The sequence below is a fragment of the Micromonospora sp. CPCC 205554 genome, from assembly GCF_036902745.1.
Taxonomy (GTDB): domain Bacteria; phylum Actinomycetota; class Actinomycetes; order Mycobacteriales; family Micromonosporaceae; genus Micromonospora; species Micromonospora tulbaghiae.
Map to the genome: position 1 here is coordinate 1 of NZ_JBAKHP010000018.1, position 113923 is coordinate 113923.

99 protein-coding genes, 1 tRNA gene and 6 pseudogenes (1 of these 106 cut by a window edge) are annotated in these 113923 nt (G+C 70.7%); 51 read left to right on the forward strand and 55 right to left on the reverse strand.

All coding sequences use genetic code 11. The features are described 5' to 3' along the window. Positions 1–520: 520 nt before the first annotated feature. Entirely contained in the window at positions 521–1522 is a 1002-nt protein-coding gene (locus V6U82_RS20845) for an NAD-dependent epimerase/dehydratase family protein (RefSeq protein WP_334463711.1), read from the forward strand. Between the two features lie 18 nt (positions 1523–1540). Here the strand turns inward: V6U82_RS20845 and V6U82_RS20850 are convergent, their stop codons facing one another. Continuing rightward, positions 1541–2515, reverse strand: a complete 975-nt coding sequence (locus tag V6U82_RS20850; RefSeq protein ID WP_334463713.1) for an Acg family FMN-binding oxidoreductase — start codon at positions 2513–2515, stop codon at positions 1541–1543. Between the two features lie 187 nt (positions 2516–2702). Here V6U82_RS20850 and V6U82_RS20855 point away from each other — a divergent pair, with 187 nt between their 5' ends. Continuing rightward, positions 2703–3341: a response regulator gene (locus V6U82_RS20855; protein ID WP_013284884.1), complete on the forward strand. Its 639-nt coding sequence runs from the start codon at positions 2703–2705 to the stop codon at positions 3339–3341. A gap of 7 nt (positions 3342–3348) precedes the next feature. On the opposite strand, the gene V6U82_RS20860 is transcribed toward V6U82_RS20855, so the two are convergent. Both V6U82_RS20860 and V6U82_RS20865 read right to left on the reverse strand, forming a co-directional pair. Beyond that, positions 3349–5016 (reverse strand): sensor histidine kinase, encoded by a 1668-nt coding sequence (locus tag V6U82_RS20860; RefSeq protein WP_334463889.1) that lies wholly within the window; start codon positions 5014–5016, stop codon positions 3349–3351. 93 nt (positions 5017–5109) lie between these two features. Continuing rightward, positions 5110–6120, reverse strand: coding sequence for an Acg family FMN-binding oxidoreductase (locus tag V6U82_RS20865; protein WP_128137181.1), 1011 nt, complete (start codon positions 6118–6120; stop codon positions 5110–5112). Between the two features lie 145 nt (positions 6121–6265). On the opposite strand from V6U82_RS20865, the gene V6U82_RS20870 reads away from it, so the two are divergent. Beyond that, complete coding sequence (locus tag V6U82_RS20870) at positions 6266–8614, forward strand: heavy metal translocating P-type ATPase (protein ID WP_334463718.1); 2349 nt, start codon at positions 6266–6268, stop codon at positions 8612–8614. Position 8615: 1 nt separating this feature from the next. Here V6U82_RS20870 and V6U82_RS20875 read toward each other — a convergent pair whose 3' ends face one another. From V6U82_RS20875 to V6U82_RS20890, 4 genes are all read right to left on the reverse strand, one after another. Next, a complete protein-coding gene (locus tag V6U82_RS20875; RefSeq protein ID WP_128137946.1) occupies positions 8616–9482 on the reverse strand; it encodes a universal stress protein in 867 nt (288 codons plus the stop codon). Beyond that, a complete protein-coding gene (locus V6U82_RS20880; RefSeq protein ID WP_128137945.1) occupies positions 9479–11881 on the reverse strand; it encodes a phosphoketolase family protein in 2403 nt (800 codons plus the stop codon). The genes V6U82_RS20875 and V6U82_RS20880 overlap by 4 nt, the downstream gene beginning before the upstream one ends. A 128-nt stretch (positions 11882–12009) precedes the next feature. Next, positions 12010–12840: a universal stress protein gene (locus V6U82_RS20885; RefSeq protein WP_334463721.1), complete on the reverse strand. Its 831-nt coding sequence runs from the start codon at positions 12838–12840 to the stop codon at positions 12010–12012. A gap of 83 nt (positions 12841–12923) precedes the next feature. Continuing rightward, positions 12924–13724 carry a PP2C family protein-serine/threonine phosphatase gene (locus tag V6U82_RS20890; protein WP_334463723.1) on the reverse strand — a complete coding sequence of 267 codons (801 nt, stop codon included), beginning with the start codon at positions 13722–13724 and terminating at the stop codon, positions 12924–12926. Between the two features lie 97 nt (positions 13725–13821). Between V6U82_RS20890 and V6U82_RS20895 the strand changes: the two genes are divergently transcribed. From V6U82_RS20895 to V6U82_RS20920, 7 genes and pseudogenes are all read left to right on the forward strand, one after another. Next, entirely contained in the window at positions 13822–14058 is a 237-nt protein-coding gene (locus tag V6U82_RS20895; RefSeq protein ID WP_128137944.1) for an HTH domain-containing protein, read from the forward strand. Then, positions 14058–14240, forward strand: a pseudogene (locus V6U82_RS31570) (Clp protease N-terminal domain-containing protein); the annotation flags it as partial. The gene V6U82_RS20895 and the pseudogene V6U82_RS31570, both read left to right, overlap by 1 nt. 174 nt (positions 14241–14414) lie before the next feature. Further along, positions 14415–14606 (forward strand): annotated as a pseudogene (locus V6U82_RS31575) (Clp protease N-terminal domain-containing protein); the annotation flags it as partial. A gap of 118 nt (positions 14607–14724) precedes the next feature. After that, positions 14725–15732, forward strand: a complete 1008-nt coding sequence (locus tag V6U82_RS20905; RefSeq protein WP_334463730.1) for a diacylglycerol/lipid kinase family protein — start codon at positions 14725–14727, stop codon at positions 15730–15732. Continuing rightward, the gene (locus tag V6U82_RS20910; RefSeq protein WP_334463732.1) at positions 15725–16726 is read left to right on the forward strand and encodes a YihY/virulence factor BrkB family protein; all 1002 of its coding nucleotides are present in this window, start codon (positions 15725–15727) and stop codon (positions 16724–16726) included. The genes V6U82_RS20905 and V6U82_RS20910 overlap by 8 nt, the downstream gene beginning before the upstream one ends. A 100-nt stretch (positions 16727–16826) precedes the next feature. Further along, on the forward strand, positions 16827–18317 hold the full coding sequence (locus V6U82_RS20915) for a phosphatase PAP2 family protein (RefSeq protein WP_334463734.1): 1491 nt from the start codon (positions 16827–16829) through the stop codon (positions 18315–18317). Positions 18318–18321: 4 nt separating this feature from the next. Next, entirely contained in the window at positions 18322–19119 is a 798-nt protein-coding gene (locus V6U82_RS20920; protein ID WP_334463735.1) for an endonuclease/exonuclease/phosphatase family protein, read from the forward strand. Here V6U82_RS20920 and V6U82_RS20925 read toward each other — a convergent pair. The 3 genes from V6U82_RS20925 to V6U82_RS20935 form a co-directional block, all read right to left on the reverse strand. Next, the gene (locus V6U82_RS20925) at positions 19106–19762 is read right to left on the reverse strand and encodes a GAP family protein (RefSeq protein WP_334463736.1); all 657 of its coding nucleotides are present in this window, start codon (positions 19760–19762) and stop codon (positions 19106–19108) included. The genes V6U82_RS20920 and V6U82_RS20925 overlap by 14 nt on opposite strands. A 165-nt stretch (positions 19763–19927) precedes the next feature. Beyond that, positions 19928–20764: an alpha/beta fold hydrolase gene (locus tag V6U82_RS20930; RefSeq protein ID WP_334463737.1), complete on the reverse strand. Its 837-nt coding sequence runs from the start codon at positions 20762–20764 to the stop codon at positions 19928–19930. Next, entirely contained in the window at positions 20761–21723 is a 963-nt protein-coding gene (locus tag V6U82_RS20935) for a TIGR03557 family F420-dependent LLM class oxidoreductase (protein ID WP_120570925.1), read from the reverse strand. The genes V6U82_RS20930 and V6U82_RS20935 overlap by 4 nt, the downstream gene beginning before the upstream one ends. A 294-nt stretch (positions 21724–22017) precedes the next feature. On the opposite strand from V6U82_RS20935, the gene V6U82_RS20940 reads away from it, so the two are divergent. Next, on the forward strand, positions 22018–23406 hold the full coding sequence (locus V6U82_RS20940) for a cellulase family glycosylhydrolase (protein ID WP_334463738.1): 1389 nt from the start codon (positions 22018–22020) through the stop codon (positions 23404–23406). Between the two features lie 94 nt (positions 23407–23500). On the opposite strand, the gene V6U82_RS20945 is transcribed toward V6U82_RS20940, so the two are convergent. From V6U82_RS20945 to V6U82_RS20960, 4 genes are read right to left on the reverse strand one after another with little or no spacing between them, the layout of a single operon-like run. Beyond that, positions 23501–25741 carry an alpha-galactosidase gene (locus V6U82_RS20945; protein ID WP_334463739.1) on the reverse strand — a complete coding sequence of 747 codons (2241 nt, stop codon included), beginning with the start codon at positions 25739–25741 and terminating at the stop codon, positions 23501–23503. Continuing rightward, positions 25738–26619 carry a carbohydrate ABC transporter permease gene (locus tag V6U82_RS20950; protein WP_334463740.1) on the reverse strand — a complete coding sequence of 294 codons (882 nt, stop codon included), beginning with the start codon at positions 26617–26619 and terminating at the stop codon, positions 25738–25740. The genes V6U82_RS20945 and V6U82_RS20950 overlap by 4 nt, the downstream gene beginning before the upstream one ends. Continuing rightward, positions 26616–27572: a carbohydrate ABC transporter permease gene (locus tag V6U82_RS20955; RefSeq protein WP_128137114.1), complete on the reverse strand. Its 957-nt coding sequence runs from the start codon at positions 27570–27572 to the stop codon at positions 26616–26618. The genes V6U82_RS20950 and V6U82_RS20955 overlap by 4 nt, the downstream gene beginning before the upstream one ends. A 22-nt stretch (positions 27573–27594) precedes the next feature. Further along, entirely contained in the window at positions 27595–28926 is a 1332-nt protein-coding gene (locus V6U82_RS20960) for an ABC transporter substrate-binding protein (protein ID WP_128137118.1), read from the reverse strand. 279 nt (positions 28927–29205) lie between these two features. Here V6U82_RS20960 and V6U82_RS20965 point away from each other — a divergent pair, with 279 nt between their 5' ends. The 3 genes from V6U82_RS20965 (at position 29206) to V6U82_RS20975 (ending at position 33120) form a co-directional block, all read left to right on the forward strand. Next, the gene (locus tag V6U82_RS20965; protein ID WP_334463742.1) at positions 29206–31215 is read left to right on the forward strand and encodes a beta-galactosidase; all 2010 of its coding nucleotides are present in this window, start codon (positions 29206–29208) and stop codon (positions 31213–31215) included. A gap of 35 nt (positions 31216–31250) precedes the next feature. Then, complete coding sequence (locus V6U82_RS20970; protein ID WP_128137115.1) at positions 31251–32027, forward strand: DeoR/GlpR family DNA-binding transcription regulator; 777 nt, start codon at positions 31251–31253, stop codon at positions 32025–32027. 103 nt (positions 32028–32130) lie between these two features. Continuing rightward, positions 32131–33120 carry a sporulation protein gene (locus V6U82_RS20975; RefSeq protein ID WP_128137116.1) on the forward strand — a complete coding sequence of 330 codons (990 nt, stop codon included), beginning with the start codon at positions 32131–32133 and terminating at the stop codon, positions 33118–33120. Positions 33121–33184: 64 nt separating this feature from the next. On the opposite strand, the gene V6U82_RS20980 is transcribed toward V6U82_RS20975, so the two are convergent. Then, the gene (locus tag V6U82_RS20980) at positions 33185–33562 is read right to left on the reverse strand and encodes a hypothetical protein (protein WP_091427728.1); all 378 of its coding nucleotides are present in this window, start codon (positions 33560–33562) and stop codon (positions 33185–33187) included. A 283-nt stretch (positions 33563–33845) separates the two neighbouring features. On the opposite strand from V6U82_RS20980, the gene V6U82_RS20985 reads away from it, so the two are divergent. Beyond that, entirely contained in the window at positions 33846–34268 is a 423-nt protein-coding gene (locus V6U82_RS20985) for a hypothetical protein (protein WP_162959127.1), read from the forward strand. Positions 34269–34843: 575 nt separating this feature from the next. Here the strand turns inward: V6U82_RS20985 and V6U82_RS20990 are convergent. After that, positions 34844–37069, reverse strand: a complete 2226-nt coding sequence (locus V6U82_RS20990) for a HelD family protein (RefSeq protein WP_334463892.1) — start codon at positions 37067–37069, stop codon at positions 34844–34846. Positions 37070–37310: 241 nt separating this feature from the next. Continuing rightward, positions 37311–38420: a LolA family protein gene (locus tag V6U82_RS20995; RefSeq protein WP_334463744.1), complete on the reverse strand. Its 1110-nt coding sequence runs from the start codon at positions 38418–38420 to the stop codon at positions 37311–37313. Between the two features lie 95 nt (positions 38421–38515). On the opposite strand from V6U82_RS20995, the gene V6U82_RS21000 reads away from it, so the two are divergent. Beyond that, entirely contained in the window at positions 38516–39172 is a 657-nt protein-coding gene (locus V6U82_RS21000; RefSeq protein ID WP_334463745.1) for a response regulator transcription factor, read from the forward strand. Next, complete coding sequence (locus V6U82_RS21005) at positions 39169–40572, forward strand: sensor histidine kinase (RefSeq protein ID WP_334463746.1); 1404 nt, start codon at positions 39169–39171, stop codon at positions 40570–40572. Before V6U82_RS21000 ends, V6U82_RS21005 begins: the two co-directional genes overlap by 4 nt. A 4-nt stretch (positions 40573–40576) precedes the next feature. On the opposite strand, the gene V6U82_RS21010 is transcribed toward V6U82_RS21005, so the two are convergent. Both V6U82_RS21010 and V6U82_RS21015 read right to left on the reverse strand, forming a co-directional pair. Next, on the reverse strand, positions 40577–42151 hold the full coding sequence (locus V6U82_RS21010) for a tetratricopeptide repeat protein (protein WP_334463747.1): 1575 nt from the start codon (positions 42149–42151) through the stop codon (positions 40577–40579). Between the two features lie 48 nt (positions 42152–42199). Next, a complete protein-coding gene (locus V6U82_RS21015) occupies positions 42200–42670 on the reverse strand; it encodes a MarR family winged helix-turn-helix transcriptional regulator (RefSeq protein WP_121683398.1) in 471 nt (156 codons plus the stop codon). A 50-nt stretch (positions 42671–42720) separates the two neighbouring features. On the opposite strand from V6U82_RS21015, the gene V6U82_RS21020 reads away from it, so the two are divergent. Both V6U82_RS21020 and V6U82_RS21025 read left to right on the forward strand, forming a co-directional pair. Beyond that, positions 42721–43242, forward strand: coding sequence for a VOC family protein (locus V6U82_RS21020; RefSeq protein ID WP_120570912.1), 522 nt, complete (start codon positions 42721–42723; stop codon positions 43240–43242). A gap of 48 nt (positions 43243–43290) precedes the next feature. Beyond that, positions 43291–44205, forward strand: coding sequence for a hypothetical protein (locus V6U82_RS21025; RefSeq protein WP_334463751.1), 915 nt, complete (start codon positions 43291–43293; stop codon positions 44203–44205). Here the strand turns inward: V6U82_RS21025 and V6U82_RS21030 are convergent. Together V6U82_RS21030 and V6U82_RS21035 are read right to left on the reverse strand one after the other, a co-directional pair. Then, the gene (locus tag V6U82_RS21030; RefSeq protein WP_334463754.1) at positions 44171–44689 is read right to left on the reverse strand and encodes a potassium channel family protein; all 519 of its coding nucleotides are present in this window, start codon (positions 44687–44689) and stop codon (positions 44171–44173) included. The two genes, V6U82_RS21025 and V6U82_RS21030, sit on opposite strands and share 35 nt — an antisense overlap. Positions 44690–44802: 113 nt before the next feature. Continuing rightward, a complete protein-coding gene (locus V6U82_RS21035) occupies positions 44803–44976 on the reverse strand; it encodes a DUF4236 domain-containing protein (RefSeq protein ID WP_064498970.1) in 174 nt (57 codons plus the stop codon). 200 nt (positions 44977–45176) lie between these two features. Here V6U82_RS21035 and V6U82_RS21040 point away from each other — a divergent pair, with 200 nt between their 5' ends. The 7 genes from V6U82_RS21040 to V6U82_RS21070 all read left to right on the forward strand — a co-directional run bounded on the left by V6U82_RS21040 (position 45177) and on the right by V6U82_RS21070 (position 50651). Further along, entirely contained in the window at positions 45177–45317 is a 141-nt protein-coding gene (locus V6U82_RS21040; protein ID WP_258545387.1) for a putative leader peptide, read from the forward strand. A gap of 135 nt (positions 45318–45452) precedes the next feature. Beyond that, positions 45453–46481: an ABC transporter substrate-binding protein gene (locus V6U82_RS21045; RefSeq protein WP_334463758.1), complete on the forward strand. Its 1029-nt coding sequence runs from the start codon at positions 45453–45455 to the stop codon at positions 46479–46481. Next, positions 46478–47296, forward strand: a complete 819-nt coding sequence (locus tag V6U82_RS21050) for an ABC transporter ATP-binding protein (protein WP_334463759.1) — start codon at positions 46478–46480, stop codon at positions 47294–47296. The genes V6U82_RS21045 and V6U82_RS21050 overlap by 4 nt, the downstream gene beginning before the upstream one ends. After that, positions 47289–48137 carry an ABC transporter permease gene (locus V6U82_RS21055; RefSeq protein ID WP_334463761.1) on the forward strand — a complete coding sequence of 283 codons (849 nt, stop codon included), beginning with the start codon at positions 47289–47291 and terminating at the stop codon, positions 48135–48137. The genes V6U82_RS21050 and V6U82_RS21055 overlap by 8 nt, the downstream gene beginning before the upstream one ends. An 11-nt stretch (positions 48138–48148) precedes the next feature. Continuing rightward, the gene (locus V6U82_RS21060) at positions 48149–49483 is read left to right on the forward strand and encodes an LLM class flavin-dependent oxidoreductase (protein ID WP_121683380.1); all 1335 of its coding nucleotides are present in this window, start codon (positions 48149–48151) and stop codon (positions 49481–49483) included. Then, the gene (locus tag V6U82_RS21065) at positions 49480–50043 is read left to right on the forward strand and encodes a flavin reductase family protein (RefSeq protein WP_334463763.1); all 564 of its coding nucleotides are present in this window, start codon (positions 49480–49482) and stop codon (positions 50041–50043) included. The genes V6U82_RS21060 and V6U82_RS21065 overlap by 4 nt, the downstream gene beginning before the upstream one ends. Continuing rightward, positions 50040–50651 (forward strand): malonic semialdehyde reductase, encoded by a 612-nt coding sequence (locus tag V6U82_RS21070; protein ID WP_334463766.1) that lies wholly within the window; start codon positions 50040–50042, stop codon positions 50649–50651. The genes V6U82_RS21065 and V6U82_RS21070 overlap by 4 nt, the downstream gene beginning before the upstream one ends. On the opposite strand, the gene V6U82_RS21075 is transcribed toward V6U82_RS21070, so the two are convergent. Continuing rightward, entirely contained in the window at positions 50652–51107 is a 456-nt protein-coding gene (locus V6U82_RS21075; protein ID WP_013284925.1) for an RrF2 family transcriptional regulator, read from the reverse strand. A gap of 7 nt (positions 51108–51114) precedes the next feature. Next, entirely contained in the window at positions 51115–52032 is a 918-nt protein-coding gene (locus V6U82_RS21080) for a helix-turn-helix transcriptional regulator (protein ID WP_334463769.1), read from the reverse strand. A gap of 188 nt (positions 52033–52220) precedes the next feature. On the opposite strand from V6U82_RS21080, the gene V6U82_RS21085 reads away from it, so the two are divergent. Beyond that, a complete protein-coding gene (locus V6U82_RS21085) occupies positions 52221–52997 on the forward strand; it encodes a glucose 1-dehydrogenase (protein WP_302905750.1) in 777 nt (258 codons plus the stop codon). Between the two features lie 74 nt (positions 52998–53071). Here the strand turns inward: V6U82_RS21085 and V6U82_RS21090 are convergent, their stop codons facing one another. Continuing rightward, complete coding sequence (locus tag V6U82_RS21090) at positions 53072–53503, reverse strand: SsgA family sporulation/cell division regulator (protein WP_007457244.1); 432 nt, start codon at positions 53501–53503, stop codon at positions 53072–53074. 273 nt (positions 53504–53776) lie between these two features. Between V6U82_RS21090 and V6U82_RS21095 the strand changes: the two genes are divergently transcribed. From V6U82_RS21095 to V6U82_RS21115, 5 genes are all read left to right on the forward strand, one after another. After that, entirely contained in the window at positions 53777–54316 is a 540-nt protein-coding gene (locus V6U82_RS21095) for a TIGR02611 family protein (RefSeq protein WP_334463774.1), read from the forward strand. A 50-nt stretch (positions 54317–54366) separates the two neighbouring features. Next, a tRNA-Val gene (locus tag V6U82_RS21100) sits at positions 54367–54438 on the forward strand. 396 nt (positions 54439–54834) lie between these two features. After that, positions 54835–55143 (forward strand): hypothetical protein, encoded by a 309-nt coding sequence (locus V6U82_RS21105; RefSeq protein ID WP_334463776.1) that lies wholly within the window; start codon positions 54835–54837, stop codon positions 55141–55143. A 425-nt stretch (positions 55144–55568) separates the two neighbouring features. Then, positions 55569–55883 carry a hypothetical protein gene (locus V6U82_RS21110; RefSeq protein WP_334463777.1) on the forward strand — a complete coding sequence of 105 codons (315 nt, stop codon included), beginning with the start codon at positions 55569–55571 and terminating at the stop codon, positions 55881–55883. A gap of 281 nt (positions 55884–56164) precedes the next feature. Further along, on the forward strand, positions 56165–58780 hold the full coding sequence (locus V6U82_RS21115; protein ID WP_334463778.1) for a PHP domain-containing protein: 2616 nt from the start codon (positions 56165–56167) through the stop codon (positions 58778–58780). Positions 58781–58831: 51 nt separating this feature from the next. On the opposite strand, the gene V6U82_RS21120 is transcribed toward V6U82_RS21115, so the two are convergent. From V6U82_RS21120 to V6U82_RS21135, 4 genes are all read right to left on the reverse strand, one after another. Then, the gene (locus tag V6U82_RS21120; protein WP_334463780.1) at positions 58832–60613 is read right to left on the reverse strand and encodes an ADP-ribosylglycohydrolase family protein; all 1782 of its coding nucleotides are present in this window, start codon (positions 60611–60613) and stop codon (positions 58832–58834) included. After that, the gene (locus V6U82_RS21125) at positions 60613–61326 is read right to left on the reverse strand and encodes a DarT ssDNA thymidine ADP-ribosyltransferase family protein (RefSeq protein WP_334463782.1); all 714 of its coding nucleotides are present in this window, start codon (positions 61324–61326) and stop codon (positions 60613–60615) included. The genes V6U82_RS21120 and V6U82_RS21125 overlap by 1 nt, the downstream gene beginning before the upstream one ends. Next, a complete protein-coding gene (locus tag V6U82_RS21130; RefSeq protein WP_334463784.1) occupies positions 61323–62717 on the reverse strand; it encodes a 3'-5' exonuclease in 1395 nt (464 codons plus the stop codon). The genes V6U82_RS21125 and V6U82_RS21130 overlap by 4 nt, the downstream gene beginning before the upstream one ends. Positions 62718–63020: 303 nt before the next feature. Beyond that, on the reverse strand, positions 63021–64883 hold the full coding sequence (locus V6U82_RS21135) for an AAA family ATPase (protein ID WP_334463785.1): 1863 nt from the start codon (positions 64881–64883) through the stop codon (positions 63021–63023). 593 nt (positions 64884–65476) lie between these two features. On the opposite strand from V6U82_RS21135, the gene V6U82_RS31580 reads away from it, so the two are divergent. Next, entirely contained in the window at positions 65477–65683 is a 207-nt protein-coding gene (locus tag V6U82_RS31580; protein ID WP_442933451.1) for an AAA family ATPase, read from the forward strand. Between the two features lie 658 nt (positions 65684–66341). Here V6U82_RS31580 and V6U82_RS21140 read toward each other — a convergent pair. From V6U82_RS21140 to V6U82_RS21150, 3 genes are all read right to left on the reverse strand, one after another. Next, positions 66342–66590, reverse strand: coding sequence for a hypothetical protein (locus V6U82_RS21140; RefSeq protein ID WP_334463787.1), 249 nt, complete (start codon positions 66588–66590; stop codon positions 66342–66344). A gap of 191 nt (positions 66591–66781) precedes the next feature. Further along, positions 66782–67036 carry a hypothetical protein gene (locus tag V6U82_RS21145; protein ID WP_334463789.1) on the reverse strand — a complete coding sequence of 85 codons (255 nt, stop codon included), beginning with the start codon at positions 67034–67036 and terminating at the stop codon, positions 66782–66784. 222 nt (positions 67037–67258) lie between these two features. Further along, entirely contained in the window at positions 67259–68068 is an 810-nt protein-coding gene (locus tag V6U82_RS21150; RefSeq protein ID WP_334463790.1) for a hypothetical protein, read from the reverse strand. Positions 68069–68288: 220 nt separating this feature from the next. Here V6U82_RS21150 and V6U82_RS21155 point away from each other — a divergent pair, with 220 nt between their 5' ends. The 4 genes from V6U82_RS21155 (at position 68289) to V6U82_RS21170 (ending at position 72390) form a co-directional block, all read left to right on the forward strand. Then, positions 68289–68876, forward strand: coding sequence for a hypothetical protein (locus tag V6U82_RS21155; protein WP_334463792.1), 588 nt, complete (start codon positions 68289–68291; stop codon positions 68874–68876). 59 nt (positions 68877–68935) lie between these two features. Further along, positions 68936–69313, forward strand: a complete 378-nt coding sequence (locus V6U82_RS21160) for a hypothetical protein (RefSeq protein WP_334463794.1) — start codon at positions 68936–68938, stop codon at positions 69311–69313. Between the two features lie 870 nt (positions 69314–70183). Next, the gene (locus V6U82_RS21165) at positions 70184–71134 is read left to right on the forward strand and encodes a DNA-methyltransferase (RefSeq protein ID WP_334463795.1); all 951 of its coding nucleotides are present in this window, start codon (positions 70184–70186) and stop codon (positions 71132–71134) included. A gap of 71 nt (positions 71135–71205) precedes the next feature. Next, positions 71206–72390 carry a hypothetical protein gene (locus tag V6U82_RS21170; RefSeq protein WP_334463797.1) on the forward strand — a complete coding sequence of 395 codons (1185 nt, stop codon included), beginning with the start codon at positions 71206–71208 and terminating at the stop codon, positions 72388–72390. A gap of 107 nt (positions 72391–72497) precedes the next feature. Here V6U82_RS21170 and V6U82_RS31585 read toward each other — a convergent pair. Beyond that, positions 72498–72860: pseudogene (locus V6U82_RS31585) on the reverse strand (IS701 family transposase); the annotation flags it as partial. Between the two features lie 525 nt (positions 72861–73385). On the opposite strand from V6U82_RS31585, the gene V6U82_RS21175 reads away from it, so the two are divergent. Next, positions 73386–74405 carry a hypothetical protein gene (locus V6U82_RS21175; RefSeq protein WP_334463799.1) on the forward strand — a complete coding sequence of 340 codons (1020 nt, stop codon included), beginning with the start codon at positions 73386–73388 and terminating at the stop codon, positions 74403–74405. Here the strand turns inward: V6U82_RS21175 and V6U82_RS21180 are convergent. The 12 genes from V6U82_RS21180 to V6U82_RS21230 form a co-directional block, all read right to left on the reverse strand. Beyond that, positions 74376–75395: a pentapeptide repeat-containing protein gene (locus tag V6U82_RS21180; RefSeq protein ID WP_334463801.1), complete on the reverse strand. Its 1020-nt coding sequence runs from the start codon at positions 75393–75395 to the stop codon at positions 74376–74378. The two genes, V6U82_RS21175 and V6U82_RS21180, sit on opposite strands and share 30 nt — an antisense overlap. A gap of 54 nt (positions 75396–75449) precedes the next feature. Then, complete coding sequence (locus V6U82_RS31590) at positions 75450–75602, reverse strand: transposase (protein ID WP_442933452.1); 153 nt, start codon at positions 75600–75602, stop codon at positions 75450–75452. A 35-nt stretch (positions 75603–75637) separates the two neighbouring features. Beyond that, positions 75638–75985, reverse strand: coding sequence for a transposase (locus V6U82_RS31595; protein ID WP_442933453.1), 348 nt, complete (start codon positions 75983–75985; stop codon positions 75638–75640). A gap of 126 nt (positions 75986–76111) precedes the next feature. After that, a complete protein-coding gene (locus tag V6U82_RS21190; protein WP_334463804.1) occupies positions 76112–76699 on the reverse strand; it encodes an AAA family ATPase in 588 nt (195 codons plus the stop codon). Then, positions 76696–77928 (reverse strand): methyltransferase, FxLD system, encoded by a 1233-nt coding sequence (gene fxlM, locus V6U82_RS21195; protein WP_334463806.1) that lies wholly within the window; start codon positions 77926–77928, stop codon positions 76696–76698. Before fxlM ends, V6U82_RS21190 begins: the two co-directional genes overlap by 4 nt. Before the next feature lie 144 nt (positions 77929–78072). Further along, positions 78073–78852, reverse strand: a complete 780-nt coding sequence (locus V6U82_RS21200; RefSeq protein ID WP_334463809.1) for a phosphotransferase family protein — start codon at positions 78850–78852, stop codon at positions 78073–78075. Positions 78853–78864: 12 nt separating this feature from the next. Further along, a complete protein-coding gene (locus V6U82_RS21205; protein WP_334463811.1) occupies positions 78865–79353 on the reverse strand; it encodes a hypothetical protein in 489 nt (162 codons plus the stop codon). 150 nt (positions 79354–79503) lie between these two features. Next, positions 79504–79836: a hypothetical protein gene (locus V6U82_RS21210; RefSeq protein ID WP_334463894.1), complete on the reverse strand. Its 333-nt coding sequence runs from the start codon at positions 79834–79836 to the stop codon at positions 79504–79506. Next, entirely contained in the window at positions 79836–80723 is an 888-nt protein-coding gene (locus tag V6U82_RS21215; protein WP_334463813.1) for a hypothetical protein, read from the reverse strand. The genes V6U82_RS21210 and V6U82_RS21215 overlap by 1 nt, the downstream gene beginning before the upstream one ends. 60 nt (positions 80724–80783) lie before the next feature. Next, a complete protein-coding gene (locus tag V6U82_RS21220; RefSeq protein ID WP_334463815.1) occupies positions 80784–81458 on the reverse strand; it encodes a GOLPH3/VPS74 family protein in 675 nt (224 codons plus the stop codon). Beyond that, entirely contained in the window at positions 81455–82471 is a 1017-nt protein-coding gene (locus V6U82_RS21225; RefSeq protein ID WP_334463896.1) for an acetamidase/formamidase family protein, read from the reverse strand. Before V6U82_RS21225 ends, V6U82_RS21220 begins: the two co-directional genes overlap by 4 nt. 5 nt (positions 82472–82476) lie before the next feature. Next, entirely contained in the window at positions 82477–83883 is a 1407-nt protein-coding gene (locus V6U82_RS21230; protein WP_334463818.1) for an APC family permease, read from the reverse strand. 1001 nt (positions 83884–84884) lie between these two features. Here V6U82_RS21230 and V6U82_RS21235 point away from each other — a divergent pair. After that, positions 84885–86073, forward strand: a pseudogene (locus V6U82_RS21235) (alpha/beta hydrolase family protein). Here V6U82_RS21235 and V6U82_RS21240 read toward each other — a convergent pair. Both V6U82_RS21240 and V6U82_RS21245 read right to left on the reverse strand, forming a co-directional pair. Beyond that, entirely contained in the window at positions 86046–87431 is a 1386-nt protein-coding gene (locus tag V6U82_RS21240) for a helix-turn-helix transcriptional regulator (RefSeq protein WP_334463820.1), read from the reverse strand. The pseudogene V6U82_RS21235 and the gene V6U82_RS21240 overlap by 28 nt on opposite strands. Before the next feature lie 625 nt (positions 87432–88056). Then, positions 88057–88185 carry a hypothetical protein gene (locus V6U82_RS21245; RefSeq protein ID WP_334463822.1) on the reverse strand — a complete coding sequence of 43 codons (129 nt, stop codon included), beginning with the start codon at positions 88183–88185 and terminating at the stop codon, positions 88057–88059. A gap of 117 nt (positions 88186–88302) precedes the next feature. Between V6U82_RS21245 and V6U82_RS21250 the strand changes: the two genes are divergently transcribed. Together V6U82_RS21250 and V6U82_RS21255 are read left to right on the forward strand one after the other, a co-directional pair. Beyond that, positions 88303–88596 carry a hypothetical protein gene (locus V6U82_RS21250; protein ID WP_334463823.1) on the forward strand — a complete coding sequence of 98 codons (294 nt, stop codon included), beginning with the start codon at positions 88303–88305 and terminating at the stop codon, positions 88594–88596. Positions 88597–88817: 221 nt separating this feature from the next. Beyond that, the gene (locus V6U82_RS21255; protein WP_334463825.1) at positions 88818–89222 is read left to right on the forward strand and encodes a hypothetical protein; all 405 of its coding nucleotides are present in this window, start codon (positions 88818–88820) and stop codon (positions 89220–89222) included. A gap of 304 nt (positions 89223–89526) precedes the next feature. Here V6U82_RS21255 and V6U82_RS21260 read toward each other — a convergent pair whose 3' ends face one another. Further along, positions 89527–90471, reverse strand: a complete 945-nt coding sequence (locus V6U82_RS21260) for an endonuclease/exonuclease/phosphatase family protein (protein ID WP_334463827.1) — start codon at positions 90469–90471, stop codon at positions 89527–89529. A 273-nt stretch (positions 90472–90744) separates the two neighbouring features. On the opposite strand from V6U82_RS21260, the gene V6U82_RS21265 reads away from it, so the two are divergent. Further along, positions 90745–91419, forward strand: a complete 675-nt coding sequence (locus tag V6U82_RS21265) for an HNH endonuclease family protein (RefSeq protein WP_334463830.1) — start codon at positions 90745–90747, stop codon at positions 91417–91419. A gap of 193 nt (positions 91420–91612) precedes the next feature. On the opposite strand, the gene V6U82_RS21270 is transcribed toward V6U82_RS21265, so the two are convergent. After that, complete coding sequence (locus V6U82_RS21270) at positions 91613–92584, reverse strand: DUF6745 domain-containing protein (protein WP_334463833.1); 972 nt, start codon at positions 92582–92584, stop codon at positions 91613–91615. Between the two features lie 182 nt (positions 92585–92766). Between V6U82_RS21270 and V6U82_RS21275 the strand changes: the two genes are divergently transcribed. The 9 genes and pseudogenes from V6U82_RS21275 to V6U82_RS31600 all read left to right on the forward strand — a co-directional run. Beyond that, complete coding sequence (locus V6U82_RS21275) at positions 92767–94602, forward strand: Hsp70 family protein (RefSeq protein WP_334463836.1); 1836 nt, start codon at positions 92767–92769, stop codon at positions 94600–94602. A 46-nt stretch (positions 94603–94648) separates the two neighbouring features. Then, positions 94649–96592 carry a hypothetical protein gene (locus V6U82_RS21280; protein WP_334463839.1) on the forward strand — a complete coding sequence of 648 codons (1944 nt, stop codon included), beginning with the start codon at positions 94649–94651 and terminating at the stop codon, positions 96590–96592. 638 nt (positions 96593–97230) lie between these two features. After that, entirely contained in the window at positions 97231–100536 is a 3306-nt protein-coding gene (locus V6U82_RS21285; protein ID WP_334463842.1) for an RHS repeat-associated core domain-containing protein, read from the forward strand. Positions 100537–100629: 93 nt separating this feature from the next. Next, positions 100630–100962 carry a hypothetical protein gene (locus V6U82_RS21290; protein ID WP_334463845.1) on the forward strand — a complete coding sequence of 111 codons (333 nt, stop codon included), beginning with the start codon at positions 100630–100632 and terminating at the stop codon, positions 100960–100962. 750 nt (positions 100963–101712) lie between these two features. After that, positions 101713–104742: a BTAD domain-containing putative transcriptional regulator gene (locus tag V6U82_RS21295; RefSeq protein WP_334463848.1), complete on the forward strand. Its 3030-nt coding sequence runs from the start codon at positions 101713–101715 to the stop codon at positions 104740–104742. After that, positions 104739–105752, forward strand: coding sequence for a DUF2637 domain-containing protein (locus V6U82_RS21300; RefSeq protein WP_334463851.1), 1014 nt, complete (start codon positions 104739–104741; stop codon positions 105750–105752). The genes V6U82_RS21295 and V6U82_RS21300 overlap by 4 nt, the downstream gene beginning before the upstream one ends. Positions 105753–105932: 180 nt before the next feature. Then, complete coding sequence (locus tag V6U82_RS21305; protein ID WP_334463854.1) at positions 105933–106682, forward strand: hypothetical protein; 750 nt, start codon at positions 105933–105935, stop codon at positions 106680–106682. A gap of 694 nt (positions 106683–107376) precedes the next feature. After that, positions 107377–107844: pseudogene (locus V6U82_RS21310) on the forward strand (IS110 family transposase); the annotation flags it as partial. A gap of 75 nt (positions 107845–107919) precedes the next feature. Beyond that, positions 107920–108045 (forward strand): annotated as a pseudogene (locus V6U82_RS31600) (recombinase family protein); the annotation flags it as partial. A gap of 95 nt (positions 108046–108140) precedes the next feature. Here V6U82_RS31600 and V6U82_RS21320 read toward each other — a convergent pair. From V6U82_RS21320 to V6U82_RS21350, 7 genes are all read right to left on the reverse strand, one after another. Then, entirely contained in the window at positions 108141–108782 is a 642-nt protein-coding gene (locus V6U82_RS21320) for a hypothetical protein (protein WP_334463857.1), read from the reverse strand. Positions 108783–108868: 86 nt separating this feature from the next. Then, the gene (locus tag V6U82_RS21325; protein WP_334463859.1) at positions 108869–109324 is read right to left on the reverse strand and encodes a hypothetical protein; all 456 of its coding nucleotides are present in this window, start codon (positions 109322–109324) and stop codon (positions 108869–108871) included. Positions 109325–109666: 342 nt separating this feature from the next. Then, positions 109667–110191: a DUF4262 domain-containing protein gene (locus tag V6U82_RS21330; protein ID WP_334463862.1), complete on the reverse strand. Its 525-nt coding sequence runs from the start codon at positions 110189–110191 to the stop codon at positions 109667–109669. Beyond that, positions 110184–110951, reverse strand: a complete 768-nt coding sequence (locus V6U82_RS21335) for a hypothetical protein (RefSeq protein ID WP_334463865.1) — start codon at positions 110949–110951, stop codon at positions 110184–110186. The genes V6U82_RS21330 and V6U82_RS21335 overlap by 8 nt, the downstream gene beginning before the upstream one ends. Before the next feature lie 256 nt (positions 110952–111207). Beyond that, the gene (locus V6U82_RS21340; protein ID WP_334463868.1) at positions 111208–111819 is read right to left on the reverse strand and encodes a hypothetical protein; all 612 of its coding nucleotides are present in this window, start codon (positions 111817–111819) and stop codon (positions 111208–111210) included. A gap of 291 nt (positions 111820–112110) precedes the next feature. Further along, on the reverse strand, positions 112111–113748 hold the full coding sequence (locus tag V6U82_RS21345; protein WP_334463870.1) for a VWA domain-containing protein: 1638 nt from the start codon (positions 113746–113748) through the stop codon (positions 112111–112113). A 28-nt stretch (positions 113749–113776) separates the two neighbouring features. Then, on the reverse strand, positions 113777–113923 hold the end of the coding sequence (locus V6U82_RS21350) for an AAA family ATPase (protein WP_334463872.1). The gene runs 1020 nt beyond the window's last position; the window shows 147 of its 1167 coding nt (coding positions 1021–1167); its start codon lies off the right edge, out of view — the gene reads right to left on this strand; its stop codon occupies positions 113777–113779.

The following is a 113923-nucleotide window of genomic DNA, read 5'->3' on the forward strand; positions in this document are numbered from 1 at the left end:
TTTGCGTCGACATCCGGCCCGGCCGAGGACACAAACCCCTTGATCACCGCCGAACAAGCCCTCCCGGGCACCACCAACGCGTCGATCATGAGGTTAGCGGCGACAAAACGGACACCAACCGCGGCTAAGTTCACGATCAACCCACCCAGGGCAGGGCGGGGCAGGGCAGGGCGGGGTTGGTCCGGGGCGGGAGGGTGGCGCCCCGCGATCATTCGCGCGATCTTGCGGTTCGGGCCGTCGGGGTGCCGGATTCGCGAGGTTTGCCGGGCGCCAAAGTGCAAGATCGCGGGACTGTCCGGAGCTGTCGCGGACCCGGCGTGAGCCGGGGAGGCAGTCCGCCGATCTTGGAGTTGTGGCACCTCGCGAACGTCGCGAACCGGGCATCCCGGGCGCCACAACTCCAAGATCGACGGGGAGGGCTGGGCGCGAGAGGCTCGGGGAGCCGGGTTCTGCCGTTGGCAGATCTGCTTACCGTGAACGGGGGACCTGCCGGGCGGTACGGGGCGGCACGCTGGGACACATGCGACTTCTGATGCTCGGCGGTACGGGGTTCGTCGGCGGTGCGGTGGTGGCCGAGGCGGTACGCCGCGACTGGCAGGTGACCGTGTTCAACCGGGGTGTGCACGGTCAGGTGCCGGACGGCGTACACCGGTTGCGGGGTGACCGGACCGCGCCGGACGGTCTGGCCGCGCTCACCGGCGGCGAGTGGGATCTGGTGGTGGACACCTGGGACGGCGCACCCCGTGCGGTACGGGACGCGGCGTCGGCGCTGGACGGCGCGGTGGCGCACTACGTCTACGTGTCCAGCGGATCGGTGTACGCGTCACCCGTCGCGCCCGGCAGCGGCGAGGAGGCGCCCACGGTGCCGGCCGACCCGGACGCGGACGACGGTGACTATCCGGCGAACAAAGCCGGCGGGGAACTCGCCGCGACGCGGGTGTTCGGTGACCGGGCGCTGCTGGCGCGCGCCGGGCTGATCCTGGGGCCGGGGGAGGACATCGGGCGGTTGCCGTGGTGGCTGAACCGGATCGCCCGGGGCGGGGACGTGCTGGCACCGGGGCCGCGTGACCTGCCGATCCAGTACGTGGACGTCCGTGACCTGGCGACCTGGCTGCTGGACCGGGGTGCCGAGGGCGTCGGCGGGGCGTACAACGTGGTGGGTCGCACCGGGCACGCGACGTTGGGTGACCTGCTCGACGCGGCGGTGGCGGTGACCGGGTCGGACGCGACGCTGCGGTGGACCGCGCCGGAGCCGATCCTCGCTGCCGGCGTGGAGCCGTGGAACGACCTGCCGGTGTGGATTCCGCGCGGGCACGAGTACCGCTGGTTGCAGGAGCGGGGTGTGGAACGCGCGTACGCGGCGGGGCTGGTCTGCCGGCCGGTGACCGAGACGGTGGCGGACACCTGGCGGTGGCTGCGCGAGGTGGGCCGCGTGCCGGACCGGGCGGGGCGTCCGGCCCGCGCCCCGGTCGGCCTGGCACCGGAACGGGAGGCGGCCCTGCTCGCCGCGCTCCCGGCCTGACCCGCGGAGGGGTGCCGGTCAGGCCGGCACGACCGGCAGGTCGAGCACCTCCTCGACCGGGCGGCGCGGGGTGGCGCGACCCGGCTGGCCGTAGCCGATCCGCATCACCATCTGCGGGGTGCCGAACCGGCCCAGCGACATCCGCAGCGCCTCCCGCGCGGCCGGCACCTCGATCGGCTGGGACAGCATCGACACGCTCAGCCCGGCGTCGGTGGCGGTGAGCAGCACCCGCTGCAGCGCCTGCCCGGCGAGGATCTGGTCGGCGGAGGTGTTGCCGGCCGAGCCGAGCACCGCGACCAGCGGCTCCGGTTCGAAGTCGCGGCCGGGGGCGCGGTTGCGTCCGCCGAAGCCGCGCTGGGGCAGCAGGTCCTGCGGCTCGCTCTGCGGTCCGGCGGCGCCGGTGGGCACGCCGTCCGGGGCCGGCTCGGAGCGGATCCACTCGGCCCGTTCGGCCACGTACGCGGGGTCGCGTTCCAGCACGCGGTGGGCGCTGCGGGCGACCTCGGCGACCGCGTTGACGGCGCTGGTGCCGATCACCAGCTCCAGCCAGCACTGCTCGGCGCGGGCCGCCTCGCCGAGGCGCCAGCGGGCCTCGGCCGGCACCGGGTCGGGCCAGAACGGCGCGCGGTTGCTGAACCGGTGGCTGATCGCCCCGTACAGGCTCTGCTCGACCGGGGTGGGGCGGCGCGGCACGTCCGGCACCAGCCGGGCCACGACGTCCGGGTCGGCGGGGTACGGGCGCAGCCGCACAGTGGCCGGGGTGCCCGCGACGGCGAGCGCCAGCCGCAGGTTGAACAGCGCCGCACCGGCGGCGATGCGCGCGCCCCAGCCGGTCGGGTCGGTGGCGGGCAGGCCGCGCAGCGGGTCGACGGACACCTCGATGCCGCCGTCGACGAGCCGGAACCGCCACGGCTGGGTGTTGTGCAGCGACGGCGCCCGGACCGCGTCGGCGACCGCGGCCCGCAGCTGCTCGCCGGTGTATTCGGTCGTCATGGTGGTGCTCCCTCTCGTGCGGCGCCGGCTTCCCCGGCCGGGTACACCACTACGGTGCGTCAGCGGGCGGCGCGGTGAGCAGGGCCGGAGGTCCCCACCTGGGCCCGGCCGTCGGTCCCGGCCGACGCGGGCAGGACGGGACTTTCGACCCGTGCTACGGGGGCGGGAAAGCGGGTAGAAAGGACTGATGATCCGGGTGTTCCTGCTCGACGACCACGAGGTCGTCCGTCGTGGCCTTGCCGACCTGCTCCAGAGCAGCGGCGACATCGAGGTGGTCGGCGAGTCCGGCCTGGCCCAGGAGGCGGCGCGCCGCATCCCGGCGCTGCGCCCCGACGTGGCGATCCTCGACGCCCGGCTGCCCGACGGCAACGGCATCGACGTCTGCCGGGACGTCCGGGCCGTGGACTCCTCGATCAAGGGCCTGATCCTCACCTCGTACGAGGACGACGAGGCGTTGTTCGCGGCGATCATGGCGGGCGCCGCCGGGTACGTGCTCAAGCAGATCCGCGGCACCGACCTGGTGGACGCGGTCCGCCGGGTGGCGGCCGGGCAGTCCCTGCTCGACCCGGCGATCACCACCCGCGTGCTGGAGCGCATCCGCAGCGGCGTGGAGCAGCCGCGGGAGCTGAAGTCGCTCACCGAGCAGGAGCGGCGGATCCTGGAGTACGTGGCGGAGGGACTCACCAACCGGGAGATCGCCGGGAAGATGTTCCTCGCCGAGAAGACGGTGAAGAACTACGTGTCCAGCGTGCTCGCGAAGCTGGGCCTGGAGCGGCGTACCCAGGCGGCGGTGCTGGCCACCCGCCTGCTCGGCAAGAACACCTGACGGCGCCTCAGTCGAGCGGGACGCTCCAGCGCACCTCGGTGCCGCGCGGATCGGCCCGGCGCAGCGAGAACTCGCCGCCCAGCCGCTCGGCCCGCTCCCGCAGGTTGACCAGGCCGCTGCGGGCCGCCTCCGGGTCGCAGCCGATCCCGTCGTCGGTGACGGTGATCTCGACCCGGCCGGAGTCGACGCGTACGCGCACCGACACCCGGTCGGCCTGCGCGTGGCGTACCGCGTTGGACAGCGCCTCGCGCAGTACGGCGGTGAGTTCGGGGCGCAGGTCGTCCGGGACGGCGCTGTCGATCGGGCCGATCAGCTCCAGGTGCGGCCGGTAGCCGAGCGACTCGGCGGCCACCTCGATCGCCTCGCGGATCTCGGTGCGCAGCGCCGCGCTCATCGGGGTACGCAGCTCGAAGATGGTGCGGCGGATGTCGCGGATGGTGGCGTCCAGGTCGTCGACCGCCTGGTTGATCCGCTTGGCCGCCTCGGGGCGGGCGTTCATCGCGCCGCTCTGCAGTTGCAGGCCGGTGGCGAACAGCCGCTGGATCACCACGTCGTGCAGGTCGCGGGCGATGCGTTCGCGGTCCTCCAGGACCACCAGCAGTTCCCGCTCCTCCTGGCCGCGGGCGCGTTCCATGGCCAGCGCGGCCTGCCCGGCGAAGCTGGCGAGCAGCGCGAGGTCGTCGTCGGCGGCGGGCCCGTGGTCGGGCCGGTAGCCGATCACCAGGACGCCGTGCAGCGTGTCGGCGGCGGCGAGCGGGGAGACCACGGCCGGCCCGGCGACCACCGGCCGGGGCCAGGGCGCCGCGGCGGCGAGGTCGTCGACCTGGTCGTGGCGGCCCTGCGTGACGGACGCGGCGAAGCTGGTCTCGGCGGCCGGCAGCACCGCGCCGACCAGTTCCCGGGTGACCGGGTCGGCGCCGTCGACGACCTCGACGGTGAACTGGGCCTCGTCCTCGTCGTAGAGCAGCACCAGGGCCAGCTCGGCCTCGGCGACCTCGCGGGCGCGGCGGGCCACCAGCGTCAGCGCGTCGGTACGGCGTACCTCGCCGAGCAGCACGGAGGTGATCTCCGCGGCGGCGGCGAGCCAGCGTTCGCGGCGGTGCGCCAGCGCGTAGAGGCGGGCGTTCTCGATCGCCACGCCGGCCGCGGCGGCCAGCGCCACCACGATCTCCTCGTCGTCCTCGGTGAACTCGGCCGCGCCCTGCTTCTCGGCCAGGTAGAGGTTGCCCCAGACGTGGTCGCGGATGCGCACCGGCACGCCGAGGAAGCTGTGCATCGGCGGGTGGTTCGGGGGAAAGCCGTACGACTTCGGGTGCTTGGTGATGTCCGGCATGCGGACCGGCTTCGGCTCGTCGATGAGCAGACCCAGCACGCCGCGGCCGTGCGGCAGCTCGCCGATCTTCGCGTGCAGCTCCGGGCTGATGCCGTGGACGATGAAGTCGTGCAGCATGCGGTCCGGCCCGATCACGCCGAGCGCGCCGTAGCGGGCGCCGGCCAGCTCGCACGCCGACTGCACGATCCGCTGAAGCGTGCTGCGCAGGTCGAGGTCGGACCCGATGCCGACGACCGCGTCCAGCAGCGCCCGCAGCCGCTCACGGCTGGTCACCACCTCGCCGACGCGGTCGAGCATCTCCTGGAGCAGTTCGTCCAGGCGTACGCGGGACAGCGGGGTCAGTCCGAGCGACGGCGTGACGTGCTCGTGCCGGGACTGGGGTGCGGCGGCCACCCGGCGATGGTATCCCCCGGTGGCCGCCGTGATCGAGACCGGTCAGGCGAGACTGTCGCGGACCGCCGAGGTGTCGACCGTCTGCGCGACGTCCAGCCGGGGCGTGTGCGGCGGGCCGGCGTGGTTCGGGTCGGCCACGCCGAGCCGCATGCTGATGTACGGGAACCCCAGGCCGGAGAGCATCTGCCGCAGCACCTCGCGGGTGCTCTCGACCTCCACCACACCGGACAGCGGCACCAGCGACACCCCGTGCCGGGTGGCGGTGAGCCAGGCGGCGGAGAGCGCCTCACCGGCGCGCAGCCAGCTCATCAGCTCGTCGTCGGAGCCCCACAGGATCCCGTACACGGCGGCCTTGTCGTGGCCGGGCCCGATCGGCAGCGAGCCGGCGCGGCCGAAGTCGCGGGCCGGAACGGTCGTCTGCGGGGCCTGCTCGGGCAGCACCTCCGGCGGCAGCCCGGTGCCGGTGCCGGCCCGGCTGGTCCAGTACGCCAGCTCCTCGCGCAGCTCCGGGCTGTCGGCCTCGACGGCGGCGGCCTGCTGCGCGGCGCCGGCGAGCTGGATCTTCTGGGTGTCGTCGAGCACTTGCAGGTTCACGCCCTCCAGCGTGGCCGCCCGCTCGATGTCGTTCAGCGCGGCGGTGGGGATCGGCTCGTCGCTGACCGGCCGCCGGTCGGTGTGCCGCACCTGCATGCACTGCACGACGCGCATGGCGTCGGCGTCGGCGCCGGTGTGCTTGAGGGTGGTGATCCGGGCCAGCAGGTCGGGTTCCTTCGGGTCGGGCAGCCGTTCCACCACCGGGGTCCAGCCCTCGGCGGCCAGCGCCACCCGGGCGTGGTGCAGCGCGGCGCCGCAGCTCACCACCAGCAGGTGCCCTTCCGGGTCCATGGCGCTGAGGTGCCGTTCGCGGACCACCCGCAGCTCCAGCGCGTCGGGCAGGACCGTCCAGTGCCACGGCTGCGTGTTGTGCACCGAGGGGGCGTGGCCGGCCATTCCGGCGGCCTCCGCGAGCGCGGTGGTCAACGGGCGATCGCCGGCCGGCGTCTCGTGGCTCATCGTCACGACCTTTCCTGTTTTCCCCATCGTGCCCCACGCCCGGGACGCCCGGGTGGGGATGCCGCTCCATCCTCGGGCATGCCCGGCCGCCCCGCAGGGCCGGATTACCCGTGTCGTCCCGCGCCGGGACTGAGACGATCCACACGTGGGAACCGAGCCACGCGAGTGCGTACCCGAGCAGCCGGCCCGCGCCCCGCGGCGGGCCTGGGCCGAGTGGGCGCCGCTGGTGCTGCTCACGGCGGCGGTGCTGGCCGGGGCGGCGCTGTGGTTCGCCGGCGCGCACGACGCCGCCCGGCTGGTCTGGGCGGCGGTCACGGTGGTCGCGCTGGTGCCGGCGGCCTGGACGACGCTGCGCCAGTTGTGGCTGCGGCAGTTCGGGGTGGACGTCATCGCGGTGCTGGCGCTGCTCGGCGCGCTGCTGGTGCGGGAGTACCTGGCCGGCGCCGTGATCGCGGTGATGGTCGCCACCGGGCGGACGCTGGAGGAGTACGCCCAGCGCCGCGCCACCCGCGACCTGCGGGCGTTGCTGGAACGCGCGCCCCGGCAGGCGCGCCGGCGCACCCCGGACGGCGGGATCGAGGTGGTGCCGCTGGACCGCGTCGCGGTGGGGGACCGCCTGGTGGTCGGGCCGGGCGACGTGGTGCCGGTGGACGGTGTGGTCGAGGAGGCGGCCACGCTCGACGAGTCGGTGGTCACCGGCGAGTCGCAGCTGGTCACCCGCGCGGCCGGGGACGAGGTGGCCAGCGGTGTCGTCAACGCCGGTGCCGGTTTCGGGCTGCGGGCCCGCCGCAACGCGGCGGAGAGCACCTACGCCGGCATCGTCCGCCTGGCCGGCGAGGCCACCGCCCGCAAGGCCCCGATGGTACGGCTGGCCGACCGGTACGCCGCCGCGTTCGTGCCGTTCACGCTGGTGCTGGCCGGGGTGGCGTGGCTGCTGTCCGGCGAGTTCACCCGGGCGGTGGCGGTGCTCGTGGTGGCCACACCGTGCCCGCTGCTGCTGGCCACCCCGATCGCCGTGGTCTCCGGGCTGTCCCGGGTGGCCCGGCGCGGTGTGCTGGTCCGGGACGGCGGGTCGCTGGAACAGCTCGGCCGCGCCCGTACCCTGCTGCTGGACAAGACCGGCACGCTCACCGCGGGTCGGCCCCGGGCGGCCGAGGTGGTGGTGGCGCCGGGCGGCGACCGGGACGACGTGCTGCGGCTGGCCGCCTCGGTCGAGCAGCTCTCCCCGCACGTGCTGGCCGCCGCGCTGGTCCGGCAGGCCCGCGAGCGCGGGCTGGCGCTGGCCGAGCCGACGCAGGTCACGGAGGAGCCGGGGCACGGGGTGAGCGGGCGCGTCGACGGGCGGATGGTGCACGTCGGGCAGCTCGCCGGGGAACCGCCGGAGTGGGCGGGCCGGCTCGGTGAGCGCGCCGAACGGGCCGGGCGTTCCGCGGTCTGGGTCAGCGACGACCACGGGCCGCTGGGCGCGATCCTGCTGGAGGACCCGGTCCGGCCGGACGCCCGGCGGACCGTGCGGCGGCTGCGCGAGGCGGGCCTGACCCGGCTGGTCATGGTGACCGGCGACCGGCCGGGCACGGCCCGGCAGGTCGCGCAGGTCGTGGGCGTGGACGACGTGATCGCGCGCTGCTCGCCGCAGGAGAAGGCCGATCGGGTACGCGAGGAGTCGGCGCACGCGGTGACCGTGATGGTCGGCGACGGCGTGAACGACGCGCCCGCCCTGGCCGAGGCGCACGTCGGCGTGGCGATGGGCGCCACCGGGGCGACCGCCTCGGCGGACGTGGCCGACGCGGTGCTCACCGTGGACCGGCTGGACCGGCTCGCCGACGCCGTCGAGATCGCCCGGTACGCCCGCCGCATCGCGGTGCAGAGCGCCACGGTGGGGATGGGCCTGGCGGTGGTGGCGATGGTCGTCGCCGCCGCGGGGCGGCTGCCCCCGGTCGCCGGCGCGTTCCTCCAGGAGGGCATCGACGTCCTGGTGATCCTCAACGCGCTGCGCGCGCTCGGCGGCGGCCTGCGGCGGCGGGACCTGCCCGCGCACACCCGCGAACTGCTCGACCGGTACGCGGGCGAGCACGGCGGCGTGCGCGACGTGCTGGCCGGGCTGCGGGACACCGCCGACATGGTGGCGACCCGCCCGGACGACCCGGCGTGCCTGCCGGCGCTGCGGGAGGTGCACCGGCGCCTGATCGACGAGGTGCTGCCGCACGAGGCGGCCGAGGACCGGCAGCTCTACCCGGCGCTGGCCGGGCCGCTCGGCAGCGACGAGGCGACCTCCACGATGAGCCGGGCGCACGTGGAGATCGTGCGGCTGGTGGAGCGGATCGGCGGGCACCTCACGGCGCAGCCGGACGGCCGGCTGCGCCGTGACGAGGTGCCCGATCTGCTGGCCGCGCTCTACGGTCTGGACGCGGTGCTGCGCCTGCACCTGGCCCAGGAGGAGGAGGACTACTTCTCGCTCAACCCGGAGGAGGGCTCCACCGCGCCCGGCCGCTGAGTCAGCGTTCGCGTACCACCGCGACGGGGCAGTGCGAGTGCTGGATGAGCTGCTGGCTGACCGAGCCGAGCAGCATGCCGCGCAGGCCGCCCCGGCCCCGGCTGCCGACCACCACCAGCTGCGCCGACCGGCTCGCCTCGACGAGCAGCGCGGACGCGCTGCCGGGGACCGCCTCGATCTCCACCGGCACGTCGGGGAAGCTCTCCCGCCACGGCGCCAGTTCCGCCTCGGCGGCGGCCCGCTCGCTCGCGGCGACCTGCTCGGGGTCGAAGTCCGGCGGCACCCACCGGTCACCCGGCGGTTCCCAGGCCCGCAGCACCCGCAGCGGCACGTCCCGCTGCGCGGCCCGCTCGACGGCGAAGCCGAGCGCCCGCAGCGCCGACTCCGAGCCGTCCGAGCCGACCACCACCGGCCCGGACGTGGCGGCCTGGCCGTCGCGGACCACCACCACCGGGCAGTGGGCGTGCGCGGTGACCGAGACCGCCGTGGAGCCGGCGAGCAGCCCGCCGAAGCCGCCGTGACCCCGGCTGCCGAGCACCAGCATCCCGGCGTCGGCGGACCGCTCCTGGAGCACCAGCGCGGGCGGCCCGTCGAACACCTCGCCGTGCACGGTCAGGCCCGGCCGCTCGGCGGCGGCGTCCGCCGCCGCCTTGCGGACCAGTTCCTCGACCTGCTGCCGGGCGGCCTCGTCCGGCCACACCCCGGGCGCCACGCCGGGCCCGATCCAGCCGGTGACGGTCAACCACTCGAAGACGTACGCGAGGCGGACCGGCCGCCCCGAGCGGCCCGCCTCGTCCAGCGCCCAGTTCAGGGCGACGGCGGCGTCCGAGGAGCCGTCGTAGCCGACCAGGATCTCGTCGTCGCTCATTCGCCACTCCTCACCGCGGGGTCGTTCTCCCTGATCCAGCGCCACTCGGCGACCCGGGGGTCGTCCTCGCCGTAGCGGCGGGTGTAGTCGCGGCAGGCCTGGCGGGCGTCCACCATGTCCTGGCGCAGGTGCGCGGCGCGCGACCGCAGCCCCGGCACCCGGTCGATCACGTCGATGACCAGGTGGAAGCGGTCCAGGTCGTTGAGCATCACCATGTCGAACGGCGTGGTGGTGGTGCCCTCCTCCTTGTAGCCGCGCACGTGCAGGTTGTCGTGGTTGGTGCGGCGGTAGGTGAGCCGGTGGATCAGCCACGGGTAGCCGTGGTACGCGAAGATCACCGGCTTGTCGCGGGTGAAGATGGTGTCGAACTCGTTGTCCGGCAGGCCGTGCGGGTGCTCCGACGGCGGCTGCAGGCGCATCAGGTCGACCACGTTGACCACCCGCACCTTCAGGTCCGGCAGGTGCCGGCGCAGCAGGTCGACGGCGGCGAGCGTCTCCAGCGTCGGCACGTCGCCGGCGCAGGCGAGCACGACGTCCGGTTCGGTGCCGTCGTCGCTGCTGGCCCAGTCCCAGATGCCCAGGCCGCGGCGGCAGTGCTGGATCGCCTCGTCCATGGTCAGCCAGTTCGGCGCGGGCTGCTTGCCGGCCACCACCACGTTGATGTACTGCCGGCTGCGCAGGCAATGGTCCATGGTGGACAGCAGCGTGTTGCCGTCCGGCGGCAGGTAGACCCGGACCACCTCGGCCTTCTTGTTGACCACGTGGTCGATGAAGCCCGGATCCTGGTGCGAGAAGCCGTTGTGGTCCTGGCGCCACACGTGGCTGGACAGCAGGTAGTTCAGTGACGCCACCGGCTCCCGCCAGGGGATGTTCCGGGTCACCTTCAGCCACTTGGCGTGCTGGTTGACCATCGAGTCGACGATGTGGATGAACGCCTCGTAGCTGGTGAAGATGCCGTGCCGGCCGGTCAGCAGGTAGCCCTCCAGCCAGCCCTGGCACAGGTGCTCGGAGAGCACCTCCATCACCCGGCCGTCGGGGGAGAGGTGGTCGTCGCCGGGCACCTCGGCGCCCACGAACGCGCGGTCGGTCACCTCGAACGCCGCGCCGAGCCGGTTCGAGGCGACCTCGTCCGGGCCGAACAGGCGGAACGTCTCCGGGTTGCGCGCGATCACGTCGCGGACCCAGGGGCCGAGCACACCGGTCGCGCCGGCCATCGGCTCGCCCGGCGTCGGTACGTCGACCGCGTAGTCGCGGAAGTCCGGCAGCTCCAGGTTGCGCAGCAGCCGGCCGCCGTTGGCGACCGGGTTGGCGCTCATCCGGCGGTCACCGGTGGGCGGCAGGTCGGCCACCTCGGCGACCGGGCCGCCGGTGGCGTCGAACAGCTCCTCCGGCCGGTAGCTGCGCAGCCAGCGCTCCAGCTCGGCCAGGTGCTCCGGGTTGTCCCGGACCTCGGAGATCGGCACCTGGTGGGCGCGGAACGTGCCCTCGACCTGCTTGCCGTCGACCCGGGACGGACCGGTCCAGCCCTTCGGCGTCCGCAGGACGATCATCGGCCAGCGGGGGCGCTCGACGTGCTCGCCGGAGCGGGCCCGGCGCTGGATCGCCGTGATCTCGTCGACCGCCCGGTCGAGCGTGGCGGCCAGCAGTTGGTGCACCGTCGCCGGGTCGTCGCCCTCGACCACGTACGGCTCGTAGCCGAAGCCGCGCATCATGTCCCGCAGGTCCTCGCCGGGGATCCGGTCCAGCACCGTCGGGTTGGCGATCTTGTAGCCGTTGAGGTGCAGGATCGGCAGCACGGCGCCGTCGCGGGCCGGGTTGAGGAACACGTTCGACAGCCAGCTTCCGGCCAGCGGGCCGGTCTCCGCCTCGCCGTCGCCGATCACGCAGGCCACGAGCAGGTCCGGGTTGTCGAACGCGGCGCCGTACGCGTGGCTCAGCGCGTACCCCAGTTCGCCGCCCTCGTGGATCGAACCCGGCACCTCCGGCGCCACGTGGCTCGGGATGCCGCCCGGGAAGGAGAACTGCCGGAACAGCCGCTGCATGCCGGTCTCGTCCCGGGGGATGTGGTGGTACAGCTCGCTGTAGGTGCCCTCCAGCCACGTGTTCGCCACCAGCGCCGGGCCGCCGTGACCGGGGCCGGTGACGAAGATGGCGGACAGATCCCGGTTCACGATGACCCGGTTGAGGTGCGTGTAGAGCAGGTTGAGCCCGGGACTGGTGCCCCAGTGGCCCAGCAGGCGCGGCTTGACGTGCTCAGGCTTGAGCGGTTCGCGCAGCAGCGGATTGTCGAGCAGATAGATCTGGCCGACGGTCAGGTAGTTCGCCGCGCGCCAGTAGGCGTCCAGCCGGCGCAACTCGTCTTCGGTCAGGGGGCTGTGCAGGTTCACCGCGGTGTCCATGCTGCCTTAGCCTCTCGTGGCTCGGGGTCGGCTGCCACTCGGGGACCACATTTTCTTCCCCGGCGCGTCCAGCCTCGTCCCTGTCGGGGGTCGCCGGTCAGGGCCGTAGGTCCCGCCTCGCGCGGGCGTCACGACCCGTCCCCGGTATCTGCGGGGACACCCCGTACGACGATCAGCGGGGCCGGCGAGTGGTAGAGCAGGGACTGGCTGACCGCGCCCAGAGTGGACCCTACCGGCCCGTCTCCCCAGGCGGCCACCACCGCGAGCTGTGCCGCGCGGGACCGGTCGAGCAGGACGGACTTCGGGTCGCCGTGGACGGTCTCGCAGTCGGCGGCGACCCGGGGGTACCGCCGGGCCGTCCGGGTGACCGCCTCCTCCAGCCGCCCGTCGCCGCGGTCGCCGGACTCCGGCTCGATCACCTGGACGGCGAGCAGGCGGGCGCCGCGGTGCTGCGCGCAGTCGAAGGCGTACCCGAGCGCGGCCTGCGAGCTGGGCGACCCGTCGAAGCCGACGAGCAGCGGGCCGGGCGGGGCCGGCTCGGTCCGCCCGACCAGCACCGGGCAACCGGCCCGGGCGGCCACGTCCACGGCCGGTGTGTCGGCCGGTACGCGGTCCGGGTGGGTGGACATGCCCCCGTCACCGAGCGCGATCAGGAACGCGGTGTCGGCGACCCGCAGCAGCGCCTCGACCGGCGAGCCCTCGACGATCCGGCCGCTGACCGACACCTGCGGCGCGCACTCGGCGACGACCTGCCCGGCGTGCTCCAGCACGTTCTCCGCGTCCGTGCGGGTGCCGCCGGCCGGGGCGGGGCCGGGCGTCGCGGCCCAGTTGAACGCGTGCAGCAGGTGCAGCGGCCGGTCGTGGGCGGCGGCCTCGGCGGCGGCCGTGCGGACCACCGCCAGGTCGGCCTCGGACCGGCTGACGCCGACCACCACCGCGCCGTGGCTGGGTGCGGCCACCCCGGCTCACCTCCCGACCCGTGCTTTTCACCCACCGTAGTCGTGGGACCGGGTGCGCCGGAGCGGGTCGGCGGAACTGGCGGTCAGCGCGGGGCGGGCAGCGCCGGGTGTACGCGCAGCACGACGGCTGTGGCGTTGTCCTCGCCGCCCTCGTCCAGGCTGGCGGCGAGCAGGGCCTCGGCGGTGCGCGCCGGGTCGCGTCGCGCGGACAGCAGGTCGCGCAGCCGGTGGTAGCCGAGCTGGTCGCTGATCCCGTCGGTGCACAGCAGCCAGGTGTCACCCCGGCGCAGCGGCACGGCGAGCAGGTCCGGCTCGGGCCGGTCCGGGTGGCCGACGTAGCGCAGCAGCTGGTAGCGCGCCCGCGCCGCCTCCGGCGAGTCGGCCGGCCACCAGCCGTGCAGCAGGCCGAGCCAGGCCATGGTGTGGTCGACGGTGACCAGCTCCAGCAGCCCGTCGCGCAGCCGGTACGCCCGCGAGTCGCCGAGCTGGACCAGCCAGCCCTGGTCGCCGTCGGGCTCGACCACGAGCGCGGTGAGCGTGCACCCGGTCAGGCCGGGCTGCGCGGCGCCGGCCTGGCGTACCCGCCGTTGGGTCTCCGCCACGGCGGCCCGCAGAGCGGCGGCGCCGACGGCGGGCCAGCCGGCGCGGACCCGCGTGGTGAACGTCTCCGCGGCGGTCGTGCCGGCCACCCGGCTGCCCTCGCCGTCGCCCATCCCGTCGCAGACCACCGCGAGCGGCAGCTCGGGGTCGACGTGCAGCACGTCGTAGTTCTCCGGGTAGCGGTGCCCGACCACGCTGCCGCCGGCGATCTCCAGGGTGAGGCGGCCGGCGGTGAGCCGGCGCGCGGACTCGACCGGCCGGTCCAGCGGACGGCGGCGGAACATCAGCGGACCGTAACACCGGGACCGGCCGGACAGCGGCAGGCCGGGTCGCCTGTCAACCAGGGTTGACAGAGGGGATGCGTCAACCTACATTGACAGCATGAGTCGAGCGACGGAACTCGCGGCGGCAGCCGGCAGCACCGACCCCAAGGTCGGCCTGCGCGCCGTGCTCGCCCTGCGCCGGCTGCTCGAACGGCTCGAGGTGATCCAGGTCGACAACGCCCGGCGGCAGGGCTGGTCGTGGCAGGAGATCGCCGACGCCCTCGAGGTCAGCCGGCAGGCGGTCCACAAGAAGCACGCCGGACGACCGGCGGTGCGCGAGAGCTGGGAGGCGTGATGTTCGAACGATTCACCGACCGGGCCCGGAGCGTGGTGCACCACGCGCTCGACGAGGCCCGCACCGAGGGACGGCGGCCGGTCGGCACCGAGCACCTGCTTCTGGGCGTGCTGGCCGACCGCGACAGCCTGGCGGTACGGCTGCTGGCGGCCGGCGGCGTCGAGGCCGACGCGCTGCGCGCCGCGGTGGCCCGCCACACCGCGCAGGGCGTGGACGGGCTCGGCGCGGCGGACGCCGCGGCGCTGCGCGAGATCGGCATCGACCTCGCCGCGATCGTGGCCCGGATCGAGGAGTCCTTCGGCCCCGACGCGCTGCGCGAGGCGACGCCGCGTCCGCGCCGGTGGTGGCGTCGCGGGTCGCACCACGGCACGTTCTCGCCCCGCGCCAAGAAGGTGCTGGAGCTGTCGCTGCGCGAGGCGCTGCGGCTGCGCCACCGGCACATCGGCACCGAACACATCCTGCTCGGCCTGCTGCGCGAGGGCGACGGCCCGGCCGCGGTCGTGCTCACCGAGGCCGGGGTGGACATCGACGACCTGCGGCGGCGCGTCGACGCGGCGCTGCGTGAGGCGGCCTGACCCGCACCCGGTCTTCAAACCTGTTTGCGGTCCTCGCAACGTCCCGCTCCGCCGGGTCGCCGTCACGCCCCGTGTCCTGCACACTGACGCCGTGGACGGTGCAGACGACAAGCGCCCGGTGAACGCGGAGAACCGCACCCCGCGCTCGGCAGTGGTGGTCAACCCGGTGAAGGTGGCCGACCTGGACGAGTTCCGCCGCACCGTGGACGGCGCGCTCGCCGCCGCCGGGTGGCCGGCCCCGGCCTGGTACGAGACGACAGTCGAGGACCCGGGCCGCGGGCAGGCGGAACAGGCCGTCGAGGCGGGCGCGGAGGTCGTCTTCGCCTGCGGCGGCGACGGCACGGTGATGGCCTGCGTGACCGCGCTGGCCGGCACCGACGTGGCGCTGGCCGTACTGCCCCAGGGCACCGGCAACCTGCTGGCCGCCAACCTCGGCCTCTCGAACGACCTGGCCGCCGGGCTGGAGGTCGCCGTCGAGCGCGGGATGCGCCGCCTCGACGTCGGCGTGGTCGGCGACAAGTGCTTCGCGGTGATGGCCGGGATGGGCTTCGACGCCCAGATGCTCGACTCCACCTCCGAGACCACGAAGAAGCGGATCGGCTGGCCCGCGTACGTGGTCGGTGCCGCCCGGCACCTGCGCGACCGGCCGATGCGGGTCTCGGTGCGCATCGACGGCAAGCCGCCGCTGCGCCGCCGCGCCCGCTCGGTCCTGGTCGCCAACGTCGGGCGCCTCCAGGGCGGGGTACGCCTGCTCACCGAGGCCGAACCGGACGACGGCTGGCTCGACGTGGCGGTGCTGACGCCGCGTACGCTGCGCCACTGGCTCGCCATGGGCTGGGCGGTGCTGCGCCGCCGCGACAGAGTGCCCGGGATGGAGGTGTTCCGGGCCCGCTCGGTCGAGATCACCAGCACCCGGTCGCAGCCCCGGCAGCTCGACGGCGACCTGATCGAGCCGGGCCGCTCGCTCAAGGCCACCATCCGCCCCGAGTCGCTCTGGCTCTGCGTACCGCGCCCGGAGGAGGACCCCGACCTGGCGGTCGACGCCGACGCGGTCGGCGAGCGCGGCGAGCACCTGGTCGAGGAGGCCCGCCGTGAGTAGCACGAAGCTGGTCCCCGAGACCCGGCTGATGGCCGAGAACGAGCTGTCCGCCGACGACGCCTGGCACACACTGCGCCGGCACGGCGGCTGGTGCCTGCTGCGGGACGCGTTCATCCGGTTCCGCTACGGCGACGGCTTCAGCCATTCCCGGGCGCTGGCGTTGCAGCTCTGCCTGGCCGTGGTGCCGTTCCTGATCGCGCTCACCGGTCTGATCACCGACCTGGGCGTGGACGAGGGCGGCAAGGTCGTCGCCGACACGGTGCTGGCGATCACGCCCGGCCAGAGCGAGGCGATGGTGCAGGACCTGCTGACCGACAGCGAGCGTACGGAGGACGCCGGCGAGCTGGCGCTGACCCTCGGTCTGCTCACCGGGCTGGTCGCGCTGACCACCACGATGGCGCAGATTGAGCGGGGCGCCAACCGGATCTACGGCGTCGAGCGGGACCGCCCGGCGCTGGCCAAGTACGTGCGCGCCGCGGTCCTCGCGGTGCTCGCCGGCGTGCCCGCGCTGGCCGGTTTCCTGATCCTGGTCGGCGGCCGGGCGATGGGCGAGTCGGTACGGCGGCACTACGAGTGGGGCGACCTCGCCATGTCCGGGTGGGACGTGATCCGCTGGCCGCTGAGCCTCGGCCTGACCGTCCTCGCCGTCGCGGTGCTGTTCCGGCACGCCCCGCGACGCCGCCAGCCCGGCCTGTCGTGGCTCTTCTTCGGCGCGTCCATCGCCATCGCGATCTGGTGGCTGGCCAGCCTGCTGCTCGCCGCCTACGTGAAGTACAGCGGCGGATTCGGCCAGACCTACGGCGCGCTGACCGGCATGATGGCCCTGTTGCTCTGGGCCAACCTCACCGGGATCGCGCTGTTCGGCGGGCTGGCCTTCGCCGCCCAGCTCGAAGCGATGCGCATCGGGGTGGAGGAGCCCGCCCAGCCGGACCTGTGGGAGCCGGAGGCGCAGCGGGCGGAGCTGTTCGACACCGGCGAGATGACCTCGCTCTGACGCCACGGCCGGTCCGGCGTGGACGCCGCGCCGGTACGGCGTGTACGGGACAAGCCGATCGGGTACAGCGCGCCTCGCAGAGGAACGAGGGAGGTGCGGTGTGACCGCGGTCAAGGAAGCCGGGAGCCGGCCGCTCAGCCATTTCGCGGAGCGGAGCCTCGCGGGCCTGCTCGCCGTGGCCGGTGCGGGAGTCGGGTTCGGCGTGCTGCTCATGCTGGTCCGGTTCCGGTGGAGCCCGCTGGGCGACGCCGACCACGCGGTGGCCGAGTGGTTCAACGACCTCGTGGCGCCGCACGGCCCGCTGGTCACAGTGCTCCAGGCGATCACCGACCTGGGCGGGCGGCCGGTGCTGATCTGGCTGGTCACCATCGCGGTGGTGGGCCTGCTGATCCGCCGCCAGTCCCGGCTGGCGGTCTACCTGATCGTCACCGGCGTCGGCGGGCTGATCCTCGACCCGTCGCTCAAGGCGCTGGTCGGGCGGCTGCGCCCGGTGGTGGACGTGCCGATCGCCAGCGCACCGGGCAACAGCTTCCCCAGTGGTCACGCGCTCGGCTCGTTCGTCGCGTACGGGGCGCTGCTGCTGGTGTTCCTGCCGGCCATGTCGCCGCGCTGGCGCAAGCCCGCCATCGCCGTCGCCGGTGTGCTGATCTTCCTGGTCGGGCTGACCCGGGTCGCGCTGGGCGTGCACTTCGTGTCGGACGTGATCGGCGGCTGGCTGCTCGGCGCGGCCTGGCTGGGCGTCACCGCGTACGCCTTCCGGCTGTGGCGGCGCGAGCGCGGCCGGCCGGTGCCGCCGCTGAGCGAGGGCCTGGAGCCGGAGGCGGGCGAGGAGCTGGCGCTCGCGCCGGACGAGGAGAAGGTGCTGGAGCACCCGCGTTCGGCGGTGGCCGAGCTGCTGGTCGGATGGGTGCTCGTCTTCGGTGTGCTCTACGCGTTCGGCATGGTCGTCAGCTACCACGCCAAGGGCACGTTCTTCGACACGCTCGACACCGAGGTGCCGCGCTGGTTCGCCGAGCGGCACACCGGCGCGCTCACCGAGGTGAGCTGGTGGTGGAGCAAGTTCGGCGACACCCACGCCATCCTGCTGGTGTCGCTGGTGTTCTGCCCGATCGTGCTGGCCGTGTGGCGGCGGTGGCGGCCGGTGCTGTACGTGGTGCTGGCGATGTTCGGCGAGCTGAGCCTGTTCCTGGCCAGCGCTCGGGTGGTGGACCGGCCCCGGCCGCCGGTGGAGAACCTGGACGGGCAGATGCCCACCTCGTCGTTCCCGTCCGGGCACATCGCGGCGACCATCTGCCTGTGGGTGGCGATGGCGGTCATCGTGTTCCCGCGTACCGACAGGTGGTGGCGGTGGCTGTTCGTGGGCATGGCCGTGCTGATGCCGGTGGGCGTGGCGACCTCCCGGATGTACCGGGGCATGCACCACCCGACCGACTTCATGGGCGCGATCCTGCTCGGCGCGCTCTGGCTGTCGCTGCTGTACTGGGTGATCAAGCCGAACGCCGACGTGTACGAGGGCAACCGGCCGGCGATCGAGTCCGAACAGGTCGACGAGCTGGACGACGAGCTGGCCAAGGCCGCGCGGCCGGACTGAGCCGATGCTGCGGGTGATGACCTGGAACATCCGGACCGGCGGGCGGGACGGCGGCGGCGCCGACCGCCGGGACCGGGTCGTCTCGGTCGTCACCGCGCAGCGCCCCGACGTGCTGGCGTTGCAGGAGCTGCGCGGCATGGACGCCACGCTGGGCGGCCTGGCCGACCGGCTCGGGATGGAGGCGTACCTGGCCCGGTCCTGCTTCGGCCAGCCGGTGGCGGTGCTGGTCCGCCCGCCGCTGCGGGTGCTGCGCGCCGGCCAGGTCCGCCGCCCGTTCCACCACGCCGCCGCCCGGGTGCAGGTCGCCACGGGGGCCGGACCGCTCACCGTGTTCAGTACCCATCTGAACCCGTACTCGGGTGGGCGGCGGCGGATGGAGGCGGACTGGCTGGCCGCCGCGCTGCGGCGTACCGGGGGAGGACTGGCCCTGCTCGCCGGGGACCTGAACACGCTGGAGCCCACCGCCGACCACACCGCCCGGCTGGCCGGGCTGGCCACCCCGTACCGGCGGCGGCACCTGCGCCGTGACGGCCGTACCGTGGACACCCGGGCGGTGGCCCGGCTGCTCGACGCCGGGCTGGTCGACCTGTGGCCGCGCTCCGGCGGCGACGAACCCGGCGGCCTGACCGTGCCGACCCGGCACGGCGGCGCCGAGTTCGCCGGGATGCGGCTGGACTACCTGCTCGCCACCCCGGCGCTGGCCGATCGGGTACGCGCGGTGCGGGTGGTCCGCGGCGGCGACGCCGACTCGGCGTCGGACCACTATCCGGTGCTGGCCGAGGTGGACCTCACGGCCGGCTGAACGACCCGGACGCGAGGTCGGCCACCACGAAGGCCGCGAAGATCAGGATGACCGTCTCGCTGACCAGCCAGGAGTGCCTGCCGGTCCAGGAGCGGAACGCGGGCAGCAGACGCTCCGCGCGTTCGCCGGACAGCAGCAGCGTGAGCAGCGGCAGGGCCAGCAGCAGCACGGTGAGCGCCGTGAACGGCAGCAGATGCCACCACGGGCGGCCGTGCCCGGCCATGCTGCCCGCGACCGACGCCATGACCAGCTCGTCGCTCGGCACGGCGACGGCGAGCAGCAGCCCCAGACCGAAGGCGTACGCGGGCCGCGGGTCCTGCAACCGGCGGAGCCACCCGGGCGGCCGGTCCCGCCGACGCCTGCGGAACGTGACCACCATGAGCACGACCAGCAGGGCCAGCACGATCCAGTCGATGAGCCGGCGGCTGCCGCCCACCCCGATGCCGTGCACGGCGGTGCGCCGCACCACCCGGAACGCCGCGTACCAGAGCGTCAACGGCCCGAGCACGCCCACCGTGACGCCGGCCAGGTAGGCCACCGAGCTGCGCCGCGGATGGCGGCCGGCGGCGAGGACGACGGCGCTGACGAGCTTCGACCCGGCGACCATCTCCAGCGCCAGCGGAAGCGCGGTCAGCAGGGGCATGCCCCATTCTGGTGTCGCCGCCGTGCGCGCCGGGCCCGGTTCTACAGGACCAGGTTGAGCAGCACGGTGAGCACCACCGAGGCGACGATCGAGAAGAGGATCATCAGCAGGCAGCCGAGCCCGCCTCCGGCGGGACGGATCTCGGTGTTCCCGATACGCATGGCGTCAACTCCTCAGCGGGGTGGTGAGCAGGTCGTGGACGGCGTCCGCGACCTGGGCCGGTGCGGTGGTGACCACGTTGTGCGCCGCGCCCGGCACGGCCACCGACCGGGCGTCCGGCACCAGCCGGGCGACCTGCTCCCGCCAGGCGGCCGGCGCGACCGGATCGCGGGCGCCGGTCAGCACCAGCGTGGGCGCGGTGACCCGGGCCAGATCCTCCTCGACCGCGTTGCGGACCGAGTGGGACAGCGTCGCGAACACCCGCCACGGCCGGGCCTCGGCCACGTCGCGCAGCAGGATCGGCGCCTGCCACGCCGCTTCCCGGAGCGTGTCCCGCAGCCAGCGGCCGATCAGACCGCGCCGGGACCGGGCGACCGGGTCGCAGGTCGGCCCGGCCAGCACCAGGGCGCGGACCAGGCCGGGGTGACGGGCGGCGAGCGCGGCGGCCACCTCCGCACCGAAGGAGTGGCCGAGCAGCACGACCGGACCCAACCGGTACGCGGCGAGCCAGTCGGCCAGGAACGCCACGTGCCGGTCCACGTCGTACGCGGTGCCGGGGCGTTCGGTCAGCCCGAAGCCGGGCAGGTCCGGCACGTACACCGGCTGGCGCGGCGCCAGCGCGACGGCGAGTGGGGTGAGGTAGCGGTGCGACACGGCCAGGCCGTGCACCAGCACGATCGGCGGCCCGTCCCCGCCCGGGTCGCCGGAGCGGCGGGTGTGTGCCCGCAGCCCGCCGACCTGCCGGAACTCGCTGGTCAGCCCGGCGGCCGGCCGGGGCGCGGCGAGCGCCAGGCGCAGCTCGGCCGGGCCGAAGCGCCCCGGCGGGGACGGTGCGACTGTCACAGCTCGCGCAGCCGGGGCAGCAGCTCCTCCTGGGCCCAGTCGAGGAACATCGGCTGGGTGTCGCCGCCCACCTGGACCAGCGCGACGTGGGTGAAGCCCGCGTCGACGAACTTCTTGAACGCCTCGACGTGCCGGTCGGTGTCCGGGCCGCAGGAGATGCCCTCGGCCACGTCCTCCTCCCGGACGAACTGGGTGGCCGCCTCGAACGACTCCGGGCCGGGCAGGTCGGCGTTGACCTTCCAGCCCAGGCCGAACCAGCGGAACTGGTCGTGCACGATCTTGCGGCACTCGTCCTCGTCCGGGCCGTAGCAGATGGCGACCTGCCCGTAGCGGGGGCGGCCCGCGCCGCCGGCCTCCTCGTACATGTCGATCAGGTGGGACAGCGGGTCGGTGGCGATCATGGCGTCGGCGTACTCGGCGGCCAGCGTGGCCGACTGCCGTCCGGACGCGGCCACCGCCATCGGCACCGGCCGCTCGGGGCGGTCCCAGACGTACGCGTCGGGCACGTCGAAGTGGTTGCCGGAGAACGTCAGCGTCTCGCCGTTGAGCAGCGGCCGGATGATCTGCAGCGCCTCCTCGAACATCTCGTGCCGCTGCTGCACGTGCGGCCACCCGCCCACCACGTGCTCGTTGAGGTTCTCCCCGGCGCCGAGGCCCAGCGTGAACCGGCCGTCCGAGAGCACCCCGACGGTGCTGGCCTTCTGCGCCACCACGGCCGGGTGGTACCGCCGGATCGGGCAGGTCACGAACGACATCAGCTCGGCCCGGCTGGTGGCGTGCGCGACCGCGCCGAGCACCGACCAGGCGTACGGGGAGTGGCCCTGGGACTCCAGCCAGGGGTAGTAGTGGTCGGACATGACCAGGTGGTCGAAGCCGGCGGCCTCGGCGCGTACGGCGTGGTCGACCAGTTCCTTCGGGCCGGCCTGCTCGCACATGAGGGTGTAACCGACGTTGACCATGGCACGTCTCCTTCCCGGGCGGATCGTCCACGGATACCCCGCCCGGCGCGGGTCAACCCTGCTGTCCGCTTTCCCCGCTGCGTCTTAACCGGTTCAGCTCATGCGGCCCGGCGAGCGTCGGTGCCTCCCGGCTGATTCCGCTTAACCGGTTGCCTTATGTCGTCCATCGCCCTACGCTGATGCCTGCGTCCGTTCGGGAACCGGGCGGCGGCTACCGGGCTCAGTCGCCACCACCTCGTCACCGTCACCGCACCCCCGCTCGGGCACGGGGGAGACCTTCCCCTGAGGACAGCCATGAAGAAACTGCTCTCCGTCGCGGGCGCCGCCCTGCTGACGGCACTCGCCGCCGTCTTCGCCCTCGGGCAGCCGGCCCACGCCGCCACCGGGTTCTCCGTCTCCAACGGGCGGCTCTACGACGCAGGCGGCGTCGAGTTCGTGATGCGCGGGGTCAACCACGCGCACACCTGGTACCCGCAGCAGACCAGCTCGTTCGCCGACATCAAGGCCCTCGGCGCGAACACCGTCCGGGTGGTGCTGTCCAGCGGCGACCGCTGGACGAAGAACAGCGCCGCCGACGTGGCGAACGTGATCTCGCTGTGCAAGGCCAACCGGCTGATCTGCGTGCTGGAGGTGCACGACACCACCGGGTACGGCGAGGACGGCGCCGCCACCACGCTGGCGAAGGCCACCGACTACTGGCTGAGCATCGCCGACGTGCTCAAGGGCCAGGAGAAGTACGTCATCGTCAACATCGGCAACGAGCCGTTCGGCAACCAGGGCTACAGCGCCTGGACCACCGACACCTCGAACGCGATCAAGCGGCTGCGCGCCGCCGGCCTGACCCACACGATCATGGTGGACGCGCCGAACTGGGGCCAGGACTGGTCGTTCACCATGCGCGACAACGCCGGCACCGTGTTCGCCGCCGACCCGCAGCGCAACACCGTCTTCTCCATCCACATGTACGGCGTGTTCGACACCGCCGCCGAGATCAGCGACTACCTGGGCCGGTTCCGTACCGCCGGGCTGCCGATCGTGGTCGGCGAGTTCGGCTTCAACCACTCCGACGGCAACCCGGACGAGGACGCCATCATGGCGTACAGCCAGGCCAACGGCATCGGCTACCTCGGCTGGTCGTGGAGCGGCAACGGCGGCGGCGTGGAGTACCTGGACATGACCACCGCGTTCAACCCGGCCCAGCTCACGAGCTGGGGTCAGCGGATCTTCAACGGGACCAACGGCATCGCGGCCACCTCCCGTGAGGCGTCGGTGTACGCCGGCAGCACCCCCACCGCCAGCCCCACCACCAGCCCGACCACCAGCCCGTCGCCCACGAGCAGCCCCAGCCCGACCCCGCCGCCGACCACCACGCCCCCGCCGTCCGGTGGCTGCACCGCCACCTACACCGTCGCGAACTCGTGGCAGGGCGGATTCCAGGGCGAGGTCCGGGTGACCGCCGGAGCCGCGGCGATCACCGGCTGGACGGTGCGCTGGACGTACGCCAACGGCCAGTCCGTCACCCAGGCGTGGAACGCGAGCGTCAGCAACAGCGGATCGGCGTACACCGCCCGCAACGTCGACTACAACGGTCGCCTCGGTGCGGGCGCGAGCACCAGCTTCGGCTTCATCGGCACCTGGCAGGGCACCAACTCCACCCCTGCGGTGACCTGCACCCCCGCCTGACCCGCACCCCAGTGACGTGATCAAGGAGTTTGTGTCCCGATCGGACCTCGACGGCGACACAAACTCCTTGATCACGGGGGTGGGGCCGGGGCGGTCAGGCGGCGGTCACCTCCAGGAGGAGGGCCTGTTCGGGGTGCAGGGCCGGGAGTTGCAGGCCCACCATGGCCAGGACTGAACCGGTCACCGTGATGCCGTCGCCGGGCCAGGCCAGCCAGCCCGGCGGGGACATCTCCAGCAGCGCCGGCTCCGGCACCCCGGCGGGCGGGCGCACGAGGTAGCGCCGCTCCGGGTCGAGCCCCGGCAGCCGGACCGCGCCCGGCACCTGTGCCACCGAGGTGGCGACCCGGCTGACCGCGTACACCGCATGCGAGCGGTCGTGGGCGACCACGCCGTGGGCCTGCACGGCCGGGTCCGGGTGGTCGACCCGGACCACCCGGCCGGTGTGCAGCAGCGGGCGCAGCCGCTTGTGCAGCGCCACCCAGGCGGCGAGTTCGGCCCGCTCGCCGGCGTCGATCGCGGTGATGTCCCACTCGATGCCGTGGTGGCCGAACAGCGCGGTGACCGCGCGGAAGCCCAGGTCGTGCACGCGGTGCGTGGTGTGCGAGCGCTCCGGCCCGATGTGCGTGCCGATCAGTTCCGGCGGCAGCAGCAGGCCGGTCCAGCGCTGGATGGACAGCCGTTCCAGCGCGTCGTTGCAGTCGCTGGCCCAGACCCGGTCGGTGCGGCGCAGGATCTCCAGGTCGACCCGCGCGCCGCCGGAGGAGCAGCTCTCGATCTCGACGCCCGGGTGCCGGGCGCGCAGCTCGTCCAGCAGCCGGTAGACCGCGAGGGTCTGCGCGTGCACACCCGGCCGTCCGGCGTGCCCGGCCTCGGTGAGGTCGCGGTTGTGGTCCCACTTCAGGTACGCGATCCCGTGGTGCTCGCCCAGCACCGCGTCGAGCCGTTCGAGCAGGTACGCGTACGCGTCCGGGTGGGCCAGGTCGAGCACCTGCTGGTGCCGCCACGGCGGCGGCAGCCGGCCCGGCGCCTGGAGCACCCAGTCGGGGTGGGCGCGGAACAGGTCGGAGTCGGGGTTGACCATCTCCGGCTCTACCCACAGGCCGAACTGCAGGCCGTGCCCGCGTACGTGGTCGATCAGCGGCTGCAACCCGTCCGGCCAGACCTCGCCGTCGACCCACCAGTCGCCGAGACCGGCCTGGTCGTGCCGCCGCCCGCGGAACCAGCCGTCGTCGAGCACGAAGCGTTCCACACCGACCTCGGCGGCCGCGTCGGCGAGCGCCCGCAGCCGGTCCAGGTCGTGGTCGAAGTAGACCGCCTCCCACACGTTCAGCGTCACCGGCCGCGGCGTGCGCGGGTGCGACGGGCGGGCCCGCAGGTGCGTGTGCAGGGCGTCGCTGAGCCCGTCCAGCCCGTCGGCCGAGTGCGCCGCGTACAGCAGGGGAGTCGCGTACTCGTCGCCCGGCCCCAGGACGATCTCTCCCGGCGCGAGCAGCTCACCGCCGCCGAGTGTGGACTCACCGGTCGGGCGGCGCTCGGCGGCCGTGACGTGGTCACCGCTCCACGCGGTGTGCACCGCCCACACCTCGCCGTGCCGGAAACCGAACCCGGCCGTGCCCGCGACCAGCAACAACGTGGCGTCGTGGCCGGTGCGGCCGTGCCGCCCCTCGCGTACCCACGCGCCCATCGGCCACGGATGCCGCTGCGGGGCGCGCTCCCGGCACCACCGGCCGGTCAGGTCGAGCAGCTCGGTGGCGACCGCCGGCACCGGCAGCACCGGTGTCAGCTCCCGCACCTCGTACCGGCCGTCGCCGTCGTTGCGCAGCCGGTGCCGCAGCGTCAGCACCCCCGCCGCGTCCAGCGTGATCTCGACGGTCAGACTCAACCCCGCGCCCGGGTCCGCCGCCCGCACGGTGACCCGCGCGGCGCCGGCCCCGTCGCGGTTCCGCTCCTCGTCGGATACGCGCACCGCGTCCCCGCCTTCGGCCACGCCGCCCGGAGCGGGCTCGCCCGCCGCACCGCCGTGCGGGGACGGCGCGTCGTGCACGTCGAGGTCGACCAGGCGGAACGCGGTGGACCAGTCCCGGCCGTCGCGGTGACCGGCGAGACCGGGCCGCCCACTCCACCCGGCGCTCGCCTCGGGCAGCAGCGACAGCACCGTGGGCGCGTCGAAGCTGCTCGGCACGACGGGTGGCACGGTGGCGTCGGCGAGCGCGGGCAGGTCCCCGTCGGGCAGTGGGCCGAGGTCGGCGCCCCAGTGCACGACCCGGGGCAGCCCCGGGCCGCGTGCGTCGAGCACCAGGCTGGTCCGCGCGCGGCGCAGGTGGACGATCGTCATCCCTTGGAGGCTCCCAGCGTCAGACCCCGGACGAACTGCTTCTGGAGCAGGAAGAAGATCACCAGGGTGGGGATCGCGACCAGCACCGAACCGGCCGAGACCAGGTTGTTGTCGGTGAAGAACTCGCCGCGCAGGTTGTTCAGCGAGCTGGTGACCGGGAACTTGTCGCCGGTCCGCATGAGCACTGTGGCCCAGAAGAACTCGTTGTAGATCCAGGCCACCTCCAGCGTGGCCAGCGCGGCGAGCGCCGGGCGGCACAGCGGCAGCGTGACCTGCCAGTACTGCCGCCACACGTTCGCCCCGTCGACCATCGCGGCCTCGTACAGCTCGTGCGGCAGCGCCTTCATGTAGTTGCTGAGCACGAACACGCAGAAGCCGCACTGGAACGCGACGTTGACCAGGATCAGCCCCCAGTAGCTGTCGTAGAGCAGCTCCGAGTCGCTCATCCAGGCCGGCAGCGGGATCTCGGTGAACATCCGGAACAGCGGGATGAGCAGCGCCTGCTGCGGCAGCAGGTTCGCGGCGGTGAACAGGCCGAGCAGCGCGATGTTGAGCTTCCAGCTGAACCGGGCGATCACGAACGCCACGCAGGAGGCGAGGAACAGCGTGAGCAGCACCGCCGGAATGGTGATGTACGCCGAGTTGAGGAAGTGCTTGCCGAACTCGGCGGTACGCCAGGCGGTGACGTAGTTGTCGATCGTCCAGCCGCCGAGCGACACGTAGCCGTTGGCGGCCGTGTACTCGTAGGAGCGGAACGAGGTGAGCACCGCCCAGAGGATGGGGAACAGCCAGCCCACGGCGACCGTACCCAGGAACAGGTGCAGGACGACCCGGGCGGGCCGCACGGGGCGGCGGCGGCCGGCGGAGACGGCGGTCATCGCTTGTCCTCCCGCATCACGGTCCAGAGGTAGATGGTGATGAAGACCAGCGACACGGCCAGCATGATGGTCGCCAGCGCGGAGCCGAAGCCGATCCGGCTGGCCTCGCCCACCACGTTCTGGGTGACCAGCGCGGAGATCAGCTCCAGCCCGTTGCGGCCCTTGTTGATGACCCAGACCAGGTCGAACGCGCGCAACGACTCGATCACCGTCACCACCAGCACGATGATGTTGATCGGGCGCATCACCGGGAAGACGACCCGGAAGAACGTGCTGGTCTCCGAGGAGCCGTCGACCGCGGCGGCCTCGCGCAGCGACGGGTCGACGCCCTTGAGGCCGGCCAGGTAGAGCAGCATGATGTAGCCGACGTGCCGCCAGCCGGCCGCCACCAGCACGGCCCAGATGTTGACGTCCGGGTCGCCGTACCAGTCGGTCTCGCCGCCGAACACGCCGTTGAGCAGGCCCTGGTCGCGGCTGTAGATGAGCTGCCAGATGAAGCCGATGAGTGCCAGCGACAGCACCACCGGCAGGTAGAGCGCGGTCTGGTAGAAGCGGCTGCCGCGCAGTTCCTTGTCCAGCAGCACGGCGAGGAACATGCCGATCGGGGTGGCCACCACGAACAGCGCGGCCAGCCAGAGCAGGTTGTTCTGCACGGCGGGGACGAACGGCGGGTAGATGTTCACCACGTCGTCGTAGTTCTTGGCCCCGACCCACTCGATCTCGCCGATCGGGCCGATGCCGTCCCAGTTCGTGCCGGAGAGCAGCACCGTCGCCACCGCGGGCAGCCAGACCAGGCCGGTGACGAGCAGCAGGGGTACCAGCACCATCAGCGTGATCACCACGCGGTCGGTGCGGGACAGGAGCCGTAGCCGACGACCGCGACCACCGTTCGTGGTGGTCGCGGCCGGCGGCGGCACGGCGCGATCCGCTTGGATCAGGGGCAGGTCGGACATGGTGTCCTTCCCCCTTCCGCCGTCAGCTGGTGAAGATCGACTTTTTCTGGTTCTCGATGCTGGTGAGCAGCCCGCCGATGTCCTTCGGATCCTTGATGAACTGCTGCAGCGCCGGGATGATCACGGTGGAGGCGAAGTCCGGCCGGGTGTCCCGGTCGAGGAACTGGGCGATCTCGGTGGCGGAGCCGACCAGCTCGGCGGCCTTCTTCTGCAGCGCGGTGTAGGCGCCGGTGTCCGCGCCGCTGTTCGCGACCAGCGTGCTCGGGTCGTTCTTGACGGTGATGTCCGCCGCCTCCTTCGAGCCCAGGTACGTCAGCAGCTTCTGCGCCGCGTCCTTGGACTTCGGCTTGCGGGCCATCATGTAGCCGTCGATCGGGGCGTCCAGCGCCTTCGCGCCGATCGTGGAGTCGACCTCGGGGAACGTGAAGAAGTCCAGGTCCTCCAGGTCGGCGCCGCTGAACTGCTGGCCGACGAACAGGCCGAGCAGGTACATGCCGCTCTTCTTCTGCTGCAACGACTGGGCCGCCTCCTGCCAGGTGCGGCCGAGCGAGTCCGGCTGGTGCAGGGGGAGCAGCCCGGCCCAGGTGTCGAAGACCTTCTTCACCTTGTCGGAGGTCCACGCCTCCTTGCCGGCCATCAGGTCGATGTGGAACTGGTAGCCGTTGATCCGCAGGTTGAGGATGTCGAACGTGCCCATCGCCGGCCAGCCGTCCTTGTCCGCGAACGCGATCGGGACCAGGCCGTCCTTCTTCATCTGCGCGCCGAGCGTGTTCAGGTCGTCGAGCGTCTTCGGCACCTCGTAGCCGCGCTGCTGCCACACCGACTTGCGGTAGAAGACCGCCCACGGGTAGTACGACGCCGGTACGAAGTACTGCTTGCCGTCGTCGCCCGTGGACGCCTTCTTGAACGCGTCGGAGTAGCCGTCGAGCTTGCCCCACACGTCGCTGAGGTCGCCGGCCAGGCCCTTGGCGGCGAAGAACCGCATCCGGTAGCCGGCGAACCAGGTGAACACGTCGTCCGGCTTGCCCTGCAGGTAGTTGTTGATGTTCTCCTGGAACGTGTTGTGGTCGACCGTGTTGATGTCGACGGTCACCCCGGAGGACGTCTTGAAGCCGTCCATCACCTTCGCGACGACGTCCTTGGGCTTCGGGTCCGACTGGTTCGAGCCGAGCGAGACGCTCTTGGCGTCACCGCCGGATCCGGAGTCGGAGTCGCCGCAGCCGGCGAGCAGACCGGTGCCGAGCAGCGCCCCCGCGCCGGCCGCGCCGGCGAGCAGCGAGCGCCGGTTCAGGCCGGCGACGGACGGGGGTACGAGCCGGGCGAGGTATTCGGCTTGCGAGCGGGGACGGGACATGGTGCCTCCTGCGTGGAAGAGGTGCGCTGCGCTCATGGACCGTGATCGTTGGCGGTGAGCGGTGTTCGCGTCGGTCGCGGCAGATCCACCGAGAATCCACATGTCCGAACACAAACAGCCGGTGGCGCTTGAAGCTACCCCTTGGCGCGGCGCTGTCAAGAGGGCAAAAAGGCGACGCAGTCGGCGGTGCGGCAGGGCAAAGAGCCGGTAAACGTTGGAACTTCAGTCGATGTTGGAAAGTGTTGACTTGGGTGCTGTTCGGGGGCAACCTCTGCTGTCATGCGGAACTGGCACGGCGAGGGAATCTGGTACGGCGCGGACTACAACCCGGAGCAGTGGCCCGAGCAGACATGGGCCGAGGACGTCGAACTCATGCGACGGGCCGGGGTCAACCTGGTCTCGGTCGGCATCTTCTCCTGGGCCCTGCTGGAGCCCAGCCCCGGGCGGTTCGTCTTCGACTGGCTGGACCGGGTGATCGACCTGCTGCACGACGGCGGTATCAGCGTCGACCTGGCCACCGCCACCGCCAGCCCGCCACCGTGGCTGGCGCACCGGCACCCGGAGACGCTGCCCCGCCGGGCCGACGGCACGGTGCTCTGGCCCGGCGGCCGGCAGGCGTACTGCCCCAGCTCGCCGGTGTTCCGGGACCACTCGCTCGCCCTGGTCGAGGCCGTCGCCCGCCGGTACGCACGCCACCCCGCCGTCGTGCTCTGGCACGTCTCCAACGAACTCGGCTGCCACAACGTGCACTGCTACTGCGACGTCAGCGCCGAGGCGTTCCACGGCTGGCTGCGCGAGCGCTACGGCGACCTGGACTCGCTCAACGCGGCCTGGGGCACCGCGTTCTGGAGCCAGCGCTACCACGACTGGGCCGAGGTCAACCCGCCGCGTACCGCGCCGACGTTCGCCAACCCGACCCAGCAACTGGACTTCCTGCGGTTCTCCTCGGATGAGCAGCGCGCCCAGCTCCGCGCCGAGCGGGATCTGCTGAACCGGCTCGTCCCGCAGCCGGTCACCACGAACTTCATGATCGGCACCGGCATCAAGTACCTGGACTACCACTCCTGGGCCTCCGACGTGGACGTCGTCGCCAACGACCACTACCTCACCGCCGCCGACCCGCAGCCGCAGGTCGACCTGGCCCTCGCGGCCGACCACACCCGGGGCGTCGCCGGTGGCGCGCCGTGGCTGCTGATGGAGCACTCCACCAGCGCGGTCAACTGGCAGCCCCGCAACGTGGCCAAGACGCCCGGCCAGATGCGCCGCAACAGCCTCGCCCACGTCGCGCGCGGCGCCGACGGCGTGCTGTTCTTCCAGTGGCGGGCCTCCCGGGCCGGCGCGGAGAAGTTCCACTCCGCGCTGGTGCCGCACGCCGGGCCGGACACCAAGGTGTTCCGCGAGGTCTGCCGGCTCGGCGCCGACCTGCGCGCGCTCGCCGAGGTACGCGGCAGCCGCGTCGACGCCGACGTGGCGATCCTGTTCGACTACGAGGCGTGGTGGGGCGCCGAACTCGACTCCCACCCCAGCGTCGACGTCACGTACACCGACCGGCTGTTCGCGTTGCACGCCGCGCTGTGGCGGGCCGGCGTCACCGCCGACGTCGTGCACCCGTCGGCCGAGCTGTCCCGCTACCGGCTCGTCCTCGTGCCTACGCTCTACCTCGTCCGCGACACCGACGCCGACGCGCTGCGCCGGTTCGTGGAGGCGGGCGGCACCGCTGCTGTCACCTACTTCAGCGGCATCGTCGACGAGCACGACCACATCCGGCTCGGCGGCTATCCCGGCGCGTTCCGCGACCTGCTCGGCGTACGCGTCGAGGAGTTCTTCCCGCTGCGGGAGGGCGAGACGGTACGCCTCGACGACGGCGCCCGCGCCGACGTGTGGACCGAGTGGCTGCACACCGAGGGCGCCGAGGTGCTGGCCGCGTACACCGACGGGCCGCTGCCCGGCGTGCCGGCGCTGACCCGCAACGCGATCGGTGCGGGCGCCGCCTGGTACGTCGGCACCCGGCTCGACGACGACGCCACCGACCGGCTGGTGGCGCGGCTGCTCGCCGAGACCGGCGTGCGCCCGCCGGTCGACGCGCCGGCCGGGGTGGAGGTGGTCCGCCGCCGCTCGGCGGACCGGAGCTGGCTGTTCGTGGTCAACCACACCACCGGGCCGGCCCGGCTGGCGGTCAGCGGCGTCGAGCTGCTCGGCGGCGTCAGGTGCGACGGCACCCTGGAGGTGCCGGCGGGCGAGGTGGCGGTGGTACGCGAGGAGCCCGCGCCGGTGCCCGCGACCGCCTGACCGGTACCCTGCCGTTCGCGCCGAGGAGGTCCCCCATGCTCGCCCAGCAACGGCAGAGCGCCATCCTGGAGTTGATCCGCCAGAGCGGCGGCGTCCGGGTCAGTCATCTGGTCAGCCGCTTCGGTGTGTCCGACATGACGATCCGCCGCGACCTGGAGGTGCTGGCCGACCGCGGCCTCATCGACAAGGTGCACGGCGGCGCGACGCTGGCCGGGCCCGGCTCCACCGAGGAGCCCGGATTCGCCGCCAAGTCGGTCCGCCAGCAGGCCGAGAAACGCGCCATCGTGGAGCGCGCCGCCGGGCTGGTCGAGCCGGGGATGGCGGTCGCGCTCTCCGCCGGCACCACCACCGCGGCGCTGGCCGCCCGGCTGGCCGAGGTACGCGGTCTGACGGTGGTCACCAACTCGATCCCGGTGGCCGACGCGCTCTACCAGAACCCCCGCGCCGATCAGACGGTGGTGCTGACCGGGGGCATCCGTACCCCGTCGGACGCGCTGACCGGCCCGGTCGCCGAGGCGGCCATCGCCGCGCTCAACGTCGACGTGCTCTTCCTGGGCGTGCACGGGATGAGCCCGCGCACCGGCTTCACCACGCCCAACCTGCTGGAGGCGGCGGTGAACCGGCGGCTGATCGGGTCCGCGCGCCGGCTGGTGGTGCTGGCCGACCACACCAAGTGGGAGACCATCGGCATCGCCACCATCGCGCCGCTGGAGGAGGCCGACGTGCTGATCACCGACGGCGGCCTGCCGCCGGAGGCCCGCCGGCAGCTCGGCGAGCAGGTCGGCGAGCTGGTGGTGGTCCGTGCGGACTGAGGTCACGGCGTGCCTCACAGACAGTTCTCAGCCCCGCCGTCTAGGGTGCCCTGACGAAGTGCCCGACGGTCCATGTCGGAGCGCAGTTGCACGGGAGTGACCGATGGTCTTCAAGAAGATGTTGAGCGCGTTCGGCGTGGGCGGTCCGAGCGTCGACACGGTGCTCAGCAACCCGAACACCCGGCCGGGCCTGACCCTGGACGGGCACGTGAACCTGGTCGGCGGCGACGCGGCGGCCCGCATCGAGCAGATCAACATCGGTCTGGTGACCCGGGTCGAGATCGAGAGCGGCGACCACGAGTACGCGGGCGTGATGGAGTTCCACCGGATGCCGGTCAGCGGCGCCTTCGAGCTGGCCCCGAAGCAGCAGCTCTCCATCCCGTTCCAGATGCCGGTGCCGTGGGAGACCCCGATCACCGACGTGTACGGCCAGCGCCTGCACGGCATGACCATGGGCCTGCGTACCGAGCTGGCGGTGGCCCGCGCGGTCGACAAGTCCGACCTGGACCAGGTGTCGGTGCACCCGCTGCCGATCCACGAGCGGATCCTGGAGGCGTTCCAGGCGCTCGGCTTCCGGTTCAAGCACGCCGACCTGGAGCGGGGCCACATCTACGGCGTGCCGCAGACGCTGCCGTTCTACCAGGAGATCGAGTTCTTCGCCGCGCCGCAGTACGCGCAGACGGTCACCGAGGTCGAGCTGACGTTCGTGACCAGCCAGCAGGGCGTCGAGGTGATTCTGGAGTGCGACAAGCGCGGCGGCTTCCTCAGCGCCGGGCACGACGTCATCGGGCGGTACTCGATCCCGCACACCGACGCCCCCCGTACCGACTGGGTGCAGGTCGTCGACGGCTGGCTGCGGGAGACCACCGGCCGCTACGGCAGCCTGCGGGCCCAGGGCTTCGGCATGCCGCACGGCGGCCACGGCTACCCGGGTCAGCACGGATACGCCGGTCACGGGCGGCGCGGCCCGGGCATGGGCGGTGTGGTGGCGGGTGCCGCGCTGGGTGTCGCCGGCGGCATGATCGCCGGTGAGATGCTCGACGACGCGTTCGACGGCGGCGGCGACGACTTCGGGGACTTCGGCGAGGAGTGAGCACACGCGACGACGCCCCCGGGACGGATCCCGGGGGCGTCGCCGTACGCGTGGCTCGTGCGCGTCAGCGCCGGCCTCGACGCTCCTCACCGGAGCGGCGCGCGCTGCCCGCCTTCGACAGGCCCCGGCTGACCAGGTACGCGCCGGTCAGCGCGGTCAGGTACCACCAGGCCTGGTTCGGGTTGTTGATGTTCAGGCCGTTGGCGGTGGTGCCCTTCCAGAACGCGGCGATCGCCACGACCGCGACCGCGGCTGCGTACACCCAGAACTCGGTGGTCAGGAACGCCTGCTTCGTCTCCGTACCCGGGGACGGCATGTTCTCCCGGTGACCGTCGTGCATCGACGGCATCTGCCGGGTCGACGTGTCCTGCATGTTCGACCGGTTCTGGACGTCGGACATCGGCCGGTTGGCCGGCCTGGTGGATGCAGCCTGCGTGCTCATCTGGTCCTCCTCAGGATTTGATGAGTCGTACCTGCATACCCTCGCCCCGCTACCGCAGGTCGGCCACGGCACGGTTCGCGCTCTGTGGCGGGGGCACCCTGGGTCTACCCCTCGCCGGAGACAAGGTAACCGCCGGTCGCCATCCGATGGCCGCCACGCTCGGCTCGCGGCCGGAACCGGACAGCCGGGTGCACAGCGGTCATCCCGGTGCCGGCCCCGGTTTCAGCCACCCACCCTCGGGCACGCAACACCGATACCCCGAGAGAGCTGCGAGGTGGTTGACGTGCGTGAGGACGACATGCGGCAGGACGCCGCCCGGCGGGCCGAGCAGCGGGTCGCCGGAGGCGTGTACGGCGAGGGCGCGCTGGACGAGGTCACAGTGCCGCAGACCGACGTGGAGCGGATGCGGCAGGAACTGGACCCGGACGACCCGGCGGACGTACCCGTCGACCCGACTGTGCTGCGCGACGGCGGACCGACCCGGGGTCAGGGCGCGGTCACCACGACCGGTGGCACCGCGGGCCCGGCGAGTGTGCGCCGGGTGGCCCGCCAGCCCGAGAAGCATCCCGGCAAGGTGGCGCCCACGACGACCGGTGACGCCGGCACGGGTGGCCTGAGCACCCCGGCCGGCGGTTCCACGAGCGACAACTCGTCCACGGGTGCCCAGGTGGGCAACTTCACCGACAACCGCCCCAACCCGGGCTGACCGGGGCAGCACGGCACGGCGGGGGCGGCCTCCGGCCGCCCCCGCCGTGCGACTTCTGCCACCGCCACTTCGGCGAACTGGCGCAGTCAGGGCGGGCGCGATGTAGCAACTTCCCCGACCTGGCGCACGTCCCCGCCACTCCGGCGGACTGGCGCGTTCGCCCCCGCCGATCCCGCCCGACCTGGTGGTGGGCTTCCTGCGGCTGGCGCTGGCGGCGTGCCACCACATCGGGGAAGTGGCGGGGTCAGGGCGGGTGTGATGTAGCAACTTCCCCGATCTGGTGCACGTCCCCGCCACTCCGGCGAACTGGCGCGAACAGGCCGCCCGGAAACGCCCCCCGCCACCACCCCAAGCCGGCACTCGCCGATCTTGCACTTCCGCCCCGAAAAATATCCGTTTGGCGGAGCTTTCCGGGGCCACAACTCCATGATCGCGGAGCGAGCGGGAGGGCGAGGGTGGGACGCGGCGGGGCATGAGGCAAGACGTGCCCGACCCCGTCGATCATGAAGTTGGCGGCCGATTCGGAGATCGACAATGCCGCCAACTTCATGATCAACGGGGCTGAGGGCAGGGGGTTAGGCAGTGGGGGTGCGGAGGATGCCCAGGCGCTGGGTGGCTCTGGTCAGGGCCACGTAGAGGTCGCTGTGGCCCCTCGGGGACTCGGACACGATCCGGGCCGGGTCGACCACCAGCACCGAGTCGAACTCCAGACCCTTCGCCTGCTCGGTGGTCAGCACCACGATCCGGTTCGCCAGCTCCGGCTGCTCGCCCACCGTCGCCTCCGGCAGCGCCGCCACGACCGCGCCGCCCAGCTCGGCCACCCGGCCCGTCGGCACCAGCACGCCGAGCCGCCCGTCGCCGAGCGACGCGGCCTCCCGCGCGGTGGCCTCGACCAGCTCCGTGACCAGCCGGTCCGCCGGTACGGTCCGGTCCCACGGCGGTACGCCGGTGGCGCGTACCGAGCGGGGTGGCCGCAGCGCCGGGTCGATCTCGGCGAGCACGTCGGCGGCGACCGCCATGATCTCGGCCGGGGTGCGGTAGCTGACGGTCAGCTCCTCCAGCCGCCACCGGTCCGCCACGTACGGCGCCAGCGCTTCGCCCCACGACGGGGTGCCCGCGAGCGCGCCGGTCTGCGCCACGTCCCCGACGATCGTCATCGACCGGCTGGGGCAGCGGCGCATCAGCAGCCGCCACGCCATCGGCGACAGCTCCTGTGCCTCGTCCACGATGACGTGCCCGAACGCCCACGTGCGGTCGGCGGCGGCGCGCTGGGCGGTGGTGAGCCGGTCGGACTCCTCCTGCCGCTCGGAGAGCCGGTCGGCGTCGATCAGGTCGGTGACGCCGAGGATCTCACCGCCGTCGGCCTCGTCCTCGACGTCGATGGAACGGGAGCCGCGCCAGATCTCCAGCACGCCCTCGGCGTACTCGCGTTCCAGCGCCCGGATCCGCTCCCGGCGGGCCACTGCGGCGCGCTCGTCCTCGCCGAGCAGTTCGGCGGCCTCGTCCAGCAGCGGCACGTCGGCGGGCGTCCAGCCGCCGGGCTCGCGGTGCAGCGCGGCCCGCTCGGCGTCGGTGAGCATGGGCGCGGCGGTGGCGATCCGCTCCGGCGAGGCGTACAGGTCGGCGAGCAGGCGCTGCGGGGTGAGCACCGGCCACAACTCGTCCAGCGCGGCCCGGATCTCCGGTTCCTCGCGCAGCTCGCGGCGGATCTCGGCGCGGTCGGCCTCGGAGAGCAGGTTCTCCCCGCCCAGCGGGTCGGCGCCGATCCGCTCGGCCACCTGGTCGGCGAGCGCGTGCACGATCTCCACGTCGAACAGGGCGCGGGCCAGGTTGTGCGGGCGGCCGGTGCGGCGTACCCGGTCGCGGGCCTGCCGTACGGTCTCCGGGTCGAGCGTCAGTACCTCCCGCTGCGGCAGCTCGATGGTGACCGGCTCGTCGGGCACCCACTGCCGGTCGCGGACGGCGGCGGCGAGCACGTCGGCCAGCACCGCGCGGCCCTTCAGCGCCGCGGTGGTGGCCGGCTCCGCGCGGCGGGCGTGCACGCCGGGGAACAGGTCGGCCTGGGTACGCAGCAGCACGCCGGTCTCGGCCAGCGTGGGCAGCACCTGGGAGATGTAGCGCAGGAACGTGGCGTTCGGGCCGACCAGCAGCACGCCCCGGGTGGAGAGCTGCTGGCGGTGGGTGTAGAGCAGGTACGCGGCCCGGTGCAGCGCCACCGCCGTCTTGCCGGTGCCGGGCCCGCCCTGCACCACCATCACGCCGGGCAGGTCGGCGCGGATGATCCGGTCCTGCTCGGCCTGGATGGTCTCGACGATGTCGCGCATCCGGCCGGTGCGCCCGGCGTTGAGCGCGGCGAGCAGGGACGCCTCGCCGGTCAGCTCCTCGTGCGCGGTGGGGGAGGCGGCGGCGATGTCCAGCACCTCGTCGTTGAGCCCGGTCACCTTGCGGTCCCGGGTACGCAGGTGGCGACGTCGGCGTACGCCCTGCGGGTTGGCGGCGGTGGCCAGGTAGAACGGGCGGGCGGCGGGGGCGCGCCAGTCCATCAGCAGCGGGTCGTAGTCGCCGGAGGAGTCGAAGATCCCGATCCGGCCGATGTAGCGGACCGCGCCGTCGTCGCCGTCGAGGCGGCCGAAGCACAGGCCGCTCTCGACGGCGGAGAACTGCTCGACCTGGTCGGCGTACATCGCCACGGTCGAGTCGCGCTGCGAGCGGGCCTGCTGTGTGCCGCCGGTGTGGCGCAACTCCTCGTCGAGCCGCCGGGCGGCCTGTTCCCGCATGCCGTCCAGCCGGTCGTACAGCATCGAGACGTATTCCTGTTCCCGGCCGATCTCGTCGTCCTGGCGCAGGTCAGCCGACACGTCGGAGTGCGTTGACAATCCGGCTCCTCATTGACTAAAATTGCTGCAGGAATGGCATTCAGAAGCCATTCCTTTTTTGTGCCTGAACTGAGAAAGATAGCGCGTCGGCAGCCATCCGACCAAGCCCGGACACGACTCGGGGCCCGGCCGGCGTCAGCCGACCGAGCCCCGGGCACGGCAGTTCTCAGCCCTTGGCCGCCTCGTAGAGCCGCTCCGGCGTGACCAGACCGGCGATCACCCGGCCGTCGTCGGTCAGCAGCACGCTGAACAGCTTGCCGCTGAGCAGCCGGCCGCTGCCCCAGTCGCCGCTGACCTTCGGCAGGTCACCGAGCACCTGCGCCAGCATCTGGGCATCCGGCGCGTCCGCGCCGGGCTTCGCGCCGTCGCCGGTCGCCGCGTCGCCGATCTTGGCGACCACCACCGTGGTCCAGCCGGTGCCGACGGTACGCACGTCCGGCTTCTCGGCGTCCTTCCGGTCGAACCGCTTGCCCGCCGGTCCGGGCCGCTCGTCCTCGGTCGCCTCGGTGACCTTCACGCCGGGCGGCGGGTTGAACCGGAACTGGTCGGCCTCCGGCGTGCGGAAGTCGACCTGGGTGAACGCCACCTGGAACGCCGGCTCGTCCTGCCCGTCGGCGAGCACCTGCAGGCGCAGCGGCACGTGCTCCTTCGCGTCCAGCGCGATCCGGACCTGGTGCACCAGGGACGCCTTGTCGCGCGGGGTGAGCACCAGCTCGTACGCGTTGCGCCCGGCCACGGTCGCGGTGCGGCCGACGGTGACCGCCGTGGTGGGGTCGATCGCCTCCAGCGCCCGGTCCGCGGCGTCGGCCGGGGTGGCCGGCACGGTGGCCCGGTCCGGCGCGTCGGCCGGCAGCGTCCGGTGCGTGGCGGTGTTCTCCCGGCTGTTCCAGGTCCAGACGTCCCGCCCGTTGCGCAGGATGTCCTGTTCGCCGAGCGTGTCGACCAGGGCCAGCCGCTGCCGGTCCTCGCCGCCGTACCAGACGCGCAGCGTGTGCGTACCGGAGACCAGGCCGGCCAGGTCGTTGCCGGTGGCCTGGCCGGCGAGCGCGGCGATCGGCGGCAGGCCGAGGTCGGCGCGCTGCACGACGGTGCCGGAGAGCCCGTCCAGGCGGGACGTGCGCAGGTCCTCCAGGAGCTGGGCGGCGCTGCGCGGCGGCAGCGCCGGGTCGGCGCCGGCGGCGAACGTGCCGACGGCGGCGCCACCGCCGATCACGGCGACCCCCGCGGTCACCGGGACCAGCCAGCGCAGCACGGCGCGGTTCTTCATCACGGACATAGTGTGCACCTCCTGCGCACCATGCTGCGCGACCGTCGCTGTGACCACGCTGAGGAGATCCCCTACGGGTGACCCCATGGTGGCACCCTGGACCGGTGCGGTTGCTGGTGGTGGAGGACGAGACGCGGCTCGCGGCGGCGCTGCGCCGGGGCCTGTCGGCGGAGGGTTTCGTGGTCGACGTGGCGGCCACCGGCCCGGACGGGCTGGACGCGGCGCGGCACGGCGAGTACGACGCGATGATCCTCGACGTGATGCTGCCCGGCCTGTCCGGCTACGAGGTGGTCCGCCGGCTGCGCGCCGAGCAGCGCTGGCTGCCGGTGCTGATGCTGTCGGCCAAGGACGGCGAGTACGACCAGGCCGACGGGCTGGACTGCGGCGCGGACGACTACCTCACCAAGCCCTTCTCGTACGTGGTGCTGCTGGCCCGGCTGCGGGCGCTGCTGCGCCGCGGCGCGCCCCGGCGGCCGGCCGTGCTCACCGTCGGCGACCTGCGCCTGGACCCGGCCCGCCGCCGGGTCACCCGGGCCGACGCCGAGGTGGTGCTGACCAGCCGCGAGTACGCGCTGCTGGACTACCTGATGCGCCGCCCCGGCGAGGTGGTCTCCAAGACCGAGCTGCTGGACCACGTCTGGGACGCCTCGGTCGACACCGCCCCGAACGCGGTGGAGGTCTACGTCGGCTACCTGCGCCGCAAGATCGGCCGGGAGCGGCTGGAGACGGTGCGCGGCGCCGGGTACCGGCTGGTCACATGAGCCGGTGGGTACGCGGCCCGCTGCCGCGCCTGGGGCTGCGGGCCCGGCTGCTCGCGCTGGGCGTGCTGGGCCTCGTGGTCGGGTTCGCGTTCGGCGGGGCGCTGCTGCTCGGCGCGCTGGGCTGGACGCTGCAGCGCTCGGTCGACGAGGAGGCGCTGCGTACCGCCGACGCGGTGGCGCTGCTCACCGCCGAGGACGCGCTGCCGGACCCGCTGCCGGTGGCCGGTGGGCAGTTGCGGGTGCAGGTGGTCGACGCGCAGGGCCGGATCCGGGCCGCCTCGATCGACGCGGACCGTCTCGTGCCGATGCTCGGCCCGGACGAGCTGCGTCCCGGGCAGCGGCAGCGGCTGGTGGTGGACGGGCGGCGCGCCGGCATGCCCGGCCCGGTCCGGGTGGTCACCGTGCCGGCCGGCACGCCGCAGGAGCCGCGCACGGTGCTGGTCGCCAAGTCGCTCACCGACGTGCGGCACAGCCTGAACGTGGTCCGCAACCTGCTGCTCGTCGGCTTCCCGCTGCTGGTCGCCGGGCTCGGGGTGGTGGCCTGGCGGGTGGTGGGCGCGACGTTGCGCCCGGTCGAGCAGTTGCGCAGCGGCGCTGCCGAGATCACCGGGCGAGCCGGGGCGGAGCGGCTCCCCGTACCGGCGGGGCAGGACGAGATCCACCGGCTCGCGGTCACGCTCAACGACATGCTGGACCGGCTGGCCGCGTCCCGGGACCGGCAGCGGGCGTTCGTCGCCGACGCCGCGCACGAGCTGCGCAGCCCGCTGACGAACATGCGCACCGAGCTGGAGGTGGCCCGGCGGCTCGGCGACGACACCGACTGGCCGGCGGTCGCCGACGACCTCCTCGCGGACACCGAGCGGCTGAGCCGCCTGGTCGACGACCTGCTGCTGCTGGCCCGCCTGGACGAGCAGGACGCCCGGCCGTCCCCGGTCGGGCCGGTGGAGCTGGGTGAGCTGCTGCGCGCGGTGGCCGCCCGCTACCCGTCGCCGCCGGTGCGCCTGACGCCGCCGGACGCGCCCCGGTGGGTCGAGGGGGACGCGGGGGAGCTGCGCCGGGTGCTGGTGAACCTGGTGGACAACGCGCTGCGGCACGCGTACACCGGTGTGGACCTGGCCGTGAGCGGGCCGGACGGTGCGTACCACCTGATCACGGTGACCGACGACGGGCCGGGCATCCCGGCGGCGGACCGGGAGCGGGTGTTCGCCCGGTTCACCCGGCTCGACGACGCGCGGGCCCGCGACGCGGGCGGCGCGGGCCTGGGCCTGGCCATCGTGCGCGAGCTGGTGCGCCGGGCCGGCGGCACGGTGGAGCTGGCCGATGCGACGCCCGGCGCCGCCGCGCCGGGGCTGCGCGCGACGGTACGGCTGCCCGCGTTGGCCGAGCCGGACGCGGAGTGAGCGGTCAGCGGCGGCGTTTGGTGCAGACCGGGCCGGTACGGGCCACGGTGTCGGTGGACCACACGAGCGCGACGGTGAAGCAGTAGTCGGTGGTGCGGTCGAGGCCGTAGGCGATGTAGTCGGCCGAGCCGGCGGGCAGCGTGGCGAACGTGCCCTGCGGCTGCCCGGACCGGCCCCCGGCGACCACCACGGGCCCTTCCGCGCCGGCCGGGTACGTCCAGCTCAGCACGATGCTGTCGCGCCGGTCGGTGAGCGTGAACCTCCCGGGCGGCGTGCCCGGCTCGGCGGCGGCGGGAGTGGTCGGCGCGGGACCGGCCGAGGTGGGCGGCGGCGCGCTGGTGGCCGGTGGCGGGGTGTCGCGGCCGTCGTCCACCCGGGACACCCCGGCGATCACCGCGATGGTGCCGAGCAGCAGCGCCACCACGACGCCGAGCACCACGAGCGGCAGCCAGGGCAGCGTGCGCCGCTCGGCGGCCGGTGGCCGGGGCACGTGCACCGGCAGGTAGCGCGACGGCGGCTCGGGCGGGGGCGGCGGCACCCGGCGTACGCCGTCGGGCTCGTCGTCGGCGAGCCCGACCACTGTGGGCGGCAGCGGGTCGGCGCCGGGCCGCCACGGCTGCTCGGCCGGCTCGTCGGGCGGCCACGGGTAGTCGTCGAACGCGTCGCCGTCGGCCTCCGGCGCGGTACGCGGTGTCGGCACGTGCGCCGTCTCGGCGGCCCGGCCGGGCGGGTGGTAGAGCGGCGTCTCGACCGGCTCGTCGAGCGCGGGCGGGCTGTAGGGCGGCAGGTCGTGCGGGCCCTCGGTGGCCGGGGGAACCCGGGCGGCGGGCACCACGGGCGTGGTGCGGGCGGGCGAGGGCTCGGGTGCCGGAGCGGCGGGCGCGGGGCAGACGTGGTCCGGGTCGGCGGCGGCGCGGGCGAGCCCGGCCACCTGGGCGGCGAGCGGGTCGTCGGGGTCGAGGTGCTGGCGGCACAGCTCCTCGGCGAGCGTCAGGTGTTCGTGGGAGTCGGCGTACCGGCCGCAGTCGCGTTCCATCGCGCCGAGTTTGGCCAGCATCTTGATGCCGCTGGGGTGGCCGTCGCCGTAGACCTCCCGGTGCAGCTCCCACGCGTCCTGCAATCGGTCGCGGGCCACCTCGCACTGGCCGCGCGCGTACTCCACGGTGGCCAGGTCGGCGTGCGCGGCGAGCACCCGCTGCGATTCCGGGCCGTCGCGGGCGGTCAGCTCGATGATGACGTCGGAGTAGAGCCGGGCGGCCCGGGCGTCGCTGCCGACCCGGTGCAGCACCGCGGCGAGCGTCGCGGCGGCGGTGACGGTGCGCTCGTCGGAGCGCCCGTGCAGCCGGGTGGCGGCCGCGTACGCGAACGCGGCCCAGCCCCGGGCGGAGTGCGGCTCGCCGAGCGCGACCAGCACCCGGGCCTGGAGACCGGCCGCCTCGGCCAGCTCGGGGGAGGCGTTGCCGGGACGGGGATCGGCGTCGCTGAGCGCGTCGGCGAGCAGCCGTTCCGCGCCGGTGAGGTCGCCTTCGGACACCAGTTGGTGCGCCTGGACGGTCAGGTCAGCGAAGCCGGAGGACACGCCCCATCGTGCTCGTCCGGCGACGGTATGTACAAGACCCGGAGTGGATCAGTTTGGTCCCGAATCCGTCAGGTGGTCGGCGAGCGTCTCGCTGATCCGGCGGAGCTGGTCGACCTGGGCCGGGCTGAGCGCGTCGAACAGGTGCCGGCGTACCCCCTCGACGTGGCCGGGCGCGGCGGCGGCCAGGGTGGCGAAGCCCTCGTCGGTGAGTACGGCGACCTGCCCGCGCCGGTCGGTGGGGCAGTCCTCCCGGCGGATCCACCCGGACGCCTCCAGCCGGGCGGCGGCGTGGGACAGGCGGCTACGGGACGAGCCGGTCAGCTCGGCCAGTTCGCTCATCCGCAGCCGCCGGTCGGGGGCCTCGGAGAGGCGGACCAGGATCTCGTAGTACGCGTGCGGCATGCCCGCGTCGTGTTGCAGCTCGCGGTCGAGCGTGTCCATCAGCGCCCGGGAGGCGGTCAGGAAGGCACGCCAGGTCCGCTGCTCGTCGGGGTCCAGCCACCGGGTCATGACGCCCATCATATCGCAGATAGTTGAACGCTCAACAAAACCGGGGTACGGTCGACGGCATGGGCATCCACCGACTCAACCACGCCGTCCTCTACGTCAGTGACCTGGAGCGCAGCGTCGCCTTCTACGGCGACGTGCTGGGCTTCCGTCGGGTGCCGATGACGCCCGAGGGCTTCCGCGGCGCCGCGTTCCTCCAGGCGCCCGACTCCACCAACGACCACGACCTCGGCCTGTTCGAGATCGGTGCGGCGGCCGGGGCGTCCCAGGCCGGCCGGGCCACGGTCGGGCTCTACCACCTGGCCTGGGAACTGGACACGCTCGACGAGCTGGCCGCGACCGCCGAGCGGCTCTCCGCCGCCGGAGCGCTGGTCGGCGCGTCCGACCACGGCACCACCAAGAGCCTCTACGGCCGCGACCCGGACGGGCTGGAGTTCGAGATCGTCTGGATCGTCCCGGCCGACCTGCTCGACGACGCCGCGCTCGCCGCGCGTACCCGCATCGGTCGGCTCGACCTCGACCGTGAGCGGCAGCGCTACGGCGGGCAGACCCGCGGCGGCGTGGGCATCTCCGTCCCGGTCTGAGCGGGGTTCACGGCCGGGCACGCCGCGCCGTGCGGTAGAAACGGCACCATGTCGACCGACGCCGTCCTGCGCGAGCTGCTCGTCCGCCAGCTCGACCACTGGCTCCCCGCCGCGCTGCACCGGGCGCGGCGGGCCACGCTCGCGCTCGCGTACGCCGGGGGTGACGCCAAGGGTGACGCCGCCGGTGCGGAGGAGGCGTTGCGGGTGGTGGCCGAGTTCGCCGACCGGCTGCGCGGGCGGCGGCTGACCGTGCTGGTGGTGGCCGACGACGGCACCGACCTGCCGGCCCGGCTCGGCGCCGCCGAGGCCGCGCTGCCCGCCGACGTCGCCGTGCACCTCGTACCAGGCGGCCCGGACCGGCTGCCGGTGGCGCTCAAGGCGGCCGGCGCGGCCGGCGCTCCGCTGCTCGTCGTGGCCGACGGCGCCGACCCGGACCCGGCCCTGCTGGCCGCCGCCGCGTCCGGGCGCCCGGCCGAGCTGCTGCTGGTCACCGCGCCCGGCCGGTCGCTGCGCCCGGCGCTCACCGGCGCCGGGTTCCCGCTCGTCACCGAGGTCGAGCTGGTGCCCGACGGGGACGGCCCGGCGCGGCTGCTCGGCTACGCCACCGGCTCCGACCGGGGGCTGGAGGCGGTCAAGGAGGCGCTCTGGGCGGTCGACGAGTACGCCGGTGTGCGCTACCGCGACCCGGCCGACCCGCAGGGGCGGCTGCTCGACATCTCGCTCGAACCCGAACCCGGCCCGCTGCGCCGGGAACTGCTGGCCGAGCTGGCCCGCTCCGGCCCGCGTACGGTCACCGAGCTGCGCCGCTTCGCCACCACCTCGACCGTCTACCGGGCCGCCGACGCCAACCGGGCGCTGGCCTCGCTGCTCGCCTCCGGCGCGGTGACCCGCGACCCGGAGCACGGCCGGCTCGGCGGGGACGTGTCGATCAGCGCCGTCCCGAGCGCCGGGTCATCTGTTTGATCACTATCGACGCCCCGGTGCCGACCACACCGATGCTGAACACCATCTGCGCGCACACCGCCACCCGGGCGATCTGGCCCTGGGCGTGCACGTCGCCGTAGCCGACCGTGGTGAGCGTCGCCAGCGCGAAGTAGAGGGCGTCGACCCGGGTCCGCAGGCCGACGAACTCGCCGGGCCGGGTGTTCGCCACCACGTAGTCGCCGAGCGCGAAGACCAGCAGCCCGGCGATCAGCGCGACCGCGAGCCGGGTCAGCGCCCGGTCCTCGTCCCGGCCGGTCGGCTGGTCCTGGACGAGCTGGCGGCGGACCTGGCCGGTGACCAGGAACGCGATCACCGCCACCAGGGCCGCCGTGCCGATCGAGCGCAGGGCCAGCCGCAGGCCGTTCGGATCGGCCTCGACCGGCACGAGGAAGTAGCCGACGAGCATGAGCGCGCAGGCCGCCACGGCCCGCCGTCGCAACCGCCGCAGGAACACGTCCGCCATGCGGCGATTCTCCGGTCACCGGGACGCCGCGGTCGGCGGAACCGCGAACCCGGCCGCAGACGACGGGCGGGGTGCCGGCGGTCAGCCGGCACCCCGCTCGTCGCCCGGGAAGGTCAGGCCTTGTCCTGCTTCCACGACAGCGGCCCAGGAAGGTCCACGCGGTGGGCGCGGGTGTTCGAGTTCCAGGACCAGCGGCCGATCTTGATGCTCCACGACGAGAAGCCGTTCTGGGTGAAGTGGAGGATCAGCGGCCCGTACTTCTTACGCTTGCGGAACTGGACGCCCATCGGGGGTGCCTCCTTCTCTCCCTGCCTCTGCAGTCGTCTCCATGCCTTCGCGGCAACGAACATGCCCGGATCGACGATTCGCGAAACCCTGCCCGGTCCGCTCTGGACGGTGGGACTTCCGCTCGGCAGAATCTCTATTCAACGGATAGGTGTTAAGGAGTCGTAAATGCTGGTGGAGGCGGGTCGTAACAAAGCCAGCGATGAAAGTCTCACTCAGTGGAAGGGCGTTGACCGGCGTGGAGAACGGTCGGCAGCATGAGGGCATGTCGCAGCGGGACGAGCTTCTCCTCACCGCTCGCGTGCACGTCGACCTGGTCCGGCACGCGAGCGCGCTCTGTTGAGCCGAGCGCTCGTCGTTCCCTCTCCGCCCGTCCGTTCCCGCAGCCGGCGCACCGTGGCCCGGCGCGGTGCGGCGTGCTCCCCGGCCCCGCGCGGGCCCCCTCCACCGCATCGTGGACAGATCAGGAGACTCCGCCATGCCCTCGACCCGATCACCGCGGCGTGCCCTCACCGCCGCCGTCGCCCTGCTCGCCCTCACCACCGCCACCGCGTGCGGCGCCGACGCCGCCGACGGCGCACAGACCAAGGAACTGCGCTACCAGGGTTCGGTGGGCCAGGTGACCCTCCCCGAACTCGCCGCCGACCTCGGCTACCTCGGTGACGTCAGGCTCAACTGGATCGGCAACGTCACCGGCGGCCCGGCCGACATCCAGGCCACCGCCACCGGCCAGAGCGACTTCGGCGGCGCGTTCAACGGCGCGATCGTCAAGCTCCAGGCCGCGAACGCCCCGATCACCGCCGTGGTCAGCTACTACGGCTCCGACGCGCAGACGTTCCAGGGCTACTACGTGCTAGACGGCAGCCCGATCCGCGGCCCGCGCGACCTGATCGGCAAGCGGGTCGGCATGAACACGCTCGGCGCGCACGCCGAGGCCGTCCTGCGTACCTGGCTGGCCCGGGGCGGCCTCACCGCCGCCGAGATCGGCAAGGTCGAGCTGGTCGCGCTGCCGCCGGTCAACACCGAGCAGTCGCTGCGCGCCCGGCAGATCGACGTCGCCGTGCTCGGCGGCGTGATCCGCGACAAGGCCGTCGCGAACGGCGGCATCCGTACGATCTTCACCGACTACGAACTGCTCGGCGCGTTCAGCGCCGGCAGCTACGTCTTCCGCGACGACTTCCTCACCCGTAACCCGGACACCGTCCGGACGTTCGTCACCGCAGTGGGCAAGGCGATCGAGTGGGCGCGCACGCAACCGCGCGAGACCGTGGTGGCCCGCCTCAAGGCGATCATCAGCAAGCGCGGGCGCAACGAGGACTCCACGCTCGTCGACTACTGGAAGTCCAGCGGCGTCGCCGAACCCGGCGGTGTCATCACCGACCGGGAGTTCGCCACCTGGATCGACTGGCTGGCCGACACCGGCGAACTGAAGGGCGAGCGGCCGAAGCCGTCCGACCTCTACACCAACAGGTTCAACGCGGCCGCGACCCCCGGCGGTGGCGCATGAGCACCGACAAGATCCTCTTCGATCGGGTGCACAAGGTCTTCCCGGGGCGGCGTGGCGGCGGCGGCGCGGTCACCGCGCTCGACGGGCTCACCCTCGGGGTACGCCCCGGCGAGTTCCTCGTCGTCGTCGGCCCCAGCGGCTGCGGCAAGTCCACGCTGCTCGACCTGCTCGGCGGTCTGGCCACCCCGACCGGCGGGCAGGTGCTCGTCGACGGCCGCCCGGTCACCGGGCCCGGCCTGGACCGGGGCATCGTCTTCCAGCAGTACGCGCTGCTGCCCTGGCGCACCGCCGCCGGCAACGTCGCGTTCGGACTGGAGGCCAAGGGCCTGCCCCGCGCCGAGCGCGCCGACCTGGTCGCGCACCACCTCGACCTGGTCGGGCTGACCGGCTTCGCCGACCGCTACCCGCACGAGCTGTCCGGCGGCATGAAGCAGCGCGTCGCCATCGCCCGCAGCCTCGCGTACGACCCGGACGTGCTGCTCATGGACGAGCCGTTCGCCGCGCTGGACGCGCAGACCCGCGACTCGCTCCAGGACGAGCTGGTGCGGATCTGGCAGGCCACCGGCAAGACGATCGTGTTCATCACGCACGGCATCGACGAGGCGGTGCACCTCGGCCAGCGGGTCGCCGTGATGACGTCGCGGCCCGGCCGGATCAAGCAGGTCATCGACATCGAGCTGGGCGACCGGGAGGCGGAGGAGGACGTCCGCTCCACCGACGCGTTCCGCCACCACCGGCACCGCATCTGGACGCTGCTGCGCGACGAGGTACGCGTCGCGCAGTCCGCCGTACGCGAGGAGGCCCGCGTTGGTTGACGTCGCCGCACCGCCGGTCCGGCCGGTGGCGCCCCCCGCCCCGGCGGCCGTGCCCGCCCGGCCCCGCCGCCTGCTCGGCCTCGGCGGCCGGGTGCTGCACCGCAGCGCCGCGCTGCTGGCGCTCGCCGCGATCTGGGAGACGGCGCCCCGCGCCGGGCTGGTCGACCGGGTCTTCCTGCCGCCGCTGTCCGAGGTGCTCGCCGCCTGGTGGGAGCTGCTGCGCAGCGGGCAGCTCGCCGACCACGTCGGCGCCAGCCTCACCCGCTCGCTCACCGGGCTGGCGCTCGCGGTGGTCACCGCCATCCCGCTCGGCCTGCTGATCGGCTGGTACCGGCCGCTCGCGGACCTGCTCAGCCCGCTGCTGGAGGTGTTCCGCAACACCGCCGCGCTCGCGTTGCTGCCGGTCTTCGTGCTCATCCTCGGGCTCGGTGAGACGTCGAAGATCGCCCTGGTGGTCTACGCCTGCTCCTGGCCGATCCTGCTCAACACCGTCGCCGGCGTGAAGGGCGTCGACCCGCTGCTGATCCGCTCGGCCCGCTCGATGGGGCTGAACCATTTGCGGCTGTTCCAGAAGGTGATCCTGCCGGCGGCCGTGCCGACCGTGTTCACCGGCGTCCGGCTCGCCGGGGCGTACTCGATCCTGGTGCTCGTCGCCGCCGAGATGGTCGGCGCGAAGGCCGGGCTCGGCTACCTCGTCAACTACGCGCAGTACAACTTCGCGATCCCCGACATGTACGCCGGGATCATCACCATCTCCGCCATCGGGCTGGTGGTCAACCAGCTCCTCGTCGCCGGGGAACGTCGCTTCTCCACCTGGCGCGCCGACGTCACCATCGCCTGAGAGGAACCGCCATGTCCCGGACCCTGCACCTCAACGCCTTCCTGATGGGTGTCGGCCACCACGAGGCGGCCTGGCGGCACCCGCGCGCCGACCCGAGCCGCCTCGCCGACGTACGCCACTTCCAGGAACTGGCCCGCATCGCCGAGCGGGGCACGCTCGACTCGGTGTTCCTCGCCGACGGGCTCGCCGTCGGACCGGCCGTGCGGCACAACATCCAGGCCGTCTTCGAGCCGATCACGCTGCTCGCCGCGATCGCCACCGCGACCGAGCACATCGGCCTGATCGCCACCGCCTCCACCACGTACACCGAACCGTTCAACCTGGCCCGCGCGTTCGCCTCGCTCGACCACCTCAGCGGCGGCCGGGCCGGCTGGAACATCGTCACCTCCGCCCAGGCCCGGGAGGCCCGCAACTTCAACCTCGACGACCACCCCGCCCACGCCGACCGCTACCGGCGGGCCGCCGAGTACGTCGACGTGGCGATCAAGCTCTGGGACAGCTGGGAGGACGACGCGCTGGTCCTGGACGCCGCGGCGGGTGTGTTCGCGGACACCGGCCGGGTGCACGAGATCGACCACGCCGGCGAGCGGTTCCGGGTCCGCGGGCCGCTGAACACGCCCCGCCCGCCGCAGGGCCGGCCGCTGCTGGTGCAGGCCGGCTCGTCCGCCGACGGCATCGCGTTCGCCGCCCGGTACGCCGAGGCCGTGTTCACCGCCCAGCAGACGCTCGCCGACGGGCAGGCGTTCTACGCGGCGCTCAAGCGGGCCACCGCCGACGCCGGCCGCGACCCGGAACTGGTGAAGGTGCTACCCGGTATCGCACCGGTCATCGGGGGTACCGAGAAGGAGGCCCGTGCCCTCGCCGACGAACTGGAGGCCCTGATCGTGCCCGAGCACGCGCTCGCCCAGCTCTCCGGCATGACCGGGCTCGACCTGACCGGGCTGCCGCTGGACGGCCCGCTGCCCGACCTGCCGGACGCCGGCGCCGTGCAGTCCCACCAGAGCCGCTACCAGCTCGTCGTCGACCTGGCCCGGCGGGAACTGCTCACCCTGCGGCAGCTCATCGGTCGGCTCGGCGGCGGACGCGGGCACCGCGTCGTGGTCGGCACCCCGGAACAGATCGCCGACCAGATCGAGCTCTGGTTCACCCAGGGCGCCGCCGACGGCTTCAACGTCATGCCACCGCTGCTACCCGATGGACTGGAGGCCTTCGTGGACCACGTCGTACCACTGCTGCGCCGGCGCGGGCTGTTCCGTTCCGCGTACACCGGGCGCACCCTGCGCGAGCACTACGGCCTGCCCCGCCCGGCCAGCGTCTACGCGACCCGTGAGCTGGTGGCGTCGTGACCACCGTGGACCAGCCCGGCGCCGCCACCGTCGAGCTGCGCCCGGTCGACGTCGACTCGTTCCGCGGCCTGCTGCGCCGCCAGGCGTCCACTGTCACCGTGGTCACCACCCCCGGCCTGCGCGGCAACCGGATGCGGCCGGACCTGCCGCCGGCCGGTTTCACCGCCACCTCGTTCACCTCGGTGTCGCTGGACCCGCCACTGGTCTCGGTCTGCCTGGGCCGCGCCTCGTCGAGCTGGCCCACCGTCGAGCAGGCCGAACACGTCGCGGTGCACCTGCTCGCCTCCGGCCAGCAGGAGATCGCGCAGATCTTCGCCACCAGCGGCATCGACCGGTTCACCGCCCACCCGGGCTGGACCACCGGGCCGTTCGGCGTGCCGCTGATCGGCGACGCCCTGGCAGTGCTGCTGTGCCGGGTGGTCCGCCGGATCGAGGCGGGCGACCACACCATCCTGCTCGGCGAGCCGCTCGCGCTCGGCGCGGGCGAGGACGGCGACCCGCTGGTGCACCACCGGGGCCGCTACACCACCACGCTCGGCGACTGGCCCGAGGCGTGGTGACCACCGCCGCCGACGAGCTGATCGCGCTCGACCGGGCCGCCCAGGACCTGCTGTTCCGGGCGGCCCGCACAGCCGACGTGTTCACCGGCGAACCGGTCGGCGACGACCACGTCCGTGCCATCCACGACCTCGTCCGTTACGGCCCGACCGCCATGAACGCCCAGCCGCTGCGGGTGCTGCTGCTGCGCTCCGCGGCGGCCCGGGCGCGGCTGCTGCCGTACGTCAGCGCCGGCAACCGGGACAAGACGGCGTCCGCGCCGCTGACCGCGGTGCTCGCCGCCGACGTGGACTGGCACGATCGGCTGCCCGAGCTGTTCCCGCACCGCCCCGGCGCCCGCGACTGGTTCGCCGGCGACCCGGCCGGAAGGGAGGCGCAGGCCCGCTTCAACGCCGCGCTCCAGATCGGCTACCTGCTGGTCGGCGTACGTGCCGCCGGGCTGGCCGCCGGGCCGATGGCCGGGTTCGACGCCGCAGGCGTGGAACGGGAGTTCTTCCCCGGCGGGCGGCACCGGGTGCTGCTGCTGATGAACATCGGCCGCCCGGCGCCGGACGCCGGGCGGGAACGGCTGCCCCGCCTGCCCTACGAGGAGGTGGTCGGCACGCTGTGATCAGCGCGGCTCCCACGCGTCGGGCTGAGCGGTCAGCTTGCGCACGTGGGCCGGCAGTCGGCCGCTGACCAGCTCGTCCAGGCTCACCTCGTCGACCACCCGGCGCACCGACGCGCGTACCGCCACCCAGAGGCGGGGCAGGTTCTCCGCCGCCCCCTCGTACCGCGTCTCCTCGGGGCGCAGCCCGCGTACCCCCGCGAGCGGGCCGTCGACGGCGCGCAACACGTGCCCGATGGTGATCTCCCGCGGCGGCCGGGCCAGCGTGTAGCCGCCCTCGGCGCCGCGCTGGGCCCGGACGACCCCGGCCCGGCGCAGGTCGGCCAGGACCGCCTCGAGGAACTTGCGCGGCATGTCCTGCTCCGCCGCGATGGCCTGGGTGGACAGCAGGGTGGGGTAAGCGGTGGCCAGGCTCAGGGCTGCCCGGACCGCGTAGTCGCCGCGCGCGGAGATCTGCACAGTGCCATCATGCCTGGCCGCCGGGTACGGGGGAGTCGGCGGGCGGCCGGGGCCGCACCAGACGGACGGGCAGCGGGCGTTCCCGCTCGGCCCGGAACGTCCCCGGGCTCACCCCGACCTCCCGGGTGAAGAAGCGGCCGAAGTTCGTCGGCTCGGGAAAACCCAGCTCCCGGCCGATCGCGGCGATCGACTCGTCGGTGGCGGCGAGCAGCCGGCACGCCTGCAACGCCACCCGCTCGTCGATCACCTGCTTGGCGCTGCGGCCGGTCACCGCCAGGCAGGCCCGGGTCAGGGTACGCACCGAACAGCCGAGCCGGGCGGCGTAGTCCTCCACCCGGCGGGTGTGCCGGTAGCCGCGTTCCACCTCCCGGCACAGCCGCCGGAACGTCTCCGTCTCGGCCCGGGGCGTCGCGCCGTTGCCCGGATGTGGCAGCAGGCTCAGCCGCAGCAGCAGCACGGCGAGCTGGTGGCGCAGCAGCGCCGCGGCGGCCGGCACCAGCGCGTGCCGGTCGGCGTCCACGGCGAGCTGGCTCACCTCGCTGATCACCGCGTCCTCGTCCTCACCGGCGAGCTGGCGGTGGGCGGGCACCGCGTCCGGGTCGACGTCGAGGCCGCGCAGCGCGTCCGGCCGCCAGCTCACCACAGTCGCGTCGAGCTGGGCGCCGACGAACCGCAGCGCCTGGCCGGGGTGCGCGCGCAGCAGCGTGCCCGGACGGCAGCGAACCGGCCGGAAATCCAGCTCGGCGGTGCCGTGGCCGTGGGTGACCAGGATCAGCAGATCGCGGTCGAGCAGGACCGGGCGGGGCCAGCCGGGCTCGGCGGCGAGGTCGCCGAGCACACCGGTGACGATCTCGTCGGCGCCGGGGCGGAACTCCGGCAGGCCGGTGCGGGTGGCCGGGGAGGGCTGACCGGTAGTGACCATCATCCCGACGGTAACCGGCCCGCCCGCACGTTGCATCTCGACGGTTTCACCCGCCCGGGCCGCTCTTGTCGGCACCCGAGCCGGACGGTTAGGTTACCGATCGGTAAGACCCGGGCCGGCGTGCGTTGCGCACCCGGCCGACGCGGCCCCGGCCGACCGGCCCGCGGCCGGGCGACGGCGATGGGATGGGCATGACGGATCTGTTCTCGGTCGACGGCAAGACGGTCCTGGTGACCGGCGGCTCACGCGGCATCGGGCTGATGATCGCGCGCGGCTTCGTCCGGGCCGGCGCCAAGGTGATCATCTCTTCGCGCAAGGCGGACGTGTGCGAGTCGGTCGCCAAGGAGCTGTCCGCCGAGGGCCACTGCGAGGCGATCCCGGCCGACCTGGGCAGCGACGCGGGCGCGCTGGCGCTGGCCGAGGCCGTGCGGGAGCGCCACGACCGGCTGCACGTGCTGGTCAACAACGCGGGCGCCACCTGGGGTGCGCCACTGGAGGAGTACCCGGAGAGCGCCTTCGACAAGCTCTGGGCGGTGAACGTCAAGGCCGTCTTCCGGCTCACCACCGCGCTGCTGCCGCAACTGCGCGCCGCGGCGGGCGCCGACGACCCGGCCCGCGTGATCAACATCGGCTCGATCGACGGCATCCGGGTGCCGTGGATGGAGGTGTACGCGTACTCGGCCACCAAGGCGGCTGTGCACATGCTCACCCGTGGCCTCGCCCACCAGCTCGCCGGTGAGCAGATCACCGTCAACGCGATCGCACCCGGACCGTTCGAGAGCAAGATGATGGCGTTCGCGCTGGACGACCCCGAGTCGCGCGCCGCCATCGAGCAGCAGGTGCCGCTGGGCCGGATCGGGCGGCCCGAGGACATGGCGGGCACGGCGATCTACCTGGCGTCCCGCGCCGGCGCGTACCTGACCGGAGCGGTCATCCCGGTCGACGGCGGGATCACCACGCGCGGCTGAGGCGTACCCCCGGTTGCAGACGGCCCGGGGCCGCGCGGACTCGGCAGATCCGCGCGGCCCCGGGTGCCGCCGTGTCAGCGACCGGCGAGCAGCCGGTTCACCGCGGTGTCGACGTCCAGGTGCTCGGCCTCGCGGCCGCGCGGGACGACGACGTAGGTCCGGCGCAGGAAGCGCACCAGCACGCTGCGCGGAACCTCGAACAGGGCATTGCCGTCCGGGGACGACAGCGCCAGCGCGACGAAGTCGCCGCGCGGGGTGGCCCACGGCCAGACCCGCACATCACCGATGCCGGCCGGTTCGTCGAGCCCGGTGACCAGCAGTTCGCGCGCGAACGACCAGCTCACCGCCTCGCCTCCGGCAGACTCGGCATGGAACAGGACATGGACCGCATACGGGTCAGCAGGGTCGTAACGCAGACTGGCACGCACCGGCAAGGCGGTGGCGTCAGGCGCGACGAGCCTTAGCGACGTCTCGACCTCTACGGTCGTCGGTCGGATGACACTCATGGACGTTCTCCCCCCGGCACCGCTGCGGAACGCGCGTGTCCCGCTTTTCCCATACTCAGGTGCTGCTCCTGGCTACGCTCCGCCATACGCTGACTTCACCCAGTGGTGGGAAGGGGTTCCGAAAGCCCCCGGGACCGCCTGGCCCCGCGTAGAATTTCCGGTTCCGCCCACTCCGTCGTTCCGCCCGGCAACGGGTGGTTCAGTCGTCGACTTACTCCGGTAACGTCCAGTCGTGAGCAGGGGTGACGGTCCCGCGCGACACTGGGGGTGGAAATGGTCACGAGGGGCTCCTCGGTGACGTCGCGGACCACGGCCGAATCGCCGAAAGGTGCGGTCCGAGCAGCCGAAAGTCGGGGGTACGAGGTGCCGGTGGAAGGGCGGTCGCAAGGCGCTCTCATGGAGCAGCGCCGACGGCGGCGGGGCTGGCGCGGACGCCTGCACACCACGCTCGACCTCATCCGCGCCAATCCCACCGGCCGCGTCGCCCTGAAGATCTTCATCGGCATCCTCGGCGCCATCGTGGTCACCGTCGGGATCGCGCTGATCCCGCTGCCCGGCCCCGGCTGGCTGCTGGTCATCGCCGGCCTCGGCGTCTGGGCGGTCGAGTTCCACTGGGCGCGACGGCTGCTCGCGTTCACCCGCCGGCACGTCAACGCCTGGACGCGCTGGGTGACCAGGCGGTCGCTGCCGGTGCGGTTCGTGCTGGGCGCGGTCGGGCTCGCGTTCGTCTCCGTGGTGGTGTGGCTGTCGCTCAAGTACAGCTTCGGCATCGACGTGGTGGCGGAGGCGCTGCACTACCTCGCGACGCACTGAGGGCCGGTTTTTGGTCCGGGCGGGTGATCGGGTAGAGTCATGCGCGCTGAGGGCGATTAGCTCAGCGGGAGAGCGCTTCGTTCACACCGAAGAGGTCACTGGTTCGATCCCAGTATCGCCCACCGTAAGTATGTGCAGGTAGGAAGCCCGTAGCCGGATTCACCGGTAACGGGCTTCCGTACTGTTGCCCCTTAAATTGGGAGCAGATTGGGAGCAGGCAGCTCCCTGCGTACCGGCGCCAAGCCGGAATGGCACCGCCCGGCTCATGTAACCCGTTGAAAGTCGAGTACCGAGCACGGCTGGTGCCACGCGGCAACAACTCAGATGCTCAGGACCAACATGCCGAGGGCCCCGGGACCAGTCCGGTGCGCAGGCGTGCTGGGGCGGCAGCTTTACTAGAAAGTAAGTGTGGACACAGCTGCGTGTTGCGCCCTGGCTGTGACCTCGCCGTAGCCTTCGAGAAAGCTCGTACGTAGATCCGGGCGCAGCGGCCAAATCTGGGTGGAGAGTCGTATGAGGTGAAGGGCGGCGAGGCCGCAGCGACTGTGATCGAAGTCGATCAGCCGGACGGTTCCGTCCTTGTTGTAGATCGTGCCTTCGAGATGGACTCGGCCGAGGACGTGATCGACCAGATGGCGCCGAGGACCGCCGACATGGTCTCGCACAACCCGCACGCCGACTCCATCCAGGACCGGGGCACCGAGACGCCGGGGTGGCTGAGCTTCTTGCGGCTGACCACCGACCTCGGGTCGGTGACCGTCTTGGAGTCCACGGACGGGTTCGGCCGCACCGTCGCTGCTTACCAAGGGCTCGGGATCACGTTCTAGCCGGCTGTGGGAGCTCGCGCAGATCTCCGACGAGCGGAGCGTCACGCACGAGAGTCCCGAGGACCTGTTCGCCGCCGCGATCAGTTCCCGACCGCCTCGATGAGCTGTACGCCGCGGCGGTCAATCTGAGCGAGGTCCAATCTGAGCGAGGTCGTTGACGGCGAGGGCGTCGCGCTGGTCGACACCAAGGGCTACGACGATCCCGAGATGAAGCGCATGTTCGCCGCGGTCTCCGATCTCGTCTCCGAATGGCGGGCCGTACGTCGCCGAGCCGACCGGATACGTGCGGATCTGGACGACAGCGGGGACGAAGAGTGACCCGCCGAGGGCGGGCGCTGAGCCCGGAGGCGTATGACACCGCCTGCGACCTTGCCGGCGCGAGCCTTCTGCGACGAATCCCGGCGGCTGCGACGCTGCTACAGATCGTGGAGGAGAAGCTGTGGTCGGAGTTCGTGGCGGCCGTCTACATCGCGGCCGACTCGAACAACGCCGTTCGCTACGTCTTGAGCGCGGTCCGGTCGGGACTGGCCAGCGTGAACGACCGTATCCAGGAGCATGTACCAGCCGGTCGGGCCACACGCTGGACCCGCCTGATGGTGGTGCCGCTGATCCCGGACACCGAGGTGACTCTCGTGCGTCGGGTCGAAGGACGCGTCGGCGCGGTGCTGCAGCCGTTGGACACGATGCGGCTGCCGACCATCAGGGCCAGAAGGCCTGCAGGCTTCAGCACGCCTCGGTAACGGAACGTGCGGATGGTTGGCTTCGTCCTTGAACGGTGCGGCCGACCACCCCGCCAAGCCCGAACGCCTCGGCGGATCGGACGGCTGGTCGAGCCAATGGTCCGGTGAACCTTCATCCGGTTGGCGCCTGTCCGTACGTGTGGGCGAGTGTCGCCCCTCTTCTTCAGCTCACCGAGCGTTAGGGTATCGAGCCGGACGCTCAGACGGCGGCGAATGATCACGGAGCGAGTGCTTTGACGTCAGCAACGGCACCAACGGAAAGCAGCCAGGCAGCATCGCCAGTGAGCGCGAAGCACGGACCCGCACGGTTCTGGGCCGTCGACCTCCACGTCCACACCCCAGCCTCGCGCGACGTTGACGTGCACACCTACGGCGCCACCGAGGCCCGGCAGATCGTCGACGCGGCGATCGCCGCCGGACTCCACGCGATCGCCGTCACCGACCACAACACAGCGGGCTGGTGCGACCGGATGGCCGAGGCCGCTCGCGACACGACGCTCGTGGTGCTGCCCGGTCTGGAACTCAGCACGGCCGAAGGGCACCTCCTCGCCATCTGGGAGGTGGGCACCCCGGCCCAGCATCTCGAGGACGTGCTCGTCGAACTCGGCGTTGTCCGCGCCGACCACGGTGACCTCCACAAGGCCCTGGACAAGGGCTTCGGCGATACCGCAAAGATCATTGCCGCCCGAGGCGGCCTGGCGATCCCGGCGCACGCCGACCGGGAGAAGGGCCTGCTCCGCCTCGCCGTCGCTGACCGGATCAACCAGACGCTGCTCGACGACGCCATCAGCGCGGTGGAGATCGTCGACGTCACCGAGGCCGAGCGGATCAAGACGCGGCTCGACGGCCGGCGCGAGCTTGCGCTTGTCCGCAGCTCGGACACCACCGCACCCGGCGTGAGCTGGCATGTCCTGCGCGGCATCGGTCATCGTCGAACCTGGATCAAGGCGTCGCGGCCCGACCTGCGCGGCCTCCGGCACGCACTGGCGGATCCGGAGTTGCGTGTCCGCCTGGACGAGCCCGGAGCGCCGGAGCACACGGTGATCGAGTCGGTGACCGTGACCGGTGGGTTCCTCGACGGGCAGCAGTTCCGGTTCTCGTGTGACCTCAACTGCCTGCTTGGCGGGACCGGCGCCGGCAAGTCGCTGCTGATTGAGCTGGTCCGGTTCGCCCTCGACCAGCAGACCGACGCTGGCGACTTCCCTCAGGTCCGCACGGAGGTCGACTCCCGGCTCAAGTACGCCCTCACCTCCGGCTCGACTGTCGAGGTCGTCCTCACCCGTGGCCACGCGCGGTGCCTCGTGCGCCGGGCGTACTTCGAGGACGGCTCCACCCAGCCGGAGTTCATTGGCGACACCGAGCAGCTGACGGGCCTGGCCGGCCGGATCGCGATCACCGGTTTCTCGCAGAGCGAGGTGATCGAGTACGCCCGAACGCCGGTCGGCCGGATGGCGCTCATCGACGCCGCGCTCGACCTGACCGAGTTCGAGATCCGCGAATCGGACGCGGTCGGCCGGCTCATCGACAACGGCCGACTTATCGGCTCGCTCGAGTCCAAGATCGGACAGGTTCGCGCCAGGTTGGAGACCCTCCCAGACGTCGAGAAGCGGCTGGAGGAACTGTCCGGCCTGTTCGACGGCGAGACCATCAAGATGCAGGCAAGGTGGAGTGCCGAGAAGGCCCTCTTTGAGCCGGTCGTCGGCATCCCCGAACTGAAGATCACCGCCCGTACCGAAGGCGGGGACAAGTTCCGGGGCTCGGCCGCGGTCGCCGACAATCAAGATCTTTACCAGCGAGTGCAGGCGGCGTACAAGCAGCTGCGGGAGGCGACCGAGGCGGCCAACGCGCAGGTAGCCCATGTCCTGTTGGTGGTGAACAAGGAGCTTGTCGCCGTCCGGCAGGAGTGGGTCGAGCGGTACCGGAAGTTCGACCAGGAACTCGCCGAGGCGGTCAGTCGCATCGACATCGACAACAAGGGCCTCGCCGCGCTGCGCACCCGGCTGGTGGAACTTCAGACGGAGAAGGCGAAGCTCGACGCCCAGCGGACCCAGCTCAACGACGAGTTTCTGCCGAACTTGGCCGTCGCCACGACCTATCGGGAAGAGTTGATCGCCGAGCTGCTCGAGGCGCGCAAAGCACGCCGTCGGCGGCGCGAAGAACGGATCAAGGCGCTCAACAAGCTGATGGGCGGCATTGTCCGGATCAAGATGCTCTCTGAGAACGACGACTCAGCCTATCTGGCCGACCTGACCGCCATCGCCAAGGGATCCCGGCTGCGCGCCCCGGTGCTCAAGCTGATCTGCGAAAAGACTCTGCCGGTAAAACTGGTTCGCTCGTTCCTCGCCGACGACGTCGACGGCGTGTGTACCGCTACCGGCGCCGAACGCAAGCACGTCGAGACCCTGTTCGACCACGTGCGGGAGAAAGGCATCATCGAGGACTTCCTGCGTTTGCAAACCCTCGACCTGCACGACGGCCTGTCCGTCGAGTTCCGCAAGCAGGCCAACGATGGCTATGTGCCGATCGAGCGGCTCGCGCACGGCCAGAAGTGCACCGCCATCCTCATTATCGCCCTCGCCGACGGCAACGACCCTCTGATCATCGACCAGCCCGAGGACGCGCTCCACGCCCCGTGGATCGAGGAATACCTTGTCGCGAAACTGCGCGACTTGCGCGGTGGCCGGCAGTACATCTTCGCCACCCGCAGCCCTGGCCTAGTCGTCTCCGCCGATGCCGAAATGATCATTACTCTCACCTCGGACGCGAACAACGGCGTCGTCGAAGCTACCGGCTCCCTCGAACGCCACGACCTCAACGTCCTGACGCTGTACCACCTGGAAGGCGGTCCCGTGCCCTTCAAACGCCGAACCGTCAAGCTCGGTTCGTCGATGAACTAGCTCGGCTACGCCGACAAACAGCGGGCGCAACGAGGACTGTCGGCTTCCTTCTCAACGTTCTGGCTTCATGTCCCGTTGAGTACGGGTGTGGCGTTGGCTGACCCGCACGATGCGTCCGTCCGGGTCCTTGACTTCGAGGACGTCCTGAGGACCTCCCTCACCGTGTTGGGTCTTCAGTCCAAGCCGTCTTGCAACGTCGGAAAGTAGGCTAACCGTGATCTGCACGCTGACTGATGCGGTGTCGATCGGAGCATCGGCAGCCTGTTGCTGGAGTAGAAGCCCCGGACCGATGTGAGCTGTGCCGGAGCGTACGGGGATGTCACGCCCGATGAGCTGGGCGTAGAACGCGGCTGACCGAGTGAGGCTCCGGGCGGCGAGGATGACGGCTGCTTCCGGCGATACATCTTTATCCGCTGAAGCGGTGGCCGTGGGCGCGCTTGACTCGTCGTGGCGTCTGCCGCTTTGTTGATCGGCGGGGGCGAGTGGGGGCGGGGAATCAGGTACCGGCGCGTCGATGAGGACGGTCTGACCGTCGCTAAGCTGCAGTCGTGTGCGAAGAACGCCGTCATCGAGGGCCTTGAGCTCGGCGATGCGGAAACGGCGCCCGTCAGGGAATTCGTGCAGCTTTGAGGAAGCGTTGTCGGCGGACGCGTTGAGCAGCGTGCGTTTCAGCCCTTCGCGTAGGTGACGTGGCTGGAATTCCGGCCAGTGATGAGGGTCCTTAATTCGCGCTTGGCTGTGTTCGGCGATCTTGACGAGGTAGGCGGCGTCCTGAACGGTGAGTGCGAGATCGCCGAGCCAGTCGATGCCGTGCAAGGCGCCGAGTATCGCGCCGGTCATCGATGCCAGCGTGTCGGTGTCGGCTTTGCGCAGGAACGCCGCGGTTAGCAGGCCGCCTTGAGGGCGGGCAGCGAATCGACTTGCTAGGTAGATGGCGGCTGTTGCGGTGACAGTCCCGGAGCCGTTGACCTTGGGATCAGTGCAGCCGATTCGTTCGAGGGTGCTCTCGGGGTTGCTCATCGCGCCCTGCTGCAGCGAGTCCGCGATGATTTCTAACAGTTGCTGTGCTTCTTTGTTGGTGTCGCGCCAGGCGTCGGCGAAGTGATCTAGTTCGCTGCTGGTGGCCCAACTGGCAGGCAGTTCCTGGAGGATCTGGTCGGCGTCGATTAGGCCGCCAGCGGCCGCTCCGATGCTGTCGCCGAATCCGTGGGTGGCTTGTGTCTGGGCGGCGTGTCGCAGGGCGAAAGCGTAGACGAGTGCGCCGACCAGGGCTCGTGGGTGCCCGTGAGTGGTGATGCCGTCACGCACGACACGGTGAATGAGGGCGCGGGGGGTATCGGCCCACAGTACGTGGGGAGCGATGCGCATGGCGATGCCGTTGGCGCCCGCGTTGCGGTATCTGTCCCGTGCATCCTGGGAGCGGGCCGACTTTCCAAGATCCCAGGGTGGGCGGCCGGAGGCCCATGCCCCGGCTGCGCGCAGTACTGCCCCGCCGCCGCCGCGCTGGTAGAGCAACCAGGTCGGAAGTTCGGCCTCAGTGAGCCGCTGCCACCAGCGGTCACCGGCCAGGCAAGCGCGGGCGGTCGCGAGTAGCAGCTGCGTGTCGTCGCTGTATTCGCCTGGCTGCACAAGGTCGCGGTAGCGGCTGGAGTAATGCCCGGCGTGGCGGATCCAACTGCGGAAGGTCATCTGCGGCTTGGCGCGGTCGCGTTCCTTCTGACCGCCGATCAGGCCGCCGCGGGCTTCCTGCGGCCAGCCGAGCGCGTCGCCGACCGCGGCGCCCAGGAACATGCCTGTCGCGACCTGCGCGCTCAGGCGGGTGTTTGCAGTCATCATGCCGCCTTGGGAGACCAGGGGGTCTCGCTAAAGTATTGGCTGTTCTGAACAGCTCTGGTGATCGACCACTTGTCGAACATGTCGGACGAGATCACGTAGTTCACGTGGTCCGGCAGGGCTACACCAAAGCGGTCCAAACGTCCGTACTCCTCTTCTGCCGCTGCCTCACTGGGGAACACGATCGCACGGATCACCGACATTGGCACCGGCGCAACGACCAGCACTTCAGCTTGTACGTCGGTCGGGCTGCCGGGGTCGTGGTTCGGCCCGCGGGTGTACACCTTCTGCCCGACCACCGTGTCCGCATAGCAGGCGCGAAGGCCGTCGACACCCGGCCGGGCGATGCCGGCCGACGCTGCGGCGTTGCGCGGGCAAAACAGCGTGCCCGAGGCTGCGGCGACCATTTTGTCCAGAAGCAGGCAGACCCAGTCAGGGTAGTTCACCGAGGCCGCCTTGCCCTTGGCTCTGTCGAAGTAGAAACCGTTCGGGTACTGGAGGCTGCAGCACACTCGGTCGGGTCGGCCGTCCAACCGGTCTAGGTCGGTGGCGCTGTAGCAGGCCCGCACGTCCTGGGCCAGGTCAGCGACACTGCGCAGGAGACCGTCGACGATGATGTGGGGTAGATTCCGGGCAGGGGTGAAGTGAGCCAGCCGGGCAAGTTTCATCTCCGTCAGCTCGGCGGCGACCGCGAGGTCGAGCGGCGCGGTCATCGGGCTACCGTCACCTGGTAGAGGCCCGAGCTAGCTGACGGGAGTAACGGGGTCAGCTCACCGGTGTGGGTGATGATGAGTTCGTCGCGGGCGCGGGTGACGCCGACGTAGAGCAGTCTGCTCTCCCGGGCGGCGGCCTCGTCATCGCCGAACGCGGCCACTGTCTCGGGGTTGGGGCACCGGTCGGCGCCGCAGAACGGCAGGAACACCACGTCGAACTCCAGTCCCTTCGCCGAGTGATAGGTGCCGGCGTATACCCCTGCCGTGATCTCCCACTGGTCGAGGCCATCGTGCAGCGCGCGGACTCCGGGGATGCCTCGCGAGGCCCTGCGGGCTTCGGCGCGGGTGCGGGTGAGGATGCCGACCCGGGACACTTTGCCGAAGCTGGCGGCGTTCGCCGCGACCGCCGGTGCCTCGACCTCGGCCGACGAGTACCGGACCAACGTCGGTTTCGCGCCAGCGGCTCGCTGCGGTGCCCGCGGCTCGACCAGGTCGGCGGAGTCCTGGAAATGCGGCATCTCGCTCATGCCGATGGCCAGCCGGGCGATCTCCGGGCTGTTGCGGTAGTTGTCGAGGAACTCCTCGGTCTTGGCCACCGTCAGACCGCAGGACCGCCAGGACACCCGCTGCCCGTAGATCTGCTGGGCGTAATCAGCGAACAAGGTCAGACTGCCGTCGCCTGGGATAGCCGCGGCGAGGGAGCGGATCGCCTCCGGCGACAGGTCCTGCGCCTCGTCGACCACGATGTGCTTGTACCGGCGCGGCTGCGGGTCGTCAGCGAGCGCCGCGCGCACCGCGGACGGCACGCCGGCCCAGTCGTAGGGTAGCCCGGCCCCGGCGCGGGTGGCGAGATAGTGCATGCGGATTGCCCAAACTGCCTGCCGTTGCGACGGCTGCAGTGGCTCCATCCGGCCGACGCGTCGCACTGCAAGGTAGTCGGGCAGCGTGGCCAAGCCGTTACCGTCGATCCACTCCAGCTCGTCAAGGAAGAAGTCGGTCGCCCGGTCGAAGAACGTGCTCGGGCGGTAGGTGGTGGCCGTGGCCTTGACCGCCTGCTCGACGTAGTAGCGGCGCTGATTCGGGGTCGCGATCTGGTGGTTGCCCATCCGGCCACGGGCGGCCAGATATCCGCGGCCGAACCGGCCGTACGTCTCGACCGTGACTCCGGGTAGGCCGGCAGCGAAGTGCCGCAAGTAGGAAACCAGAGAGTTGGTATAGGTCAGTAACAGCGTGGGCCCGCTGTTCCGGGTTCGCGGGTCGGCCAGATGCGCCGCACGGTGCACGGCCATCACAGTCTTGCCCGTGCCGGCGGTGCCGAGGATGACATGGTGCCCTCGCCCGGCCATGTAAACCACGTCGTGCTGACGGCCCTGCGGTGTCGGCAGGCTCATGCTCACTCCCTGTAGATCACCGGCGGGCGGGAGATGCCGCCGAGAGGCTTCCGACCCTATCAGCAGATCCATAGTCGACAATCCCGCAGGCCAGCTCGGCGCAACACTCGCCGCAGCGCCTCCGCGTCGCGATCCCGCGACGACCCTAACGGCCGCCCACCCCGGCCGTACCCATACGGCGGATGCTCGGTATCCATGGATGTCGCCGTACTGGTGACCGCCGCTCGTCGGTGAGGGCCGGCACCTCGCATACCGCGATGCCGGCCCACGCCTCGAAGAGGTCCAGGATCAGCTTGGCCACGTCTACGCGCGGAGAAGGCCGTTGATCCGGGCAAAGAGTTGAGAGAACCGCTCGATGACGTCGTCGTCGATCTCTGTGCGTAGCGTCGTGACCGAGCGCATCAGGTAGCTGGCGGGCTGGTAGTGGTCGAAGCGGTTGCCCAGTGCGATCTCGACTTGCTTGACGATCCGGCCGCCGCCGCTGAGCTTGCTCTTCGCCACAATGCCGACCTTGCTCTCCTTAAGCAGCTTCAGGTACCAGTCCGGCTTGAACAGGTCCTCGATGTCCGCCTCCGACGTGCCGGTGATGTCGGTTAGCGGAATGAGGTGTTCCTTGGGCAGTAGCCCGCGCTGGACCATGCTGGTGATTTTCTGGTTGCCGCCGGCGGCAACGTCCATGATGACGGCGACGTTCAGGTCGCTGGCGCCCAGCAGCGCGATGAACGTGGGTATCTTGTCGAGGCCGCCGACCGGCGTGATAGTCCATCGGGGGTCGAGAGGAGTCTTGCCCTTCTCCCGGACGAGGTCGCTCATAATGGTGAGGTAGGCGACGTCGGCCGGCCCTTCGACGGCGAGCTGGTCGGGACCGACGATCAGTGCCTGGGACATGTCTACGCCCAAGGCGCCGAGGAGCGGGAAGACGGTCTCGGGGCGGGCCGCCCATACATCGTTGCTGACCTGGGTGCCCTGGCGGGGGATGTCTTCGACGGTGCGGCACCGCTCCAGGTGGTGAGGCTGGATCATGAACAGCGAATGAGTGGAGTAGATGACCTGGTGGTCGCGAGCCAGCCGGTCGTCGATGTAGCGCAGCAGGTCGCTCTGCGCCTTAGCATGCAGGTTAAGGCCCGGCTCGTCGAGCAAGATCACCCGGCGGTCCTCCTCGGCGTACTCAGAGAACGCGGCGAGGAAGGAGAAGAACCAGATGAAACCTTTGGAGCGCTCCGCCATGTTCAGGGTGACTCGGTGGGTCGCGTTGCGGACTCGGATCTGCAGCCACGGCTCCGGCTGAGTCGGCCGATGCGGCACGGGACGAGACTCGATGTCCAGCTCGACGGACAGGTTCTGGTTCTGCGTCCAGTACTCGAACAGTTCGTCGGTGAGCTGATTTGCGGCGGCCTCCAGCGACGCCTTGCGGGCCTCGTAGTCCGCCTCGGCGAACTCCTCGCTGGCGACGCCGGCCAGCCGCAGCAGTGCCAGGGCAGTGCGCTCGCCGGGCGTCAGGTCGTCCTCGTCGGTGTTCTGTAGGCGTTCAATGGAGACGCTGCCGGGCAGCACGCTGTACTCGTCGAAGTACTGGACCTTCGGAAGCCGGCCGCCGAGGATCCGCCGGGCCTCAGCTTCCAGGTCGCGCTCGTCCAGGTCGTCAGCGAGCGCGATGGCGGCCGCCGGTGGCTCTTCCTCGGCGCGCAGCGCGTTGACCGTCTCGGCTAGCGACTTCTTGGCGTACTTCCCGGGGTCGAGTCCCGCCTTGTCCACGAGGTGCCCAATCACAGTCGCCTCATCGATGACCGAGCCCGACCACCATCTGCTTTTGCTGCCGTAGCGACGAGCGGCCTCGACATGGGTAGCCGTCACGCAGCCCTTGCCGAGCTCCGCCTCTACCGTCGCGACGTCGTCTGGGTCGAGCGCGAAGGTCAGCCTGACCGGTTCCGCCGAGCTGATCTGCGCCTTGTCCCGGTTGTAGCTGCTGCGCGGGTAGTCCCGCAGCGGCTCGAAGGTGGTCGGATGGCCGCTGGGGAGGGGATTGAAGCGGTAGATTGCCTCCAGTACGGCGGTCTTGCCGGCCTCGTTCTTGCCCACCAGCGCCGTCAGGTGATCATCGACGAGGAACTCCCCGGAGTCGGTCACGCTCTTGTACTTGGTGACCTTCGCATTGGTTACGCGCATCTGCCATCCTCAAATGATCTTCATGTTTCGATGTGCATGTACAGCGTAATGGGCAGGACCGACACAGCCCTCTCGCATTCATGCTGCACTCAAGGAATAAGTGCCCTGATCCGTTGAGCAATGTGATCATCTCAGCGGATAACGTCGTTCAGGCGTGGCTAAAAGCCGGCTGGCACTCAGCGGATCGGAACACTGTGGAGCGCGATGGCTCGGACCGCGATCGGAGAAGCGGTTCCGCTGCGCCCCGCGTGCCCCATCGCAGCGGTCGAGACGGCCCTCGCAGCGCTGCACCGGCACCTCGACCGGTGCGCCCTGGCCACCAACACCAACCAAGGCCAGCTCGTCCAGCGTCAAACAGGCCCCTCGCCGCCGTCCACCTGCTGTACGAGGTCGGCGCCGGCCTGCGGCTGAAGGCCAAGCGGCCCGCGTGCCTCGCCCCGGCGAGCCCGGGGCGCGCCCCGACGAGGTGGTCAGCTTCGACGCACTGCGGGCCTCGGCCAGCGGCGACGCCGGCTGTCAGGCCGCCACGCCGTGCGCGATGCGGGCCGCTGCACACTCCGGCGGAGGGGCGCCTGCCCTTCGGGTAGACGACCGTGGCGGACGCGACCAACGCCAGCCCAGCCCACCGGGAGGAGCTGCTGCGACTGGGCTACGGGTACGGCTGCCCACCGATCGCGGTAGTGTTCAACATTCCGTTGGCGGCCTGCCTGAACCGCAACGTCCGACGCCGGGTGCCCGCGCCGTTCCTACGCGACACCGACGCCAGGATCCGGCGCGGAGCTGCCGGTCGACAAGGGTGAACAGCGCGGCGGCCGTGCGGTACGGCGTTGGGTCATCCGCGAGGCGCCGATACGCGTCGGCGGAGCCGGCCCCGCTGCGACACCCCGCTGACTCGACCGGCCCGCTCATACAGGCGGCCGCCGACTGGTTGACCGTGGGGTCGGGCATGAGGCGCGAGGCCGCCCGGCGCTACGCCGAAGCCGCTGTACGCCGCCTGCGACTCGGTCGTGCTGATCTCCCCCGGACACGTATGGAGGCCCAAGAGCGCCAGCGAAGGGCTGGGCGGGCCGGCGTCCCAGCAGGAGTTCGTCATCGGGGACATCGACCGCAGTGCCGGGATGGTGTTCGACGGTGGCGGCGAGCGGGCCCTGGACTGCGGCAGCCACCTCGCCGAGCGCTACGACCTCGTGGCGTGGCCAGCCGGCCCGACTGGGCAGGATCCCGGCCCGCTGGCCGTCCCGGTGAACGATGCGGATGGTCGGTCCGGCCCTTGTACCGGGACCGCCCCGGGAGCTCGGCGGCCACCGAGCTCTCCGTGTTCCGGATAGAACCGGGGAGCTCGATGGCCACCGAGCTCCCCGGTTCTATCCTGGTTCTATCAGCGGAGTGCATCAGGTCGGCGGTGCCGTGCAACGGCTCGTCAAGGTTTTCCGCCCAGGTCCTCGTGTCCTCTCGAGATCACGGTACGGCGGGGCGCCCACGCCACAGGTATACGATGAGCGTGAGGCACGCGGTCGCGACGGTCAGCGCGGTGACTGCCAACGATCCCGACGCCAGGTAGGCGCTGGGGACTCCGACCAGGGTCGCGTTCACCAGCATCAGCATCTTGCCGACCTCGTCCGCGCCGGGGCGCGTACGGCTGACGGGCCGAACGCCACGGGGGCCGCTGGCAGCCGGGACGGTGCTGGTGCGTGCCTCAGTGGACATGGCAGACCTCCTCGTTCCCCCCGGAGCTGACGGCTCCTGATTGCCGTCACGCCCTCCCTACGCTGGTGAAGTGCAGGCGAAGGAGCTGCCGGTGCAAGAAGGAGGGCTGGCGCACACCGTTGCACGGCTGCGCCGGTCCGGATCCGGCGCGACCCGGTGACAGGCTGGCGGCGCCAGCCCGTACGCGCCCGCTACGCCGCGCCCGGTCCGACGACGCGCCCAAGCCGCAGCTGTAGACCAGGCGGCGCCGCGCGCACCTGCTGCTCGGTCCAGAGCCCGACCAGATCCCGGCGGTGCAGCTGGCCAGAGGCGTCGGGCAACGTCGACTCGATCGGTGCCGGATCCGGTTGGCCGTCCACGACGATGCCGACCTGCCACCCGCCGGGGATGGTGGCGATGTAATCCCCGTCGGCGGGGACCGTGATTTTTTCTGTGGTGTAGAGCATCTTGTGCTCCTAAGGTGGCCCCGCCCGATGCATGGGCCTCTCTTCCTGTATCGGCTCGCCGACGGAGCAACCCCAGATTGCCGCATCGTGCGCCGGGTCGGTCAAATCTCGTACGGCAGCGGGGCACACCCCGGCGAGCCGGCCCTGCTGCTCGTCCGTGGCCGTCCGTGTCATGGCCAGATAGCCGGGGCCCTGTCTGGAAGCGGTCTCGAGAGCTTCCCCTCACCGCTGATACAGGACCCCGCTGGTCAGCCACTGCACGAGGGTCGCGGCCAAGTGCACTGCGGCCTCGGCCTCCGCCTGCGTCTGCCGGCGGGAATTGGCGGCGCCAGCGTGACGGGACTGGCCCTCCCACAGCAGCCGCAGCATTTCGATCAGCCGCTCCGGCCCCGCTGATAGCCCCGCTCTGTTGCCGAAGGCCAGGGCCCATCTGGAGCTCTGGCTGCTCAGGTCGCGGATCACCGTGCCCAAAGTGGGCACGCTGTTGTTCGGAGAGACCAGCGGACACGCCACGGCCTCGACGGCGAGCACCGCCTCCCGGTATGCCTTGTCCGGGTCCGGGTGCCGTCCGTAGGCGGTCTGCCAGGCGATCCGCAGATGCTCGGCGGCTTCAGCGCCGGCGTCGCGGACCGTGTCGGTCACCGCTGCGGTGACGGTGTCGTCCACGCGCCGTTCCAAGCCGTCACCGGTGGCGTTGATCCGCCAGCCGGCGCCACCGGCGGTGAGAAGCTCACGCAGCTGCTTGAACTGCCAGTCTTGACGTCGGATGCCCCATGCCAGCAGGGCGTCGATCATGTTGAGGAGCTGGTCATCGTCGAGCTGCGCCGGCTGCGGCAGCTCGTTCAGCCGGAGCCGAAACTTGATCGTGGCCTGCAGCCGGTTCCGCTCGTACGTGTCGTCGGGATAGCAGTCGTAGATCCAGTGCTCCAACTCATCGCGCAGGTAGCTCGGGATGCCCTCGTGCTGGGTGTCATCGGGGCCGAGGCCGGCGAGGCGGCGGCTGAGCGGGGCCCAAGGAGTCGCGGCGGTCACCATCGGACCGTACGTTCCGCATGACGCGAGCGCGACCACCATCTGGGGCAGATGGGAGCGCCGCCGTGCGGGTCGGATTCCGGCGGGTTGACTCGCAGATCAGAGGTAGAACGCAGGTTCCGCAACCTCTGCTGCCGCCGACGGAACCCCGGCACCCTGCAGGCGCGGGGCTGACGCGTCGTAGCACCGTCAAGGGCCGGTCGAGCCGTACGCTGCGCGGGTGAGCAAGGGAAAGAAGCAGCAGGCGGCGGCGAGCCCTTGCGGGACCGTTGCGGTGTGGCGCGAGGTGCTGGGCATCACGGCCGGCGGGAAGGTACCGAAGCAGGGGAGCTCGGGTGGCACGGCCGGCGGCGCCGGGGCGAACCGGGGCAGGGTCCGCAAGGCCAAGCCGACTGAATGGCGAGGCCGCTACACCCCGGACGTGAAGGTCACCACCGAGCAGGTCCGGGCTCTGACCTGTCCCAGATGCCTGGCGGGCCCCGGCAAGCCATGCCGCAACCAGACCGGCGGGGCCGTATCGGCCGGCCACGCCGCCCGCCGGACCCTCGCCCAGCGCGCCGAGGTCAAGCGCCTGCGTGGCCGCCGCCACGCTCCCGAACCCCTACTGCCGCGCGACGAGCACCAGCAGCTGGTCGCCCGCGCTGCACGGGCGCGGCAGGAGCGAGAGGCCCGCATCGACCCCGTCACCGGCAAAAAGGTGCTCTCCGTCGCCGCCGCGTTCACCCGCGACTACACCGCCCGTCCCGGCAAGCCCGGAGCCCGGCAGACCGGCGGTACCGCCGGCGACAAGCCACCGAGCAGGGAATAGCAGCCGCTCTGTATCGGGCGGGCCGGTTGTCGTCGGACAGCCCGGATACCGTGGCGGCCATGGATTCCCCATATCTCGCCGACCCGCCGCCGACTTCAGACGCCGATCAGGCCCGCTGGTTGGGCATCAGCCTCGACGGCGCTACCGTGGAGCGGATCGCCGCGGTAACGGGGGTGCTGGTGAATACCTGGGACGCCGGCGCGGACCGGCGGGGGGCGCGCCGCCGCGTGCTGGCGCCGGGACGCCGAGGGGGAATTTCGAGGACGGCTGGCGTGAGACCGGTGGAACACCGTGAGCCCGGAGCCCGGGGGCGAGGCCGCAAGATCGGTAGCGACGACGGCTTTGTCGGTGCGGTGCACGACCCGGCCGATGCCCAGGCCCGCATTGCCGTCTCGGGCGACCGGCATCGCGAAGTGATCGGCCGCAGTATCCGCTGAGGCGCCCGTGCTGAACCGGTTTGACGGGCGAGATCGAGTCATGCTCTGGCCGGGATCGGAGACTAGTCTCTACGCACGTCATCCTCCCTGGTGTACCGCGCAAGCGTACGACTGCCTGCCGCCTACGCCTCGTCGATTTCTCGGCCCTATCGGGCTGGCGGCTGACGTCTCGGCCTTCATCCTCAGATGGTCTCTGAAGCCGACGGCGTGAAGTAGCGGGCCAAACAGGCCGTCCATCGTGGGCGTCGGACCAGCGGTGAGCGGCGACGGTGGTGATCGCCGTCTGCCAGTACTCGGCGTCCCGATCCGGGACGCGGGCTGCCTCGCTGTTCTATCCTCAACTCCCGCAGTCACAGCGGTGTGATCTTGGACGTAGTCTTGCCCAACCTCCTTTGTCTTCAAGGGCAGCACGGGTGGAGCAGAAGCATCGGCGGTCGCGGATGATGTCATGGGCCGTTCCCGACCGAACCGACCGAACCGCTCCGGATGCTGCAGAGAATTCAGGTTGCACGCACACGCTGCCGGCTGAAGCCGGCATCTGTCGATAGATCATGCCGAAACGACTTGACGGGCATTCGTACGTGAGGTCAGATGCCAGGAAGGCGATCGACATCTAACGATCCCAGTTCAAATGGGAGAAACGTAAGTTGTGAAGGCATCATCAAATGAAATGGCGCCAACCGGTAGCGGCGTGAACTTTCGGCTGAAACGCAATGAGCGATCATTTAAGCACCCAATAGCAGACCGTGAGATCAAACTAGCGGGACGTAACCCCACTGAGTCGCGGGTCGAGGCGCTGCGCACGGCCAGGGCCCGCCTCGCCGACGACCTGGTGACGGGTGTCCGGTGAGCGGCCCTAGAATCCCGGGCATGACCGCTGAGCCAGTCGTAGACACACCCGAGCCGCCCCGTGACCTCGTCGCCGAGGTGTGGCAGGGTGATGCCTACGACCTGCTCGCGAAGCTGCCCTGCGAGTCGGTTGATTTGATCATCACGTCGCCGCCTTACTGGGGCCTCCGCACCTATGGTCAGGACCACAACGAGGAGATCCTGAGGGAGTGGGTGGCCGAAGGCAACGAGCCGTCTGAAACGCCCAGTTACGACTGGTATCGTCTTCATGGCGGCTGCTTGGGCCTGGAACCGTTGCCCGAATGGTTTGTGGACCATCTGGTTGAGATATTCCAGCGTGGCGCCTCGGCGCTAAAGCCTAGGGGCAGCATGTGGATCAACCTTGGAGATACCTACTTCGCCCGATGGTCCAGTATCCGGATGGATGGCCGACAAGGTATGGGTGGCAAGCCGCGAGCGCGGCGGAAGACCCCGATGGGGGGGTACCGACAGGAGAAGCAACTTCTCCTCGTGCCAGCACGATTTGCTATCGCCATGCAACAGCAGCGCTGGATCCTGCGCAACGACCTCATTTGGCATAAGCCAAACGTGCCTCCACGTCCAGAGAAAGATCGCCTTCGTTTGGCGCACGAACATTTCTTCCACTTCGTGAAGAGGCCCAAGGAGGGGCGGGCCAGTTACCACTACGAGGTCTCGGAGGTCGAGGACGGTGCACGCGACGTGGTGACCGTCAACGTGCGCGCGGGATCAGACGGACATTCTGCTACTTTCCCGCCCGAGTTGATCCGGCCTCGGATCATCAGCTCGTGTCCGCCCGGCGGACTCGTTGTTGACCCGTTCTGCGGCACGGGTCGCGCTCTAAGCGTGGCCGTCGCGGCAGGCCGACGGGCATTGGGCTTCGAGCTGACAGACGAGTTTTCGCAGGCTGCCAGGGCCAACACAAGCACTATCCAAGGGCAGCTACTGGATTGAGTTCCTTCACGACCACGCCAAGCGGAGGGCTCGGCGAGTCTGAGTCAGAGGTGGCGGGCACACTGTAGAGTGTGACTGAGCCGAACATCGAGCAAGCCGACAGCGGCGACGTACCGAAGCCCCGGAAGCTCAAGCCCTTCCGGGGAAACTACGTCGCCGAGTGGTTCGGGCACAGGCTCTATCCGCGCGTAGCCGCCAGTCCACCCGTCCTAAGTGCTCAGCAGGAGCGGGTCTGCCCATTCCTATCGGCCATGGTGGGCGCCGAACGCCAGTGCGCGAAGACAGCGGAGGCCTCCCGAGGTGTGTGCACGATCAACACCAACACCCCGGCGGGACGGCAAGACTGGCCGGTCTGCCCGCATCGGGTGCTCGATCGAGCCCTGCTCGTGGACGCTGCCAAGCGTCTGTTCGGGTACAACGGCTCGACCGCCATCGCGCTAGTTCCGGCTACAGCCATTGGCAACCTGCAGGAGCGCAAGCAGCTCCACGAGAATCTCCTCACCGGCATTCCCACCGTGATCTTCTTTCACGAGAAGTTCGGAGGCGAGATCGATCTGGGGCGGGGGGCCGACTCCCTCAGCTTCAGCTTCGACGTCACTCTCATTGAGTTGCGTGTAGAGGGCCTTGGCGTCTCATTCGGACGGTACGGCATCGTTGAGATTCAGACGGCCGACTTCCACGGCAGTTATGGCGATGCGACCCACGGTTTGCTAAAGGCTCTCAGCGAGAACGGCCCCGACTTCCACGCCGAGGTCGCTCGAGACCCGACGGTGGCCGGACGAGGTATCGAGACGCCGAATATCTCGAACATCTTCAAGCGAACCTTCTATCAGATGATGTTCAAATTTCAGATCGGCCTGCACGGCAAGTCTGCAGGTTGCATCCTGATTCTTCCAAAGTCCGTCTGGCTCTCATGGCAGGCCCATCTCGGTCGGCCGACACTCGATCCCAGACCGGACGGCACCTGGCAACTGCGCGAAACCGACTCAGCAGTCGCAGACACCGATTTCCCGCCTGCCTGGATCTATGTGATCGAGTTGGAAGACGCTACTGACCCGCAGCCCAACCGGATCAAGCTGTGGAAAGTGATCGCAACCGACTCCAAGTCGTTCTCCCATTACGCCTTAGACGTTGCACCGAAGAAGATGCTGTCGACCGGCGGCCCGGCAGATCGGATCATGCAGACCATCGAAGATCGCATCGCGAAATACTGGCCAGTCCTCGAGCGTGAGGGAGGACACGATTCCCTGTTCTAGCCACGCACTCAACTTGCTGGGGACGGGTATCCCACCCGCGCCTGGGCTGGATCTTCATCGGGCTACGGACAACCAGCGTAGGCGGCCATTGACAGGTGGGCTTATCAGGCTCGCCTGTCACGGACCTGGTATTCGTCGAGGCCCGCTTGGTTCTTGTCCTGCCAGAAGCGCTCCTCGATCGCCCCACCGGGCCCCAGCGACACGCGCGAGGTCGACCAGACGTGTGCGGCGAGGGTCGTACCAGACGTAGTAGGTAATCTCCCCGCTGCTCATGTTGCGTCGGGCCAGGAGCCAGTGCCCGCCGCCGGGCTGCGAGCCGATGCGCACCGGCACGCTGGCCGAACAGTACTCACGGGGGCTATGGGCGCCGACGCCAGCGGACAACCGGCACGGTGATCAGCTCGTCCGTACGGGCGATGCCCATCGTGTTAGTGACCAATATCGTCGATGCGGCGGGTCGCGGCCACATAATTGTCATTCTTGGGTTGTCGGACTCGGCCGCCGCCCTGGCGGTCGCTCCGGCGGCCCAGGTCGGCCCTGCTCTCGTCACTAGCCGTCGGTGTCGGTGGACAGCAGACGCTCGACCAGGCCGAGGGCCTCCGGCTCCGTCTCATACGCCAGCCCAGGACTTTGCCCGTCTCGATGTTCGGAGCGGGGACTACCAATCGCCGAGCAGGTCTGGCGCACCACCCGCAACCTCCGCGTCAGGTGTCCGCTGGCTTTTTCACCAAATAGCTCACTGGTAGGCATGAGCCTGTGTTCCGGGTGGAAGGCGGCCGGTTCGGGCCATGGCGGGTGGATGGGCGAGGTGCGCGCGGAGCTGGCCCTACTTCTTGCCCCCTCGGCACTGCAGGGGCATGTCGCCGTTGCATTACTAGGCTCCCGGCACGGAATTCCGACACCACCGGCCGTCTTGCGGGCTCAGATCAGGGCGCGCAGTCGGTACTGTGGGTCTCCATCGAGAGAGCGCAAAGTCGCGGTTATCAGGAGTCGCTATGCCATCGGATGGTCGTACGTCGACCAAGGCTCTCGAAGATCTCAAAGATCATTTCCGGGTGGTCTGCTCCGCGGTTGGCGCGCTCGACCCGGTCCAGATCGCCGCCCGTACGGCGGGTGGTGTCATCCCGGAGACCGTGATGAAGATGCTCTCCGGTCCCGTCTTGCCGGCCTGGGAGTACTGGCTGCAGGTCACCGAGGCCCTCGGTGGTGACGTGCAGGCGGTCGAGAAGTTGTGGGTAGCCGCCGTCAAGGAGGAGGGCAGCTTCGAGCTCGGTCAGACCGGGTCGGGCGACACGACGGCCGGGGAGCGCGCCATCGTGATCCCGAGTGATCCCGCGGACCTGCAGGCGCTGGGCCGGCAGTTGCGTCGCCGGGCGGACGCCGAGCGTGAGCACCACTATGAAATCGTCCGCGGTATGCGCTCGGTCGAGGGCGAAGTCGACCGGGTCTCGGCCCTTATCGAGGCCCTGCGCAAGAAGGCCGACGAGGACCGGCTCGCGCAGCGGATCAACGAGCTGGAGTCCGAGCGCCGCCGGCTGCGTCGGGACATCAAACGCTTGAAGGGCGAACTCTTCGTCGTCAGCACCGAACGTGAGCGGATCGCCACCGAGCTTGCGGAGGTGAACGACCGGTTGGTCGAGTTTCAGTTCGAACGGGCGCAGTACGAGGAACGGCTCAAGCACCAAGCCGAGCTGCAACTGCGCGACACCCGGGAGGAACTTCGCAAGCTCGACGAGATCTGGAGCGCGCAGATGAGGCAGCTGACCGACGAGCTTTCCGCGACCCGGGAAGAGGCGGCGCGGGAAGCCGCCGAGTTGCGACAGTCGCTGTCCGAGGCGAGCAGGGCCAAGACGAGCTTCCAGTACGCGAACCAGCAGCTGCGGGCTGAGAACAAGGCGTGCGGCGCCTCCCTAGAAGCTGCCTACGAGCAGATCGATCAGGTTTACCGCCGGTGGTGGCTTCGCCTCCTCGTGCCACGGCAGGTGTCACGCCCGGGCGGCTCTGTCCGGTCGTGAGGATGTGGCGAGGTGCGACGGCAGCTCCGTGGCGTCGTCCAGCAGCGCCGTCTTCAACTGAGCGGCAGTGAGACCGTCGACGTCCGGTGGGGTCAGCAGAGCGCCGTGCAGCCGGGCACTTTCAAGGATCGTGCCCTGTAGTCGTGCCGCCACGAGACTCGCCCGATCCAGTCTTGCCTCGGCAAGAGCAGCCCAGCTCAGATCAGCGGCGGTCAAGAAGGCGTCTTCGAGACCGCTGTTCACGAGCAGCGCCTCCGTCAGGTCGGCGGTCAGGAACGATGCGCCGCGCAGGTCAGCTCCACTGAGGTCGGCTTGCTTGAGGCAGGAGTTGTCGAAGCGCGTCCGCGGCAGATACCCGCCGGACATCGCCGCGCCGCTGAGATCAGCGCCCGACAGATCGAGGGTCTGGTTCTCCGGCCTCCGGGGTCTGCGGCACAGGACGGTCAGGGCCGACTGAACGTCGACCGCGGGTGCCGCGGCCGACTCGCCGTCCGTTGACTCGCCCTCTAGCCGTGGGGCGTGCCGGCGGATGAAGGTGGCCAAGACCTCGACGACTGTCCAGTGGTCCTGCGCGGACTCGGCCATCAGACGTTCCAGAGCGTAGATCCCGCCGACTCGCTCCATCGGTTCCGCGGAGCCCAGTTGCGTCACCGCCTTGCCGTACCGATCTGCCCACTGACCGCGTCGCGTGAGGAAGAAGGTGCGCGCGGTGAAGGCCAGCCCGGCGGCCGCCACAATGCCGGCGACGGCCACTAGAAGCATTTGACGTGTCGCGTTGAGGGAGGCTGGGACATCCTTGCCGGACACACCCGCCAGCGGGGTCAGCCAACGAGCCACCGGGCCGATGAGAAGAACCAGGGCGCCGAGCGCGGCGAACGCGGAGAAAGCTAGCAGCAGGAGCGGCCAGCGTCCGCGGATCGCGCTGGCGCGGGATAGCCACCGCTCCAACATGTCCATGCCCGACGCCAAACGGCGCCGCTGCAAACGCATGGCTCATGATGACACGCGGATCGTGGTGGGTCGGTTCACACCGCCGCGTAGATCTCATCGAGGGGCCGGGGACCAGTCGGTCATCTCCTCGATCACCTTGCCGGTGATCCGCGATATCGTCTCCTTGCTGACCGAGGCGCCATAGATCTCCGCGAAGTGAGCGCTGATCTCCCTAGTCGTCAAACCTTTGGCGTACAACGACGACAACGACCTCGTCGACCCCTAAGAGGCGGCGCTGCCGCTTACGGACGATCTGCGGGCTGAAGGTGCCAGCCCCGGTCCCACGGCACGTCGATCTGCACCGGCCCCGACGCGTCGGTCAGCACTGTCTTCGGCCGGCTGCCGTCGCGGATGTTGCCCGAGCCGGCACCGGCATGGTCGTGCTTTTCGTAGCCGAGGTGTTCGGTCATCTCCTCATTCAGCGCGCTCTCCAGGACCGTCTTGGTCAACTGCTTCAGCAGCCCATCAGGGCCCGTCAACGACAGGCCCTGCTCCTTGGCCGCTCGGACCAGCTCGGCTGCGGCTTTCGCCTCGGCCGACGGCTCGGGCCGCTTCTTGCGTCCGGTCTGCTCGTTCAGCGTCGCGGTCATCACGGCACCCTCCTCACCAGGCACCACGCCCGGCAGGTCAGGCCGGAAGTACCTTTAGATCCACAGACCCCTCGGACCTGCTGCATGTGGTCCCACAAGAGTGAATCGATGCGGCAGAGGGGGACCTCATTCGACGTGTTGGTCGGCTTTGCGGGCACAGTGTTGGCAGCGTCGTGGGCACGGGGTGGTGGGTGCCGCGTTGATGAGGCCGCTGTGTTGCAGGATGGTGGCGACGGTGTGTTCGAAGGTGCTCGATTCGGGGATGACTGTCTCGCCGGGGATGCCGAGCAGGTCGCGGTGGGTGTACCAGTGGCGCATCTGTTCGGGCGTGACGGGGATGGGTTCGGCGCGGCCGAGGTGGCGCCTGACGGTTTCGTCGTAGGTCACGTCGAGGTAGAAGACGGCGACGGGGCCGCGGTGGTGGTCGATGAGGTGTCGTAAGGCCGGCTTGTAGCGTTCGGTGTGCAGGATGCCTTCGAGGAGGACGTGGTAGCCGAGGTCGAGGGCGGTGCGGGCGGTGGCGGTGATGAAGGCCGGCGCGAGTGGGTCGATGTGTGCGCTGTCATGTTCGCGCAGCACTGTTCTGCGGAGGTAGTCCTGCTCAAGGAGGGCGGCGCCGCGGCCGAAGCGGCGGCGGACCTCCCGCGCGGTGGTCGTCTTTCCGCTTCCTGAGTTCCCTCGGATGATCACAAGGGTCGGGGGGCTGACGCTCATGCTCGCCCTTCGGGTGTCGCCCAAGTGAGGGCGGTGGTGGTGTGCCGGCGGGGGACGAGCAGCCGTGTCCGGTCGGTGGGCGCAGGTGTGCTGCCATGGGGGTGGACGGTGATGTGCGGGCCGGGTCCGTACCGATGGAGGCGGTCCCAAATGGTGATGAGGTCGATCATGTGGTCGGCGAGTGCGGGGGAGCGGCGGCCGTAGGCGTGGGCCCCGAACTGCCAGTTGGTGTCGTCGAGCCGGCGGATGGCCAGGTAGGCGATGCTGTCCTCGGTGACGAGGGCGGGGCAGGCAATCCAGTTCTGTGGGGCCAGGTCCGCGGCGCGGTGGCGGTCGGCGGCGAGCAAACCGTAGGGGTGGGGTTGGCCGGCCAGCCACAGGTGCAGCGAGTCGAAGGGCGTCGCGGGCGGCATGGTAACCGGTGACCACAGGTCGGTGCGGGGTCCGTCCAGGGCCGCGGTCAGGGCGCTGAGGTCGCACGCGGCGGTGCTGGGGTCGTCGACGATCAGGGTGACGTCGTCGCCGCGCAGCCGGCGGCGGATGGTGGGGTGGGCGCCGACGCCCTGCGTGGGTACGAAGCCGCAGACGACCGCGTCGGTGGCGGCGAGGTGGTCGCGGTGGCGGGTCAGGGTGAGGCAGCGGGTGTTGGCGCGCATCCGCAGGGGCACGACGAGGAGACCATCGGGGGCGAGTTGGTCGGTCCAGGCGGGTGGGATGTCGCTGGCCTCGACGGTGACGATGATCGCGTCATACGGTGCGCCCCCGGCCCAGCCGGTTGCCGCGTCGGCCTGGACCGCCTGCACGTGCGGGTACCCGGCGGCGTCGAGCGTGGCCTGGGCGTGCGCCACGACGTGGGGGTCGATGTCGATGGTGGTGACCTTGCCGCGCGGACCGACGACCTCGGCGATCAGCGCGGCGTTGTATCCGCCGGAGCCGACCTCGAGCACCCGCGCGCCGGGCCGTAGCTGGGCGGCGTGCAGCGTGGTGGCCTGCAACCACGGCGCGGAGATAGAACTGGTCGCCTTGCCGTCCGGGCCGCGTCGGGTGACCACCACGTCGTCGGCGTACGCGGCCTCGACACTGACTCCCGAGGGCGTGAACAGGTGCCGGGGGACCCGTCTGAATGCCGCTTCCACGGCCGGTGAAGTGATCGCACCGTCGGCGAGCAGCTTGTCGACCAGTCGAGCGCGAGCCGTCTTCGTGAGCTCGGTGTCGAGCGGATCGGCCATCGTTGGCTCCCTGCGGTTCGGGCGCTCAGCGCGCGAGTCCATTCCTGACTTTGTCGGGCCGAGATCCTGGGGCGTGGGGTGACCTTGTCCAGCCTGCCGGTTGTCAAGCCTGTCGGGCCCTCGGCTGCGGCTCACGGCCTTGAGCTACGCCCCGTGGGCTCGGTGGATCGCCCACTCGCCGGTCCATCGGGCGAGGTCCTGTACCCAGCGCTCGGTGTTGTGTCGGGCCTTGGTCGCCCATTTCGCGGCGTTGGCCGAGGCGAAGTGGTTGAGCACGTCAGCGCTTGTGCCGGTCCAGGCCGGGAATTGCCCGAGCCAGTCTTCGGCTTGGTCGGCGGTGTGGCCGCTGCCGATCAGCCATTGGACGAGTAGTGCGAGTTCGACCCATGTCGCTGCTTTGGTGGCCCAGGCCCAGTCGACGATGCGTAGGCCGTGCGGTGTGATGATCAGGTTGGTCGGGTTGAGGTCGGAGTGCACGAGGGTCCCGCCGTGCATCGCCGGGTGCGCGAATCCGAGCCGGTCGGCCGGGGTGAACCACCGATCGCCCGGCGCCGGCGTCTGCTGAAGGTCTTTCAAGGCGACGGTGAGCAGGTCGAGATCCGGGCTGCCGGGGGACAGGTCGGGGTGGGGACCGGCGAGATGCTCGGTCCCCACCACCAGCCAGCCATCGGCCTCGAAGTGCCACCGCAGCGCCGGCGGGTACCGGTCGACGGCCTGGGTGACGGCCAGCTCGTAGCGCAGCGATCGGACGCCCCATTCGCCGCAGGCCGCTTTGACGAAGACCGGTCCGGACGGGCCGGTGACGGTCGAGGCGATCTGTGCGTGGTTGCCGTCGGGTGCCGGGAATGCCTCGAACGCTCCACCGACCTGTTCGGTGATCCTGGTGATCACGGTGCGGGGCAGGGTCGTCCAGTCGCTGCGCATCAGGTTCTCCTGTTACCGGCCGGGCTGCGGCGGGTTCGGCGGACAGCAGGACTCGGCCTCACCGCCCCAGAATTCCATGTCGATCTGGTAGCCGGTGTCGTGCAACGCCGCGAGGGTGTAGGTGATCGCGGCGCCGTCTCGCATGGCTTCGGTCAGGATCGGCCGGTGGTGCACGTAGTGGCCGGCGATCTGGTGGCAGGCGGCGGTGTAGGGCTCGCTGATCTGCAGGAGGGCGTGCCAGACGGCGTCGACCGGTCGGGTGGGCACGACCCGGTAGGACTCGCCGGTCGGCAGGAGCATCCCGAAGTCGGGCTTGCCGGCCTGGTCGGCGTGGGCCTTCAGGAAGACCAGGAATTGCCCGACGGCACGCTCGGCGTAGATGTGGCTCACCTCCTGCCGGGCGGCGAAGTAGCGGGCCAGCTTGTCGAACACCTCGCCCGACACGAGCGTGCGCGGATCCTGTGCGACGGTCGTGACGGGTCTGTCTGCGGTGATGCTCACGGTTCCTCCTTGATCGCGAACGGGGATGAGCGCGTATCACGTCGCCGTCGGGGCGGTGATGCGAGCACTTGACGTGCGGTGATATAGAGGGGACGTCGCGGCCAGGCCGTCGCGGAGGTCCCCTCACCAGCGGCAGGCTGCGGTGCTTGCTCACCGCTGCTCCAGGATCGATCTTCGGAAAGGGCCCCAGGCCACGAAGCGGTCGAACATCTCCTGCGGGCTCGGTCCGTCGTGTGGGTTGAGGTGGAACAGGTCGCGCATCGCCTCGAACATCAACCCGCTGAGGTAGATCGAGAGCGCAGGGAGCGCCGATTCGTACTCCACCTTCAACAGCAGCCGGGCCTGCGGGCACGGCCACGCCTGACCGCATGCCCGGCATGCCCACGTCGGCCGCAGCGGGGTATGCGGAGGCGTCGTCTCCGTGCGGTAGCGCGGCCGATCTGGCGTCGGGCCGGCGCCCGGCGTCTGCAACTGCGACGACATCACCGACAGCTCCTGGCCGCTCGCACCTGCCACTCCTGGCAGGGTTGCTCGCTCGGGCCCGCTCGACGGCCAGAGCCGACCCACGTTCGTAGATCCATGAGGAAGTACCCTTTCCTTCGCCACTGTCGGTAGGCGGTGGCGATGATTCGGTGGCCTGATGCTGCAGTGGCTACGCGTCGCAGCTCGGGTGACCCCTGCTGCTGATCGCGCCTGCGACGGTGGAGGTTGGTGGCCGGCCGGTCAGGGTCCGACGGGGCGCCGGCGTAGGTGGTGTGACCTCGTTCGAGGATGAGGACGTACGAGAACAGGCCCGCCCGGCGGCCGGTCAGCCGCTCGTGCACGGCGAGGACCTCGCCGCTTTGCGGGTCCACCAGGAGCTGCGAGGTGGATCCGTCGGCGGTGACGGCGAACGTCAGGCCGGTGCAGCCGACGAGGTCGGTGCTCTGGCCGCGGTCGGTGATGCCGGGGATGTCGGCGATGACACGCAGGCTCGTCGCCCGCAGGGCCTGGTTGAGGTACTGGCTGCTCACGAGCGCGACGACACCGCTGATGAGCACCCGCGAATAGGCGAGGTCGGTGGCCAGTTCTCGGGGCGCTACCGCCCCGGCCAGCACGTCCGCGTCTTCCAGGAGTGCTTCGGGCAGGTATGGGTGCAAGCCGCCGGGCAGGTGCTCGTTCGTCTTCCTCGGCGCCTCGCCGGGTGTGGTGTCGACGGGGTCGGCGAGGGCGGTGAGCCGCTGCCACGGGGTCAAACCTGGCCCGGCGGCGCTGGGGTGCGTGGTGGCGGATCGGCTGCCGGCGACCGTGGGCGCGGTCGACGCGGGCCTCGGATGGCCGGGGGAGCTGGCGAAGCAGTCGGCGAGCAGGACGCTGCCGACCAGGTTCACCGCCAGGCGGGTGGGGACCGTCGAGGGGAGCATCACGGTGTCGGGGTTCCTTCCTCGTGGTTAGCGGTAGATGGCGGTGGCGAGGTCGCCGACTGCGGCGTCGACGGCGGTAGTGATGTCGCGGACGGGTCGGTGGTGTTGGTCGGCGATGGCGCGCAGCTGGTTGGCGACGGTGGTGGTGTCGTCGTGGAGATAGAGGTGGTCGGTGAGGTTGAGGGCGACGACGAGTCCGGCGAGGGCGGCGGTGTGGTTGTCGGGTTGTTCGCGGCCGTCGGCGAGGTAGCGCAGGCGAGCGCGCGCGATGACGGGCCACCGCTGGTGGGTGGGCAGGTAGGTGTCGGCGCGGATCAGTCCGCCGAGTCGGCGGTGGCGGGTGTGGCGGAGGATTCCTGCGGCGTGCAGGCCGGCGCGGGTGCGTTCGTAGAGGTCGTCGGCGAATCCGCGCAGCCAGTGGCGCAGTGGTGGGGCGAGCCGGGTGTGGCGCAGGCTGGTGAGGGCGGCATCGGTAATGAGGTCGCCGACGGGCCGATCGAGGTGCAGCCGAACCCGCTGCTCCCCAACCTGGCCGTGGCCGTCGAGGGTGGTGCGGCCGGTGAGGACGAGGTCGATGAGGACGGCGCCGGCGAGACCGAGGGCCAGGGCTTGGCGGTGGATGTGGGGTTGGCCGGTGTCGTCGTTGTGGGCGAGCAGGTACAGCTCATCACGCAGCGGCAGCCCGGGCACCGAAGCGTTCATGGCTGCCCCAGGGTGAGGCCCCGGAGCCGGGCGTGGGCGTCTTCGTAGGCGGGCTGCGGCTGAGGGAGGTGGGCCTTGTCGATCGCAGCCAAAACCGTGTAGTTGGGGTCGCAGACGTTGCCGATCGGCGCCCGGCCGGCTTGGGAGATGAGCTGGTAGGCGTCGAGGGTGTCCAGCCCGCACAGGTCGGCGGTCCAGGTGGTGAGGTCCTGGTGGGCGATGCGGTAGGCGTCCTCGAGTGGTCGGGCGCAGCCGACGGACATGATCGCGGTGTCGCTTTCAAGCCGCGGCCACGCGGTGGGACGGTCGCCCTTGATGACCTCGACGGCGAGGGTGGTGACGGTGGCGATCTCCACCGCGACCCCGCACGCCTCGCCCTCGCCTTGGCGGGCGTGTCCGTCACCGAGGGCGAGGAGCGCGCCGTGGACGTTGACGCCGAGGTAGAGGGTGCTGCCGGCGCGCAGGTGCGGGGTGTCGAGGTTCCCGCCGTAGTAGTCCGGGACGATCGTGGCGCGGACTTGCATCGCGGCGGGGGCGACGCCGATCGTGCCGATCATCGGATCCAACGGCAGCTCAACCCTGTGGCCACTGGTGGTCGCGCGGTACCGCACGACGCCGGCGGTGGGGTCGATGTCGTAAACCCAGACGCGCTCGTCGAGGGGTGGCTGGAGGGTCGCGGTATGCGGGGTCGAGGTCAGCGCCCCGAAGTACGGGAACGTCGCGGACACACCCCACTCCCGGGCCGGAACGATCGAGGCGATGTGGACGGCGAGGGTGTCGCCGGGTTCGGCGTCCTCGACGAAGAACGGCCCCGACACCGGATTCAGATACGGCATCGCGCACACCTGCGACGGCAGATCCGCCAGCCCTCGCACCCGGCCGCCGAAGCAGTCCTCGGTATGCACGCTGAACACGTCACCAGAGCGCACATGCGCCACCGGAATCCGCCCGCCGAAGGTGTAGGCCAACTCGTCCCGCGCCGGCCGATAAGTGAAGTGACTTCCGGAAGACATCGTGGTCACACCCGCCCCAGGTCACGAGCGGACCGCTGCACTGGCACCAGGCCCGACAGCGACGGGCGGCGGCCGGTGGCGTAGAGACCGGCGAGCACGACGACGCCGAGAGCGAGCCAGGCCAGGCCGAGGCGCTGCGCGGCGATGTTCGCGTTCACCACCACGTAGGCCAAGATCGCGAACCCGATACCGGGCATGACCAGGTGCGCCCACCAGTTGCCGCTGCGCCGCCGGATGAGGTGGTGCACGACCACGGAGACGTGCAGGACCAGGAACGCGACCATCGCCCCGAAGTTGATCAGCGATGACAGCAGCGTGATCCCGTCAGCGCGGGTGGCCATGTACAGGCCCAGGGCGAGGGACACCACGCCGGTGAGCAGGGTGGCGTTGATCGGCACGTTGCGGCGGATCGACACCTTTGCCAGAAAGGCCGGGAGCTGCCGGTCGCGGGCCATCGCGTACAGCAGCCGGGACGTGGCGACCTGCGCGACCATCGAGTTCGGCAGACCCCACGCGATCGCCGTCGCCACCGCGCACAGCGTAGCCAGCCAGCCGCCGCCGGCCACCGCGGCGGCGTCGTAGAAGGCAGTGCCGTTCGGGTCACCCTGCGCCAGGAGCACGCCGGGGTCGGGGACGAGCATCGCGGCCAGCCACGTCTGGGCGATGAACAACACCCCCGCCAGGATCAGGACGGCGGCCATCGCCCGGCCGATCTGCCGAGAACCGCCCCTGGTCTCCTCGGCCAGCATGCTGATGCCGTCGAAACCCAGAAAGCTGAGCACGGCGATCGACACCGCCCCCGCGACCACGGCCCAGGTGAACGTGTCGGAGTTGTAGAACGCGTCCCAGCTGAACCGGCCCCTACCTGACGCGAGAGCCCAGCAGGCGACGGCCAGAAAGACCGCCAGGACGATCAGCTCGCCGACGAGCATCACCCGAGTCACCATCGCGGTCATGCGGATGCCGACCGAGTTGACGATCGTGTTGACCGCGACGAACCCCAGCAGCCACAACCACACCGGCACCGCCGGCACGGTGGCGTGCATCGCCACCGACGCCACCAGATACAGCAAGCCCGGCACGAGAACGTAGTCGAGCAGGATCACCCACCCGGCCAGAAAACCGACCGGCGCGCTGATGCCCCGGCCGGCGTAGTTGTAGACGCTGCCGCTCATGGGGAACGCCTTCACCATCTGCGTGTACGAGAACGCGGTGAAAACGAGGGCCACCACACCGACCGCGTACGCCAGGGCCACCATCCCGCCGGAGCCGGCGTACACGCTGCCGAAAATCGCCATCGGCGCGATCGGCACCATATACACCAAGCCATACGCGACCAGGTCCCGGAATCGGAGGCGACGCGCCAACTCCTGCGTGTAGCCGTAGCGCACCAATTCATCCTGTGGCTGCATTAGACCCTTCCATCAAAGTCGTAATGGGGGCCGGAAGATCAATCACCGTGCCACCCGTGAAAGGCTTATCGCTCCGAATGGTGGCTCGCGCTGAATGGCTTGGTCGATACCGGAGATGCGGACAAGGATTGTTGTCCGCATCGACGCTGCCTCGAGAGCCGACACGAGAGGGCGGGCACGTTACAGGGACGCCTCCAGCGGCAGGGACACACCGCTCGGGCGTAGAGTCGGTCGTCTGAGCACTCGCGGCGCCTGCAGGGCCGAGAGCAGCCGCTGGCCTGGCCGACGTCCGGACGACCGGTTGAGGAACCTGCCGTCGCCCGGCCCGCTGGTTGGTCGTTCGAGGAGGACATGTGAGGGTGGCGCACAGGACCGCCGAACTATCGGTCGACGACGCCGTCCGCGCCTCGGTTAGCTACGACCAGCTACGTACCGGTGAAGATGGCCTTTATTGGCTTGAGACCCGCCCCGGAGCGGACCGAGGTACTACGGTGACACGCTGGCGGGCAAGCGATGGCAAGCGTGACGTCAGTCCGAAAAACCTCGATGTCGCCAGCGAAGTGCATGCGTACGGAGGCGGATCGTTCGCTGTTGCCGCGGGGACGTTGTGGTGCGTCGCTAGAGACGGCCTGTACCGAAGCCGCCCTTATAGGAATGAACCCGAATTAGTCAGCCACGGATGCTTCGGCGACTTAACAATCGGTGACGGCGAGTTGCTGGCTGTACGGGAGTCGGAGCAGAGTGACCAGCTCGTCGCTGTGTCGTTCACTTGCGCCTCGCAGATGCGGACTCTCGTCTCGTCCCCAGGGTTCCTCGGTGCTCCTCGGCCAGGCCCAGGTCGGTTGGCTTGGACCGCTTGGAGTGAGCGCGACATGCCATGGGATGCCTGCGAGGTGTGGACCGCCTCCTACTCACCGCAAGGTGAGGTCGAGAACCCTGTGAAGCTGGCCGGCGGTCCAGAGGAATCCGCGGTGGAGCCGCAGTGGGGGCCCGACGGAGCGTTGTACTTCGTGTCGGACCGCAGCGGCTGGTGGAACCTCTACCGGTGGGACGGCCTTGAGGTAGAGGCTGTGGCGTCGATCGCAGGTGAGTGCGCTGCAGAGCCGTGGGAGTTGGGCTACACGTCGTATGGGTTCCTCGACCAGGGTCGGATTGTCGCGGCGGTGCAGGAAGGGCCGCGACACCGCCTTGTCGTAATCGAGCCCGACGGCACTGTCCGCCCGGTCGAACTTCCTTACACGTCGATCAAGCCCTACCTGGCCGTTCGAGGGACGACAGTGGCGTTGATCGGATCGTCGCCGACCGCAGCCCCGCAGGTCGCTCTCGTGGACCTGGCGGGCGCTGACCCCCGGGCGGAGGTACTTGCCAGACCGGAGCACGCCGCACTCGACCGTACGCGAGTATCGACGCCGACGGAGCTGCGCGTTCGAGTGGCCAGTGGTCGAGAGGTGCTTGGCCTGGTGTATCCGCCGACGGGCTCGGCGGCGGACTGGCGGGCGCCGGTAATCGTGCGGGCGCATCCCGGGCCTACCGCGTCCTGCCTGCTGCGCCTGGACTGGCAGGCACAGTTCTTCACCAGCCGCGGGTTCGCCGTGGTGGATGTCGACTACCTGGGTAGCACCGGGTACGGCCGCGCGTTCCGGGAATCGCTTTACGGTCGGTGGGGCCTGGACGATGTCGGCGACTGCTCTGCGGTGGCGGTTCATCTGCTGTCGACGGGGCGGGCGGTGCCGGGGCAGGTGTTCATCCGTGGTGCCAGCGCCGGCGGCTACACCGCGTTGCACGCGGTGGCCCAGGACGGCCCGTTCGCCGCTGCCACCGCCGTGTCGGCGATCGTGGATCCTGACCGGTGGGCGCAGACGGTGCCCCGGTTCCAGCGGGCGCATGCGATGCGGCTGCGAGGTGGTGCCGGCCGGGTCCGTGCCGCTGCTGTCCAACGGCCGGTGCTGCTCATTCATGGCGCTGCCGACGAGGTGGCCGTGGTCGAGGATGTCTGCGAACTCGCCGAGGAGTTGACGTCTCTCGGTACGGCGCCCGAGGTGTTGCTTCTTGCTGATGTCGGCCACTATGTGGCGTCGTCCCGTCGAGCGGGCGCGGCGCTGGAGGCCGAGCTGGCCCACTACCGCTCGGTGATGGCGGATGCGGCCAACGATCAACGGGCGTTACACGGCGGCCAGCGGTAGTCGGTGACGCACGTACTCGCCGAACTCGCGGACCTCCGGCTCGCACCGGTAGGGCTCGAGGTCGGCCTGTACCTCGACGATGCGCTGCAGGCAGCGGTGTGAGGTGGTTCGTGCGGCGTGGTCGACTGCCTCGCGTGCGGTGGCGCAGGCTTCGTCGATGCGGCCGGCGGCGACCAGCGACGAGGCCAGGAGCGCTGTGTCGATGGCGAGTCGCCGGACGTGGGTGGGGCTCAGGGCGGTGAGGGCGTCGCCCAGGTGCCGTTGGGTGTGCTGCGGTCGGCCCAGGTCGTGGAAGCAGTGGGCGATCTCGTCGGCGAGGTACGCCGCGTCGAAGTACCCGATCCACGCCGGCTCGTCCTCGGGCTTGGCACGGGCCAGTTGCCTTTCCGCGATGTCGAGGTGGGCCAGGCAGTCGTCTTCGCGTCCAAGTCGGGCGTGGGTGCGCGCCACCACCGCGTGCAGCGCGGCTGCCACGGCGGGCGTCGCCTGGGTCTCGCTTCCTCTCACCGCCGTCAGCGCCATCCTGCGTGCCGGCTCCGGATGGCCGCAGTGCAGTGCGAGGTGGCCGATGTTCACGGCGAGCAGATAGCTGCCGTATAGGCGGTCGTCGGCGGCTTCCGTCAGACGTAGGGCGCGGAGGTAGCGGCGCTGGGCGAGGCCATGGGCGCCGGTGTCGACCGCCTGGTACCCGCAGAGCTCGAAGAATCCCGCCGCCAGCGTGTACAGGTGCCGGCCGACAGCCTCGGAGGTGGGAGTGTTCGCCAACAGCCGGTTCAGCTCGCCTTCGACGTACCGCTGCACCTGCGCATGGACTCGTCCGGCGCCGTGGGTGTGGTCCAACTGCCGGAACATCGCCAGAGCGGTCTCCGCCGCATGAAGATCCTCTTCGTCAACCTGGTCAGGCAGGCCGGGTCGTCCGACCACGGGCGGCCGGGGGTCCGCCGCAGCGTTCAGCCAGTCAAGGGCGGCGCGATCGAGGACACCGGGCTGGAAGGGAACACGGACGACCATGCCCGCCACTCCGGGCTTCTCCTTCAATTGGGTGGGCAGCAGGGTGTCTGCGTTGCCAGAACCGCTCGGGGAAGTTGCCCGCATGTTCTCGCTGTTGCGACTTTCCTCGAGAAGAGGTAGCAGGCGGGTCAAGGCCCCTCCGGCTTCCAACGCCCTGTCGCAGGCCTCGACGAATTCCCGGGATGGAAAGCGGTCCGCTGTCTCGATCCGACGCACCAGGTCGGCGCTGAAGCGGATCATCGCGCCGAGTCGCGCCTGGGAGAGGTTGGCCCTCTCCCGCAGCCGACGCAGCTCGGCACCGAAGAAGTGGCGCTCGGATAGGGACGGCTGGAGCATCCGCGGGGTCTGGCCCATAGCACCGCCTCCTCGTGACTTGTTCGCACCACTATGGCGATGATCAGCGTGACTATCGCGCACATAGGGTCACTCGCTGTTCAGCGCGGCGCAACCACGAACACCGAGATGTGTAGGTACGGGAGAGGCTCACCGGTGGGGCACATGCGGACAGCCGCTTCGTCCGCATGCTCGGCATTCACTCCACCGACTTGCCGGGCGATTGTGGAGACATGCCGTTGGCTGCTCGTCAGATCCGCCACCGACTTAGCACGGGAGGCTGCAGTGCAGCAGGAGTCCGCTCCGCGCCGCGATCTTGGTACAACGGCTGCACCCCGGCTTTCCCGCCGCACGAACGATCATGCCCGTGGGCATCTGGGCGCTTACCCGGGCATCCATGACCGTCAGTAGGACGCGAGCGGGTCCGCCGGGTGGCTGCCGGGCTGCGATCTTCGATCGGCACCGCATCGACTTGAGATACCCATGTGACATGGCGAGTCCAGCGGCTTGACGCTCTGTTGAGCCCGAGAAGAGCGCTACGGCGGGCCACCCGATCGGGAGGTCCTGATGGAGAGGGGTCCGCAAGCGGCCCGGCCCCGGCCTGCTGGCGACCTCCGGCAGGCGTCGGCCGGCCGGCCGGGGACGATCAGTTGTTCCACAGCCAGTTCGCGAACAACCCGCCACAGCACAGGAGCGGCATGAGGAGCACTGCCATGAGGACGACAACGTGCCCCGCCACTTGCAGCCGATCGCTCAGTGGGTCGTCCTGGTTCACGACGGGAGTATGTCGGAGCGACCAGGATCATGAAGACCTCGGGGCTCGGCCCCGAACCCCCGGCCCTCCTCAGGGATGCCGCTCCAAACTGACAGTGCGGGCTGCGATGATCGCGCCGTGGGTGGTGGCGATGACAGCAGCGAGGACTGGCGTGAACTACGCACGCAGTTGCACGTAGGCCAACGCCTGACCGGTCGCGTGTTTTGGGTTTCAAGTCCCGGTGTAATTGGGGTCGGTGTTGACCTCGGTCTTGCCGTGAAGGGCTTCGTGGATGTCCTGATGCTGCCCTACGACGCGGCACAGTGGCCGACGCTCGACACCGTTACGGAGTTCGAGATTATCGATATAGATGAGCGGCCTCAGATCCGTCTGCGGCCCGTCGAGCCGAGCTACCGAGCGGATCATCCATAGGCGGGCGGTCCGCATCCAGTCCGCAAGAGGTCGACGGACAGGGGGAGTAGTGCGAGACCCTCCGGCGAACCGGGGGAACCTCAGCCGAAAAGTGTTTCCGCTGGTAGGCAGCCATGTGCCAGGCCGACGGAATGGGCGATTGATCTTATAATCCACAGGTTGGCCAGCGTCAGCCTGCTGGCATCTACCGCTGCATCGGGCATGGCGGGCAGACTGCCGGCATGAGTTACGACTTGGCGGTCTGGGAGGGCGAGCTGCCGATTGACGACGGCGCTGCAGGTGAGGCCTACGACCAGCTCTACGCCCTGTACATGGAGGATGAGGAACTTCCGCCGACCCCGCGTATCCGTGCCTACGTCTTGGCGCTGCTTGAGCGGTGGGTCGATATGTCTGATGACGAGCACGATGTGAGCCCGTGGTCTGCTGGTCCTTTGATGGACGAGGCGTCGGGTCCTTTCGTCTACTTCACCATGCGGTACAGCATGTGCGAGGAGGTGTCGGCCGAGGCGGCTCGTATGGCGGCAGACCATGGGCTGGTCTGTTACGACCCGCAGTGGGAACGCCTTCGCCCGACGGCCGACGAGCGAAGCATCGCGTGCCCCTCGCGTGCCCGTTCGAGTGGGTGAGGACGGTCAACGGCGGTCAGCTCCTGGACGTGGCGGCGCAAGTCCTTCCAGGTCATGCCGTGCGGCTTCCGCCTACGTCCACACTTGCTAAACCGGCGTGGCCGGTTCGTATTCTGCGGGGGCACCTCGAAGATCAGCTAACGGCCGGTCACGTGCCCTGGGAGACGAGAGGCCGCAGCGTCAGTCGCGTCTTCTGGACGCCCTCGCCCAACGAACGTTGCCATTTATCGCGTCGCCACCGCCGCCGAGCTCGACGACATCTTGGCGCGCAGCGTCGGTCGCTGCGTTTCCCCGGCCGCCCGTCTTACCCGTGGAATCGGGCGACGACGGGGGCGTGGTCTGGTACGACGGCCTTCTCTCGGCTGCGGGTGGAGGCGCCGATGGAGGTGATGTCGTCGACGAGGGAGTCGATGGTGGTCAGCTGGAGTTGGAGGTCGCGGGTTGCCAGGATGTGGTCGATGAGTTCGCCGTTGCCTTGGTAGATGCGGGAGTATGCGCGGGTTGGGGGGAGGCGTCGTCCGAGGTTGTACAGCCGGACGGCGTCGCCTTTGTCGGGGCGGTTGACGTCTCCGTCGGCTGGGCCTTCGAGCAGGACGGTGGTGATGGCGTCCGGGCCGTCGTTGAGGTCGCCGCAGAGGACGGTCGGCATGCCTGGTTGGCCGTCTATGGCGGCCGCGGCGAGGGTCTCGTTGAGGTGTACGCGCAGGGCGACGGCTTCGGCGGTGCGCCGCAGGAGGGCGTAGCCGGCGCCGCGGGCGCGTTCGTCTTCGTTGAGGGGGTAGCGTCGCCCGCCCGGGTAGGTGAGCAGTTTGCTTTTCAGGTGCGCGGTCAGCAGGCGCAGCCCGGCGCCGCCGGAGTCGACGTGTACTTGAAGTGCTCCGCGGCCCATATGGGTGAGGGTGTCGCCGTCGACGTCGGGGACCGCGGGCAATCCGGAGGGCGGCAGCGCGAGGATCTGCGCTTCCTCGGTGAGGGGATGCCGGGCGAGGACGGCGACGCGGATGCCGCGGCTGTCCGGGTGGGAGGACACGACGGCCTGCCAGGGTTCACCGAGAGCGGCTCGCAGGTCCTGTGCGGCCCGGAGGCTGCCGATCTCTTGGAGGGCGACGACGTCGGCGCCGGTGCCGGCGATCAGACCGGTGAGGTAGGTGAGCTTCGCGGTGTAGGTGTCGGCCGCCGATGTGTCGGTGTCCTCGGGTGGGAACAGGTTCTCCACGTTCCATGTCATGACGATCAGGTTGTTGGCCACCGTCGCTCCCGGAATTGCAGGTGTAGTGCCAGCCTGAGAGTCGCACTCTAGGACGTCGGTACGTGGCTGATCGCCGGTTCGTCGCCATCTCGACAGGCACGATCGCCGGCGGGGCAGCGGACAGGCGAGTTCGCCCGGGGCCGGTGGTGCGGACAGGGAATGGCTGTGATCAGTGTTCGTGGGAGCCTTCCCCGCTCTTCACAGTGGTGACCGTCGATGGACATGATGGGGCGAGATGGTCGCTGTCCACGACGGATGCCCGAGGAGGCCCTCATGCGAATCACCGGACGACTCACCACATCTGCGGTGGCACGGCGTGCCCTGACCGGCGCAGCGGCCGTGATGGTCGCCAGCGCCGGCCTGGTCGCCGTCGACGCCTCGGTGGCCCTGGCGACACCGCCCGGTATTCCGTCCAAGGCGAGCGCCCAGTCGCAGCTCAACGCTCTGACGGTCAAGAGCGAGGGGTCGACGAGTGGGTACTCCCGGGATCTGTTCCCGCACTGGATCACCATCAGCGGCGCCTGCAACACCCGCGAGACGGTCCTCAAGCGCGACGGCACGTCCGTGGTCACCGACAGCAGCTGCGCGTCAACCTCGGGCCGCTGGTACAGCCCGTACGACGGCGCAACATGGTCCGCCGCCTCCGACGTCGACATCGACCACGTCGTGCCCCTCGCCGAGGCATGGCGTTCAGGCGCCAGCGGCTGGACCACCAGTCGACGGCAGAGTTTCGCCAACGACCTCAGCCGCCCGCAGCTGATCGCCGTGACCGACAACGTGAACCAGGCCAAGGGTGACCAGGACCCGTCGACGTGGCAGCCGCCGCTGTCGTCGTACCGCTGCACCTACAGCAAGATGTGGATCACCGTGAAGTACAACTGGGGGCTGAGCCTGCAGTCGTCGGAGAAGTCCGCCCTGCAGAGCATGCTGAACACCTGCAGCTCCTAACCTCCTGCACCGCCTCCGGGGGCTGACCGCACAAGCACCGACGCACGGCAACCCCTGAGCCGCTCGTCATCCGCCCCATCTACGCGCCTGCGGATGGCGGCGCCGACGCGCTGGAGGGCGGGTCGCCACACCGGACCCGCCCTCCAGCGCCGAGACGCAATCGGAAGGGGCGTAGGTGCCGCCGGCGGGGCGGTCACCCGGGTGGGACGACCGCGCCGTCACGGGCCCACAGGGTGCTGCCATCGGGCCAGACAACGGCCGGCTCATCGACGCCGTGCAGCAGGCCGTCGCCGGTGACTCGCAGAACGGTGGGGCGCTGCATCATCACGGCCACCCCGGATAGGGGCCACCACGGCCCGGCCGCCAGTGCCACGTCACGGCATCCCTCCCACCCTGGGGTGGGTGCCGTGCCGAGCACCTGCTGGTAGGTGTCGATCGCGGCGAGCACAAGCCAGTCGGGGTAGAGGTTCCAGGCCGGATCGAAGAACCAGTCGCGAGGATTCAGGCAGTAACGGATCACGGCGCGTCCCTCGTCGTTGCGCTTCACGATCGTCTGCTCATCGCTCCAGAACCAGGCGAATTGCATGATGTAGCTGCCGGTGAGGGTGCGGTCGACCGCCGCCCAGATCGGGCCCAGCACCTGCTCGTACACCTGCCGTACCGCCTGCAGCACCGGTGTGAGCGCGGACCGCTCGCCCTTGGTGACCGGGTTGCAGAGGTACCGGTGCTCCATCAGGTTGTAGCGGGCCTCGAAGCCGTCGTAGCGCTGCTCGCCGTAGTAGCCGTGCCATTCCATGAAGTCGTGGAAATCGCCGAAGGCGGTGAACCGGTCGTGGTCACTGGTCTGCTCCCAGATGGGGGCTCGCGTTGCTGCCAGCGCGTTGTTGAGGGCGTCGCGCCGGATCGAGGCGACCAGTGACGTGTGCCCGTCGTCGAGGAGCTGCCGCACCTGCTGCAGGGCGGCCGGGGGAGAGGGGCACCACAGGAACCGAGACGGCTCGGGATGCCCGGCGCTGCGGTAGGCGAGGCGGACGGCTGCCTCCGCGCGCGCCTGGTCCGCGGGCTCGCAGGACAACGCCGCCTGCGTCCATCGGCTCGCCACGGCTTGTCCGTGCGCTGAGATCGGATTGGTGGAGTCATGCATGGTGTCCTCCTGACGGATCATCGATGGTGCGGCATGCCGTTGACGATGCCGCTGCAGGTCAAGTGGCCACGTGCGACCTGGAGGAACCAGGGCCGATCGTCAGTCCCGGGGTTCGCTGTTGTGACCGTGTCGGGCACCAAGGTTGGTTGCGGTGAGTGATTCAGGGATGACGTGAATGAGATCCTCATGTTTGACTGACATCCATGCGATCGGGGCAGACGCGGCTGGCGATCGACTACGGCAGCGCCGACACCACCGCCGTACTGGCATGGCCGGACGGCACCTGGACGCCGCTGCTCTTCGACGGCGAACCCGCCCTGCCCAGCGCCGTCCTCCTCAGCGAGGACGGCACCACCGTGACCGGCCACCACGCCTGGCGGGCCGCGCCGGCCACACCGCACCGGTTCATCCCGCACCCCCGCCAACCCTCCGAGCAGCGACTCACCGTCGCCGACACCGACGTGGACCCGCTCGATCTGGTCGCCGCGACCCTGCGCCACGTCGCCGAGCAAGCCCACCAGCTCGCCGGACCCGGCATCGACGACGTGCGGCTCGTCGTCCCGGCAGGCTGGGGCCCGCGACGACGCACCTGGATGCGCCACGCCGCGCACCGCGCCGGCCTCCCACCACCACAGTTGATCGACGCGCCGACCGCCGTCGCCGGGCACCTGCTCGCCACCGGCCTGCAGCTGCCCGTCGGCGCCTACATCGCCGTCTGCGACGTCGGCGCCACCGCCGAAGTCAGCGTCCTGCGCCGCGGCCCCGCAGGCTTCGAAGTCCTCGCCACCCTCGCCGACCCGACCGCCGGCGGAACCGCCATCGACGACGCCCTCACCACCACACTCACCACCAACCCATCCGGCACCGGCGGGCAACGATGGGCCATGGCAGCCAGCCTCCGCGCCGGCAAACACGCCCTGACCGACCACCCGGCCGTCACCGTGCCACTAGCCGACGAACCGGCCGTGGTGCTCCACACCGGCCTGCTCGACCAAGCCGCCCAGCCCGTCCTGCACCGGATCGCCCACCTCACCACCGAAGCGATCACCGCCGCGGAACTCACACCCCGCGACCTCACCGGCGTCTACTGCGTCGGCGGCACCGCCCGCCTGCCCCTGCTGGCACAGACCCTCGCCGACGCCGGCATCACCCCCACCCTCGTCGACCAGCCCACCCTGGCCGCCGCCCGAGGCGCCGCCGACGCAGGCGCCACCAACACCACCACCGACCCCACCACGACCGAGGAGCCGATACCGCCGGTGCGGCGCGCCGCCGCGATCGCCCTCCCCGGCTTCGCGTCCCTCGCCCTGGTCTCCCAGTTCCTGCTCACACCCCAGTGGCGCGGCTCCCTCATGTACCGCGAAGCGATCCTCAACTGGGGCGAGCTGACAATGGCCGCCGTCTTCGCCGTCATCGCTTGCCTCAGTGCCGGCACCGTCCTCGCCTCCACCATCGCCAACCGCGCCACCACCCCGACCAGCCCCGGCGTGCACACCGGCACCGGCATCCTCGCCGCGGCCTCCCTCGGCGTCGCCGTCGGCGGCATGTACGCCGTCGTCGGCAGCCTCTACGTCGGCTACCCCGTCAACGGCTTCCTGCGCTGGACACTGCTACCCATCACCCCGACCATCACCGCCGCCGCCGTCATGGCCCTCATCGCCGCCCGGCAATGGCGCACCCCCGCGGACGGATGGTCGAAACTGCTCGCCTTCCCCACCGGATCCGTGCTCACCGCCGCTGCCGGCATGCTGCTCATCCAATACAGCCTGACCGCCGACCGGTGGCCCCACCTGATCCTCTGGATCGACCTCGCCGGCCGAGTCGGAGGCCTGCTCCTGGGCATCGGCACCGTCATGGCCGTCGTGTCCCAGCCGATCCTGCGCCTGATCCTCAGCGCACCCCTCGCCGTCATCACCGCCGCCCTGGTCTCCTGGCCCGCCTCCGGCATCCTCGGCGTCATCTACGCCATCGCCGTGGCCACCTGGTGGCTGCGCCAGATGTGGACCCACCTACTGCGCCCCCACCAGCCGCCGCAATGACCCCACCAACCCGATGCCACCCGACGCACGTGGGGGAGGGGCTGCGGTGAACGGGGGCCGGCGACTCGCAGGCGCGACCGTCGTGCTGGCCGTCCTGGCGGTGCCGCCGTGGCTGCTGGCCACCCTCACCCGAGCGCACCTGCCCGGCTGGCCGACCAGCACGCAGCTACGCGACTGGCTCGCCGATCCGCTGACCCCGGCAACCCTCACCACGGGGCTCATCGCCGTGGCCTGGCTGCTGTGGCTGGGCATGGCCTACACCGTCACCGTGACGGCCGCCCGCCGACTGCGCGCCGGCGCCCGATGGGTGCGCCACCTGCCGCTACCCACCCCATGGCAGGCAGCCGCGACCAGCATCGCCGGCGCGGCCGCCCTCACCGCCGCCCACACCCCTACCACCCAGCCGCCGAACCCACCGACACCAGTCACCGCCGATGAACTGCAGGACCCCTCCGATACGCCCGAGACCGAGCAGGGCGGGGTGGTCGTGCCCGGCGGCTGGCTACCTGACGACACGGCCCACCACATCGCCGCCGCCGCGGCCCTGGTGTGGCTACGCCGCCGTCGCGCCCACCAACCCGGCCAGCCCGACACCGACGCCACCGAGCTGACACCCCTGCCCGTCACCGTCACCGCCGTCCAGGCAGCCATCGCCGGCCAGCCGTCGCCACCAGCAGCCACCACCGGCGCCATGCAGGCGCCGCTGCCCCCGGCCGGCGTGTGTCTCGCCGGTGACGGGGCCGACCACGCCGCCCGAGGTCTACTCGTCACCAGGCTTCTCACCGCGCTACGCGAGCCCATCGATACGACCCCGGTGATCGTCACCAGCAACGCCCTCGCCAGGCTCCTGCCCAGCGTCGCCGAGACCGCCACCATCCCGGGCCTGCATGTCGTCGAGACCCTCGAACAGGCCGCCGCCCTGCTACCTGCGTCCAGCCCTTCGTCCACAGCCGACCGCGCTATACCCAGTCTCGTCTTGACCGCCGAACCCGCGACGGCAGCACCGCCGAGCCTCCCGGGCGCCCGTGTCGTCACCCTCGACGCCGCAGCACCAGTACCCACCTGGCGCGTCCACCGCAACGGCCACACCGTGGACCATCAGACCGGCCAACCACGGCCACGGATGTGTGTCCTCGACAGCACCGCCGCAGCGGACCTACTCGCCGTCCTAGTCCAACCCACCACCGCAGCACCCGACCCCGCCGCGTCCGCGCCAGCCCGACCGATCGAACGGGCACAGGCAAAGATCCCCCGCCAAGCCAGCCGAATCTCACCGCCCACACCGCAGCAGCCCACCGAGGCCGCAGCGACCGCTGTCCAGCTGCGGGTGCTCGGCCGCCCGGCGTTGCTCATCGACAGCCAAGAGGTCACCATCCGCCGCAGCGCCGCCCTGCAAATCCTCGTCTTCCTCGCCGTGCACCCCGACGGCGCCACCACCACGCAACTCGTACACGCCCTCTGGCCCGGCCTACCCGCCCACACCGTCACCGGCCGCCTCTACACCACCCTCAGCGACCTCCGCTCGACCATCCGCGCCACCACCGCCGACCAGGTGGTTGTCCACACTGAGGACCGCTACCACCTCGACCCACGCACCACCGTGGACCTGTGGCGGCTACAGGCCGCCGCCCACCACAGCGCCACCACGGACGCACCCGGCGGCTGGCAGACCGTGATGGACGCCTACACCGGCGACCTCGCCGCCGGCCACACCTGGCCATGGATCGACCCACCCCGTGAGGCCACACGCCGCCTGGTCCTCGACGCCCACACCACCGCCGCAGCAGCACAAACCGACCCGCACGAGCGCCTGCGGCTCCTTCAAGCGGCGATCCGCATCGACCCCTACAACCAGCAGCTCCACCAGCTCGCCGCCGACCAACTGAACGCCCTCGGCGACTCCGCCGCAGCCGCCGACCTTCTCCACACCCACCGGCAACGCCTGCGCCTCGCCGGCATCCTCGACCAACCCATGATCACTGCTCGCTAGACCCAGGTAGGTCCACCGGCCGCTGCACGGCGAGGTCGCACGACAAAGAGGCACGCCGCTGGCCCCTGCAGGTTCGACGGGTCTGCTCACCAGGGCAACCAAACGATGGTCACGCACCGCCACGAACTTCAAAACTTTGGGGTGATATGCGGCGTTTGCCCTAGCCAGTTGTAATATTTATTGACCTGAGACTAAGTAAATGGATAGCTTGTTTCCAGTGCAACGGTTGTCTGACGGCAACCGTTGAGGACAACGGGGGACACGCAAATCATGATGACGGGCTAACGCGCCACCTCATTAAGCGCTGACGACGTTCGTCGTCGCGCTCTTCTCTGGGCTGCTCTTGCTCTGGGTGGCTCTTTCCGCTGTACGCAGAGGCCATGTGTCGCATCGACCGTGAGCTGGTCCCTTGCTGACTCATGCCAGAAATGCGAGCAGGCCACCTCGCCTGATATTTGTGAGGCGTCGCCCAGCAATCCTTTCACCGCTGCATAGCCGAATTCCGGGTCGGTGCCTGCGCTTCGCAAGTGCCGCTTTATTGCCATGCCACCTGACGGATTTGATCGTTCGGTGGCGGGGTGAGTTCTGCCTGCCTCCCGGCGGATTGGCCGTCGGGTGGATGTCAAGAAGGAGTATTGATGGGTCAACGTCGAGTGGCTGTGGGGGTGGCGTCTGCGCTGCTGGCCACGTCGGTGCTGGCGGTTCCGCCGGCCGTGTCCTTCGCCGCGCCCGCGGCGCCGCAGAAGGAGGTGTCGGAGGCGCCGCAGGTGTCGCCGCGGTCGTCGTCGAAGGTGTGGTTGTTCGACTCGCCGCAGCGTGCGGTGGCACGGGCGGCGGCGGGGGCGGCGCCGTCGGTGCCGAAGGGTACCGGACCGGTGCGCAACGGCACCCAGGTGTCGTTCTCGCTGGCTGATCGGATGGAGGTGAAGGTCAACGTCGGGTCCGGGAACCTGATGGTGAACACCACCGACCTGACGCTGCCGGGCATCGCCGGGAACGTGACGCTGGGCGCGTCGTTCAACAGCCTGATGCTGGGCAGCGACCTGTCGGTCGGCGCGCACGGGCCGGGTTGGCGCACACGGGCCGGGCAGGACGTGAAGCTGTATCCGGCCGACGACGGGTCGGTCACCTACGCCGCCGCCGACGGGGTGGTGGGCAAGTTCACCTGGTCCGGGTCGGCCTACACGACGCCGGGTGAGTTCAAGGCCAAGCTGGTCAAGAATGGCACCGGGTGGAAGCTGACCGAGAACGACAGTGGCAAGGAGTTGTTCTTCACCTCCGATGGTCTGCTGGACAAGACCGAGGACCGCAACGACAACGTCACCGACTACACCTACAGCGGCGGGCAGCTGACCAAGGTCGTCTCCGACCGGGGCGGCCAGTACGCCCGCACGGCCACGGCCACGTTCGCCGGTGGCCGGTTGACGAAGTACCAGCAGAGCGACGCCTACGGCGTGCTGCGGGAGGTGTCCTACAAGTACGACACCAACAACCGGCTGCAGGCCATCGACCTGCTGGGAGCGACCCGGCAGTGGGCGTTCGAGTACAACACCGCCGGTGACCTGGTGAAAATCTGGTCCAAGGACGACCTCTACAGCGTCGTCACCTACGACGGGCAGCACCGGGTCACCTCGTTCACGCAGGTCACCGACACCACCACCGGCCAGGGCGCGACCACCAGGTTCGCCTACCCCACGTCGTCACAGACGAAGATGGCCGACCCCCGCCAGGACCTGTCCCAGCCGGTCTCGTCGGTGCCGCACACGACGTACGACCTGAACAGCGACAAGCGGGTCACCAAGGCCACCGACCCGGCCGGCAACGAACGCTCCAAGACCTACACGACGTTCCAGGACGTGGCCACCACCGTCAGCCCCGAGGGCAGCACGGTCACCAACACCTACGGCGCCAACGCTGGCCAGTCGCTGACGAAGTCGGCCTCACCGTCCGGCGCCAGCGCATCCGCGGCGTACGCCAACCCGGCGACCTCGACGAACCCGACGGCGAACTTCCAGCCGTCGTCGTCCATCGACACCCAGGGCAACTCGTCGACCTACACCTACAACGGCGCCGGTAACCGCACCTCCACCGCCGACGCCCTCGCCGCCAAAGCCGAGGTCGACTACAACAGCGACGGCACGGTGAAGACCTCCACGGACCCGGCGAACACCGGCAACCCAACGACCTACGCCTACGACAGCGACAAGCAGATCACGACCCTGACCCCGCCCACCGGCAACGGCCTAGCCGTCAAGACGTTCACCTACGACGTCCTCGGCCGCGTCCGCACCGTCGCGCAGGGCGGCTGCACCACCACGTACGACTGGACCAAGGACGACCGGCTGGACAAGACCAGCTACGCCGGCTGCGGCACCCTCACCCCCGTCACCTACCAGTACGGGCGCGTCGGCAACCTGATCAGCCGCACCGACGCCACCGGCACCACCACCTACGAGTGGGACAACCTCAACCGGCTACACCGCCGCACCAACCCCGGCACCGCCACGTTCATCTACGACCACGACCTCGCCGGGAATCTCACCGCGATCACCGACGGCCGTGGCACCACGAAGCACTACTACAACACGCGCAACTGGCTGGTGCGCACCGACACCGCCAGCGGCACCCGCTACAACTACTCCTACGACAACGACGGCAACCGCACCAACACCTGGTTTGCCGCCAACACCGACAACAGCGTCTACGCGCTACGCGTCAAGACGGTCTACGACAAGTCCAACCGGCCCACCCGCATCACAGCCACCCGCAACTCCGCCGCACCCGCGACGGTGTTCGACGTGACCTACTGCTACGCCAAGTACACCTCCGGCCAGCCCTGCTCCACCGCCACCGGCGACGACACCGGGCTGCGGCAGTGGCAGAAGGACGAAACCTCCGGCGCGATCAGCCAGTTCACCTACGACAAGGCCAACCGGCTGACCAAGGCCACCAACTACAACGGCAAAACCTACGACTACACCTACAGCAAGAACGGCAACCGCGAGACCGTCAAGGTCGACGGGGCCACCACCCAGAGCCTGACGTTCAACACCGCCAACCAGATCACCACCACCAACAACACCTACGACAACCGCGGCAACCAAACCCGCGCCAGCAACCCGACGGTCAACCCCATGACCTACAACAGCGCGAACCAGATGACCGGCGCCAATTCCGGCACCTACGCCTACGCTGGCACCGACCAGGTCGAGCTGACCCGCGCCGGCACCACCACCATGCAGTACGGCTACGAAGACCAGCACGGCATGCCGTGGCTCCAGTCCTGGACCGCCGGCGGCACCACCGTCTACGTCGAACGCGACGGCCTCGGCACCCCACTCGGCCTGCGCATCGGCACCACCGACACCGCCTTCGTCCTTGACGGCCTCGGCACCCCCGTCGCCGCCGTAAAGGCCAACGGCACCCTCGCCGCCACCTACAAATACGACCCCTACGGCAACGCCACCACAACCGACGAGGCCAACCTCGGCGCCACCAACATCATCCGCTACACCGGCGGCATCTACGACCAGAGCACCGGACTTACCAAACTCGGCCAGCGCTGGTACAACCCCCAACAGGGCCGCTTCACCCAGCAAGATAACCTCAGCTTCATTGGCAGCCCGAGGAACGGCAACCGTTACGCCTACGCCGGATGTAGCCCGCTAACCTACATCGACCCCTCCGGCCAAAGCGCAGAATGTGTGGTTGGCGCAGCGCTGGCTGGAGCTGCAGGAGCCGCTGTCGGTGGTGCCCTGGGTGCGGGACTCGGTGGCCCGGCTGGTGCTCTCGTCGGAGCCTCAATTGGAGCGGGATTCGGCGGCTTCGTCGACTCTGCCTGCGAGAGTTACCAGTCTGGCGAGTCGCTCGATTGGGGAGACATCGCCACGAAGAGCGCCGGGGCCTCCCTGTTCGGATTCTTTGGCAACCTGAGTAACTCCTAGTTGGAGCGACTAGGGCTGCTGGAGTGGCGAATTGATGTCCCTCCAGCAGCCCTAGCGCAGTGCGCCCAGGGTGTGCGGCTATATAATGGAAGAATGACAGGGGAAGAGATGGCGGTCGTAACCGTACGTCGCGGCGAAGATCTTGGTGGGTTGCTGCGAAAGATGAAAATTGAGGTCGACGGCGACGTTGTCGCCAAACTTGAGCAAGGATCGAGCATTGACCTCAACATGCAACCAGGTCGACACGTTTTTCGGGCCAAGTTGGACTGGCAAGCCAGCGCTGCGCTCGAAATTTACGTCACTGCAGAGTCTAAGATCGTTCTCGAGATATCTTCCGGCGAATATGCTCAAACATTCGATGGTGCGTTCAGGCGGCCCGACGCTTCGCTTGAAATATTTCAGGTTTCACCTACTCAAGAATCCTGATAATCGATGGCCAGGCAGTGGATAATCCGAGGAGTTGTGTGGCGTCGTAGAGCATTGATTGGTGGCGGCGGCGGGCGCCCAGCACGTGAACGGTGCGGAAGTGCACATCAGTACGGCGCATTCGTTGCAGGTGTGGAAACGAGCGTAATCGCCGTTCAATCGCTGCTTGCGGTCTATGGCGCTGAATCCCGTTGTCGCATCGATTTAGGAACAGGACGCGCCCCTTGACGCAGCCCTGCGCCGTGAGTTACTGGGAAGAACCAGTGCCTCGCGATGCGGCCGTTGACCTCCTCGCCGCCCAGGCACCAACCTCCGCAGGCGGTGCAGCGCGATGAACCCGGCCACGCTAGCCGGACCGTCGCTTCCTTGACCCGCAGGACCGCGGATCGCAGAAGGACTCGCTCCATCGCCAGCTCGGCGTTCTCCCGCCGCAGCCGAGCCAGCTCCGCCCACTCGTACTCTGACAACTGCCCGGCAGCGGTACCCGAGCGCGTGGTGCCCTGCCCTCGCACGGCCGTATGGTCCCGCTGGTACCGCAGCGTTTGAGAAGGCTCAAGCGCCCGCGCAGGGCTGTCGTGGCGGGCTCAGCATCCGCCGTTTCTGCTGACCTGCTGTTGTGAGGTCGTGTAAGGCGCTGTGAGGTGGCGTCAGCCACCGATGACCCCACCACGCCGTGCTGCGTCATAGCGTCACGGCATCGCCGCCACCAGCAGCCCTGCTGGGTGTGAACGGCGAGCAGGAGGAAGGCAGGTGACATCTCTAGGAGTCCGCGCCGCCGCAGCCGCCACCAGCGTCCTGTCCACCGCCGTCGTCGCGCTCGTAGTGGTGATGCAGAGCGGTTGGACTATGCACGTGCCGGCGCCGGTCACCATGCGGCAGTGGATAGCCGATCCGATGGGCAGCGGCGTCGTCGCCGTCCTCGCCGCAGCCGCGGCAGTGATGCTCTGGCTGCTGCTGGCCACTGCCGTCCTTACCCATGTGTACGCGTCGCTGGCCCGCCGGCTGGGCCGCGCACCTGTTCTACGCCTTCCCGGTCCGGTCCAGGGCCTTACCGCTGCGCTGCTCGGCGCGACTGCCGTCACCACCGCTACCGGCGCGGTCGCACACGCCGCTCCCGCGACCACCACGTCCGATGAACCAGCCGCGGCCGGACAAGCGATCGCCTCACGCGCCTCCCACCGCCCCGCTGCGAGCCACCAGCCGGCCGCGCCTCCGCCCACCTACACCGTGCGCCGCGGCGACAGCCTGTGCGAGATCGCTGCCCGAACCCTCGGCGACGCCGAACGGTGGCCGGAGATCTTCGCCCTCAACCGGGGCGCCCGCTTCCCCCATGTCGGCGGCGCCCTGCGCAACCCCGACCTCATCTACCCCGGCTGGGTTCTCCGCCTGCCCGCCGACGCCAACAACAGGAGCGACCAGACTCCGCCGCGGCGCCACGAACAACAGCCCCCTACCGAACCAGGACGCCCGGACCTCCCGGCGTCACCCACGAAACCCGATTCCTCGGCCGGAACGCCGACATCCACGACCACCACCACGGCAGGCCCGACAGCACCCGCGACCGAACCACCCCCAACAGGCACCGCCCGTGTGACTCCACCCTCCCGCGGCGCCTCGCATCCGTCGGCCCGCGATCCGTTGCCCACACCTCACCGGTCCCCGGACATCGAGGTGCCGGGGGGCAGCTGGGTGGACATCGGCCTGGCTGCGGCGATCGCCGCAGCCGCCGCGCTGGTCTGGGCACAGCGGCGTCGCCGCTACACCCCGCGCCCGCCCTCGGCCTCTACCCACGTCGAGGGCCCCGATACCGCACCGATGCCAACCGTGGTCACGCAGATCCGCCGCCGTCTGCGCGGCGCCGCACCACGCACCGCCACACCCCCCACCACCGGCCACCAACGGCACCACCACGACTCGCCCCCGGGCCTCGACGACGGAAACACCGGACCAGACGCGTCCGGCGTCAACGGTGAAACCGACACCGAATTCGGCCCGACACCTGTGCCGCGCCCGGCCGTGCCGTCCCTGGCCCACCCAATGGCCGAGACCTGGCCGCCCGCAGGCCTCGGGCTCACCGGCCCCGGCGCCGACGCCGCTGCCCGCGGCTTCCTGACCGCCGCGCTCGCCGCCGGCGGCCTCGACGCCCCACACGAACGCACCCAGGTGGTGATGCCAGCGACAACCGCGACGACCCTCCTCGACACGGACACCGCGACCCTGCCCAACACCCCGCGCCTGACGGTCACCACCACCGTCGAGGAGGCCCTCGACCTCATCGAAGCGCAGATCCTGCACCGCAGCCGCCTCGTCGACACCCGCGACGCTGACACGGTGGCCGACCTGCGGACGCTCGACCCCGCGGGGGAGCCGCTGCCGCCGGTGCTGCTGCTGACCCACGCCACCGCAGCCCAGCAGGACACCCGCATCGCCGCGCTGCTCACCCAAGGCACACGCCTGGACATCCACGGGGTGCTGCTCGGCGCATGGCCCGACGGTGACACCGTCGCCGTCGCCGCTGACGGCACCACAGCCCTCGCCGACACCCGCACCGACCGGAACGATCGTCCCACCCCAGTGGAGCGTCTGGCCGTGCTCACCTCGGCCGACACCCTCGCCCTGCTCCGCGTCCTCGCCGAGTCACACACCGGCCAACCACCGGCACCCATCGACGCCGCGTCACAGTCAGGCGGTCAGCGATCGGCCACCGGGAACTCGGCGGAGTCCGGCCGCAGCGCCCCGGCCGAGACGCTGGGACCGGCGGAAGCGCCTCCCCCGACGACTGCCGGCACGTCACCCGGCCCCGTCGAGGCCACCGGCCACAATTCGGCTACCGCCCGTCCTCACGCATCGGCCGGATCGACCGGCATCATCGACACCCGGCCCCATCCGATCGCCGATACACGCGCCGTCGCCGACGCCGGTGGTCACGACACCCTGCTCTCCGCCGGACCGGAAACCGTGCCCCCCGCCGTGAACGGCGAGCAGCAGCAGCCCCGCCGGGTGCAGGTATCGGTGCTCGGCCCGCCCAGCATCACCGACGCCGCGTCCGAACCGCCGCTGCGCGCCAAGGCCCTCGAGCTACTCGTGTACCTGGCAGTCCACGACGGGGAAGCGACCGTGGACGCCATTCTGGATGACCTCCTGCCCGACGCCCCGACCAGCAAGGCACCAGGCAGGCTGTATACCTACGTGTCGAACCTCCGCGCCGTCATGCGGCACACGGCAGGCCCAGGCGACTACCTCACCCACCCCCAGAACCGCTACACGCTCAACCCCGCCCTCGTCGACGTCGACCTGTGGCGGATGCGCGCGGCGATCCGCGACGCCGAACGCGCCACCGACTCGCAAGTGCGGGTCGCCGCGTTACGGCGCGCCGTCGACACCTACCGCGGGCACCTCGCCGACGGCGTCGACTACGAGTGGATCGAGCCCTACCGCGAGGCCGTACGGCGGCAAGCCCTCGACACGTACCTCGCGCTCGGCGACGCCCTCGCCGACCATCCCGCCCACCAGCTGACTGTGCTCGACGAGGCGATCCGCCACAGCCCCTACACGGAGGAGCTCTACCAGCACGCCATGCGCGCCCGCGCCGCCCTCGGCCAGACAGACGCGATCCGATCCCTACGCCGAGCACTGACACGGGCCCTCGCAGAGATCGACGCCGAACCACACGAAGACACCCTCGCTCTCGCCAACGAGCTCATCGCCGCCCACCAGCGCCCCCACCCCCGACCGCAGGCGCGGCCTCACTTCCGCGACGAGGACGGAGCCACCGCATGACCGACACCTCCACCTCGCCGTCCTCGCACCTTGACCATCCGAACGCGGCCACCCGTGACCAGCTGGCCGGTCTGCGGCCGCTGCGGTGGGCGGTGCGTGCCGTGCTCACCCTCGGTGTCGCCGCGTCGATCGCGGCGAACGTGCTGCACGCCCGACCGAACCTCATCAGCCAGCTGATCGCCGCCTGGCCGCCGCTGGCGCTGCTGCTCACCGTGGAACTGATTTCCAGGGTGCCCAGCCACCGTAGGTCCCTGGCCGCCCTGCGGCTGCTGGCCACCGCGGCGATCGCCGGCATCGCCGGCTGGGTCAGCTACTGGCACATGGTCGGTGTCGCCGCCCGCTACGGCGAGATCGACGCCGGCGCGTCCTACCTGCTGCCGATCTCCGTGGACGGCCTTGTCGTCGTGGCCAGCATCAGCCTCGTGGAGATCACCGAAAGGATCCGCGCCGGCACCGGCTGGCCCACGCCCACGCAGCAACCAGCGGCCCCTCAGGAGCGGCCAGGACACCACGCCCTGAGGGCCCGCGCCGACCGGACCACCAGGCGGCGAACGCCCCGCCTCACCGAAGCGGTCACCGAGACCAAACCAATGGCCACCTCTGCGTCGCCGGGCGCCGTGTCTACCCCGGTTCCATCGCGAGGAAAGGCCGCGAGCACGCAAGGCGATGGGTCACCAGACCGCCCGGCTCAGCCCTACCGCGACGACGTCCGTGGCGATTCCGAGCCGTCCCGTGCTGCCGGCGATCGCGCCGGCGGGACGCCAACCCACGACGCGAAGACCCCAGCAACGATCCCCTCCGACCACGGAGACGCCGCCCAGGTCGCCGCGGCCACTCCGGCGGCCGTCGCGTACTGGTACCAGCGGGACCCGTCGATGCATCCCGCCCAGATCGCCGAGAGAATCGGCAGATCCGAGCGCACCGTGCGCCGGTACTGGCCGCCGGCGAAACTGCAGCGGGCCAACGCCCACCACCACGGCCCGCAACCGACCGTCCCCGGGGCGTCTTAACCCTGACTGCCCTCGATCTTGGTAGAGACGCTTGATGTCTGTCCCTACATGAGGAGGATGCCGACGGGCCTGTGGAAGGCATGCCAGTGAGCCCAGGCCAAATCCTGTCGATCTTGTCATGGGGGAGTCAGGCAGGTTCTGGTGGTGCGGGCGCGGTGGGGACTTGCTTAGATCACCGGCATGACGGACTGGTCCCAGCTCAGGCATGCCTACGGCGTGGCAGATGACGTCCCGGGTCTGCTTGCGAGGGCTGAACCGGACCCGCGCAGCCCGATCTGGGGCGAACTGTGGTCCCGGCTGTGCCATCAGGGCACGGTATACCCGGCAAGCTTCCCGGCATTGTCAGTCCTGACGGAGATCGCGGGCCGCTGGTCGGCCGCGCAGCGGACGATGCCGCTGGCGCTGGCGGCTGACATCGTGTCCAGCGAGGATCAGCCCTACGGGGACCTCGACCCGCACGTCACCTATTCCTGCGAAATCGCTCGACTGAGAGCGCTGACCGAGGAAACGCTCCAAAGCTCCGGCCCCGATGACGACCCCAGCACCTACGTCTACATGTTGCAGGCGCTGCTGGCGTTCGAAGGCGCCGAAGTCTGGGGCAGACACCTCGACGGACTGAACAACGAGGAATACGAGGTGGCGTGCCCGCAATGCGATGAAGAGATCTTCGTCGCGTTCGGCCAGTACGGAGCGTTCACCACGCTGGACAGCATGTACATGAACGACTCCGGCTCCCAGCGGCTGCCACTGCTGCCCGCTGATCCTGCTGACTTGACGGGTGTCGGAAAACGCCTGCACGATCGCGCGATCGCCGACGACCATCCCGACGTCGCCGAGAAGCTGCCCTACGTGTTTGGCCTAGCGTACTGCCCGGCCTGCGGCGAGCGCTTCCGTGTTGAAGGGGCCATTACCGCCAGATGGTCCGGCTAGATTCCGTCGATCACCGTAGCCACATGATGGCGGCGATGAGGACCAGACAGGCGCGGTAGATGCTGGCGCGCTAGGGAGAGCGGGTGTTCAGGTCACCCCAGTGTTCCGCTACGGCACCCTCTCCTACGCCTTCGCGGTTCTCACCACGTACCTGGACCGGCTGTTTCTGTCGCAGGCGGAGACCGAGCGCCACCGGTGCCCGAAACGACGGGCATCTACAGACGAAGCCGCTTAGCGGGTGCACGACAAGCTCGCCAATCATGCGCTGGGCGGCAGAGACTCATACGGTTGGCTGACCACCACGGGGGCACCGATCGCGGACGACGGCGGTCGGGTGTCCGGCTACAGCCAGCCGATGAGCGGCTGTGTCCGCGGGGCGAAGTGGTACCCGTCGTCCCAGGGGAATCGGCCCTGCTGGTCCGGCTACACCATCTGCTGACCAGCCGTAGCTTCCAGCGAAAATCAACTCCAAGCATGATGATCGCCGGTCCTCCCGGCGGTCTGATCCGCGAACCAACGGGCTGCGGGTGCCTTGTTAGCGATACGTCGGCCGGCGGGAGGACGTCGCCGTGCCGCCGCCGGCCGGGTCGATGTTGCCTGATAGGAGCCTGACGCATCCCTCTGGAGTTCTGCCCGCGTTCCCGCTGGCGGCGGCGCAGAGGCTAAGGCGACGCGACGGAGGTTCCGGGTGGGCATGGCAGCGACGATCCAGCTGGCCGAGGTGCGCGTCATCGTCGGCGTGGACACTCATGCCGACGTGCATGTGGCTGCGGCGATCGACCAGCACGGGCGCCTGCTCGCCACGACCAGTGTCCCGAGCACCGCGATCGGGCACGCCCAGTTGACGGCGTGGGCGCGGGAACTCGGCCCGGTCGGCCAGGTCGGCATCGAGGGCGCCGGCAGCTACGGCGCCGGGCTAACCCGGCACATGCTCGACCAGGGCATATCGGTGGTGGAAGTCGTCTGGCCGAACCGACAGACCCGTCGCCGGCGCGGCAAGACTGACGCGATCGCCGCCGAGACGGCCGCCCGGTCGGTGCTGGCCGGCACTGCGCTGGGCATGCCCAAGACCGCCGACGGCGTGGTGGAGATGATCCGCACGCTGCAGCTGGTCCGCCGCTCGGCGATGAAGGCTTGCCCCCAGGCGGCCAACCAGCTCCGCGCTGTGCTGGTCACCGCCCGAGCGTCTCCAGGCTGGCCGTCGGTGACCGCCGCCCTTCCGCCCGGCGGCGGCGATCTGCTGGCGCCCACTCCGCTGACCGGGGTGCTGGTCGGCTATGGCCGGGTCTCTACCCGGGAGCAGAACCTCGCCCAGCAGCAGGCCGCACTCACGGCGGCCGGGTGCGCGAAGTGCTTCTTTGACGACCGCCGCGAGGGCGGGCCGCCGGTTGACGACTCGCAGGGGACCGGCCGGTTCCGCCTCCTCAGAGTGGATCTAGGCAGTGCGTCTGCCTCGGCTCAGTGGGTGGTGGTGAGCCGTTCGGACTCCGGCAGCATGCGTAGCTGAGCGGCTAGGACAGCGTCTCGCGGTCCCGTGACGATGACCATGGAGTCATCGATGTGACCCCCGCATGCGGCCAGCGGTGCTTCGCTGGCCATGTCGGGGCAGGCGAGGTAGAGCCATGCAGGTCCGCGCTTGCCGTCTATGGTCAGGGCGTGGGTGCCGGTGGGCTCGGGCGGGTTGTTGGTGTCGAGCCGGTCAATGAATTGCGGTGGCGGTGGGCCGCTGCCCCACGGTGGTGCGCCTCGGCTCCCGGCAAGGGCCAGCTGGTAGTTGATCAGCGTCGCCCAGAGATGATGTACGACCGAGGCGCCTCCGGTGGTGTCGTGGACGGTTGTGACGTCGACGCTCGTGTTGTCGTGGAGTTCGTGGCCGATGCGGACTTCGACTGGTCGGGCACGTCCGAGGTCGCGGGCGGCGCCGTGCGTGTCGACAAGAGTCGTCTCGCTGTGCCGGCCCACCATGTGAGCGCGGTAGCGCGGGGCCTCCAGCATGGCAAATCTCGTCCCGAGCCAGCCGTAGATCTCCTGGGACGTCGGCGTGGAGGTCCATGCCGCACCGGTCTGGCTGGGATTTGACGGTTCGGGGAAATGCGCCATGCTGGAGGCTTCCTCACATCGTTCGTATACGCGTCATAGGTTTCCACTCATGCGCCGCGGCCCATTGCCGCTGCGCTCAGGTGGGACTACAAGTATGCGCTGGCGGAGGGACCGTGGGAGTAGCAGATGGTGCCGTTGGACAGGGTGGCGATGCTGCCCAGCAGCACGTCGGCGTACGCGTAGCCCGGGCCGCTGGAGGTGAAGCCCTTGGTCTTCGCCCAGAAGTGCGTGGGCGTGGACGGATCATTCCAGCTCTTGGTGCTGGCCCCGTAGTTGTCGACGACACCGACCTTCCAGTTGGTGTAGATCGCCCCCGGCCAGCCGGCCCGGATGGAGTAGCCGGTGTAGATGGACGTGTAGTGCTTGCTCGTGTCTACCGCCGTGAAGTAGACGAACGAACTACCGCACTCGCCGGGCAGCTCGTTCAAGGTGGTGAACTCACCCTTCTTCACGGCGTACTCGACGCCCTTGCTGTCGACCCGCACTTCGTAGCCGTTGGCCTCGGCGATCTTGTGGTCGACGCCGACACGCTTCAGCGGCATGACGATGTAGGTGGAGGTCGGGTCGGGCTGCATCGCGGGCGCAGCCGCCTGGGCAACCGCGGGCGAAAGGCCGGCGGCCAAGGCCATACCGGTCACCACCACGGCAGCACGTAGACTTGCTCGGAACCGCATAGGTCCTCCTTCTCGCAGGGGGCTGGGACGTTGCGGCGGATGCGGTGGCTGCGGTGCCCAATCACCGCAGCCACCCATGCATCCGGGCCTGACCTTCGTATCAGACCATCGACAAGCCCCGCTGACTCCTCTGCTCCGCTACGCAGAGCTCAGCGGTCTCAAGGTGCGGAAGCCTCGCGCAGAGTGGTCAACCACGCCGAGCCGACCGCGCTAATTCGCAATCAGACCGTTACTCTTAGTGAAGATCGAACGTAGGGCTAAGTTGATGTGATGCCGATCACATCGACAGGTTGAAGCGTCTCTCTTCGAGAAAACCATCCAGCGATGAATCGCCGTCAGGGCGCTGGGCCGGGGTCGGGCCCCCTGCTGGAGGCGGATCTGGTCGTGGCCGTAGCGGCTGATTGCCAGCCCGGGTATCAGGTCGTCTGTCGGCGGCCCGTCGATGATGATTGCGTCGTTGCCGGCGATGACGTCGCTGAGGCGTTGTCCGTGGGTGAACCGTTCGGCGGTGTCGTAGACCCGGCGAGCCAGGTCGTTGAGCAGACGGTGGGCGACCTCGGGTGGCAGTCCGGCGGTGATCAGTTCGGGGTGTTCGTGGGCGGTGAGCCCGACGATGTAGGCGAACGGGGCGGTGGGGACGGTGCCGTCGTCGGTGGGCAGGACGTACGTGACGGCCCATCCGATGGTGTCGATGATCCGCTCTTGACGCCGGAGGAGCTCGTTGATGTCACGCATGGTCCGTGTCTCCTGGGCATTCGGCGGTGGGGTCTGGGTGGGGTGGCTCGAGGTCGACGAAGCCCCAGAGGTGTTCCATGACCTGGAGTTGCCAGGTGCGGTAGCGGTCGGCGAAGCCGCGGCAGAGTGCGGGCGGGACCGGGCTGCCGGTGTAGGGCAGCGTCGAGTGGCAGATGATGTATCCCGCGTCGCCGCGCGCTTCGCGAACCATCTGCTGGAGCCGGCCGGGGGTGAGGTGCATCGGGTTGCCGGGCTTGAAGATGCAGGTGGCGCATTCGCGGGCGAGCCGGCGGGTTTTGCGCAGTTGCGGGTCGCCGACGCTGAGTCGGGGTGGTCGGTCGACGTCCGGTTCGTCGGCGGCGTCGAACGTGTTGTCCATCGTCAGCTCCTTGTCGTTGCGGCACGGGCCCGCTTGGCGTGGGATGCGGGACCCGTGAGTCCGGGTGATCGGAGTTCTGCGGTGCTGGTGCGGCGTGGTTTTGAGCCGGCGCAGCCAGGTCAGCACCGTGTCGATGTCGGCGCGGTGCAGCCCGTTGTACGGGTCGACCGGGTGGAGCAGGGTGGGTGCGCCGTCGGCGGTGCGCTGGTCGGCGGTGGTGGGGTCCTTGCCGCCGAACTCGTCGTCGAGGACGGCGAGTGGCCGCCGCGCGGCCCAGGCGTACAGGGGGCTGAGTTTGTTCTGGTGGCGAAGCGGACCCCGCCGGTGTGGACGGGGACGTGCGGCCAGGTGGTCGGCAGGCCCAGCCGTGGCGCGATCCATGCGGCGGCGAGGTGGTTCCAGCTGGTGCACCAGACCGGTTGGGCGTGCTCGGCGAGTTCCCGCAGCCAGGGCCCGTGGTCGGGGTTCAGCCAGACGGTGCCGGTGACGTGCCGGCCGTCGGGGGCGGGCCCGTTGTAGCGGTGCGGCCGGTAGCCGAGTGTCTCGGCGTGGGCGGGGTCGGCGGGGTTGAGGACGCCGTCGACGTCGATGGCCACGACGGGGGAGGAGGCGGGGTGCGCCGGTGGTCGGGTGGTGGTCACGGCTGGGCCTGCTCGCTGAGGATCGGGTGCAGGGGCACGGTGAGCCGGTCGGCGGTGCGGCCGGGCCGGTCGGCGGGTTGCCACGTGTCGGCGGCGGCGTGGGTGGGGAACGGGCCGACGGCGGCGAGCCTGCCGTCGGTGCGGTCGAGCAGCACGAGAACGGCGGTGCGGGCGTCGTCGAGGGCCGGCCGCAGAACGTGGGCGAGGTCGGGCGGGAGGTCGACCCAGCCGGTGGCGGGGAGATCCGTGACGGCGGGGTCGTGTAGCGGTACGGGCCTGGTCACGGCGAGGGTGGTGCTGTGGAGCGCGAGTGTGGCGGCGTGGGAGTGGGCTGCGTCGGCGCCGCTGGTGGGGCCGTGGGCGTCGAGGTCGCCGCTGGTGTGGACGGCGAGTAGCGCGTGGGGGTCGCGGATCTCCAGGGAGTCGAGGACGGCGAGGGTGACGGTGTCGCCGGTGCGCATGTCGCGCAGAGTGAGCAGGACCGGCCGTCCGTCCGGGTCGCGGTTCCAGGTGATGGCGTCGAAGTGTTCGCTGGTGACGTCGTGCAGGCGCCGCCAGGCGCGGTTGTCGGTGTCGAAGGGGTGTTCGTCGTCGGTGCCGTAGCGCATGAGGAACTCCTTGTCGGGCAGCGTCGTAGCCGCGCCCCGGGATCTGGATCGGTCGGGGCGCGATGCATGCACGCTTCGATGGCGCGGGATGGTCAAGTCGCGGGGCGGCAGCGCTGCCGTTCGGCATCGGCCCTCCGCGAGATGCGAGGGGGCCGCCTGTGGCAGCCCCCCATTCCAGGCCGGTATGTCGAGGGGTCGCAGTGGGCGGCGCTGCCCGGCAGCGGCCCGGGCAGCGCCGCGGCGCGGGGTGGGACTGGTCGGCTGCCAGCTCGGGGCCCGCTCGGCTGGGGTTCAGGCCTGGGTGAGGGCGGTGACGGCGGCGTCGGCGATCGCCGCGATGGCCTCGGTCGGGTCGGTGACGGTCAGGGTGGTGGCGTGGGTGAAGGTGTGCCCCCAGATCTGGTCCGGGTCGGCCGGTTCGCCGTCGGTGGGCGGGTCGGCGGGGTGGAGCCACAGCACGGCGCAGCCGGCGCGGTGCAGGGTGGTGACGAGTTGCTGGCCGGCGGGGATGTCGTCGAGGTAGCCGTCGGAGACGACGGCGAGCATCCGCAGGGCGCGGCCGTGGCGCAGGTCGAGGAGCTGGTCGGCGACCTTGACCGCTTCCGGGAAGGTGGCGGTCGCCAGCTCGGTGCGCATGTGCAGCACCTGCCGGGGGTAGGTGCGTGGGGGCACCAGGACGGTGGTGCGGTCACCGAACCCGATGGTGGTGGTCGTCGCCTGGGCGCGGCGGGCCGCGTTGGCGAAGATCCACGCGGCCGACGACATCGCCTGCGTGTAGCGGGCCATCGACCCGGACAGGTCGACCAGGACAGCCAGATGCAGGCGGGGCTTCTCCGGCGGCAGCTGGGCGCGCTGCTGCCACGGGGCGGCGGTCGGCATCTGCCCGGCGGCGGTTTGCGCGTCGGCGGTGATGGCGTGGCGGGTCCGCAGCCGACCGGGTGGGATCGGCGAGGGGCGCCGTCCGGGGTCGGGGTGGCGGGTGCGGGCCTGCCGCAGCCGGTTGGCCAGGTCGCGGGCGGCGCGGTGTTCCTGCTCGGTCGGGTCGGTGCGGTCCCACTCGGTGGGTGGGCTGTGCCGGTGGGCGAGCAGCGCCGTCGCGTACTCGGCCGGGGTGACGCCGGCGGCGACGGCGAGGTAGTCGACGAGGGCCGTGGCGAGGCGGCCGGGGAACAGGCCGGCGTCCGGTACGGGGGTGTCGTACTGCTGGTCGGGGTCGATGTCGAGGACCTGACACCACCGGCGGGCCAGGCAGATCATGGTGTCGGCGTCGCTGTCGTCGCAGGTGTGGGCCTCCCGCCAGATGTCGCGCAGTTGCCGCAGGCGCTTGCGTCCGAGGACGCCGGTGACCGCGGCCCGGATGGGGCGGACGTCTTTGCTGGTGACGATGCGGGCGTCGACGCGGGCCAGGAGCAGCGCGGCGAGTTGTCCGGCGTGCCACGCGTCGTCGACGGCGGCGTCGTCTGGGTGCAGGAGGGTTGTCACGACGTGGCGCAGCCACCGGCGGTCGCCGCGGCGGCGGGCGCGTTGGCGTCCTTCGGCCCGGGATTCCTCCAGCAGGTCAGCCACGGTGGCGAGGATCGGCGGGGTGCCGGGCGGGGTGGTCCAGCGGCTGTGCGCGGCGTGCGCGGCGCCGTGCACGAGCAGCCCGTAGCCGGTGGGCACGAGCCGCTTGTGCCGGGCCTTGGCCGGGTCGGCGACGTCCGGGCTGTCGGCGATGTAGGTGGCGTCGACCTCGATCCGGTTGAGGTCGGGGTAGAAGCACTCGGGCGCGTCCCCGGCCGCGCCGGGCGCGACGAGGACGGTGAGGTCGGTACGGCCGGTCAGCAGCGGAACGTGCTGGGTCCACGCCTGCGACCAGGCCCGCCAGTCGGCGGCACCGGCCAGCGGCGGCGGTGTGCCGGGGCGCAGGTGGGTGTGCGGGTGGGACACGGAAGGGCTCCTTCCAGAACGGGGGCGGTTAGCGCTTGCCGAGGGCGAGCGCGGTGACGGGCGTGCCGGTGTGCCGGGACAGGGCGGCGGTGACGTCGTCGCGGGCGTCCTCCGGGGCGATGCCGGCCAGGTTCGCCAGGGCGGCGCTCATACCCAGCTGGTCGCGGACCTTCAC

Excerpts from the sequence above, each read along its gene's own strand:
- V6U82_RS21180 (WP_334463801.1), bottom strand. The coding sequence starts at position 75,395 with ATGCGTTTGCAGCGGCGCCGTTTGGCGTCGGGCATGGACATGTTGGAG.
- V6U82_RS21130 (WP_334463784.1), bottom strand. The coding sequence starts at position 62,717 with ATGAGCCTGCCGACACCGCAGGGCCGTCAGCACGACGTGGTTTACATG.
- V6U82_RS20925 (WP_334463736.1), bottom strand. The coding sequence starts at position 19,762 with ATGCCCCTGCTGACCGCGCTTCCGCTGGCGCTGGAGATGGTCGCCGGG.
- V6U82_RS21025 (WP_334463751.1), top strand. The coding sequence starts at position 43,291 with ATGTCGACCGACGCCGTCCTGCGCGAGCTGCTCGTCCGCCAGCTCGAC.
- V6U82_RS21090 (WP_007457244.1), bottom strand. The coding sequence starts at position 53,503 with ATGAGTGTCATCCGACCGACGACCGTAGAGGTCGAGACGTCGCTAAGG.
- V6U82_RS21120 (WP_334463780.1), bottom strand. The coding sequence starts at position 60,613 with ATGACTGCAAACACCCGCCTGAGCGCGCAGGTCGCGACAGGCATGTTC.
- V6U82_RS20975 (WP_128137116.1), top strand. The coding sequence starts at position 32,131 with ATGGTCTTCAAGAAGATGTTGAGCGCGTTCGGCGTGGGCGGTCCGAGC.
- V6U82_RS21300 (WP_334463851.1), top strand. The coding sequence starts at position 104,739 with ATGACCGACACCTCCACCTCGCCGTCCTCGCACCTTGACCATCCGAAC.
- V6U82_RS20890 (WP_334463723.1), bottom strand. The coding sequence starts at position 13,724 with ATGTTCCGCCGCCGTCCGCTGGACCGGCCGGTCGAGTCCGCGCGCCGG.
- V6U82_RS21165 (WP_334463795.1), top strand. The coding sequence starts at position 70,184 with ATGACCGCTGAGCCAGTCGTAGACACACCCGAGCCGCCCCGTGACCTC.
- V6U82_RS21050 (WP_334463759.1), top strand. The coding sequence starts at position 46,478 with ATGAGCACCGACAAGATCCTCTTCGATCGGGTGCACAAGGTCTTCCCG.
- V6U82_RS21095 (WP_334463774.1), top strand. The coding sequence starts at position 53,777 with ATGGTCACGAGGGGCTCCTCGGTGACGTCGCGGACCACGGCCGAATCG.
- V6U82_RS21140 (WP_334463787.1), bottom strand. The coding sequence starts at position 66,590 with ATGTCCACTGAGGCACGCACCAGCACCGTCCCGGCTGCCAGCGGCCCC.
- V6U82_RS21040 (WP_258545387.1), top strand. The coding sequence starts at position 45,177 with ATGAAAGTCTCACTCAGTGGAAGGGCGTTGACCGGCGTGGAGAACGGT.
- V6U82_RS21285 (WP_334463842.1), top strand. The coding sequence starts at position 97,231 with ATGGGTCAACGTCGAGTGGCTGTGGGGGTGGCGTCTGCGCTGCTGGCC.
- V6U82_RS21060 (WP_121683380.1), top strand. The coding sequence starts at position 48,149 with ATGTCCCGGACCCTGCACCTCAACGCCTTCCTGATGGGTGTCGGCCAC.
- V6U82_RS21320 (WP_334463857.1), bottom strand. The coding sequence starts at position 108,782 with ATGGCGCATTTCCCCGAACCGTCAAATCCCAGCCAGACCGGTGCGGCA.
- V6U82_RS21015 (WP_121683398.1), bottom strand. The coding sequence starts at position 42,670 with ATGGGCGTCATGACCCGGTGGCTGGACCCCGACGAGCAGCGGACCTGG.
- V6U82_RS20880 (WP_128137945.1), bottom strand. The coding sequence starts at position 11,881 with ATGGACACCGCGGTGAACCTGCACAGCCCCCTGACCGAAGACGAGTTG.
- V6U82_RS21085 (WP_302905750.1), top strand. The coding sequence starts at position 52,221 with ATGACGGATCTGTTCTCGGTCGACGGCAAGACGGTCCTGGTGACCGGC.
- V6U82_RS21135 (WP_334463785.1), bottom strand. The coding sequence starts at position 64,883 with ATGCGCGTAACCAATGCGAAGGTCACCAAGTACAAGAGCGTGACCGAC.
- V6U82_RS21240 (WP_334463820.1), bottom strand. The coding sequence starts at position 87,431 with ATGGGCCAGACCCCGCGGATGCTCCAGCCGTCCCTATCCGAGCGCCAC.
- V6U82_RS21160 (WP_334463794.1), top strand. The coding sequence starts at position 68,936 with ATGGATTCCCCATATCTCGCCGACCCGCCGCCGACTTCAGACGCCGAT.
- V6U82_RS20855 (WP_013284884.1), top strand. The coding sequence starts at position 2,703 with ATGATCCGGGTGTTCCTGCTCGACGACCACGAGGTCGTCCGTCGTGGC.
- V6U82_RS21305 (WP_334463854.1), top strand. The coding sequence starts at position 105,933 with ATGACGGACTGGTCCCAGCTCAGGCATGCCTACGGCGTGGCAGATGAC.
- V6U82_RS21125 (WP_334463782.1), bottom strand. The coding sequence starts at position 61,326 with ATGACCGCGCCGCTCGACCTCGCGGTCGCCGCCGAGCTGACGGAGATG.
- V6U82_RS20960 (WP_128137118.1), bottom strand. The coding sequence starts at position 28,926 with ATGTCCCGTCCCCGCTCGCAAGCCGAATACCTCGCCCGGCTCGTACCC.
- V6U82_RS20865 (WP_128137181.1), bottom strand. The coding sequence starts at position 6,120 with ATGAGCCACGAGACGCCGGCCGGCGATCGCCCGTTGACCACCGCGCTC.
- V6U82_RS20990 (WP_334463892.1), bottom strand. The coding sequence starts at position 37,069 with ATGCTGTACGACCGGCTGGACGGCATGCGGGAACAGGCCGCCCGGCGG.
- V6U82_RS20970 (WP_128137115.1), top strand. The coding sequence starts at position 31,251 with ATGCTCGCCCAGCAACGGCAGAGCGCCATCCTGGAGTTGATCCGCCAG.
- V6U82_RS21035 (WP_064498970.1), bottom strand. The coding sequence starts at position 44,976 with ATGGGCGTCCAGTTCCGCAAGCGTAAGAAGTACGGGCCGCTGATCCTC.
- V6U82_RS21290 (WP_334463845.1), top strand. The coding sequence starts at position 100,630 with ATGACAGGGGAAGAGATGGCGGTCGTAACCGTACGTCGCGGCGAAGAT.
- V6U82_RS20995 (WP_334463744.1), bottom strand. The coding sequence starts at position 38,420 with ATGTCCGTGATGAAGAACCGCGCCGTGCTGCGCTGGCTGGTCCCGGTG.
- V6U82_RS21335 (WP_334463865.1), bottom strand. The coding sequence starts at position 110,951 with ATGGATCGCGCCACGGCTGGGCCTGCCGACCACCTGGCCGCACGTCCC.
- V6U82_RS20845 (WP_334463711.1), top strand. The coding sequence starts at position 521 with ATGCGACTTCTGATGCTCGGCGGTACGGGGTTCGTCGGCGGTGCGGTG.
- V6U82_RS21275 (WP_334463836.1), top strand. The coding sequence starts at position 92,767 with ATGCGATCGGGGCAGACGCGGCTGGCGATCGACTACGGCAGCGCCGAC.
- V6U82_RS21270 (WP_334463833.1), bottom strand. The coding sequence starts at position 92,584 with ATGATCCGTCAGGAGGACACCATGCATGACTCCACCAATCCGATCTCA.
- V6U82_RS20875 (WP_128137946.1), bottom strand. The coding sequence starts at position 9,482 with ATGAGCGACGACGAGATCCTGGTCGGCTACGACGGCTCCTCGGACGCC.
- V6U82_RS21045 (WP_334463758.1), top strand. The coding sequence starts at position 45,453 with ATGCCCTCGACCCGATCACCGCGGCGTGCCCTCACCGCCGCCGTCGCC.
- V6U82_RS21210 (WP_334463894.1), bottom strand. The coding sequence starts at position 79,836 with ATGTCGTCGCAGTTGCAGACGCCGGGCGCCGGCCCGACGCCAGATCGG.
- V6U82_RS21225 (WP_334463896.1), bottom strand. The coding sequence starts at position 82,471 with ATGTCTTCCGGAAGTCACTTCACTTATCGGCCGGCGCGGGACGAGTTG.
- V6U82_RS21030 (WP_334463754.1), bottom strand. The coding sequence starts at position 44,689 with ATGGCGGACGTGTTCCTGCGGCGGTTGCGACGGCGGGCCGTGGCGGCC.
- fxlM (WP_334463806.1), bottom strand. The coding sequence starts at position 77,928 with ATGGCCGATCCGCTCGACACCGAGCTCACGAAGACGGCTCGCGCTCGA.
- V6U82_RS20965 (WP_334463742.1), top strand. The coding sequence starts at position 29,206 with ATGCGGAACTGGCACGGCGAGGGAATCTGGTACGGCGCGGACTACAAC.
- V6U82_RS20945 (WP_334463739.1), bottom strand. The coding sequence starts at position 25,741 with ATGACGATCGTCCACCTGCGCCGCGCGCGGACCAGCCTGGTGCTCGAC.
- V6U82_RS21175 (WP_334463799.1), top strand. The coding sequence starts at position 73,386 with ATGCCATCGGATGGTCGTACGTCGACCAAGGCTCTCGAAGATCTCAAA.
- V6U82_RS21190 (WP_334463804.1), bottom strand. The coding sequence starts at position 76,699 with ATGAGCGTCAGCCCCCCGACCCTTGTGATCATCCGAGGGAACTCAGGA.
- V6U82_RS21200 (WP_334463809.1), bottom strand. The coding sequence starts at position 78,852 with ATGCGCAGCGACTGGACGACCCTGCCCCGCACCGTGATCACCAGGATC.
- V6U82_RS21255 (WP_334463825.1), top strand. The coding sequence starts at position 88,818 with ATGAGTTACGACTTGGCGGTCTGGGAGGGCGAGCTGCCGATTGACGAC.
- V6U82_RS21005 (WP_334463746.1), top strand. The coding sequence starts at position 39,169 with ATGAGCCGGTGGGTACGCGGCCCGCTGCCGCGCCTGGGGCTGCGGGCC.
- V6U82_RS20920 (WP_334463735.1), top strand. The coding sequence starts at position 18,322 with ATGCTGCGGGTGATGACCTGGAACATCCGGACCGGCGGGCGGGACGGC.
- V6U82_RS31595 (WP_442933453.1), bottom strand. The coding sequence starts at position 75,985 with ATGACCGCGACGCTGAACGAGCAGACCGGACGCAAGAAGCGGCCCGAG.
- V6U82_RS21340 (WP_334463868.1), bottom strand. The coding sequence starts at position 111,819 with ATGCGCTACGGCACCGACGACGAACACCCCTTCGACACCGACAACCGC.
- V6U82_RS20940 (WP_334463738.1), top strand. The coding sequence starts at position 22,018 with ATGAAGAAACTGCTCTCCGTCGCGGGCGCCGCCCTGCTGACGGCACTC.
- V6U82_RS20950 (WP_334463740.1), bottom strand. The coding sequence starts at position 26,619 with ATGACCGCCGTCTCCGCCGGCCGCCGCCGCCCCGTGCGGCCCGCCCGG.
- V6U82_RS21220 (WP_334463815.1), bottom strand. The coding sequence starts at position 81,458 with ATGAACGCTTCGGTGCCCGGGCTGCCGCTGCGTGATGAGCTGTACCTG.
- V6U82_RS21020 (WP_120570912.1), top strand. The coding sequence starts at position 42,721 with ATGGGCATCCACCGACTCAACCACGCCGTCCTCTACGTCAGTGACCTG.
- V6U82_RS21325 (WP_334463859.1), bottom strand. The coding sequence starts at position 109,324 with ATGCCGCTGAAGCGTGTCGGCGTCGACCACAAGATCGCCGAGGCCAAC.
- V6U82_RS21230 (WP_334463818.1), bottom strand. The coding sequence starts at position 83,883 with ATGCAGCCACAGGATGAATTGGTGCGCTACGGCTACACGCAGGAGTTG.
- V6U82_RS20980 (WP_091427728.1), bottom strand. The coding sequence starts at position 33,562 with ATGAGCACGCAGGCTGCATCCACCAGGCCGGCCAACCGGCCGATGTCC.
- V6U82_RS21265 (WP_334463830.1), top strand. The coding sequence starts at position 90,745 with ATGCGAATCACCGGACGACTCACCACATCTGCGGTGGCACGGCGTGCC.
- V6U82_RS20935 (WP_120570925.1), bottom strand. The coding sequence starts at position 21,723 with ATGGTCAACGTCGGTTACACCCTCATGTGCGAGCAGGCCGGCCCGAAG.
- V6U82_RS21145 (WP_334463789.1), bottom strand. The coding sequence starts at position 67,036 with ATGCTCTACACCACAGAAAAAATCACGGTCCCCGCCGACGGGGATTAC.
- V6U82_RS20850 (WP_334463713.1), bottom strand. The coding sequence starts at position 2,515 with ATGACGACCGAATACACCGGCGAGCAGCTGCGGGCCGCGGTCGCCGAC.
- V6U82_RS20895 (WP_128137944.1), top strand. The coding sequence starts at position 13,822 with ATGAGTCGAGCGACGGAACTCGCGGCGGCAGCCGGCAGCACCGACCCC.
- V6U82_RS21080 (WP_334463769.1), bottom strand. The coding sequence starts at position 52,032 with ATGATGGTCACTACCGGTCAGCCCTCCCCGGCCACCCGCACCGGCCTG.
- V6U82_RS20955 (WP_128137114.1), bottom strand. The coding sequence starts at position 27,572 with ATGTCCGACCTGCCCCTGATCCAAGCGGATCGCGCCGTGCCGCCGCCG.
- V6U82_RS21330 (WP_334463862.1), bottom strand. The coding sequence starts at position 110,191 with ATGCGTGACATCAACGAGCTCCTCCGGCGTCAAGAGCGGATCATCGAC.